This is a genomic window from Bacillus sp. FSL K6-1145 (assembly GCF_038003425.1).
Lineage (GTDB): Bacteria > Bacillota > Bacilli > Bacillales > Bacillaceae > Bacillus > Bacillus pumilus.
This window is the reverse complement of the sequence record NZ_JBBOPC010000001.1, coordinates 3,344,946-3,459,726: the sequence shown is the minus strand read 5'-3', so window position 1 is coordinate 3,459,726 and position 114,781 is coordinate 3,344,946. Positions and strand designations below refer to the sequence as shown.

Annotated in this window: 121 protein-coding genes, 3 pseudogenes and 1 riboswitch (2 of these 125 only partly in view); of the genes and pseudogenes, 88 read left to right on the top strand and 36 right to left on the bottom strand. The window is 42.1% G+C overall.

Going from position 1 to position 114,781, the window contains the following annotated elements; genetic code table 11:
- The 8 genes from MHH41_RS17620 to MHH41_RS17585 all read left to right on the top strand — a co-directional run.
- On the top strand, positions 1–880 hold the 3' portion of the coding sequence (locus MHH41_RS17620) for a copper amine oxidase (protein WP_253622031.1). The gene continues 503 nt to the left of window position 1, outside the view; the window shows 880 of its 1,383 coding nt (coding positions 504–1,383); its start codon lies beyond the left edge, outside the window; it ends in the stop codon at positions 878–880.
- A 73-nt stretch (positions 881–953) separates the two neighbouring features.
- Complete coding sequence (locus tag MHH41_RS17615) at positions 954–1,568, top strand: class F sortase (protein WP_106029462.1); 615 nt, start codon at positions 954–956, stop codon at positions 1,566–1,568.
- A 236-nt stretch (positions 1,569–1,804) separates the two neighbouring features.
- Positions 1,805–3,748 (top strand): BglG family transcription antiterminator, encoded by a 1,944-nt coding sequence (locus tag MHH41_RS17610; RefSeq protein ID WP_340866605.1) that lies wholly within the window; start codon positions 1,805–1,807, stop codon positions 3,746–3,748.
- Between the two features lie 122 nt (positions 3,749–3,870).
- Positions 3,871–4,176 carry a PTS sugar transporter subunit IIB gene (locus MHH41_RS17605; RefSeq protein WP_003214824.1) on the top strand — a complete coding sequence of 102 codons (306 nt, stop codon included), beginning with the start codon at positions 3,871–3,873 and terminating at the stop codon, positions 4,174–4,176.
- A 14-nt stretch (positions 4,177–4,190) separates the two neighbouring features.
- Positions 4,191–5,540 (top strand): PTS cellobiose transporter subunit IIC, encoded by a 1,350-nt coding sequence (gene celB, locus MHH41_RS17600; protein ID WP_212045701.1) that lies wholly within the window; start codon positions 4,191–4,193, stop codon positions 5,538–5,540.
- 26 nt (positions 5,541–5,566) lie between these two features.
- Positions 5,567–5,893, top strand: coding sequence for a PTS lactose/cellobiose transporter subunit IIA (locus MHH41_RS17595; protein WP_003215078.1), 327 nt, complete (start codon positions 5,567–5,569; stop codon positions 5,891–5,893).
- Entirely contained in the window at positions 5,890–7,218 is a 1,329-nt protein-coding gene (locus MHH41_RS17590; RefSeq protein WP_321999962.1) for a 6-phospho-beta-glucosidase, read from the top strand. Before MHH41_RS17595 ends, MHH41_RS17590 begins: the two co-directional genes overlap by 4 nt.
- A gap of 119 nt (positions 7,219–7,337) precedes the next feature.
- Positions 7,338–7,736 (top strand): hypothetical protein, encoded by a 399-nt coding sequence (locus tag MHH41_RS17585; RefSeq protein WP_321999961.1) that lies wholly within the window; start codon positions 7,338–7,340, stop codon positions 7,734–7,736.
- Positions 7,737–8,053: 317 nt separating this feature from the next.
- Here MHH41_RS17585 and MHH41_RS17580 read toward each other — a convergent pair whose 3' ends face one another.
- On the bottom strand, positions 8,054–9,145 hold the full coding sequence (locus MHH41_RS17580; RefSeq protein WP_003215056.1) for a branched-chain amino acid aminotransferase: 1,092 nt from the start codon (positions 9,143–9,145) through the stop codon (positions 8,054–8,056).
- A gap of 368 nt (positions 9,146–9,513) precedes the next feature.
- Here MHH41_RS17580 and MHH41_RS17575 point away from each other — a divergent pair, with 368 nt between their 5' ends.
- From MHH41_RS17575 to MHH41_RS17555, 5 genes are all read left to right on the top strand, one after another.
- Positions 9,514–10,941, top strand: a complete 1,428-nt coding sequence (locus tag MHH41_RS17575; RefSeq protein ID WP_340866604.1) for a right-handed parallel beta-helix repeat-containing protein — start codon at positions 9,514–9,516, stop codon at positions 10,939–10,941.
- 116 nt (positions 10,942–11,057) lie between these two features.
- Positions 11,058–11,167: riboswitch (SAM riboswitch) on the top strand.
- A 168-nt stretch (positions 11,168–11,335) separates the two neighbouring features.
- The gene (locus tag MHH41_RS17570) at positions 11,336–12,454 is read left to right on the top strand and encodes a sugar ABC transporter substrate-binding protein (protein ID WP_340866603.1); all 1,119 of its coding nucleotides are present in this window, start codon (positions 11,336–11,338) and stop codon (positions 12,452–12,454) included.
- 69 nt (positions 12,455–12,523) lie between these two features.
- Complete coding sequence (locus MHH41_RS17565) at positions 12,524–14,020, top strand: sugar ABC transporter ATP-binding protein (protein WP_106035732.1); 1,497 nt, start codon at positions 12,524–12,526, stop codon at positions 14,018–14,020.
- Positions 14,017–15,030 carry an ABC transporter permease gene (locus MHH41_RS17560; protein WP_310425279.1) on the top strand — a complete coding sequence of 338 codons (1,014 nt, stop codon included), beginning with the start codon at positions 14,017–14,019 and terminating at the stop codon, positions 15,028–15,030. Before MHH41_RS17565 ends, MHH41_RS17560 begins: the two co-directional genes overlap by 4 nt.
- A 94-nt stretch (positions 15,031–15,124) precedes the next feature.
- Positions 15,125–15,757: a GTP pyrophosphokinase gene (locus MHH41_RS17555; protein WP_003215004.1), complete on the top strand. Its 633-nt coding sequence runs from the start codon at positions 15,125–15,127 to the stop codon at positions 15,755–15,757.
- A 48-nt stretch (positions 15,758–15,805) separates the two neighbouring features.
- Here the strand turns inward: MHH41_RS17555 and MHH41_RS17550 are convergent, their stop codons facing one another.
- The gene (locus MHH41_RS17550; RefSeq protein ID WP_169901775.1) at positions 15,806–15,946 is read right to left on the bottom strand and encodes a hypothetical protein; all 141 of its coding nucleotides are present in this window, start codon (positions 15,944–15,946) and stop codon (positions 15,806–15,808) included.
- Between the two features lie 19 nt (positions 15,947–15,965).
- Positions 15,966–17,051 carry a Rap family tetratricopeptide repeat protein gene (locus MHH41_RS17545; RefSeq protein ID WP_340866602.1) on the bottom strand — a complete coding sequence of 362 codons (1,086 nt, stop codon included), beginning with the start codon at positions 17,049–17,051 and terminating at the stop codon, positions 15,966–15,968.
- A gap of 525 nt (positions 17,052–17,576) precedes the next feature.
- Between MHH41_RS17545 and MHH41_RS17540 the strand changes: the two genes are divergently transcribed.
- The 3 genes from MHH41_RS17540 (at position 17,577) to MHH41_RS17530 (ending at position 19,780) form a co-directional block, all read left to right on the top strand.
- The gene (locus MHH41_RS17540) at positions 17,577–18,341 is read left to right on the top strand and encodes a transporter substrate-binding domain-containing protein (RefSeq protein ID WP_034620276.1); all 765 of its coding nucleotides are present in this window, start codon (positions 17,577–17,579) and stop codon (positions 18,339–18,341) included.
- Positions 18,342–18,410: 69 nt separating this feature from the next.
- Positions 18,411–19,055, top strand: a complete 645-nt coding sequence (locus tag MHH41_RS17535; RefSeq protein WP_003215015.1) for an amino acid ABC transporter permease — start codon at positions 18,411–18,413, stop codon at positions 19,053–19,055.
- On the top strand, positions 19,052–19,780 hold the full coding sequence (locus MHH41_RS17530) for an amino acid ABC transporter ATP-binding protein (protein ID WP_003215369.1): 729 nt from the start codon (positions 19,052–19,054) through the stop codon (positions 19,778–19,780). Before MHH41_RS17535 ends, MHH41_RS17530 begins: the two co-directional genes overlap by 4 nt.
- Positions 19,781–19,863: 83 nt before the next feature.
- On the opposite strand, the gene MHH41_RS17525 is transcribed toward MHH41_RS17530, so the two are convergent.
- Positions 19,864–20,247, bottom strand: coding sequence for a VOC family protein (locus MHH41_RS17525; protein WP_003214664.1), 384 nt, complete (start codon positions 20,245–20,247; stop codon positions 19,864–19,866).
- A gap of 118 nt (positions 20,248–20,365) precedes the next feature.
- On the opposite strand from MHH41_RS17525, the gene MHH41_RS17520 reads away from it, so the two are divergent.
- A complete protein-coding gene (locus MHH41_RS17520) occupies positions 20,366–21,547 on the top strand; it encodes a class I SAM-dependent rRNA methyltransferase (RefSeq protein WP_340866601.1) in 1,182 nt (393 codons plus the stop codon).
- 37 nt (positions 21,548–21,584) lie between these two features.
- Here the strand turns inward: MHH41_RS17520 and MHH41_RS17515 are convergent, their stop codons facing one another.
- Both MHH41_RS17515 and MHH41_RS17510 read right to left on the bottom strand, forming a co-directional pair.
- Complete coding sequence (locus MHH41_RS17515; RefSeq protein ID WP_050944523.1) at positions 21,585–22,265, bottom strand: CidB/LrgB family autolysis modulator; 681 nt, start codon at positions 22,263–22,265, stop codon at positions 21,585–21,587.
- Positions 22,259–22,642: a CidA/LrgA family holin-like protein gene (locus MHH41_RS17510; protein ID WP_003215226.1), complete on the bottom strand. Its 384-nt coding sequence runs from the start codon at positions 22,640–22,642 to the stop codon at positions 22,259–22,261. The genes MHH41_RS17515 and MHH41_RS17510 overlap by 7 nt, the downstream gene beginning before the upstream one ends.
- A 165-nt stretch (positions 22,643–22,807) precedes the next feature.
- Here MHH41_RS17510 and cidR point away from each other — a divergent pair, with 165 nt between their 5' ends.
- The 4 genes from cidR to MHH41_RS17490 all read left to right on the top strand — a co-directional run bounded on the left by cidR (position 22,808) and on the right by MHH41_RS17490 (position 25,701).
- Positions 22,808–23,695, top strand: coding sequence for a cidABC operon transcriptional activator CidR (cidR, locus tag MHH41_RS17505; RefSeq protein ID WP_003214744.1), 888 nt, complete (start codon positions 22,808–22,810; stop codon positions 23,693–23,695).
- 17 nt (positions 23,696–23,712) lie between these two features.
- Entirely contained in the window at positions 23,713–24,537 is an 825-nt protein-coding gene (gene thiM / locus MHH41_RS17500) for a hydroxyethylthiazole kinase (protein ID WP_284907484.1), read from the top strand.
- Positions 24,524–25,192 (top strand): thiamine phosphate synthase, encoded by a 669-nt coding sequence (gene thiE, locus MHH41_RS17495; protein ID WP_106066009.1) that lies wholly within the window; start codon positions 24,524–24,526, stop codon positions 25,190–25,192. Before thiM ends, thiE begins: the two co-directional genes overlap by 14 nt.
- Positions 25,193–25,326: 134 nt before the next feature.
- The gene (locus MHH41_RS17490) at positions 25,327–25,701 is read left to right on the top strand and encodes a nuclear transport factor 2 family protein (protein WP_060597556.1); all 375 of its coding nucleotides are present in this window, start codon (positions 25,327–25,329) and stop codon (positions 25,699–25,701) included.
- A gap of 29 nt (positions 25,702–25,730) precedes the next feature.
- Here MHH41_RS17490 and MHH41_RS17485 read toward each other — a convergent pair whose 3' ends face one another.
- From MHH41_RS17485 to MHH41_RS17460, 6 genes are all read right to left on the bottom strand, one after another.
- Complete coding sequence (locus MHH41_RS17485) at positions 25,731–26,069, bottom strand: DUF4288 domain-containing protein (protein ID WP_251190642.1); 339 nt, start codon at positions 26,067–26,069, stop codon at positions 25,731–25,733.
- A gap of 346 nt (positions 26,070–26,415) precedes the next feature.
- Positions 26,416–27,957 carry a solute symporter family protein gene (locus MHH41_RS17480; RefSeq protein WP_003214799.1) on the bottom strand — a complete coding sequence of 514 codons (1,542 nt, stop codon included), beginning with the start codon at positions 27,955–27,957 and terminating at the stop codon, positions 26,416–26,418.
- Positions 27,954–28,268 (bottom strand): DUF485 domain-containing protein, encoded by a 315-nt coding sequence (locus MHH41_RS17475; RefSeq protein WP_003215154.1) that lies wholly within the window; start codon positions 28,266–28,268, stop codon positions 27,954–27,956. Before MHH41_RS17475 ends, MHH41_RS17480 begins: the two co-directional genes overlap by 4 nt.
- Before the next feature lie 107 nt (positions 28,269–28,375).
- Positions 28,376–29,044, bottom strand: a complete 669-nt coding sequence (locus tag MHH41_RS17470) for a glycosyltransferase family protein (protein WP_340866600.1) — start codon at positions 29,042–29,044, stop codon at positions 28,376–28,378.
- The gene (locus tag MHH41_RS17465) at positions 29,037–29,726 is read right to left on the bottom strand and encodes a class I SAM-dependent methyltransferase (RefSeq protein WP_050944517.1); all 690 of its coding nucleotides are present in this window, start codon (positions 29,724–29,726) and stop codon (positions 29,037–29,039) included. Before MHH41_RS17465 ends, MHH41_RS17470 begins: the two co-directional genes overlap by 8 nt.
- A gap of 298 nt (positions 29,727–30,024) precedes the next feature.
- Positions 30,025–30,165 (bottom strand): anti-repressor SinI family protein, encoded by a 141-nt coding sequence (locus tag MHH41_RS17460; protein ID WP_003215413.1) that lies wholly within the window; start codon positions 30,163–30,165, stop codon positions 30,025–30,027.
- A gap of 455 nt (positions 30,166–30,620) precedes the next feature.
- Here MHH41_RS17460 and MHH41_RS17455 point away from each other — a divergent pair, with 455 nt between their 5' ends.
- Both MHH41_RS17455 and MHH41_RS17450 read left to right on the top strand, forming a co-directional pair.
- On the top strand, positions 30,621–31,004 hold the full coding sequence (locus MHH41_RS17455) for a GtrA family protein (protein ID WP_034620336.1): 384 nt from the start codon (positions 30,621–30,623) through the stop codon (positions 31,002–31,004).
- A 27-nt stretch (positions 31,005–31,031) separates the two neighbouring features.
- Complete coding sequence (locus MHH41_RS17450) at positions 31,032–31,289, top strand: hypothetical protein (protein WP_003215318.1); 258 nt, start codon at positions 31,032–31,034, stop codon at positions 31,287–31,289.
- A 35-nt stretch (positions 31,290–31,324) separates the two neighbouring features.
- Here MHH41_RS17450 and MHH41_RS17445 read toward each other — a convergent pair whose 3' ends face one another.
- On the bottom strand, positions 31,325–32,170 hold the full coding sequence (locus MHH41_RS17445) for an AraC family transcriptional regulator (RefSeq protein WP_003214606.1): 846 nt from the start codon (positions 32,168–32,170) through the stop codon (positions 31,325–31,327).
- Between the two features lie 182 nt (positions 32,171–32,352).
- On the opposite strand from MHH41_RS17445, the gene MHH41_RS17440 reads away from it, so the two are divergent.
- The 8 genes from MHH41_RS17440 to qoxD all read left to right on the top strand — a co-directional run bounded on the left by MHH41_RS17440 (position 32,353) and on the right by qoxD (position 41,623).
- Positions 32,353–33,531, top strand: a complete 1,179-nt coding sequence (locus MHH41_RS17440) for a galactokinase (RefSeq protein WP_373466141.1) — start codon at positions 32,353–32,355, stop codon at positions 33,529–33,531.
- On the top strand, positions 33,531–34,523 hold the full coding sequence (galE, locus tag MHH41_RS17435; RefSeq protein ID WP_212045690.1) for a UDP-glucose 4-epimerase GalE: 993 nt from the start codon (positions 33,531–33,533) through the stop codon (positions 34,521–34,523). The genes MHH41_RS17440 and galE overlap by 1 nt, the downstream gene beginning before the upstream one ends.
- Before the next feature lie 34 nt (positions 34,524–34,557).
- Positions 34,558–36,078 carry a UDP-glucose--hexose-1-phosphate uridylyltransferase gene (gene galT, locus MHH41_RS17430; RefSeq protein WP_340866599.1) on the top strand — a complete coding sequence of 507 codons (1,521 nt, stop codon included), beginning with the start codon at positions 34,558–34,560 and terminating at the stop codon, positions 36,076–36,078.
- 4 nt (positions 36,079–36,082) lie between these two features.
- Complete coding sequence (locus MHH41_RS17425; RefSeq protein WP_340866598.1) at positions 36,083–37,165, top strand: M24 family metallopeptidase; 1,083 nt, start codon at positions 36,083–36,085, stop codon at positions 37,163–37,165.
- 516 nt (positions 37,166–37,681) lie between these two features.
- The gene (qoxA, locus tag MHH41_RS17420) at positions 37,682–38,638 is read left to right on the top strand and encodes a cytochrome aa3 quinol oxidase subunit II (protein WP_095117964.1); all 957 of its coding nucleotides are present in this window, start codon (positions 37,682–37,684) and stop codon (positions 38,636–38,638) included.
- A 27-nt stretch (positions 38,639–38,665) separates the two neighbouring features.
- Positions 38,666–40,624, top strand: a complete 1,959-nt coding sequence (gene qoxB, locus MHH41_RS17415; protein ID WP_003215069.1) for a cytochrome aa3 quinol oxidase subunit I — start codon at positions 38,666–38,668, stop codon at positions 40,622–40,624.
- Positions 40,624–41,241, top strand: coding sequence for a cytochrome aa3 quinol oxidase subunit III (gene qoxC / locus MHH41_RS17410; RefSeq protein WP_003214975.1), 618 nt, complete (start codon positions 40,624–40,626; stop codon positions 41,239–41,241). Before qoxB ends, qoxC begins: the two co-directional genes overlap by 1 nt.
- A 1-nt stretch (position 41,242) precedes the next feature.
- Positions 41,243–41,623 carry a cytochrome aa3 quinol oxidase subunit IV gene (gene qoxD, locus MHH41_RS17405; RefSeq protein WP_003215204.1) on the top strand — a complete coding sequence of 127 codons (381 nt, stop codon included), beginning with the start codon at positions 41,243–41,245 and terminating at the stop codon, positions 41,621–41,623.
- A 77-nt stretch (positions 41,624–41,700) separates the two neighbouring features.
- Here qoxD and MHH41_RS17400 read toward each other — a convergent pair whose 3' ends face one another.
- Positions 41,701–41,967, bottom strand: a complete 267-nt coding sequence (locus tag MHH41_RS17400; protein WP_003215279.1) for a spore morphogenesis/germination protein YwcE — start codon at positions 41,965–41,967, stop codon at positions 41,701–41,703.
- A gap of 476 nt (positions 41,968–42,443) precedes the next feature.
- Between MHH41_RS17400 and MHH41_RS17395 the strand changes: the two genes are divergently transcribed.
- The 3 genes from MHH41_RS17395 to MHH41_RS17385 all read left to right on the top strand — a co-directional run bounded on the left by MHH41_RS17395 (position 42,444) and on the right by MHH41_RS17385 (position 45,574).
- Positions 42,444–43,655 carry an FtsW/RodA/SpoVE family cell cycle protein gene (locus tag MHH41_RS17395; RefSeq protein WP_321999933.1) on the top strand — a complete coding sequence of 404 codons (1,212 nt, stop codon included), beginning with the start codon at positions 42,444–42,446 and terminating at the stop codon, positions 43,653–43,655.
- 110 nt (positions 43,656–43,765) lie between these two features.
- Positions 43,766–44,515 (top strand): oxygen-insensitive NADPH nitroreductase, encoded by a 750-nt coding sequence (gene nfsA, locus MHH41_RS17390; protein WP_226804398.1) that lies wholly within the window; start codon positions 43,766–43,768, stop codon positions 44,513–44,515.
- Positions 44,516–44,572: 57 nt separating this feature from the next.
- Positions 44,573–45,574 (top strand): LLM class flavin-dependent oxidoreductase, encoded by a 1,002-nt coding sequence (locus tag MHH41_RS17385; protein ID WP_340866597.1) that lies wholly within the window; start codon positions 44,573–44,575, stop codon positions 45,572–45,574.
- Positions 45,575–45,589: 15 nt separating this feature from the next.
- Here the strand turns inward: MHH41_RS17385 and MHH41_RS17380 are convergent, their stop codons facing one another.
- Entirely contained in the window at positions 45,590–45,817 is a 228-nt protein-coding gene (locus MHH41_RS17380) for a hypothetical protein (protein WP_340866690.1), read from the bottom strand.
- An 80-nt stretch (positions 45,818–45,897) separates the two neighbouring features.
- Complete coding sequence (locus MHH41_RS17375) at positions 45,898–48,324, bottom strand: S8 family peptidase (RefSeq protein WP_340866596.1); 2,427 nt, start codon at positions 48,322–48,324, stop codon at positions 45,898–45,900.
- A gap of 500 nt (positions 48,325–48,824) precedes the next feature.
- Between MHH41_RS17375 and MHH41_RS17370 the strand changes: the two genes are divergently transcribed.
- From MHH41_RS17370 to MHH41_RS17345, 7 genes and pseudogenes are all read left to right on the top strand, one after another.
- On the top strand, positions 48,825–49,103 hold the full coding sequence (locus tag MHH41_RS17370; RefSeq protein WP_050944509.1) for a hypothetical protein: 279 nt from the start codon (positions 48,825–48,827) through the stop codon (positions 49,101–49,103).
- 52 nt (positions 49,104–49,155) lie between these two features.
- Positions 49,156–49,989: a PRD domain-containing protein gene (locus MHH41_RS17365; RefSeq protein ID WP_050944508.1), complete on the top strand. Its 834-nt coding sequence runs from the start codon at positions 49,156–49,158 to the stop codon at positions 49,987–49,989.
- Between the two features lie 253 nt (positions 49,990–50,242).
- Positions 50,243–51,631, top strand: a complete 1,389-nt coding sequence (locus MHH41_RS17360; protein WP_212045684.1) for a sucrose-specific PTS transporter subunit IIBC — start codon at positions 50,243–50,245, stop codon at positions 51,629–51,631.
- A 19-nt stretch (positions 51,632–51,650) separates the two neighbouring features.
- A complete protein-coding gene (locus MHH41_RS17355; protein WP_226804394.1) occupies positions 51,651–53,108 on the top strand; it encodes a sucrose-6-phosphate hydrolase in 1,458 nt (485 codons plus the stop codon).
- Between the two features lie 516 nt (positions 53,109–53,624).
- Positions 53,625–53,693: pseudogene (locus MHH41_RS18930) on the top strand (hypothetical protein); the annotation flags it as partial.
- 30 nt (positions 53,694–53,723) lie between these two features.
- Positions 53,724–54,121: pseudogene (locus MHH41_RS17350) on the top strand (septation ring formation regulator EzrA); the annotation flags it as partial.
- A 66-nt stretch (positions 54,122–54,187) separates the two neighbouring features.
- A complete protein-coding gene (locus MHH41_RS17345; protein WP_050944505.1) occupies positions 54,188–55,303 on the top strand; it encodes a hypothetical protein in 1,116 nt (371 codons plus the stop codon).
- A 329-nt stretch (positions 55,304–55,632) separates the two neighbouring features.
- On the opposite strand, the gene MHH41_RS17335 is transcribed toward MHH41_RS17345, so the two are convergent.
- The 3 genes from MHH41_RS17335 to MHH41_RS17325 form a co-directional block, all read right to left on the bottom strand.
- Positions 55,633–55,905, bottom strand: a complete 273-nt coding sequence (locus MHH41_RS17335) for a YesK family protein (protein WP_137054222.1) — start codon at positions 55,903–55,905, stop codon at positions 55,633–55,635.
- A 144-nt stretch (positions 55,906–56,049) separates the two neighbouring features.
- Positions 56,050–56,196, bottom strand: coding sequence for a hypothetical protein (locus MHH41_RS17330; RefSeq protein WP_170965961.1), 147 nt, complete (start codon positions 56,194–56,196; stop codon positions 56,050–56,052).
- Positions 56,183–57,349 carry a Rap family tetratricopeptide repeat protein gene (locus MHH41_RS17325; RefSeq protein ID WP_340866595.1) on the bottom strand — a complete coding sequence of 389 codons (1,167 nt, stop codon included), beginning with the start codon at positions 57,347–57,349 and terminating at the stop codon, positions 56,183–56,185. Before MHH41_RS17325 ends, MHH41_RS17330 begins: the two co-directional genes overlap by 14 nt.
- An 871-nt stretch (positions 57,350–58,220) precedes the next feature.
- Between MHH41_RS17325 and MHH41_RS17320 the strand changes: the two genes are divergently transcribed.
- Positions 58,221–58,475 carry a hypothetical protein gene (locus MHH41_RS17320; protein ID WP_008359596.1) on the top strand — a complete coding sequence of 85 codons (255 nt, stop codon included), beginning with the start codon at positions 58,221–58,223 and terminating at the stop codon, positions 58,473–58,475.
- A 154-nt stretch (positions 58,476–58,629) separates the two neighbouring features.
- Positions 58,630–59,703 carry a chitobiase/beta-hexosaminidase C-terminal domain-containing protein gene (locus tag MHH41_RS17315; RefSeq protein ID WP_340866594.1) on the top strand — a complete coding sequence of 358 codons (1,074 nt, stop codon included), beginning with the start codon at positions 58,630–58,632 and terminating at the stop codon, positions 59,701–59,703.
- 48 nt (positions 59,704–59,751) lie between these two features.
- On the opposite strand, the gene MHH41_RS17310 is transcribed toward MHH41_RS17315, so the two are convergent.
- Entirely contained in the window at positions 59,752–60,561 is an 810-nt protein-coding gene (locus tag MHH41_RS17310; protein WP_339206286.1) for a bifunctional hydroxymethylpyrimidine kinase/phosphomethylpyrimidine kinase, read from the bottom strand.
- Positions 60,562–60,686: 125 nt separating this feature from the next.
- The gene (locus MHH41_RS17305) at positions 60,687–60,992 is read right to left on the bottom strand and encodes a general stress protein (RefSeq protein ID WP_137054226.1); all 306 of its coding nucleotides are present in this window, start codon (positions 60,990–60,992) and stop codon (positions 60,687–60,689) included.
- A 128-nt stretch (positions 60,993–61,120) separates the two neighbouring features.
- Here MHH41_RS17305 and MHH41_RS17300 point away from each other — a divergent pair, with 128 nt between their 5' ends.
- Both MHH41_RS17300 and MHH41_RS17295 read left to right on the top strand, forming a co-directional pair.
- Positions 61,121–61,948: a glycosyltransferase family 2 protein gene (locus tag MHH41_RS17300; protein ID WP_003214726.1), complete on the top strand. Its 828-nt coding sequence runs from the start codon at positions 61,121–61,123 to the stop codon at positions 61,946–61,948.
- Positions 61,945–62,625, top strand: a complete 681-nt coding sequence (locus tag MHH41_RS17295) for a uracil-DNA glycosylase (RefSeq protein ID WP_340866593.1) — start codon at positions 61,945–61,947, stop codon at positions 62,623–62,625. The genes MHH41_RS17300 and MHH41_RS17295 overlap by 4 nt, the downstream gene beginning before the upstream one ends.
- Before the next feature lie 33 nt (positions 62,626–62,658).
- Here MHH41_RS17295 and MHH41_RS17290 read toward each other — a convergent pair whose 3' ends face one another.
- Entirely contained in the window at positions 62,659–64,017 is a 1,359-nt protein-coding gene (locus MHH41_RS17290; protein WP_310425347.1) for an aldehyde dehydrogenase, read from the bottom strand.
- 170 nt (positions 64,018–64,187) lie between these two features.
- Between MHH41_RS17290 and MHH41_RS17285 the strand changes: the two genes are divergently transcribed.
- The 3 genes from MHH41_RS17285 (at position 64,188) to MHH41_RS17275 (ending at position 66,303) form a co-directional block, all read left to right on the top strand.
- Positions 64,188–64,520: a YwdI family protein gene (locus MHH41_RS17285; RefSeq protein ID WP_137054229.1), complete on the top strand. Its 333-nt coding sequence runs from the start codon at positions 64,188–64,190 to the stop codon at positions 64,518–64,520.
- Between the two features lie 33 nt (positions 64,521–64,553).
- Positions 64,554–65,861, top strand: coding sequence for a purine/pyrimidine permease (locus MHH41_RS17280; RefSeq protein WP_003214905.1), 1,308 nt, complete (start codon positions 64,554–64,556; stop codon positions 65,859–65,861).
- Positions 65,862–65,931: 70 nt separating this feature from the next.
- Positions 65,932–66,303, top strand: a complete 372-nt coding sequence (locus MHH41_RS17275; protein WP_003215282.1) for a DUF423 domain-containing protein — start codon at positions 65,932–65,934, stop codon at positions 66,301–66,303.
- A 41-nt stretch (positions 66,304–66,344) separates the two neighbouring features.
- On the opposite strand, the gene MHH41_RS17270 is transcribed toward MHH41_RS17275, so the two are convergent.
- The 3 genes from MHH41_RS17270 to MHH41_RS17260 all read right to left on the bottom strand — a co-directional run bounded on the left by MHH41_RS17270 (position 66,345) and on the right by MHH41_RS17260 (position 68,488).
- Positions 66,345–66,962: a cupin domain-containing protein gene (locus MHH41_RS17270; protein ID WP_050944496.1), complete on the bottom strand. Its 618-nt coding sequence runs from the start codon at positions 66,960–66,962 to the stop codon at positions 66,345–66,347.
- A 132-nt stretch (positions 66,963–67,094) separates the two neighbouring features.
- Positions 67,095–67,637, bottom strand: coding sequence for a spore coat protein GerQ (gene gerQ, locus MHH41_RS17265; protein ID WP_003215192.1), 543 nt, complete (start codon positions 67,635–67,637; stop codon positions 67,095–67,097).
- A gap of 185 nt (positions 67,638–67,822) precedes the next feature.
- Entirely contained in the window at positions 67,823–68,488 is a 666-nt protein-coding gene (locus tag MHH41_RS17260) for a YIP1 family protein (RefSeq protein ID WP_223251281.1), read from the bottom strand.
- A 184-nt stretch (positions 68,489–68,672) separates the two neighbouring features.
- On the opposite strand from MHH41_RS17260, the gene MHH41_RS17255 reads away from it, so the two are divergent.
- From MHH41_RS17255 to MHH41_RS17200, 12 genes are all read left to right on the top strand, one after another.
- Complete coding sequence (locus MHH41_RS17255; protein WP_170965962.1) at positions 68,673–69,443, top strand: glycosyltransferase family 2 protein; 771 nt, start codon at positions 68,673–68,675, stop codon at positions 69,441–69,443.
- Between the two features lie 6 nt (positions 69,444–69,449).
- Positions 69,450–70,862: a capsular polysaccharide export protein, LipB/KpsS family gene (locus MHH41_RS17250; protein WP_003214910.1), complete on the top strand. Its 1,413-nt coding sequence runs from the start codon at positions 69,450–69,452 to the stop codon at positions 70,860–70,862.
- A gap of 21 nt (positions 70,863–70,883) precedes the next feature.
- Positions 70,884–72,062: a DegT/DnrJ/EryC1/StrS family aminotransferase gene (locus tag MHH41_RS17245; protein ID WP_212045676.1), complete on the top strand. Its 1,179-nt coding sequence runs from the start codon at positions 70,884–70,886 to the stop codon at positions 72,060–72,062.
- Positions 72,059–72,934: a GNAT family N-acetyltransferase gene (locus MHH41_RS17240; protein ID WP_212045675.1), complete on the top strand. Its 876-nt coding sequence runs from the start codon at positions 72,059–72,061 to the stop codon at positions 72,932–72,934. Before MHH41_RS17245 ends, MHH41_RS17240 begins: the two co-directional genes overlap by 4 nt.
- Before the next feature lies 1 nt (position 72,935).
- Complete coding sequence (locus tag MHH41_RS17235) at positions 72,936–74,060, top strand: N-acetylneuraminate synthase family protein (RefSeq protein WP_212045674.1); 1,125 nt, start codon at positions 72,936–72,938, stop codon at positions 74,058–74,060.
- On the top strand, positions 74,050–74,790 hold the full coding sequence (locus MHH41_RS17230; RefSeq protein WP_212045673.1) for a cytidylyltransferase domain-containing protein: 741 nt from the start codon (positions 74,050–74,052) through the stop codon (positions 74,788–74,790). The genes MHH41_RS17235 and MHH41_RS17230 overlap by 11 nt, the downstream gene beginning before the upstream one ends.
- Positions 74,787–75,815, top strand: a complete 1,029-nt coding sequence (locus MHH41_RS17225) for a PseG/SpsG family protein (protein ID WP_106032078.1) — start codon at positions 74,787–74,789, stop codon at positions 75,813–75,815. Before MHH41_RS17230 ends, MHH41_RS17225 begins: the two co-directional genes overlap by 4 nt.
- 2 nt (positions 75,816–75,817) lie before the next feature.
- Positions 75,818–76,558, top strand: a complete 741-nt coding sequence (locus MHH41_RS17220) for a sugar phosphate nucleotidyltransferase (RefSeq protein WP_050944489.1) — start codon at positions 75,818–75,820, stop codon at positions 76,556–76,558.
- Positions 76,555–77,520, top strand: a complete 966-nt coding sequence (gene rfbB, locus MHH41_RS17215) for a dTDP-glucose 4,6-dehydratase (protein WP_251190664.1) — start codon at positions 76,555–76,557, stop codon at positions 77,518–77,520. The genes MHH41_RS17220 and rfbB overlap by 4 nt, the downstream gene beginning before the upstream one ends.
- Before the next feature lie 3 nt (positions 77,521–77,523).
- A complete protein-coding gene (gene rfbD / locus MHH41_RS17210; protein ID WP_321999902.1) occupies positions 77,524–78,378 on the top strand; it encodes a dTDP-4-dehydrorhamnose reductase in 855 nt (284 codons plus the stop codon).
- A complete protein-coding gene (locus MHH41_RS17205; protein WP_310425360.1) occupies positions 78,371–78,826 on the top strand; it encodes a dTDP-4-dehydrorhamnose 3,5-epimerase family protein in 456 nt (151 codons plus the stop codon). Before rfbD ends, MHH41_RS17205 begins: the two co-directional genes overlap by 8 nt.
- Positions 78,827–78,928: 102 nt before the next feature.
- Complete coding sequence (locus tag MHH41_RS17200; protein ID WP_269199666.1) at positions 78,929–79,720, top strand: SDR family oxidoreductase; 792 nt, start codon at positions 78,929–78,931, stop codon at positions 79,718–79,720.
- A 14-nt stretch (positions 79,721–79,734) separates the two neighbouring features.
- On the opposite strand, the gene MHH41_RS17195 is transcribed toward MHH41_RS17200, so the two are convergent.
- The 6 genes from MHH41_RS17195 to MHH41_RS17170 all read right to left on the bottom strand — a co-directional run bounded on the left by MHH41_RS17195 (position 79,735) and on the right by MHH41_RS17170 (position 85,835).
- Positions 79,735–80,928 carry an aminotransferase class I/II-fold pyridoxal phosphate-dependent enzyme gene (locus MHH41_RS17195; protein ID WP_340866592.1) on the bottom strand — a complete coding sequence of 398 codons (1,194 nt, stop codon included), beginning with the start codon at positions 80,926–80,928 and terminating at the stop codon, positions 79,735–79,737.
- Between the two features lie 18 nt (positions 80,929–80,946).
- The gene (locus MHH41_RS17190) at positions 80,947–82,368 is read right to left on the bottom strand and encodes an ATP-grasp domain-containing protein (protein ID WP_340866591.1); all 1,422 of its coding nucleotides are present in this window, start codon (positions 82,366–82,368) and stop codon (positions 80,947–80,949) included.
- Between the two features lie 15 nt (positions 82,369–82,383).
- Positions 82,384–83,145 (bottom strand): SDR family NAD(P)-dependent oxidoreductase, encoded by a 762-nt coding sequence (locus MHH41_RS17185; protein WP_106029500.1) that lies wholly within the window; start codon positions 83,143–83,145, stop codon positions 82,384–82,386.
- Complete coding sequence (locus tag MHH41_RS17180) at positions 83,142–83,849, bottom strand: cupin domain-containing protein (protein WP_226804358.1); 708 nt, start codon at positions 83,847–83,849, stop codon at positions 83,142–83,144. The genes MHH41_RS17185 and MHH41_RS17180 overlap by 4 nt, the downstream gene beginning before the upstream one ends.
- A gap of 1 nt (position 83,850) precedes the next feature.
- A complete protein-coding gene (locus tag MHH41_RS17175; protein WP_003215386.1) occupies positions 83,851–84,453 on the bottom strand; it encodes a hypothetical protein in 603 nt (200 codons plus the stop codon).
- A 149-nt stretch (positions 84,454–84,602) separates the two neighbouring features.
- Entirely contained in the window at positions 84,603–85,835 is a 1,233-nt protein-coding gene (locus MHH41_RS17170) for an MFS transporter (RefSeq protein ID WP_050944482.1), read from the bottom strand.
- Between the two features lie 145 nt (positions 85,836–85,980).
- On the opposite strand from MHH41_RS17170, the gene MHH41_RS17165 reads away from it, so the two are divergent.
- Both MHH41_RS17165 and MHH41_RS17160 read left to right on the top strand, forming a co-directional pair.
- Positions 85,981–86,460, top strand: a complete 480-nt coding sequence (locus tag MHH41_RS17165; RefSeq protein ID WP_268459154.1) for an Lrp/AsnC family transcriptional regulator — start codon at positions 85,981–85,983, stop codon at positions 86,458–86,460.
- A gap of 373 nt (positions 86,461–86,833) precedes the next feature.
- Positions 86,834–87,802 carry an alpha/beta hydrolase family protein gene (locus tag MHH41_RS17160; RefSeq protein ID WP_340866590.1) on the top strand — a complete coding sequence of 323 codons (969 nt, stop codon included), beginning with the start codon at positions 86,834–86,836 and terminating at the stop codon, positions 87,800–87,802.
- A 344-nt stretch (positions 87,803–88,146) separates the two neighbouring features.
- On the opposite strand, the gene hemQ is transcribed toward MHH41_RS17160, so the two are convergent.
- On the bottom strand, positions 88,147–88,917 hold the full coding sequence (gene hemQ, locus MHH41_RS17155; RefSeq protein ID WP_003215092.1) for a hydrogen peroxide-dependent heme synthase: 771 nt from the start codon (positions 88,915–88,917) through the stop codon (positions 88,147–88,149).
- Between the two features lie 240 nt (positions 88,918–89,157).
- Here hemQ and pta point away from each other — a divergent pair, with 240 nt between their 5' ends.
- The 12 genes from pta to MHH41_RS17095 all read left to right on the top strand — a co-directional run bounded on the left by pta (position 89,158) and on the right by MHH41_RS17095 (position 99,150).
- Positions 89,158–90,129 (top strand): phosphate acetyltransferase, encoded by a 972-nt coding sequence (gene pta / locus MHH41_RS17150; RefSeq protein WP_003215086.1) that lies wholly within the window; start codon positions 89,158–89,160, stop codon positions 90,127–90,129.
- Between the two features lie 133 nt (positions 90,130–90,262).
- Entirely contained in the window at positions 90,263–91,114 is an 852-nt protein-coding gene (locus MHH41_RS17145) for a MurR/RpiR family transcriptional regulator (RefSeq protein WP_340866589.1), read from the top strand.
- A gap of 143 nt (positions 91,115–91,257) precedes the next feature.
- Positions 91,258–91,929 (top strand): RraA family protein, encoded by a 672-nt coding sequence (locus MHH41_RS17140; RefSeq protein WP_137054240.1) that lies wholly within the window; start codon positions 91,258–91,260, stop codon positions 91,927–91,929.
- 11 nt (positions 91,930–91,940) lie between these two features.
- Positions 91,941–92,816, top strand: coding sequence for a prephenate dehydrogenase/arogenate dehydrogenase family protein (locus tag MHH41_RS17135; RefSeq protein WP_050944478.1), 876 nt, complete (start codon positions 91,941–91,943; stop codon positions 92,814–92,816).
- Positions 92,817–92,861: 45 nt separating this feature from the next.
- Positions 92,862–94,196, top strand: a complete 1,335-nt coding sequence (locus tag MHH41_RS17130) for a TRAP transporter large permease subunit (protein WP_003214816.1) — start codon at positions 92,862–92,864, stop codon at positions 94,194–94,196.
- A 13-nt stretch (positions 94,197–94,209) separates the two neighbouring features.
- Complete coding sequence (locus MHH41_RS17125) at positions 94,210–94,476, top strand: hypothetical protein (protein WP_003215032.1); 267 nt, start codon at positions 94,210–94,212, stop codon at positions 94,474–94,476.
- Positions 94,477–94,651: 175 nt separating this feature from the next.
- A complete protein-coding gene (locus MHH41_RS17120) occupies positions 94,652–95,062 on the top strand; it encodes a YwqH-like family protein (protein WP_309216061.1) in 411 nt (136 codons plus the stop codon).
- Positions 95,055–95,333, top strand: coding sequence for a YwqI/YxiC family protein (locus MHH41_RS17115; protein WP_050944476.1), 279 nt, complete (start codon positions 95,055–95,057; stop codon positions 95,331–95,333). The genes MHH41_RS17120 and MHH41_RS17115 overlap by 8 nt, the downstream gene beginning before the upstream one ends.
- Before the next feature lie 11 nt (positions 95,334–95,344).
- The gene (locus tag MHH41_RS17110; protein ID WP_340866588.1) at positions 95,345–97,135 is read left to right on the top strand and encodes a T7SS effector LXG polymorphic toxin; all 1,791 of its coding nucleotides are present in this window, start codon (positions 95,345–95,347) and stop codon (positions 97,133–97,135) included.
- Positions 97,135–97,578, top strand: coding sequence for an SMI1/KNR4 family protein (locus tag MHH41_RS17105; protein WP_050944474.1), 444 nt, complete (start codon positions 97,135–97,137; stop codon positions 97,576–97,578). Before MHH41_RS17110 ends, MHH41_RS17105 begins: the two co-directional genes overlap by 1 nt.
- 162 nt (positions 97,579–97,740) lie before the next feature.
- Positions 97,741–98,133, top strand: a complete 393-nt coding sequence (locus tag MHH41_RS17100; RefSeq protein WP_284907450.1) for an SMI1/KNR4 family protein — start codon at positions 97,741–97,743, stop codon at positions 98,131–98,133.
- Positions 98,134–98,304: 171 nt separating this feature from the next.
- Positions 98,305–99,150 carry a lipoate--protein ligase family protein gene (locus MHH41_RS17095; RefSeq protein ID WP_253622057.1) on the top strand — a complete coding sequence of 282 codons (846 nt, stop codon included), beginning with the start codon at positions 98,305–98,307 and terminating at the stop codon, positions 99,148–99,150.
- 72 nt (positions 99,151–99,222) lie between these two features.
- Here the strand turns inward: MHH41_RS17095 and MHH41_RS17090 are convergent, their stop codons facing one another.
- Positions 99,223–100,068: a hypothetical protein gene (locus MHH41_RS17090; RefSeq protein WP_253622058.1), complete on the bottom strand. Its 846-nt coding sequence runs from the start codon at positions 100,066–100,068 to the stop codon at positions 99,223–99,225.
- 512 nt (positions 100,069–100,580) lie between these two features.
- Here MHH41_RS17090 and MHH41_RS17085 point away from each other — a divergent pair.
- From MHH41_RS17085 to MHH41_RS17075, 3 genes and pseudogenes are all read left to right on the top strand, one after another.
- Positions 100,581–100,875 (top strand): annotated as a pseudogene (locus tag MHH41_RS17085) (tetratricopeptide repeat protein); the annotation flags it as partial.
- Between the two features lie 117 nt (positions 100,876–100,992).
- On the top strand, positions 100,993–103,269 hold the full coding sequence (locus MHH41_RS17080; protein WP_340866587.1) for a glycosyltransferase: 2,277 nt from the start codon (positions 100,993–100,995) through the stop codon (positions 103,267–103,269).
- The gene (locus MHH41_RS17075; RefSeq protein WP_284907448.1) at positions 103,266–103,499 is read left to right on the top strand and encodes a DUF5970 family protein; all 234 of its coding nucleotides are present in this window, start codon (positions 103,266–103,268) and stop codon (positions 103,497–103,499) included. The genes MHH41_RS17080 and MHH41_RS17075 overlap by 4 nt, the downstream gene beginning before the upstream one ends.
- Before the next feature lie 34 nt (positions 103,500–103,533).
- Here the strand turns inward: MHH41_RS17075 and MHH41_RS17070 are convergent, their stop codons facing one another.
- Complete coding sequence (locus MHH41_RS17070) at positions 103,534–104,334, bottom strand: RsfA family transcriptional regulator (protein ID WP_106032093.1); 801 nt, start codon at positions 104,332–104,334, stop codon at positions 103,534–103,536.
- Positions 104,335–104,572: 238 nt separating this feature from the next.
- On the opposite strand from MHH41_RS17070, the gene MHH41_RS17065 reads away from it, so the two are divergent.
- The 4 genes from MHH41_RS17065 (at position 104,573) to MHH41_RS17050 (ending at position 107,835) form a co-directional block, all read left to right on the top strand.
- Positions 104,573–104,794 (top strand): DUF1450 domain-containing protein, encoded by a 222-nt coding sequence (locus tag MHH41_RS17065; protein WP_003215259.1) that lies wholly within the window; start codon positions 104,573–104,575, stop codon positions 104,792–104,794.
- 170 nt (positions 104,795–104,964) lie between these two features.
- Positions 104,965–106,266: an HD domain-containing protein gene (locus MHH41_RS17060; protein ID WP_106032094.1), complete on the top strand. Its 1,302-nt coding sequence runs from the start codon at positions 104,965–104,967 to the stop codon at positions 106,264–106,266.
- A 30-nt stretch (positions 106,267–106,296) separates the two neighbouring features.
- Positions 106,297–106,797 (top strand): YwgA family protein, encoded by a 501-nt coding sequence (locus tag MHH41_RS17055; RefSeq protein WP_050944468.1) that lies wholly within the window; start codon positions 106,297–106,299, stop codon positions 106,795–106,797.
- Positions 106,798–107,022: 225 nt separating this feature from the next.
- A complete protein-coding gene (locus tag MHH41_RS17050) occupies positions 107,023–107,835 on the top strand; it encodes a zinc-dependent metalloprotease (RefSeq protein WP_050944464.1) in 813 nt (270 codons plus the stop codon).
- A gap of 52 nt (positions 107,836–107,887) precedes the next feature.
- Here the strand turns inward: MHH41_RS17050 and MHH41_RS17045 are convergent, their stop codons facing one another.
- Positions 107,888–108,073 (bottom strand): 2-hydroxymuconate tautomerase, encoded by a 186-nt coding sequence (locus MHH41_RS17045; RefSeq protein ID WP_003214939.1) that lies wholly within the window; start codon positions 108,071–108,073, stop codon positions 107,888–107,890.
- A 113-nt stretch (positions 108,074–108,186) separates the two neighbouring features.
- Here MHH41_RS17045 and MHH41_RS17040 point away from each other — a divergent pair, with 113 nt between their 5' ends.
- Both MHH41_RS17040 and MHH41_RS17035 read left to right on the top strand, forming a co-directional pair.
- Positions 108,187–108,843: a site-2 protease family protein gene (locus tag MHH41_RS17040; protein WP_223251196.1), complete on the top strand. Its 657-nt coding sequence runs from the start codon at positions 108,187–108,189 to the stop codon at positions 108,841–108,843.
- Between the two features lie 12 nt (positions 108,844–108,855).
- Entirely contained in the window at positions 108,856–109,374 is a 519-nt protein-coding gene (locus MHH41_RS17035; RefSeq protein WP_050944462.1) for a YwhD family protein, read from the top strand.
- Between the two features lie 125 nt (positions 109,375–109,499).
- On the opposite strand, the gene MHH41_RS17030 is transcribed toward MHH41_RS17035, so the two are convergent.
- The gene (locus MHH41_RS17030; protein ID WP_340866586.1) at positions 109,500–111,569 is read right to left on the bottom strand and encodes a transglycosylase domain-containing protein; all 2,070 of its coding nucleotides are present in this window, start codon (positions 111,567–111,569) and stop codon (positions 109,500–109,502) included.
- 224 nt (positions 111,570–111,793) lie between these two features.
- Between MHH41_RS17030 and speE the strand changes: the two genes are divergently transcribed.
- The 5 genes from speE to argS all read left to right on the top strand — a co-directional run.
- Positions 111,794–112,624: a spermidine synthase gene (gene speE / locus MHH41_RS17025; protein WP_003214614.1), complete on the top strand. Its 831-nt coding sequence runs from the start codon at positions 111,794–111,796 to the stop codon at positions 112,622–112,624.
- Positions 112,625–112,693: 69 nt separating this feature from the next.
- Positions 112,694–113,566, top strand: a complete 873-nt coding sequence (speB, locus tag MHH41_RS17020) for an agmatinase (protein WP_003214818.1) — start codon at positions 112,694–112,696, stop codon at positions 113,564–113,566.
- A gap of 78 nt (positions 113,567–113,644) precedes the next feature.
- Positions 113,645–113,992, top strand: coding sequence for a hypothetical protein (locus MHH41_RS17015; RefSeq protein WP_340866585.1), 348 nt, complete (start codon positions 113,645–113,647; stop codon positions 113,990–113,992).
- 124 nt (positions 113,993–114,116) lie between these two features.
- A complete protein-coding gene (locus MHH41_RS17010) occupies positions 114,117–114,539 on the top strand; it encodes a DUF1934 domain-containing protein (RefSeq protein WP_003215400.1) in 423 nt (140 codons plus the stop codon).
- Positions 114,536–114,781: the start of an arginine--tRNA ligase gene (gene argS / locus MHH41_RS17005; protein WP_050944459.1), read on the top strand. Its footprint extends 1,428 nt past the window's final position; 246 of the gene's 1,674 nt are visible here — the first part of the coding sequence; the start codon lies at positions 114,536–114,538; its stop codon lies off the right edge, out of view. The genes MHH41_RS17010 and argS overlap by 4 nt, the downstream gene beginning before the upstream one ends.

The window sequence follows — 114,781 nt, the reverse complement described above, 5'->3', positions numbered from 1 at the left end:
AGAAGGCTTGAAGATGCATGTGAACGAATTATTAAAAGCGTTTGACAGCTACACAGAAAAGGATTTTGATACGACCTATGAGACTGTTAGAAAATCCATTCATCATATGTTTGAAGTAGGCAAAGGCGTATCGTGGGCGATCACAGATCAATTTCCTGGGAAATTTGATCATAAATCTGTCGATACACCAGCTGCAGATCTTCGTGAAGATTTAAACTACTTGTTCTCAGAGCATTTGGCACTTGCGGTCGTTGCCATGCAAAAAGGAAATGATGGTAGCAAGGACTTTGATCAAGCAGCAGCAGCTTTGAACGAGAATACAAATGATTTATCTAATGCGATTGCATCTGTTTATGGTAAGGATGCAGGAAAACAATTCAAAGACATTTGGTCAAGCCATATTGGTTACTTAGTTGATTATGTCAAAGCGGATGCATCAGGAGACAAAGAAGCGAAAGAAAAAGCTGTGAAAAACTTGGATGCATACCGGATGAAGCAAGCGAAATTTCTAGAGCAAGCGACAGATGGCCGTTTAAAGGCGGCGGATTTAGAAGCTGGCTTAAAAATGCATATTGATGAGCTGATCAAAACATATACGGCTTACCATAATGGCGAATATGATCAGCTTTATCCAACAGTGAGAGAGGCGTACGGTCATATGTTCATGGTCGGTCAAGATGTCGCAGCAGCGATTGTTGATCAGCATCCTGAACTGTTCAAATCTAACATGCCTAACGAAATGCCGAAAACAGGTATGGGAGGCACAGCCGGTCCTTTAGGTATGTCATATGAAGCATTTGCGGGATTAATCGCAAGCTTGATCCTAGCTGGCGGTGCAATGGGTGCGTTCTTCCTAATTCGTCGTAAGACATCAAATTAAGCTCATATCAAAACAAAAAGGGGGGAGCGTGCACAATCGTGCCGTTCCTTTCTTTCAAAGGAGGCAGACTGACTTGAAAAGGTGGCTGTTTGGTCTTCTGATGCTTCTTGTCATCACGGGCTGTGCATCAAAATCGATGGATGATTCATCATCCGCTAAAACAACCTCATCTCCTGAAAAAATGACAACAAACCAAGCCGCAAAACAGTCTCATTCAAAAGCCATGTTAAAAGACGAACCGTCCGGTATTGTCCCGGCTGAAATTGCGATTCCGGCGATTGATGTCAAAGCAAAAATAGAGAAAACCACTTTATCAAAGGATGGCAGTATGGGGGTTCCAAAAAATACGGACAACACAGCTTGGTTTAAGGATGGTCCAAAGCCAGGAGATAAAGGAAATGCCGTTATGAATGGTCATGTTGATAATAAGTGGGGACCTTCTGTTTTTTATCGATTGAAGGAGCTGAAAAAGGGAAACAAGGTAATCGTGACATCCATATCAGGTAAAAAGCGAACCTTTGAAGTCGTCAAAGTGCAAAGCTATCCGCGTGAAGAAAAACCAAATGCGTTTTTCGGGTATGCTTTTACACGGAATCTCAATTTAATCACGTGTACAGGGACATTTGATCATGCAGCAGGGACTCATGAAAAAAGATTGGTTGTCTTTACGCAGCTGATTTCTTCATAAAAGGCGATGATACGGAGGTGTATCGCCTTTTTTTCATGGTTTCCCCAACGGTCCTGCCAAAAGATTCATAGGTCATTGGATAGGGTTTGTTGTATAAATAGGGGCGTTTGTCATATAAATGAGATGGCAATTTTTATTTCTTTTCAGTAGAATATGAGTAATGAAGAGAACTGCAAGCGTATACACCTTGTCCAGACAAGGCAGATTCTCCACCCTTACATAAGGAGGCCGATCTGATGCTGAGTAAAAGACTGGCGCACATCTTAAGTCAGCTCATGGCAGCGGAGACCCCGCTCACAAGCGCTGCGCTTTCTGTCAGTTTACAAGTAACAAGCCGCACCATTCGTACAGACATCAAGGAACTGAACGACTGTCTTGCTCCTTATCAAGCGGCTGTAACAGCTGTTCGAGGAGCTGGTTATGAGCTGTTGATCAACGATGAGAATGCCTTTCGCCGTTTTATGAAAGAGGAGGTCGAACAGGAAGAGCCGCTGGCGGTCCTTCCGGAGGAGCGAGTCCGGTTTATTTTAAAAAAGCTGCTTCTCGCAGAGTCTTATGTGAAATTGGAAGACTTACAGCAGCTGCTGTTTATTAGTAAATCGACGATGAGTAACGATATGAAATGGGTCAAACGCAAGCTTGAGCCCTTTGATCTGAAGCTGGAAGCGAAGCCGAATAAAGGCTGCCGGATCAAAGGATCGGAGATGAAAATTCGTTATTGTATGTCAGAATATTTATTCAGTGAACGCCGATCCTGCCAAACGATGCTGAACACGGCAGTCACCATTTTGCCAAAACATGAACTGGAATTGATTCAGAAAACAATCATTGATTATATCAATGAAGAACGAATGAATCTATCAGACATTTGCATGAATAATTTAATCGTTCATGTCGCGATTGCCTGCAAACGAATTAGACACGGAAACTATGTATCTGTTTTGCCAGAGGAAATCAATGAGATTCCACGGGCAAAGGAATACGAGGTTGCTAAAAAAATGGTGGAATGCCTTGAAGGACTGCTGGACGTCTCTTTTCCACAAGAAGAGATCGTCTATATCGCCATTCATTTATTAGGAACAGCCAAAATGGTGCAGTCCTTTTCATCGAGCGCTCAAAAACAAATTGTGGATGATGACACGAGCCGTCTTGTCCAGCTGATGCTCCAAGCCATTGATCAAAAGCTGCAGCTTGATTTAGCAGGTGATGCGGAATTAATGATTGGGCTGAGTCTGCACTTAAAGCCAGCCATGACCCGGTGTAAATATGGGATGAACTTAAGAAATCCAATGCTTGATGAAATAAAGGCGGGGTATCCACTTGCCTTTGAAGCAGGAATTATCGCCAGCAGGGTCCTTGAAGAAGAGGAGGGGCTGAGTATTCATGAGAATGAAATCGGATATATGGCGCTTCATTTTGGTGCGGCTTTAGAGCGGAGGAAAATGGAGATTCCGCCGAAGCGATGTCTCATCGTCTGTGCGTCTGGTGCAGGAAGTGCAAGACTGCTTCAAGATCGTCTGCGGTCACAATTTGGGTCGAAGCTGACCATTTTAGGAACAGCAGAGCTTTATTCGCTTCCGCATGTCTCTTTACATGCCATGGATTTGATTATTACAACGGTCCCGATTCAGATGGATTTACCGATTCCAGTCATACAAGTGAACACCATTTTGGGAGGCGGCGACTTTTTAAAAATTGAAGAAGCCCTGACGAGTGAAACAAGGGTGACATTGGCCTCTCAATATATGAAAAAGGAATTGGTCTTTACAAAACGCGCCTTTCAAACAAAGGAAGAGGTCATCACTTTTCTCACGAAACAAGTTATCGATATGGGATTAGCACCAGCAGAACTTACACCTTCTGTGATGGAAAGAGAAGAGGCTGCACCGACATCCTTCGGGCATTATACAGCCATTCCGCACCCTATGACGCCGCTGACAGAAGAGACATTTTGGGCGATCTGTTCATTAGAAAAACCGATCATATGGGGAGAGAAAAAAGTTCAATTTGTTTGCTTGCTTTGTGTCGAAAAAGAGAATGCCAAAGATTTAAAAGGGATGTATCGTCTGCTGGGCGAGCTTGTGCACAATGTGAAATTCATTCAGCATCTCATCGCCTGTGATACATTTGAAGACATGCTCGATATCATGTATAAAAAGGCCCCTTCGTCCAAGAGCTAACAATGTGATCTTAACTTTTTCCGCTTCCTAAAGGAAAAAGTATAGGTGTTTATGAAAGCGGTTTCATAATATGATGAATGTGTAAAGAAAAGCTACACACTTTCAAAAGGGGGCGTTTACACATGAACATCTTATTGGTTTGTGCAGCAGGTATGTCAACAAGCTTACTAGTCACAAAAATGGAGAAAAGCGCACAAGAACAAGGAAAAGACTATCGTATTTGGGCAGTATCTGGAGATTCAGCAAAAAATCATATTGATCAAGCCGATGTGCTTTTATTAGGACCACAGGTTCGATATTTATTACCACAAATGAAAAAGCTCGGAGAAGAAAAAGGGATTCCAGTCGACGTCATCAATACCGTGCATTACGGCGTATGTAATGGGGCTGAGGTTTTAAAATCTGCTGAACAGTTAGTGAACGGATAAAGGGGGCGGAAGGGATGAATGGATTCAACCGATTTCTAGAAGAGAAGGTCATGCCGTTTGCAGGGAAGATAGCCGCTCAAAGACATTTACAAGCATTGCGTGACGGAATTGTTTTAACCATGCCTCTCATTATTGTCGGTTCACTGTTTCTCATTTTAGCCAACCTTCCGATCCCAGGATACAGCGATTTTATGGCAAGTATCTTCGGAGCAGAATGGGCCACGAAACTATCCTATCCTGTTAATGCGACCTTTGACATTATGGCACTTGTTGCAACCTTCGGGATTGCCTACAGGCTTGCTGAAAAGTATGCAGTGGATGCCCTATCATCTGGTGCGATCGCTGTTGCAGCTTTCCTTTTGGCAACACCATATCAAGTTCCTTTCACACCTGAAGGCTCAACAGAAGCCATCTTAGTAGGTGGGGGAATTCCAGTTACATTGATGGGCAGTAAAGGGTTATTCGTTGCCATGATTATTGCCATGCTTTCAACTGAAATTTACCGATTCATTGTCCAGCGGAATATCGTCATTAGGATGCCTGATGGTGTACCGCCAGCAGTGAGTAAATCGTTTATCGCACTTATTCCAGGTTTTGTGGTCATCACGCTGATCTGGGTCGCTAGACTTTTGATTGAGATGACACCATTTGAGAGTATTCATAATATCATCACGGTCTTAATTGGCACACCGCTTTCCATTCTTGGTGGAAGCTTAGGCGGAAGTATTGTCGCCATTGGTGTGCAAATGCTCCTCTGGGCATGTGGTATTCACGGAGCAACCATTGTCGGCGGCGTCATGGGCCCAATTTGGCTCGGTGCGATGGATGAGAACCGTCTCGCATTCCAAGCAGGAGAAGTGCTGCCAAATATCTTCACAGCGCAGTTCTTTGAAATCTTCATCAATGTCGGCGGAAGCGGTGCAACGCTTGCCTTGGTGCTGACGATGATCTTACGTGCCAGAAGTAAACAAATGAAACAGCTTGGCCGACTTGCCATTGGGCCAGCCATCTTTAACATCAACGAACCGATCATCTTTGGAATGCCGATTGTCATGAACCCAATGCTTCTGATTCCGTTTATCCTTACGCCAATCATGATGATCATCACGACATATATCGGAATGAGCACAGGACTTGTCGCAAAACCGGCGGGGATTGCGGTCCCATGGACGATGCCGCCTATCATTTCAGGCTATCTCGCCACAGGAGGCAAAATCTCAGGTGCTGTCATGCAGCTGATTAACCTAGCGTTGTCATTCGCTTTATACTACCCATTCTTTAGAATGTGGGATAAGCAGAAATTAAAAGAAGAAAGTGAACTAGAAACAAAAGCAACAACTGATGAAAATGTCGTCAGCATGTAATAGAGGAAACAAGGGGGATGCGGCCGATGGAAATGGAACAAATTGTGTTTCAACTCATCTTACACGGCGGGAATGGCAGAAGCTCTGCGATGGAGGCCATTACATGTGCAAAGCAAGGGAATTTTGATGAGGCGAAGCAAAAATTGCAGGAAGCACAAGACGCGTTAAATGAGGCGCATCACGCACAGACAGAGCTGATCCAAGGAGAAATTAGAGGAGAAAAGACCGATATTAGCCTCTTAATGATCCATGCACAGGATCATCTCATGAACGCAATGACCGTCAAGGAGCTTGCGGCGGAAATCATCGAGCTCCATGAAAAAATGAAGCAACTCGGAGGTGTCAATTCATGAAAGATGGAATCAAAATTGTCACAATAGGCGGAGGATCAAGCTATACGCCTGAGCTTGTCGAAGGATTTATCAAACGATATCATGAATTGCCTATAAAGGAATTATGGCTCGTGGATATTGAAGCGGGTCAGGAAAAGTTAAACATCGTGGGTGCTCTCGCGAAACGCATGGTCGAAAAAGCCAGTCTGCCGATTGAGGTACACCTGACGCTTGACCGCCGGGAAGCCCTGAAGGACGCAGATTTCGTGACAACACAATTTCGTGTAGGACTGCTGGCAGCACGGGCTAAGGATGAGAGAATCCCACTTAAATACGGCGTCATCGGTCAGGAAACGAACGGACCAGGCGGCTTATTTAAAGGCCTTCGAACCATCCCAGTCATTCTAGATATCGTGAAGGATATGGAAGAGCTTTGTCCAGATGCATGGCTTGTGAACTTTACAAATCCGGCGGGCATGGTCACAGAAGCTGTGCTACGCTACACAAATCTAAAAAAAGTAGTCGGTCTATGTAATGTCCCAATTGGGATGAAAATGGGGATTGCCAAGGCGCTTGATGTGGATGTTGAACGGATCGAGGTACAGTTTGCCGGTCTCAATCACATGGTCTATGGATTAGACGTGTATTTAGACGGGGTCAGCATTATGGATCAAGTACTCGATGAATTAGGAAATCCGAATAGTCAGTGGTCTATGAAGAACATTGAAGCGAAAAACTGGGAACCTTCTTTTGTAAAAGGATTAGGAGTGATCCCATGTCCGTATCATCGCTATTACTATAAAACAAAAGATATGCTGGAAGAAGAGCAAAAAGCGGCCCAAGAAAAAGGAACAAGAGCAGAGGTAGTCCAGCAGGTCGAGCACGAATTATTTGAGCTCTATAAAGATCCTGATTTATCGATTAAACCACCACAGCTCGAAAAAAGAGGCGGGGCATATTACAGTGATGCGGCATGTAACTTAATCAGCTCCATCTATAATGATAAGCATGACATCCAACCAGTCAATACAGTGAACAGAGGGGCGATTGCCAGCATTCCGGCTGATTCAGCGGTTGAAGTGAACTGTATTATTACGAAGGACGGACCAAAACCAATCGCGACGGGTGATCTGCCTGTAGCTGTGAGAGGACTCGTTCAACAAATCAAATCATTCGAGCGTGTGGCAGCAGAAGCGGCAGTCACAGGAGATTACGAGACGGCTCTTGTGGCAATGACGATCAATCCGCTTGTCCCTTCTGACGAAATTGCAAAGCAAATTTTAGATGAAATGCTCGAAGCACATCGTGAATATTTACCGCAATTCTTCAAATCAGTCAAAGCGTAAAACAAAATGGCCCCTTTATGGGGTCGTTTTTTTATCATTGCCCCATATGGAAATTCAAGAAAGAAGTGTATGATAGTAAAAAACAACATGTATGGCTTCAAAGAAAGGACGGTTTGAGTATGGTTGCAATTGGTTTAATGCTTTACGGCTTTATCGTTCAACCTCTGTTGAGTTATGGCACAGTGGTCTTGTTTTTGTATGGAATCATCGCTTCATTTATTGGTCTTATTCGTCATAGACAGTATGTGTGGATTTATGTTCTTCGCCTGCTCGTTTGTTTTACCATTCCAGTAACCAACCTGTTGATGTATTTCGCAACGATTGGTGGAGATGAAAGAGACTTTGATTTCCAGCCGATGCCGTTTGTTTATTATCTTGTCTTTATCCTAGAAATCATCATCGTTTTTTTACCAGAGATCTTTTTACTAATCGAAAGAAAGTGGAGCATCAAAGGGAAACAGTGGATATACGCAGGGGCGATTGTGGGTGTATCGATCTTGTTTTGGTGCACGATTTGATGGAAGGCTGACTGGACATCTAAGTCTATTTCCCCTTCTTGTTGCGTAACCTTTTTCGTCTAACCTTTACAAAAGTAATAGAAAGAACAAGGATAGAAATTCCGAGAAACTTAAATAGAAACCGGGTGTGGAACGGTGAATCGTCGAAGCCTGTAGCGATGATGATCGATCCGATGCAAATACCAAAGAACGCTAGTAGATAAGTAAAAAACATACCATCACTCCTTATTATACGTGTGATTACCATTATAAGGTATATCAGAGGGGTGAATAAACAAAAAAAGAACCCTTCATGATTGAAAGGTTCTTTTACATGCTTAAGCTTGTTTGACGACCGAATCGACTTCTACTGTCCAGCCGAAGATATCTGGTTGTGTTCCTTTTTGAATACCCGTAATGGCTTCATACAATTTCTTCGATACTTCACCTGTTTGACCATCTTGAATCACATATGGCTGATCGTGATAAATTAATTCCCCGACAGGAGAGATGACGGCCGCTGTTCCAGTTCCAAAGATTTCTTCAAGCTCGCCTGATTGATGTGCTTCAATTAACTCATCAATCGAAATTTTACGCTCTGTCACTGGAATTCCCCAGTGTTTTAATAGCTCAAGTACAGAGTTACGTGTGATTCCTTCTAAAATGCTACCGTTCAATTCAGGCGTCACGATTTCTCCATTGATTTTAAAGAAAATATTCATACTCCCGACTTCTTCAATGTACTTTTTCTCGACCCCATCAAGCCAAAGAACTTGTGAAAAACCTTTCGTTTCAGCAACTTGCTGTGCCTTGAGGCTTGAGGCGTAGTTTCCAGCTGTTTTGGCATTTCCTGTTCCGCCTTTAACGGCACGGACAAATTCGTTTTCAACGGCAATTTTGACAGGATGGATGCCTTCTTTATAGTAAGACCCCACTGGAGATAGGATAATGAGCAGCTTATATGTGCTTGACGGCGCAACGCCTAAATACGGTTCAGTGGAAATGATGAATGGACGGATATACAAGGAAGTGCCCTCTGCATCAGGTACCCAATCCTTATCAATGCGAATGAGTTCATTTAAGCCCTCTAAAACCGTTTCTGTATCAATTTGTGGGATGCACAGGCGGTCATTGGATCTGTTTAAGCGTTCCATGTTCTTTTCCGGACGGAATAAGAGAATTTTCTGATCCTCAGAAACATAAGCCTTCAAGCCTTCAAAAACAGATTGCCCATAATGGTAGACCATCGAAGCTGGGTCCATTGGAATGGCCTGATAAGGGATAATTCTTGGATCATACCAGCCTTGATCAATGGAATAATCCATCACAAACATGTGATCTGTGAAGATTTTTCCGAATTCAAGTTGATCAGATTGAGGTTTTGGTTTTTTTGTTGAACTAAGTTCAACGCGGATGGGTTGTTTTGGCATCGTAAATCTCCTTGCTGTTTGATTATTTGAAAATTCTAATAATATGAAATAATTATGATTCTATTCTATACCTTCACAAAATATTAGCAATAGGTTTTCTGGAATTCAGACAAGAAAAATCTGTTAAAGCGCTTTCCTTCTCTCTGCCGTCAGTCTGCCTCATGTCACCCCTTTTTAATAAAGAAATAAAATCCAAATACATTATTAACTGATTAATCTGACAATTTAAAAGCGGATAAATTACCTGTAAGATATTCTTTCAACCATACACCTTTTGACTAGTACATTGCAAGGGGCATTGTCATATTTTAATCCTCTTTTTTTTAACCGATAAAGAAAGAAGAGAAGTGAAAGGAGCAAACAACAAGATGAAACGAGCGATACCAGGCATTTTACTCATTTTATTCATGACCGTGATCAGCTTCGGCTGTCAAGCGATGACAGAGGAGGCTGGCGCCAAGCAGGGAACTGCCTATTACGTGGCGACAAACGGGAATGACAAAAGCCCAGGAACGAAGCAAAAACCTTTTCGCACGCTGAAAAAAGCGGCAAGTATGGCGAGAGCTGGTGCAATCATTTACGTGAGAGGCGGCACATACAAAGAGAAATTGATTGTCCGCCATTCAGGTACAAAGAAAGCACCTGTTATCTTTCAAGCTTACGGAAAAGAAAAACCTGTCATTAGCGGGGCTTCACTCAAAGGAAATCAAGCAGATGGCGGTCTTGTCTCGATCGATGAAAAAAGTTACATTACCCTCAAAGGTCTGACGGTGGGACATCTCAAGACGAATAAGGAAGATCTGACCCCAGTCGGTATTTTCATCAAAGGAAGCGGGAAAGGCGTCAAACTTCTCAACAACCGAGTGTATGACATTCAGACGACACACACAAATGGGAATGCGCACGGTATTGCGGTCTATGGAACAAAAGCTCCTGCAGCCATTGAAGACATCGAAATCAAAGGAAACACTGTTGAAAAATTAAAACTGGGCTTCAGTGAAGCGCTTGTGCTCAATGGGAACGTCAAAAAGTTCCGTGTGACACATAACACCGTCCGCCACACTGATAATATAGGCATTGATTTAATTGGTTTTGAGAACGTAGCACCTTCTAAAAAGTACGATCAAGTCAGAAATGGTGTCGTATCTAGAAACAAAGTGTATGAGATTACGAGTGTAGGAAATCCAGCCTATGGCAAAGACATCTCCGCTGGCGGAATTTATGTGGATGGCGGGAAGGACATTGTGATTGATCATAACATCACACATCACAATGACCTAGGGATTGAAGTCACAAGTGAACATAAAGGAAAAATGGCAGATCGCATTCGCATCGAACACAATCAAGTGTATTTGAACCGTTATACAGGCATTTCAATTGGCGGCTATGATAAAAAGCGAGGCGGAACAACAAATACGACGATCTCACATAATATTTTATACAAAAATGACACAGCCGGCTTAGAAGGCGGTCAATTGTTGATGCAATATCAAGCTGTGAACAATCGAATCACGAGCAATATCATGACAGCGAGTGCCTCGCATTACTTAGTCGTGAATCTTTATGGAGTAAATCAAAAGAATATCTTCCAGAAGAACGTATATGACGACCGCAAAGGTGCAAAAGCATCACAGTGGGTATGGCGCGGGAAATGGATGGAAGGCTACAAAACGTATCTCTCTAAAAGCGGTCAAGATAAAGGATCAGCACATCTCAATCCACAATTTATGAATGAGAAAAAATATGATTTTCGCCTGAAGAAGTCATCACCTGCTAAGAAAATCATCGGAAATTAAGCAAGTCTGAATCGCAAACTCATTGTTTTAAATTTTCAAAAAAATCATTGACATTGATGTGACATCACATTAAAGTAAAGAAGACATTTCAACGAAAACAAAATTTCATAACGGATCTCTTATCAAGAGAGGCAGAGGGACTGGCCCTATGACGCCCGGCAACCGTTTCTACTATAGAAATTGGTGCTAATTCCTGCAAAGCTGTTACAGCTTTGACAGATAAGAGAGGAAGAATCCCGATACATGTTTCATGCAACGGTGATCAAGCCTCTCTTTCCAAGAGAGGCTTTTTTTCGTCTCTTTTTCAAATGAAAGAACAGTTTACTGGCGTTTTCCCACATTTTTACCTAGTTTTCCGATGTGAAAAATAAAAACAACTTGAGGAGGAACAGCAATGAAGCGTAACTATTTTACATCTTGTCTTATATTATTAACGGTATTGACCGTCCTATTAACAGGCTGCGGCACTGGATCAAGTGCAGGCTCAAAGACAAATGCGAACGAAAAGGTCTCCTTTGACAATGTACCGAAGCGATTTGCAAAGGGACAGGGAGCAAAAATTAAAGTCATTCGTAAAATTGGAGGAGATGATCATACAGCGCAGTTTTTAGCTGGGACGAAGGCAGAAGGTGAAGCGCTTGGCTTTACGGTAGATGTCTACACCGCAAATGGAGATACAGCGAAGTTCCATGACGCGATCTCTCAGGCGCTGGAAGAAAATTATGATGGCTTTATCATCTCTCATGGGGACGACGAGGCGACCGTCGCTGACGTGAAAAAGATCACAGCGAAGGGTATTCCAGTCGTAGCGTTCGATTCAAATCCTAAGCTGAAGGACATCAAAGGAGTCACAGTGACGTCTCAAGATGACGAACAATTAGCGAAAAAATCACTAGACGCACTCGTGTCTGACTTTAAAGGAACAGCAAATATTGCGTACCTCTGGGTAGATGGATTCCCGCCAATGGTGAGACGGAACAAGGTCTATCAAGAAACGCTCAAACAACATGCAGGGATCAAGGAACTTGACCGCTTTGGTATTGCCTCCTCTGATACGTCTGTTCAAACACAAAATGCAGTGGCAGCGATGCTGAATAAATATCCAAAGGGCAAACTTGACGCTATTTTTGCTACGTGGGATGCCTTTGCCATTGGCGCAGCAAGAGCGCTAAAGGAAGCAGGAAGAACAGAAGTGAAGATTTATGGGATTGATGTGTCAAATGCGGATCTTCAAGAAATGACAGCAAAAGACAGTCCATGGAAGTACACAGCAGCGGTTGATCCGAAGCTCATTGGCGCAGTTGACGTGAGAATTCTTGCGAAGAAAATAGCGGGTGAGAAAACCCCGTCTTCCTATGATCTTGAGGCCTCTCTCATCTCACAAAAACAGCTTCAACAATCAGGAAAGGCCATCAATATGGTCAATCTTGCAGACGAAGTGAAGGGGTTCGGCTCATCGACTGCCTTTGAAGAAGATTGGATGAAGACCTTGAAGAAGCATTATACAAAATAAACGCCGTGCACTCTCTTCTATAGAGGGTGTTTCGTTTTTCAGATGATGATCATGAGAAGGAGGACATCTATGACTTCGCCGCTAGTTTGTATGAAACATATTTCGATTGAATTCCCAGGAGTAAAAGCGTTAGATCAAGTGAATTTCACATTAAAAAAAGGGACAGTTCATGCACTGATTGGAGCGAATGGTGCTGGGAAGTCCACGTTAATGAAAGTTCTTTCTGGCGCTCATTCGCACTATGAAGGAAGCATCCAAATCAATGGTCAGGCGGCATCGATTCAAACCCCAAAGGATGCGGCCTCATATGGTGTGCAGACGGTTCATCAAGAAGTGGATACAGCTCTCGTTCCCTACTTAAGTGTTGGTGAGAATATGATGATGCATCAGATTGAGAAAAAAACATTTGTCGACTGGAAAGAGCTGCACCGTAAGGCAGCTCAACGATTAAAAGAACTGGACATCGACATCTCCACAAAACGCCTTGTAAGTGATCTGACCCTTGCGGAAAAACAGATGGTGCTCATCGCCAAAGCCGTTTCAATCAAATGTAGCATTTTAATTTTAGATGAACCAACAGCTCCGCTAAGTCATACAGAAACAAACAAATTATTTTCAATGATTGACCGGCTGAAACAGAATGGAACGGGCATTGTGTTTATCTCTCATCGCATGCCTGAAATTTTCACCATTTGTGATGAACTGACAGTGATGCGAAATGGAACCGATGTCGCAGCTCATCTTGTTCAAAATACAAATCCGCAGCAGATCATTGAAGAAATGCTAGGTGCGCCATTAGAGGAGCAATTCCCGCTCCGTACACCGTTGAAGGATGCACCTATTGCCCTTGAAGTGAAGCAGCTAAACGACCAGCATAAATTACGCAATATTCATCTTCATGTGAAAAAGGGTGAAATTCTCGGAATTGCGGGCCTTGTCGGTGCTGGAAAAACGGAATTGTGTAAAGCCCTTTTCGGCGCCTCAGAAAAAACGACAGGGACTGTGAAGCTTCATGGTCAAACCGTTCGCATCACATCGCCTCATCAAGCGGTGAGAGCTGGAATGGCCCTTGTGCCAGAAGAACGGAGAAAGGAAGGGATTCTGACAGAAGAGAGCGTGGGGTGGAACTTAACGGCCGCAAGTCTTCGTTCATTCTCAAGCGTGTTCAGCTTTTTACATCGTTCGAAGGAAAAGCGGAAGGCAGACGAAATCGTCAAACGACTAGGTGTCAAAACCCCATCTCTTGAAGCAAAGGTGAAGCATCTATCCGGTGGAAATCAACAGAAGATTGCCATCGGAAAATGGCTGCTGGCTGAAGCGGATGTCTATCTCTTTGATGAACCAACTAAAGGTGTTGACGTTGGAGCGAAAAAAGATATTTTCACGCTGATTGCAGAGCTTGCCGCCCGCGGGAAATCTGTGATTTATGCGTCAAGTGAGCTGTCGGAGATTGCAGGGATCGCTGACCGAGTCTATGTGCTGTATGATGGCAGCATTGCCCGGGAAATGACTGCCCCAACGACTGAGGAAGAGCTTTTATATCATTCAACAGGAGGACAATCATGAGTGAACAACAAATTCCAGCCCCTGTGCAGCAAACGAAAAAACAGCGGCCATCCTTTCATCTATTTGATTTCTTTTATCGATATGGCACGATCTTAACCATTGCTGTATTGATTGTGGTATTTGCGGCAGCGAATCCAGCGTTTTTGCAATCAGGGAATATTATCAATATTTTACGGTCTATCTCCATTGTGACCATTATTGCGGTGGGCCTTACCATCTCCTTGGCAGTCAACGGCTTTGATTTATCGGTCGGATCAGTCGCAACGTTATCGAATGCAATTGTGATTTCTATGTTTGTGTGGCTTTCGCAAAACCCGCTGATTGCGATCCTCTCTGCGCTAGCGGCTGCCCTTATTGTTGGTTTACTCAATGCCTTGATGATTGTCAAAATGAAAATTCCAGATATGCTCATGACATTAGCCATGATGTTTATTATTCAAGGGCTGGCTCAGACGTATACGAAAGGGGCTACCATTTCTGAAAACATGGTGCTGCCTGATGGTACATTCTCAACGGGTACAATCCCTGCCTTTTTCAGCAAAATCGGACAGGTGCCATATATCATTCTCTTAATGGCAGTGATTGTGCTATTTGCACATGTTTTCATGACCTACACAAAGCACGGACGATATATGTACATCATTGGAGGGAATAAGGAAGCGGCTCGATTGTCCGGTATTCATGTGAATAAATATAAAATCGCGGCATATCTGCTTTCGGCTTTATTTGCAGCAATCGGCGGTATTGTGCTGGCATCAAGGGTAATGACAGCGGAAATAAATGCGGGCACACCATATTTAATGGATGGCGTAGCGGCAGCTTTTATCGGTTTTTCCGTCATGGGAGCAGGAAAACCAAATGCATTTGGTACTTTTATTGGGGCTGTGCTCATCGGTATTTTGCAAAATGGACTTGTGATGATGTCTGTCCCTTATTACGCGATGGATATTGTGAAAGGCTCTGTACTCGCGCTTGCGCTGGCGTTGACGTATTACAAACAGCGAGGTTGACGACGTATTTTTTAAAACCTTTCGAGTCCCGTCTCCGTCTAGTAAACGGAAAGCGGTGCAGCCGCCGTTTCCCAAAAGGAGATGACAAAAAGAAATGAATATGTCAGCAACTCATGTAGAAGATTTGAAGAACGTCATGGAAGACTGGAAAAATGAATTATTAGTATATAAATTTGCATTAGATGAAATGGATACGAAGTTTTCAATCATAAGCCAAGAATATAATTTAATCCATGGCCACAATCCAATAGAGCATACAAAATCACGGATCAAATCCTTTGAAAGCATTGTAAATAAATTAGCAAGAAAAGGATGCGACATCACAACACAATGTGCCAAGGAGTATATTCATGATATCGCAGGTGTCCGTATCATCTGCTCCTTTATTCAAGATATCTATAATATTATGGATGTATTGAGGCAAAGAGAGGATCTAAAAATCCTTGAAGTGAAGGATTACATTCAACATCCAAAACCAAATGGCTACAGAAGTCTGCATTTAATTGTGGAAATCCCTGTGTACTTAACGAATCGTGTGGAGCATGTGAAGGTTGAGATTCAGGTGCGGACCATAGCGATGGATTTTTGGGCGAGCCTTGAACATAAAATCTATTATAAACTGCAAAACGATGTCCCTCATCAGCTAACCGATGAATTAAAGGAAGCGGCAGATATCGCCCATTACTTAGATGAAAAAATGCAAAATATTAAACGAGAAATCGATTAACGTATAAAAAAGAGCAGCTGCGATATTCACAGCTACTCTTTTTCTTGTTTAAGGATTGGTGCCGCGGTCTCTCTTTTGAATGATATCTTGAGATTGTGCAGATTGGCTCTCTTTTTGGATAGAAGCGCCAATAGAAACACCTGTTATCAAGAGTGTCAAAATCGCAGTTGTGATAAGCCATTTTTTCATCATACATCACTCCATATTCTTAACAAGTTTTTAAGGACAACGCCTTGTTCCAGAAATAAGTGGATTCTTCATGAAGTCCAATATCTGTTAAGTAAGCAGCTGCATCCTGACAGATGGCTTCAAGATCGACAAGAAAATTCATAGTTTCTAATTGATCACAATAAGACTTGATTTGCTCTATCATGTTGTCTTGCTGAAGCATAAGTGCTTCTAAAATAGATAATTTAAGAGAAATGTTTCGTTGTTTTAAATTTTCTGCTTTTTGAAGTGAAAGCTGCACATAATAGTGGAACAAACCAGGCTTTTTCAGCTTGAATAGTGCTTTTGTGTAGGCATACATGGCAAGTAAGTAGCCGCCTGGAGAAGACGTTTCAAATGTCTCGATCAATAAAGCCTTTTCTAGGAGCGGCACAGCTTCACTGTATTCGTTTCTAAGACTTTTAATAAAAGCTGCATTGCAATACGCGTGACCAAGTAAATCTGGGTCTTCCATTTGTTCTAGTGAATGAATCACTTCTTCAAATAATGACTCTGCCTCATCATATTTTGATTGATCAGCATAATTCAAAGCGAGCATCATTTGACAGCTGATTGATTTTTTCACATAACATGGATCTGCGTCATAAATAGATGAAGCCATTTTCAAGTGGTGTATGGAGAGGAGCGTGGATCTTATATTATAGTAAAGACACCCTGTTTTATAATGAAATTCTGCTTTTTCAATGTCATCGTGGACGAGATCTAATTTATCCTCTGCCAATTTTAAAAGGTGAAATGCCGTATCCTGATTGCCTCTGCGCATTTCATACATCCCTTTAAAGAAATAGAAATAGTAGCTGAGCATGTCATCTGTACGGATTGCATTTTCATCAACAAAAAGACTGTGATCCAGCGAAGCTGTATCTTCAATGAGATCCTTAAAACGGTACTCTAGCAATTGATAGTAAAGTAGGACATCTTGATTCTCTTCCATGCGATCAAACGCTTGAAGAATCTCTTCTTTTAGCTGGATCGCATCTTGTATTTCTCTTTTTTTCATCATGACATACCAGTCATTTAACATATTCGCTACATCAACGGACGACAAAACACCTGTTTCTGCCAATTTATATCCTCCTTTCTTCATCTATCCATCTCGTTCGATTCCCGCTCATCTGAATTCACTTTCCATATTCAGTATCTTCTTATATTTTAAGCGCTCTCTCGCAATTTGTAAAACATGTTTTTTGATGTAAATTCAACCAGTTGTGAAAGAAATAGGGATCATGCGCCTTTTGTATACGCTTACATATTTTTAGGTAAAAAGAGGGTTTTAGAGAAGATATATTACGATATCAATAGAGAGAAGAAGATCATTCAAGTGTCTGTTTTTGTATGTTAGAAAAAACGGCGGTTTTCAAGGTGGTATCTCGTTTTTTGTGAGATTATCTCACATTATGATTGTGAATCGCTCTTCTTTTAGAATAAAATGAGTTATTCGCAAAAAAGTAAAATTTAAAGAGACTATTGATCTAGAATTGTATGGATCTTTGGTATTGATAAAAAACATCACACACTATAGCTTTAGCGTGGTATAGTATTATTGGTATTGCGAATATTTAGATAAAACTGACAATAGGGGGCGTGTTTTATGAAAAAATCGATGTTACTGATCATGGGACTCATAGTTGTGCTCGTCATGGCAGCCTGTGGATCAAAATCGGACAGCGGTTCGGGAGAAGGCAAAGGCACATATAAAATTGGGATAGATGTAACATATCCGCCATTTGAATTTGAAAAGGGTGGTAAAACTGAAGGAATCGACGTTGATCTGATTAACGCCATCGCGAAAGACCAAGACTTCAAAGTGAAACTTGAAGCGATGGACTTCTCAGGCATTATCCCGGCAATGCAGGCAGGTCAGCTTGATGTAGGGATGGGCGGAATGAGCATTACAGATGAGCGTAAGAAGAAGGTAGATTTCTCAGATCCGTACTTCGATGCTGGATTGACAGTTGTTGTGAAAAAGGACAGTAGCATCAAATCAATTGATGATTTAAAGGGGAAAAAGCTAGCTGTTAAAAATGGGACGACGGGTGCAAAATTTGCATCAGATAACGCAGATAAATATGGGTATGAAGTGGTTCAATTTAATGACAGCCCATCGATGTTCCAAGAAGTTTCAAACGGAAATGCAGATGCCTTAATTGAGGATTATCCTGTCATTACGTATGCAATTGCACAGCAAGATTTAAAATTGAAAACAGTTGGAGACCGATTGAATGGAGACCAGTATGGTATCTCTGTGATGAAGGGGAAAAACCAAGACCTATTGAAAAAGATTAATAAAGGTCTAGAGAACCTAAAGAAAAATGGTGAATATGACAAAATTATTGATAAATATTTGAAGTCATAATACAAGCGAGGCGCGCTCCGAGCGCGCTTTCTTTATGATGCGTCGTATGTGAATTAGGGAGGGAGAAACATGGACACGATTATTAATGCATTTCCGTATTTAATGGATGGTTTGCAAACCACTTTATATATCTTTGTTGTTGCCATCATTTTAGGATTTATCATCGGTTTAATAGTGGCATTATTCCGTCTGTCACCTTTTAAAATCTTAAATTTCATCGCACTTGTCTTTGTCAATGCCATCCGAGGCACACCATTTATCGTACAGCTATTCTTCATTTACTTTGGTTTGAATACACTTGAATTCATATCGCTTGATCGAGTGCCGGCAGGGATTATTACAGTAGCGATTAATGCAGGGGCTTATTTCTCAGAAATTATTCGTGCTGGGATTCAGTCCATTGATAAAGGACAAACAGAAGCTGCGCGTTCCTTAGGTTTTACAGGGGGACAAAACATGCGCTTTATCGTCCTTCCACAGGCATTTCGCCGCATGCTTCCAGCAATTACAAACCAAGCCATCATCAGCTTGAAGGACACGTCTCTCTTATCAATTATCGGAATTGCCGATATTATGCAGCGGGGACAAGTACAGGCATCGGCAACATTTGATCCTTTGAATGTCTGGCTCATTGTCGGTATCATTTATTTCGTGATCATTTATTTACTTTCTCTACTGGCTAGCTACGCAGAAAGGAGATTTGATATCAAATGAGTATGATTACGGTGAAGAATTTAAAGAAATCCTTTGGCGATCACGAAGTGTTAAAGGATATTAATGCAGTCATCGAAGAAAAGGAAGTAGTGTGTGTGATTGGTCCTTCTGGATCAGGCAAAAGCACGTTTCTAAGATGTCTCAATAAATTAGAAGATATTACGGCTGGTGAAGTCGTTGTCCACGGACATACGATTACAGATCCAAAGGTGAATATCAATAAAGTACGACAAGAAGTGGGGATGGTGTTTCAGCACTTTAATTTATTTCCTCATAAAACCGTTTTAGAAAACATCACGATCGCACCGATGAAGGTAAAAGGTACCGACAAGAAGGCGGCAGTCGATAAAGCGATGGACCTGCTTGAAAAGGTCGGCTTAAAAGACAAAGCCAAAAGCTACCCTAACCAATTATCTGGTGGACAAAAACAGCGTGTCGCCATCGCAAGAGCCTTGGCAATGGACCCGAAAGTGTTATTATTCGATGAACCGACATCTGCTCTTGACCCTGAAGTCGTCGGGGATGTATTAGCAGTTATGAAACAATTAGCCGTCGAAGGCATGACAATGATTGTGGTCACACATGAAATGGGCTTTGCGAGAGAGGTAGGAGACCGCGTGATCTTTATGGATGGCGGATATATTGTCGAGGAAGACAAACCGGAGGCTCTCTTTGGAAATCCGCAGCATGAGCGTACAAAATCATTTCTTAGTAAGGTGTTATAAAAAAAGAGTAAGGGCATATGGATGCTCTTACTCTTTTTCTTTTATGGAGCCTAAAGGGAACTGGCCCCATTTCCTAGGAAATATTAGCGCTGGAAGAATTCGATCCATTCTTGGTCTGGCCCTCTGAAAAAGAAGTAGCAGTATCCATTTGGTAGCGTCGTAATTTCTTCATCAATTAATTCGATTTGCAGCTTTTGAATACGATTGAATTCAGCATGAATATTGTCAGTTGTAAAGGCAAGATGGTGAACCTTTCCTTCAGATGGCAGATCGCTGCTGTACCCTTGGATGAGCTCAATTTCCGTTTCTGCCTCATCTTTAAAGCCGAGAAATGCAAGCTCAATGATTCCGTTTGTATGAGTGATGCGATCCTTTAATTTCATGCCCACGACTTTTTCATAAAAATCAATGGACGTATCAATATTTGAAACCATAATACCTGTATGATCTAATCGTAATGTCGTCAAAAAAAGAGCCTCCTCTATGGTGTGTTGATATTTTTCTCCTCATCTTATCATAATAGAAGTAACGTATACATTCATATGATAGGATAGAGAGAGTCAATTTAGGATAAGGATGACACGAATGAAAAAAATCTCATTAAAACAAACATTTGCAGAACAAGTGAAAAAGGGATATCCGCTCATTTCTAAAGATGCTGTATCGCATGTAAACGGTATGAAAGAAGGCGAGCTGATTGAATGGGTGGATGAGCGAGGCACCTTTTTAGGAAAAGGATATTATGGTGTGCAAAATAAAGGGATCGGCTGGGCACTCACCTTTGATGCCAACGAAAAAATAGACCATGCCTTTTTTGTCTCCAAGCTTGAGCAGGCAGCGAAAAGCAGAACGCATTTATTTCATGATGCACAGACGACTGCTTTCCGTGTGTTCAACGGAGAGGGAGATGGCATTGGCGGGCTCACGATTGATCATTATGACGGCTTCTATCTCATCCAGTGGTATAGCGAAGGAGTTTATACATTCAAGGCGGAAGTATTGGCTGCACTTGAGCATGTATATCCAGACTATAAAGGCATTTATGAAAAGAAACGATTTGATACGTCGGGACAGTATATAGAAGATGATGATTTTGTAAAAGGGGAGAAAGGTCAATTTCCTCTCATCGTGAAAGAAAATGGCATGAACGTAGCGGTTTACTTAAATGATGGTGCGATGACAGGCATTTTTCTTGATCAACGTCATGTGAGAAAAGCAATTCGAGATCGTTATGCAAAAGGAAAGACCGTGCTCAATACATTTTCTTACACAGGTGCTTTCTCCGTGGCAGCAGCGCTTGGCGGAGCGAGCAGGACGACAAGTGTAGATGTCGCAAACCGCAGTTTGAAAAAAACATCTGAACAGTTTGAAGTCAACGATATAGTTGTGGACGGGCAGGATATTAAAGTCATGGACGTCTTTAAGTACTTTCCGTTTGCTGCGAAAAAAGGATGGACCTATGATCTTGTCATCTTAGATCCGCCATCCTTTGCACGCACGAAAAAGCACACATTCAGTGCGGCGAAGGATTATAAGAAGCTATTAAAAGAAGCTATCCAAATCACAGCTGAGAACGGCGTCATTGTGGCATCAACGAATAGCAGTGCATTTGGTATGAAGAAATTCAAAGGATTTATTGCGCAGGCCTTTAAAGAATCAGGACAAACCTATCGTATCCTTGAAGAATATACACTTCCTGAGGATTTCCGTACGACGAAGAATTATCCAGAAGGAAATTATTTAAAGGTTGTCTTCATACAAGCATAAGAAAAAAGCCATTTTCCGATAAAGGAAATGGCTTTTTTTATAAGGCAAACGACATGAGGAGAGGTGCTGCACATAATGTAATGATGGCTGAAAGAATCATCGACACACTTGAGATCGTCCCTGAGACGGAGCTCATTTCAAATGCCTTCGATGTTCCTGCCCCGTGTGCCCCAGTACCAAGCAGGACGCCCATGGCAATGTCATTATCAATACGGAAATAACGAATGATCATTGGACCGATGATTGACCCAAACAGTGCGGTTAAAATGACGAATACTGCCGTAACGGACGGCATCCCGCCAATCATTTCTGACACACTCATCGCCACTGGTGTTGTGACCGACCTTGGAACAAGACTTTCAATAAGGCCTGTATCCAAATGAAACAACTTCGCGATAAATGCCGTAGATAGAATCGCAATGACAGAACCGCAAGCCACATTCAAAATAATTTCCACTGCATGCTTCTTCAGAATGTGAAAATACTTATATAAAGGAATGGCAAAAGCAACAGTCGCAGGCTGAAGCATATTCGTGAGCCATTTCCCGCCTTGATTGTATGCATCGTAAGGAATGTTGACGATTAACAGAAAGACGACAAGGACAAGCGGTGTCACAAGTAATGGTGAGACATAGACCTTCGGATGCCGTTTATACACCGCTTTTGATCCGAGATATAAAAGAACCGTTAAGATCAGAAATAGTGCGCCAACTAACATAGCTTTTTCCGCTCCTTTCTTTTCGCAATCATTTGCGTCATGATACCAGTCGAGAGCATGACGACAAAGGTACTCAGTAAGACGACAAGGACAATACTTGTACCAGATTGAGAAATCAATGTTCCATAATCAATGACACCAACGGCTGATGGGATAAAGAATAGCAGCAGTTCTCCGAGCAGCCATACGGCACCAAGTTCAATCCATTTTAATTGAATGATTTTAAAATGAAGTAATAAGAAAATGACCAGAATGCCTAAAATCGTACCCGGTATTCTTAAATGCAAAAAGGCCGCGAGCACATTCATCAATTTCGCAAAAACAAACAAAGCCATAATCTGAAGGACAGCAATCAGCGGCGTTTTGAGCAATTTCACTTTCTGTTCACTCCTTTTTCTATATAAATTGTTCACTGTTTCACAAAAACATGACAACGTTCCAATTGATTAGCTTACTTTAAAGTGTACAGCACGTTCAGTTATAGGTAAAATACATATATCGAATAATTAGTATTCCTTTTGTCTATAGGAAGGGTGAGTCATGTGGACATTAGACATTTAACATATTTCTTAGAAGTGGCGAGGTTAAAAAGCTTCACAAAAGCATCACAATCTCTTTATGTGTCGCAGCCTACCATTTCCAAGATGGTCAAAAATCTCGAGGATGAGCTGGGGGTGCAGTTGTTTTATCGGAATGGCCGGCAGGTTGAAATGACAGATGCTGGACAAACGATGTATACCCAGGCGAGTGAAATCACACAATCATTTCAAAATTTAACGAGCGAGCTAAATGATCTAATGAATGTCAAAAAAGGGCATATTCGCATCGGGCTGCCGCCGATGATTGGATCGAGTTTTTTCCCGAATGTCATGGGGGAATTTCGTCAGCAGTATCCTGATGTCACATTTCAATTAGTGGAGCACGGCTCTATTAAAGTAGAGGAAGGGGTCGAAGATGGTTCGTTAGATATTGGTGTCATTGTTCTGCCTGCAAATGATAAAATCTTTCATACGTACACCATTATTAAAGAGGACATGAAGCTCGTGACGCATCCATCACATCCGATGGCAGGTCGAGATAAGGTTGATTTAGCTGATTTAAAGGAAGAGTCCTTTATTTTCTTTCGAGAAGACTTTGTTCTGCATAGCCGGATATTGAATGAATGTATGAATGCGGGCTTCCGGCCCAATGTCATTTATGAAACGTCTCAATGGGATTTCATTAGTGAGATGGTAGCCGAGAACTTGGGAATTGGCCTTCTGCCTGAGCGGATCTGCCGTGATCTTGATCCTGAAAAGGTGAAAGTCATTTCCTTAAATACGTCGATCCCATGGCATTTAGGAGTCATTTGGCGAAAGGATCGCTATTTGTCGTTTGCGGCAAGAGAATGGTTAAAGCATACGAAATCCTATGTATGGGGAGCAGAGTAAAAGGGAGGACGATACGGATGAAAACAAGCATCGCATCTCATTTATTGGAAAAGGTTCGAGCGGAAAATCCACTTGTTCATAATATCACCAATCAAGTCGTGACGAACTTTACAGCAAATGGTCTGCTTGCTTTAGGCGCTTCGCCGGTCATGGCAAATGCCAAAGAAGAAGTGGCTGAAATGGCGCAATTAGCCGATGCGCTTGTGCTGAACATTGGCACACTGACCAAGGAGACGGTGGAGGCCATGATTCTGGCTGGACAATCTGCCAATAAAAAGGGGATACCTGTTCTATTAGATCCTGTCGGCGTTGGTGCGACGGCGTTTCGAATGAAAGCGGCAAAACAGCTGTTAGAGCAAGTGAACATGACAGTTGTCAGAGGGAACGCTGCAGAAATTGCTCATTTACTTGAAGTGGATGGCTGGGAGTCAAAAGGCGTGGATGCGAAAGCAGCGAACGGAGATGTATCGGCACTAGTCAAACAAGCAGCGAGGACACTTCAGACAGTTGTGGTGATCACAGGGGAAGTCGATGTAGTTTCAAATGGAGAGGACGTGTTGTCTATTCATAATGGACATGAATGGCTCACCAAGGTGACGGGAACCGGCTGTTTACTGACGTCTGTCATCGGGGCATTTTGTGCAGTAGGTGAAAGGCCGCTTCACGCGTCGGCAGCTGCTCTATTATTTTATGGTGTCGCAGCTGAAAAGGCAGCTCAGTACACCCAGAATAAAGGGCCAGGTACGTTTCAAATGGAATTGCTCAATGCACTCTCACACACAACTGGCGATGATGTGTTGTCGATAGGGAAAATAGGGGGAATGTCACATGACAAAGGCTGATCAACAGCAAATCAAACAGCAATTATCGGTTTATTTTATTATGGGAACAGCGAATACAAGCCGGCAACCGCTTGATGTTTTGAAAGAGGCGATTCAAGGCGGGATCACCATGTTTCAATTTCGAGAAAAGGGCGAGGGGGCCTTGCAAGGAGAAGAGAAAAAACAATTGGCTCGCCAACTTCAAGTACTTTGCCAAGAAGCGAATGTTCCTTTTATTGTAAATGATGATGTGCAGCTAGCGATAGATCTTGATGCAGATGGCGTACATGTTGGCCAGGAAGATACAAATGCAGAAGACGTTAGACAAAAAATCGGGAATAAAATATTAGGCGTGTCTACGCATAACCTAGATGAAGTGAAACAAGCCATGAAGGACGGCGCAGATTATGTCGGCATGGGTCCAGTTTATCCAACAGAAACGAAAAAGGATACACGCAGTGTCCAGGGAGTATCATTGATCACTGAAGTGCGTCATCATGGTCTTCATATTCCGATTGTTGGCATCGGGGGTATCACATATGGCAATGCAGCACCAGTCATACAAGCAGGGGCAGATGGTATTAGCATCATCAGCGCCATTAGCCAGAGCGCTGATCCTAAAAAAGCAGCAGAAGAATTGAAAGCACTTGTTGCATCAGAAAAAGTATCACTTTAATCTGGAGGAGACATGGATTGACTCAATTCATGTCTTTTCTGATTTCGGGGAAAATAGACAGGTGAGAAACAATTGTGTACAATCAAATTGTTCGATTATTGTCGAAATGACAGGTAAATAAAGGAGAATGAACAATGGAAGTGCTCGATACGTATTTTCGCCGCTACGATGAAGCTGGAAAAGGGCAGGAGCAAATGGATGAATTGCTCGCATTGTTTTCTGACGATGTCATGATTGTCTTAAATGGTGCAGAGAAGCCTGGGATCCAAGCGTTTACACAGTTTTTAAACACATTTTTCCACGTGCATGAAGACATCAAGCATATGTGGGATGGATGGAAAAAAAGAGAAGACGGAAAGTATGAAACCAACTGGGCCGTTTGTGGAAAACTTTCGGATGGCCGTGTTTATACAGCAGAAGGAATTGATATTGCAGAACTGGACGACAAAGGAAAAATCGTTTATTTAGAAAACGTTCCGAAAAATCCAGAGTTATTTCAGCGCTATTAAATAAAAAGCCGGCTCATCAGCTGGCTTTTTTATTTGTCTAAAGAATATGCCTCAATGGCTTCTTTCGCCGATGTTTCTTTATCAAAAATAAGGTGGCGGCTGTACACCTCACTTAAATGCAGTGGTTCTTGATCTAAGTCATCTACAAGCTCAAAGACATCTAATATGGCTGCTAATTTTATGGTCGTTTGTCCGCCTTCAGCATTATCAAAGGTTTCTTCTGGAAAGCTTTTTTGGATGATATCCTTTACTTTACAATGGTTTTTTGCTCGCACCAAAATGATTCGTTCTTCAAATATTTTATCGGGCATACTGCTTGGTGATGAGATGGATTCGAATAATAACTTGGCAGCATATATTTGACGCATAAGTAATGTCACTTCTTTCTTGCAGTTTTTTTTGTTCAAATGAGAGTTTCTCAACATGTGAAATGATTTCCAGTATGTGTATAAAATGATAACATATGAATGATGTTGTGTAGGAGGATGTTTGAACACACATAAAAAGGAGGTGATAGGGATGAAAAGTGTGATTGATAATAGAGGGGAAGAGCATGAAATTTTGTTGATCCTCGTCACATGCTGCTCTTTGATCACACGTAGAAGGTTTGCCAGATTAGAGAAGTATAAAAATAAGTTAAAAGGTCAATTTATACCTTACTGAAACTTGTTTTTGAGAAGAACACAAAAAGCCGGCTCATCAGCCGGCTCTTCCTTATGAATCAGTATCCATATGCATCCCTGTATGTGCCTTTACTTGTATTTCCGTAAAGGTGTCTTCATCTGCTTTTTCAGAGGAGAAGATCGTGCCTAAGTAAGCGGCAAGGAATCCAAGCGGGATCGAGATAATTCCAGGGTTCGACAGCGGGATGAGCGGGTCTCCTGTAAAGATGGCTGCTCCCGATGGGTCCCAGACGCTTGGGCTGAGCGAGACGATAATCAGTGCGCTCAGCAGTCCTACTAAGCTCCCTGCAATGGCACCCGTAGAATTAAATCGTTTCCAAAAGACAGTGAAGATAATCAATGGTAAATTTGCACTTGCTGCCACTGCGAAGGCAAGTGACACAAGGAAAGCAACGTTTAACGATTGGGCAAATAATGCGAGAATGATAGAAAGAATGGCCACGCCGATGGAAGCAAAGCGTGCCGCTTTTACCTGTTCCCGTTCACTCGCTTTCCCTTTGCGGATGATCTGACTATAAAAGTCATGCGCAAAGGCAGACGCGGCGGATAGGACGAGACCAGTTACCACCGCCAAAATGGTCGCAAAGGCAATAGCGGAAACAAAGGCAAATAGCAAATCTCCTCCAAGGGCTTGGGCGAGCAGTGGAGCGGCCATATTTCCGGCTGCATCTGCTGCTGTGATCGCTTCTGTTCCAACAAAGGCAGCAGCACCGAAGCCAAGGAAAACTGTCATTAGATAAAAAATACCGATGATCCACGTAGCGGATAGAACAGATTTACGCGCAGAAATGGCATCCTTCACCGTATAAAACCGGATCAAAATGTGCGGCAAACCTGCTGTCCCAAGCACTAGAGCAAGGTTCAAAGACAGGGTCTCTAAAGGCACATCATATTTATTTCCCGGGTGAAGAAATGCCCCACCGAGCGGGGTCGCTGTTTTCATCTCCTCAAACATCTTCAGCAGGCTAAAATCAAACTTTGCAAATACAAGCAGTGAAATAATCAGTGTCCCAAGCATGAGAAGTACAGCCTTTGTAATCTGTACCCAGCTGGTTGCGATCATGCCACCAAACACGACATAAATGGTCATCAAGACACCGACGATCAGTACCGCAATCCAGTAATCAATGCCAAGAAGCAGCTTGATTAATGCACCTGCCCCAACAAGCTGTGCAATCATATAAAAAGTAGAGACTGTGATTGTGTTAAACGCAGCAACTCCTCGAATGGCAGGACGCTTAAATCGTGCAGCAATCATATCGGCCATCGTATATTTTCCTAGATTTCGAAGCGGTTCGGCCACAACGTAAAGAACGACAAGATACGCCACTAGAAAGCCAATGCTATAGAAAAAGCCGTCAAATCCATTTAAAGCGATCATTCCAGCGATCCCTAAAAATGAAGCGGCAGACATATAGTCCCCGGCGATGGCAAGGCCGTTCTGAAACCCAGTCAGACCTCCGCCTGCTGTGTAAAAATCGCTCGCATTGCTCGTTTTTTTCGCAGCAAAATACGTGATGACCAATGTGAGCCCTACGATCGCTATGAATAAAATAAAAGCGGTCATGCTCATTCGTCATCACCTCTTGATTCAATTTTTAAAGCGCTTACATATTTGTCGAACTGAGCTGCTTTCCTCGCATAAAGTCCACATAATACCCAGGTCATCACAAATTGTGTGAGGGCGAATAACCACGCCCATGAGATCGCGCCAATTGCCGGCGTGTTCAAAAAGGTGAAGTAGGATGTAGCAACCGGAAGTGAAAAGTAAAAGAGAAAAAAGAAAATCGTCATCGGTACGATAAATCTGCGTTTTTCCTCGAGAAGTTTTCGAAAATCCTCTGAAGCGGCAACCTTCTTATAATGAACTTTTTTGTCTGCCATTGTTTCCTCCTTTGTACGAATTAGGGACAAGGTACTCCAATGCATATGAGACGATCTGGCTGTTTATGACAGTATATCATAAAAAAGGCACCCAAAAAGGGTGCTTTCTATCGATAATTTGCAAGAAATGTTTGTCTCGCTTTTTCATATGCTTTCGCATCAAAATGATCTCCGCATTTGTGGATGCACCAAGGCTCTTCTTGTTTCGCAATGCCAACCTCATAGCCCTGTTGCATGAATTCAAAGGATTGCGAAACATCATAAAAATGAAAGCCATCAAAGAGGTCCTCACGCCACTTCACATCATATTGCGTCGCCATGAAAAGACCATCAATCGCCGAAGCGTTCATATAATCTTGCGTTTCTGCCTGTTGACGACCACTTTCAAACGAAAGCAGCTGATAGGTGTCGTGACGATATTCAATGACTTTCCCCCTGCAATCAGAACTTTCCCACCAGATCCCATTGTCAGGCACGCTTTCTGCACCTATGACCCCAATCATCCCAAGTGATGGATGCTGTAAAAAAAGCGGGATCAACTCAAGCAGCATATGCTGTTTGACAATCAAGGTGTCTTGATGAAGATAAATTTTAAACTGAGCTGGATGAGTGATGGCTTCATTATAAGCAGAGGTCATACTGGATGCATGTCTAATCGGCAAAACCTCCACATGATATCCATGGGGAGCAGGAAGTGAAGCGAGCTGCCGAAAGCAAGCCTGAAACATAGACTCATCATTTACACATAAAACAAACAGGATGGTGGGGTTACTCATGAAGCTGAACCGCCTCAACCACATACTGATAGGCGGTAGCGGCCTCATGAAAATCTGAACGAATGCCATGCTTCATGAGTAATTCATGTAAATCACTCATCACGCTCGCGTAGGTAGGATGCTGTACGCGAATGGTTTCGAGTTCGCGAATACGAAAGCCTGCTGAATGAAACAGTGCATGAATTTCATGAAGAGTGAAGAAACGTAAATGAGTTTGATCCATTAATCCTGCATCTGTATAAGTGAATCTGCCGGCTAATAATTCTAAAACGGTTGATATGTGACCGATATTTGGAATGGATGACAGGATGGCTCCTTCTTTTTTAAGGAAAGGTTTGACCTTCTTTAAAACGGCCCACGGGTCCAATAAATGTTCAAGGACATCTCCAAATATAATGCAGTCAAATTGTTCCTGTTCGTAAGGGAGCGTCATCTGTTCAATATTTCCGCATAGCACATGATCTAGCTCTTGCTCAGCCTCTTTTGCTGCATTCTCAAACGATTCAATTCCATAAATGGTCCGGCCCTTTTGTTTCAGGACTTTTCCAAGCTTGCCTGTGCCGCATCCGATATCCAATAAAGACGTCCATTCCTCACGAATACGGCTGACAATGACCGGGTTCACGCCATGATAATACTGATCCTTTTTTTGGTGATAATAGGAAAGGGAATCTGAACTCACGCTCTACCCACCTTTCTGCTTTCTCATTGTTTTCATGCTTAATATATGGGTGGGGAGCTTGGTTTTATAACGAGAGAAGAACAATTTTTATGAATGGCGGCTAAAAAGGGATCATATAAAGAACGGGAAACGGACTGTCCTCCTAATATAGAAAGACAGAACCCCATGAGTGGAAGGGATTGGTATGAAGGGGTGTTCTACTGTAGCGTATCGTCATGAAAGGATTTTTAAAAGGTCAATTGACAAGTCAGAACTTTTAGCCAAAGCAGTCTGAAAGACAAAGGATAACGGCGTTGATTTACGGTTTGTTTATCATCTTCTGATCACCGTTGGATGTTAAAAAAGCTTGTATTTCTTCGATGGCTAGTCCAATTTTTTTCGCTTCCTGAATCAAATAAACCCACTCTTCGTCAACTCTTCTTTTCACTTGCGTATCCATAATATCCTCCAGTTCAATAAGACATATTCATCTGCAACCAATGACTTGAACAAACCGTCTAGTAACTGTACGTGTGGATGAAAACAGCGCAAAATAGATTTTGTCGAAAAATGATGACATTTAACCTATTTTGTAAAATCTATCACCTACCACGTTCCTAAAAAAATGACTAAAAAACCCATAAATATTGATTTCTTACTTCTAATAATAAACAATTGTAAAGTCAGTTAAAAGATTATAAATTAAAATAATGAAAAAGACCTAAAACATTTGGCTTATATAAACCAATTAGGTGACATATGCCATCGAGTAGAACAAATTTCATCTGTGCAGGACGTACATATTGTTCGTTTGGGAAGTTCTTCTCAAGATGGTATTCTAAAAGAAACAGAAACCACCAAGAAGGAATGAAGAAAGACATGTATAGCCTTTTTCAAAAGTATCAAGAAGTTGTCATGTATCTTGTGATGGGTGTGTGTACAACCATCGTCAACATAGTCAGCTTCTACTTATTCGTTGAGATGTTTTCCATGGATTATAAAACAGCTACAGTTGTTTCATGGGTATTTGCTGTTCTCTTTGCTTATATCACCAATAAGAAGTATGTCTTCAAGCAAAAGGCCCGTGATACGAAAAGCCTTATGCGTGAGCTTTCTTCATTTTTTAGTGTTCGTCTCATGTCTCTAGGTGTAGATCTAGGGCTGATGATTTTATTTGTGACCCAAATGGCGCTCAATGAAACTGTCGCAAAAATTCTTGTCAACTTTGTGATTGTGGTCGTGAATTATGTCGCCAGTAAATGGTTCGTCTTCAAGAAAACAAAAGAAGATGCGATTTAACACATGAAAAAAGATAGGTGATATGAAATGAGCAGCAGGCCAGACGAATTATATGATGTCATATATCAGCAAACAGAAAAGCAGCATGAACAAGTGCTGAGGCTAGTCAAAGAAATGACCGCACATCCAGAAGCGTTTTCGGAACAAGAAAAGGAAAAGATCAACCGAATGGACATTGCGCTTCAAACAGCAACGGACATTTTGGAAAACTTAATGACACCTGACACGCAAATGACCATTGTTTTAAGACAAGGGAGAATTCATGTTGACCTGACGAAAGCGTAAAAGAAGCAGCCAATTGTGAAAGCGGCTGCTTTTTATTATGCATCGCTTGTTTCCCGCAGTTGCTTTGGAGACATGCCGATTTTCTTTCGAAAGACTTTATTCAAGTAATTCGCATTTCTGTAGCCGCACTGTATGGCGATTTCTTCAATCGAGTATTTTGTTGTTTTCAATAACGTTTCCGCCTTTTCTAACCGAATATTGGTTAGATAGTGAATAGGTGTGAAGCCAGTGGCCTTTTTGAATTCCCTCGTAAAATGACTTTTGGATAAACGTGCCGCAGCTGCCATATCGTCCGGGCCAATTTCCTCGTGAAAATGATGGCTGGCAAACAATGCCGCTTGAACGATAGGCTCGGGCCATTTCTCCATTTGTCCCTCAAGCTTTGGCAAATATGAATACAGTTCCATGACAAATTGATAAGCAAGGCTAGACCCCTCAAATGGATTGGTAATCCGTCTTTCACTGGCTTCATCATAAATGGTCTTGAGCAGGCGGATAGGTCTGGAATTCGGATGAAAACGCATGACCTGCTTTCCTTGGTCAATAAATTGGTCAAAGCAAAGATCGCAGGCTTCCCCGTAAAGCGTTAAATAAAGAAATTCCCAATGCTCACTGTCTTCTGGAAAATAATATTGGTAGGCACTTGGGCTTTTCACGAGAAAGGCCTGACCCGGCAATACTTTGAAACGTTTCTCTCCGATTTCAATCATGCCATGTCCAGACAGTGTGAGCTGAAAGATGCACTTGCCCTGATCCTTCCGCTCCACGCCATTCCAGCTATATAACGAAGAAGATTGAACTTCCCAGCCAACAGACCAGATTTGTGCTGGCAATGTCACATCAGAATGGTGAAAACGAAATGCAAATGCTTCTTTCTTCAAATTGGAAACCCTCCTTCACAGCAAAAAACAACCTTTTTCTATTTAGAATCATGTTACACCTCATATCACATCGTACCATTCACAGCAAAAAAAGGGTATTTTTTAACGATTTTTTTACCATTGAACTGATGCTGATGGGACAACTAAAATAAAAAGTATCAGAAGAGAAAAGGGGAATGGATATGATCGATACGTTACGCGCGGCATTTCACCAGCAATTTGGAGATAGAGAAGAACTTCGCTACTTTTTTGCCCCAGGAAGAGTGAACTTGATTGGTGAACATACAGATTACAATGGAGGACATGTGTTTCCATGCGCGCTTACTCTCGGGACGTATGCTGCTTGTGCGAAGCGGTCAGATGGCCGCGTGAGAATGTATTCCTTGAACTTTGATCGCGATGGTGTGAAAGAATTCAATCTTTTTGAAATCGCTTACGTAGAATCGGACGGCTGGGCAAATTATCCGAAGGGTGTGTTCAAACAGTTTATCGAAGCAGGAATGAAGATAGAAGAAGGCTTTGACATTGTGTACAGTGGCAATATTCCAAATGGTGCAGGCCTGTCTTCCTCTGCCTCCATTGAGCTTGTTACCGCTGTTCTCATCAATGAATGGCATTCATTCAGCGTTTCAAATGTCCAACTTGCCCTCCTTTCACAGCGTGCAGAGAATGAATTTATTGGTGTCAATTGCGGGATCATGGATCAGTTTTCGATTGCCCTTGGAAAAGAAGATCACGCCATTTTGCTCAATTGTGACACCCTTGCCTTTGAATATAGTCCGTTTCGGCAAGAGGGACTTGCGCTTGTCATCGCCAATACAAACAAAAAACGGACACTGGCTGATTCCAAATACAATGAGCGCCGGGCAGAGTGTCAATCCGCTTTAAATGATCTTCAGAAAGAAAACGACATTGCCCACTTATGTGAGCTCACTGCGGATGAATTTGCGAGGGTTGCCCACTTGATTGAAGATGACGTCTGCCGCAAACGAGCAAGACATGTCGTGACGGAAAACGAGCGGACGATGAAAGCAGTAAATTTTCTGAAAGATGATAAAATGGAAGAACTAGGTGGGCTCATGAAGGCTTCTCATCTTTCTTTAAAGAATGATTATGAAGTAACAGGACTTGAACTAGATGCACTGGCTGAAGCAGCTTGGCGGCACCCGGGGACGATTGGCTCCCGTATGACAGGTGCAGGCTTTGGCGGATGTACGATCAGCATCGTGAAAGAAGAGCTGCTAGATTCATTTATAGAAGAAACTGGTGCGATATATCAAGAGAAAACAGGGATTCAAGCCTCTTTTTACACAGCTGGAATTGGAGGCGGCGCAAGAGAACTCACAAAGGGGGAAGTGTGATGACAATTTTAGTTTGTGGAGGAGCAGGATACATAGGCAGTCATGCGGTGGCGGCTCTTTTAGCGAAAGGCGAACGAGTAGTGGTAGTGGATAATTTGCAGACAGGCCACAAAGAAGCTGTTTTGGAAGGAGCTGTCTTAGAGGAGGGTGATTTACGAGATCACGCCTTTTTAAGACAGGTGTTCAAAAGGCATCAAATAGAAGCGGTCATGCACTTTGCGGCAGATTCACTTGTTGGGGAGAGTGTAACAGACCCGCTTAAGTACTATAACAACAACGTCGGCGGAGCAACTACTTTACTACAAGTCATGAATGAATTTGATGTGAAACTCATCGTCTTTTCTTCCACTGCTGCTGCATACGGTGAACCGAAGCGGGTGCCGATCGTTGAAACGGATGAAACGAACCCAACGAATCCTTATGGAGAAACGAAACTAGCCATTGAAAAAATGCTGAAGTGGTCTGAGCAAGCGTATGGAATAGAATACGTAGTACTTCGCTACTTTAATGTAGCTGGTGCCCATACAGAAGGACTTGTCGGAGAGGATCATCAGCCTGAGACGCATCTCATTCCAATTATTCTGCAAGTTGCTTTAGGAAAACGGGATCAAATCATGATTTACGGTGATGATTATGAGACAGAGGATGGCACGTGTATTAGAGATTACATTCATGTGATGGATTTAGTAGAGGCACACATCTTAGCTGTTGACCGGCTGCGTGCTGGAAAAGGCAGTGCGACCTACAATTTAGGGAATGGAACAGGGTTCTCCGTGAAGCAGGTCGTAGAAGCCGTCAGAAAAGTCACCGGGCATGCCATCCCTGCACAAGTGGCAAAAAGGCGCGCGGGAGATCCAGCAAAGCTGATTGCTTCTTCTGAAAAAGCACTGCAAGAATTGGGATGGACACCTCAATATGCTGACCTTCACACGATCATTCAGAGTGCGTGGGATTGGTTTCAGAAGCATCCAGATGGCTACCAAAGTGAATAAAACGTAAAGGCAGGCAAGAGAGGGGACAGAGGGAATGGCGATTGATATTTTTGAAAAGCTGGAACAGCTGATTCAATACGGGATGAATAAAGAGCTGATAACATCACTAGATATCGAATATACGAGAAATCGACTGCTTGAGGTGCTCAGACTCGATGAAGCGGAAGCAAGAACAGTTTCAGGAGAAGAAGACCTTGAAGACATCTTAATGCCGATGCTCGATTGGGCAGTAGAAACAGAACTTATTCCTGAGGGGACGGATACGTATCGTGATTTACTAGATGCGAAAATCATGGGCTGCTTGGTGGCACCTCCAAGTGTCATCTATGCGAAGTTTGAGGAAAAACGTCAGCAGGGAGGACCGAAGGCAGCTACGAGCTGGTTCTATGAGATGCAGCAGCATGCACACTACATTCATACAGGCAGGATCGCCAAAAATGTACAGTGGTTTACACGAACAGAAGATGGTGTGCTAGAGATCACCATTAATCTATCGAAGCCGGAAAAGGACCCCAAAGCCATCGCTGAAGCCAAGAAGCTCAGCCAAAAGCAATATCCTCTTTGTCTCCTTTGTAAAGAAAACGTTGGGTTCGAGGGACGGATTAACCATCCAGCGAGACAGAATCATCGGATTATTCCTGTGTCACTCTCAGGTGAATCGTGGTTTCTGCAATTTTCACCTTATGTGTATTACAACGAGCACTGTATAGTGTTCAAAGGCAAACATGAGCCAATGAGCATCACCAAAAAGACCTTTGAACGACTGCTTTCCTTCATATCTATATACCCGCACTATTTCATCGGGTCGAACGCCGACCTTCCGATTGTCGGAGGCAGTATATTAAGTCATGACCATTTTCAGGGCGGTGCACATGAATTTCCGATGGCAAAAGCAGAGATGGAAGAGGTCTTTTCTCTCAATGCCTTTCCAGGTGTGCGAGCTGGTATTGTGAAATGGCCGATGTCTGTGATCCGCCTTCGAAGCAGTGAGCGGCAGTCGCTCGCAGATGCAGCAGACTTTATCTTACAGGAGTGGAAACTGTATTCAGATGAAGAGGTGGGGGTCATCGCTCATACAGGAGAGACACCTCACAACACCATTACACCTATTGCGAGGCGCCACGGGGATGACTATGAATTAGATTTAGTGCTTCGTAATAACCGTACAAACAAGCAGCACCCGGACGGCATTTTCCATCCGCACGAAGAAGTCCACCATATTAAAAAAGAGAATATCGGATTAATTGAAGTCATGGGCCTTGCTGTGCTTCCTGGTAGATTAGCAGAGGAAATAAGCCAATTAAAAGAGGCTTTGCTATCCGAAAATCCACTTGAAGAAATCAAAGCCCGTCCTGCTATCATGAAGCACGAGGCTTGGGCGAAGCGGCTGCTTGAAGAGAATTCCTTTACAGAGAAAAATACCGAAACCATTTTACAAAAAGAAATTGGCTTTATTTTTTCTCGAATTCTCTCGCAGGCAGGTGTGTTTAAAAGAACTGAGCAAGGGAAAATAGCTTTTAACCGTTTCATTCAAACACTTCAAATAGGCAGGTGATTAGATGATTGAACAAGTAAGAGAGCTCATGGAAGAAAAGCAGCTTGAGGGTGTTTTGATTCAAAAGCGAAATAACTTCTCCTGGCTGACAGGCGGAAGAAGGAATCATATTGTGTTAAATACGCCAGAGGGCGTGTGCCAGCTGCTCGTCTTAAAAGACGACCTCGTTCTCATTGTGAATCAAATGGAAGAAAAGCGGATCATTGAAGAGGAAATGGCGTACGTCGATCATCCGTTTCAAGTGGTCACAATGGATTGGTATGAGGATGAGACCCCATACATTCAAGAACTCACAAAAGGTAAACGAATTGGGACGGACATTCAAATGGATGGATTCGAATGGATCGAACCGGATTTGTCGAATATTCGCTCGATCCTAACTGCCTCACAGCTCAGACAATATGAAACGCTCTGTCATGAAACAGCGGTCATTGTAGAAAGTGTCTGTCAAGAAATCGTTCCAGGGCAGACCGAGCACGAGATTGCTTCGCTTGTTGCTCAAAGAGCCATTGCGCAAGGGATGACGATAGAAGTCCTGCTTGTGGCCACGGATGACCGGATCCATCAATACCGTCACCCGATTCCAACAGATAAAGCTCTTCAAAAGCATGCGCTTGTTGTTCTCTGCGCGGAGCGGCACGGGCTCGTTGCAAATGTTACAAGGTCTGTTTACTTTGGTCAGCTTCCGAAGGAGCTTGAAGAGAACAAAGAGCGGCTAGCACGAATTGACACGGTCATGAATGTCGCCACACGTCCTGGGGAAACATTAGGAGATGTTCTGAAAGCAGGTATTGCTCAGTACGAAAAAGAGGGCTTCCCTGATAGCTGGAAAAAGCTTCATCAAGGGGGGAAGACGGGATTTGTATCTAGGGAAATCATTGCTGTTCCCTCATCGAAGGAAGAAATTCAGCTTCATCAAGTGTTTACATGGAACCCTTCATTGCCTGGACTGAAATCAGAGGATACGATTGTTGTAGAAAAAGAGGGCAACCGCTTTTTAACGTATACAGGCAAGTGGACGTACATGGACATTGAACATGAAGGGAAGATCTATAGACGACCTGACATCTTAGTGAGAGATGAATAAATGCAGAGTGCCGGCGCTGAGCCGGTTTTTTGCTGGAAGTCTTTAGCGAGATTCCACTAATTCAGCATCATTACCAATTCTTACAGCGTATACACAGAGGATCGATACTTTCTTTTCTTGTGAACTTGCGTTAAAATGAGTAAGGTTTTTGTTAAATGTGGGGATACCTATTTTGAAATTGTTTACCTAGATAAAATTTCACTAAATTAAATTGAAATTTGACCAAACTTTTTTATTGTGGTAAACCTAAATTTGACAAAGTTCTTGATTGTTTGTCCTTTGCCTTCAACTCTCAACTTTTCAAAATCCTAGAAATTTATTGTGTGTGCAATAATATAAATTTATGTCGAATTTATGACATTTTAATAGAAATCTGTTGAAAAATAAATGAACTTTTGAAAAAAGGGAAGCTAACTCTAACAGATTTTGATAGCATTACAAAGGGAAGAAAAGTTTTCGAAGGCAGATGGCTTTTCACAATTATTCAGCAATATATACATTATCTAAGGAAGGATGGTGATCTTCTTGTTCAGAGCCATTAAACCTATGCTTTTATTAGCGATGCTCGTGAGTGTTTTTTTATTAGGAGGTTGCAGCAATATCGCTGTTTTAGATCCTAAAGGACCTGTCGCAGCACAACAAAAAGACTTAATCCTTTTATCCATCGGATTCATGCTCTTTATCGTTGGTGCGGTATTTGTACTGTTTACCATCATTTTGGTAAAATACCGTGAGCGTAAGGACGTTGGAAACGCCTCTTATAATCCAGAACTACACGGGAATACGCTTCTAGAAGTTATCTGGACAGTGATCCCAATATTAATCGTTGCTGCCCTTTCAGTTCCAACTGTAAAAACAATTTACTCTTTGGAAGAGGCACCTCAAGCAACAAGCCATAAAGATCCTCTTGTCGTTTATGCTACAGCTGTTGATTGGAAATGGATCTTTAGCTATCCAGAGGAAAATATTGAGACAGTGAACTACTTAAACATTCCAAAAGATCAGCCGGTTTTATTCAAAATCACTTCTGCTGATACAATGGCATCACTATGGATTCCTCAGCTAGGCGGGGAGAAGTATGCGATGGCTGGAATGGAGATGGAACAATATCTTCAAGCTGATCAAGTTGGCACATATGAAGGAAGAAACGCCAACTTCACAGGCGAGGGCTTTGCTCAGCAAAAATTCAAAGTCAATGCGATGAAGCAGTCTGACTATGATAAATGGGTAAGCAAAACGAAAAAAGAAGCACCAAAGTTAACGAAGAAAACGTATGACTACTTGATGCTTCCTGATGCTGCAGATGTGCAGACATTCTCATCAACACATTTATCCTTTGCGAAGCATGGAGAGGATTCTGAATACGCACTCCAAGCACGCAAACGTTTAGGTTACCAATCAGTTTCTCCGCATTCCAAAACAGATCCTTTCGAGAATGTGAAGAACTATAAAAGAAAACTAGATAATGAATAAACTGACTAAGGAAAGGAGGAGGCCGTTATGCATTTGAAATGGGATGAGTTTTTTGTAACTGGAGACCCATTAATTCTTGGTGCGCAAATTTCTATCGCTCTTACTTCCATTGCTATCGTGTTTGTTTTAACCTACTTTAAAAAGTGGAAATGGCTCTGGAAAGAATGGCTAACATCAGTTGATCATAAAAAGCTTGGGATCATGTATATCCTTGCTGCTGTGATTATGTTCTTCCGCGGTGGGGTAGACGGACTGATGATGCGCGCACAGCTGGCGCTTCCTAATAATACGTTTTTAGATTCCAACCACTATAATGAAATTTTCACAACGCATGGTACGATCATGATTCTATTCATGGCGATGCCATTTTTAATTGGTTTAATCAACGTCGTTGTACCTCTTCAAATTGGTGCACGTGACGTTGCATTCCCTTATTTGAACAACCTGAGCTTCTGGACATTTATGGTCGGAGCGATGCTGTTCAACATTTCCTTCGTCATTGGAGGATCACCAAGTGCAGGCTGGACGAGTTACATGCCGCTCGCCGGAAATGATTTCTCACCAGGACCTGGACAGAACTATTACTTGCTCGGGCTCCAAATTGCAGGTATTGGTACACTTATGACTGGTATTAACTTCATGGTGACCATCTTAAAAATGCGTACAAAAGGTATGACGCTTATGCGTATGCCAATGTTTACATGGACAACATTGATCACGTCTGTCATCATCGTATTCGCATTCCCTGTACTAACAGTTGCTTTAGCACTTATGACATTTGATCGTTTATTCGGTTCTGCATTCTTTACACTCGAAGCAGGCGGTATGCCAATGCTTTGGGCGAACCTTTTCTGGATTTGGGGACATCCTGAGGTATATATCGTGATCCTGCCGGCTTTCGGTATTTTCTCAGAAATCTTTGCGACGTTCTCAAGAAAACAGTTGTTTGGTTACAAAGCGATGGTTGTATCGATTGTGGCAATCTCTGTTCTTAGTTTCCTTGTGTGGGTTCACCACTTCTTTACAATGGGGAACAGTGCAGCGGTTAACTCATTCTTCTCGATTACAACAATGGCAATTTCTGTACCAACAGGTGTGAAAATCTTTAACTGGCTCTTTACGATGTATCGAGGCCGTATCAGCTTTACTTCACCAATGCTTTGGGCACTTGGTTTCATCCCGAACTTCGTTATCGGTGGTGTCACTGGGGTTATGCTTGCGATGGCAGCTGCGGATTACCAGTACCATAACACGTACTTCCTTGTATCCCACTTCCACTATGTATTAATCGCAGGTACTGTCTTTGCTTGTTTTGCTGGTCTTGTTTTCTGGTATCCAAAAATGTTTGGTTACAAGTTAAACGAAAGAATCGGCAAATGGTTCTTCTGGGTATTCATGATCGGATTTAACATCTGTTTCTTCCCGCAGTACTTCTTAGGACTGCAAGGAATGCCAAGACGTATTTATACGTATGGACCAGAAGATGGCTGGACTGCACTAAACTTTATCTCAACAATTGGTGCATTTATGATGGGTGTCGGATTCATCATCCTTTGCTACAACATTTACTACAGCTGGAGACACGCGAAGCGTGAAGTGTCTGGAGACAGCTGGGGAGAGGGACGTACTCTTGACTGGGCGACATCTTCTGCAATTCCGCCGCATTATAACTTTGCAGCACTTCCAGAAGTGACAACACCAGATGCATTCCATCACTGGAAGCAAAACAATGTAGACGTTCATCCTGAAAAAGAATTCAAGAAAATTCACATGCCGCACAATTCAGGCAGACCACTTATCATGTCTGCATTCTTCGGACTTGGTGCATTCGGTCTTGTATTTGAATGGTACTGGATTGGCGTTATTGGCTTAATCGGTGTATTCGCAACGATGATTTTACGTTCATTCGAATACGACGATGGCTACTATATTCCTGTTGAAGAAGTGATTGAAACAGAGAAAAAGAATAAGGAGGCGCAGAAGTAATGGGACATAATGATAGCAGCTATGCAAATGCACCGCTTGAATATCAGTCTGAAACGGGACGTTTAAACATCCTTGGTTTCTGGATATTCCTTGGCGCGGAAATCGTGTTATTCTCAACACTTTTTGCGACCTACTTTGTTCTTCATGGCAGAACAGCTGGCGGCGTTTTACCAGCTGAGCTGTTTGATATGAAGCTTGTATTGATCATGACATTCCTGCTATTGGTTAGTTCATTTACATGTGGGATTGCCGTTCATGAAATGCGCCGTGGAAGTACAAAAGGGGTTGTCATTTGGACGATTCTGACACTGCTTCTAGGTGCAGGCTTCGTTGGCTTTGAGATTTTCGAGTTCTTCCATTATGTACATGAGGGCGCGAGCATTCATACAAGTGCGTATTGGTCTGCATTCTTTGTACTCTTAGGAACTCACGGACTACACGTATCCATCGGTATCTTCTGGATTACCGGGGTCTTGTTCCAAATTAAAAAACGTGGATTAACTCCACAAACAGCATCGAAGATTTTTATCTCAAGTCTATACTGGCATTTCCTTGATGTAGTATGGATTTTCATCTTCACAGCTGTTTACTTGATCGGATTAGGGGGGCTTTTGTGATATGGCTGGAAAAACAAATTCCTCAGCAGAGCACGAACACTTCCCTTGGAAACACGTAGTTGGCTTCATTCTATCCATCGTGCTAACGATCTTAGCATTCTGGATTGCCATTGGAGCTGAAATTGGCAGTTCTGCAAAACTTTGGATTATCTTTGGTTTTGCCTTCATTCAAGCGTTCTTGCAGCTATTCATGTTTATGCACATGACAGAAAGCGAGAACGGAACTGTTCAAGTCGGAAATACATTGTTTGGTCTGTTTTGTGCGATTATCTTCGTTATCGGATCTGTTTGGATCTTTGCGGCTCACTACAGCCACGGAGAGAACAGCAAAGACGGTTATTCACCTTCTGCGCCAAAGCAATCGGAGCATTCAGAGAAATAATAAAAAACCACTCATCTCTCAAAGGTGAGTGGTTTTTATCATGATGTTGATAACGTCTCCAATAAGTGGTGCGTTATTTATCTGGTGCTACTGAATCTTTTGCGAATGAATGGAAGTCCATAAATGAGGAACGCTGCAATATGTGCCAAAATGACGTTAATGGCAAAGAATGCGATCATGAAGGTATGTCCTGCTGGAGATAAACTGCTTGTCATGTAAAGACCGAAGAAAATCCACATAATCATAATGGGTGGAATTGAAGCTAGCGCAATTTTTCTGTTTTCAAGCCATAAAAACAGGGGTGTAGCCGTTGCAATACATAGGTACGCAAAGAACATATCCATCGTATCCAACTCCTTTGTAAGTTGATGTTCAATTCAAATGAGAGGTCAGGATGCAATTGTGTCTGTTTTTAGGAGATATTGTGAACATTTTGTTACAAGTATTATACCACAATTGACTTTGAAGTAAACTCAATAATTGGAAAATGGGCCTTATTCCGTAGAAAGTAGCTTTTTCCTTTTCTCTCCATAAAACTTATGCTGACTTGATAATTACTTGTCATATCGCCACATAGGTCATTGAATTTTCCCCTTAATATCTGTAAAATAATCTTTTTAAAGGACTCGTGATCGGTTGAATGGAAAGAGTATAGAGGAATTTTTTCCTATTATTAGGATGAAAAGTATTTCATTTTTTGAAAAATGATTGGAACCTTTCGGATGTATCTTCCGTCATATTTAAGGTGAGTTGCTTTTGTGAAAATTTCAATCTAATATAAATAAGGGCTTTTATGTTTTGTAATAAGGGTGGTTAGTTCATGAACAAGCAGAATACATCTCCGTACTATCAAGGGGATTTAATTTTTATATTTTTAGCCTTCTTTGCCATCAGTGTCATTGCGATTTATGCTGCGGGTCAATTTGGGCAGTATGGATCTAATGCATGGACCAGACAGATCATTTACTACATGGTCGGGGTCATATTTATTGTAGCCATAAATTACTTTGACTTGGAGCAATTAGAGAAGCTCAGTCTCTATATTTTTATAGGCGGCATCCTGTTGTTACTCTTTCTGAAAGTCGCTCCTGCACAAATCGGAGGTCATGATTTTGCTCCAATTAAAAATGGTGCAAAAAGCTGGTTTGTGATACCGGGGGTTGGAACACTTCAGCCCTCAGAGTTCATGAAAATTGGTTTGATTATGATGCTCGCATCTGTTATTGGCAAGTCAAGCCCTAGAGGAAAACGGACATTAGAAGATGATATCTTCCTTCTATTAAAAATTGCCGGGGTGGCAGCTGTTCCAGTTGGACTGATTTTCTTACAGGATGCAGGTACGGCAGCTGTCTGTATGTTTATTGTCGTTGTGATGGTGTTTTTATCAGGGGTCAATTGGAAGCTGATTTCTCTCATCGGTTCCGTTGTTGTGCTTTTAGTTGCCGCTGTGTTAGCCGTGATCATACTTTTCCCTGATGTTGCGAAAACAATTGGTATTCAGCAGTATCAGATTAACCGGATTACCGCTTGGCTACCTGATAGTTCAACGTCAGCCAACCAAGCGCAGACTCAGGATGCCTCGGGGTCTGATAAATATCAAGTAGACCAGGCCATTATGGCTATTGGTGCTGGACAGATTTTTGGGAATGGGGTTAAAAACTTAAAGGTCTATGTCCCAGAAGCACAAACAGATATGATTTTCTCCATTATAGGAGAAGCCTTTGGCTTTATCGGCTGTGCGTTTGTTGTGATCATGTTCTTCTTCTTGATCTACCGGCTTGTCGTGCTGATTGACCGTATCCATCCTTATAGCCGATTCGCGTCATTCTTCTGTGTGGGATATACAGCACTTATTGTGATCCATACGTTCCAGAACATTGGGATGAACATAGGCGTGATGCCTGTAACAGGAATTCCGCTCCTATTTATCAGCTTCGGAGGAAGCTCTGTTTTATCTGTTCTCATTGGATTCGGGATTGCTTATAATGCAAGTGTTCAATTAACGAAATACCAAAGTTATTTATTTAAATAAAACGGGTAAGGGCAGTCTAAGCATAGACTGTCTTTTTTCATTCGAGTTTTAATTTTTGAAAAGCCATATGGCTTTGCCTTATGATAGTAGAAGTGAAGGAGGTCTTCGAATTGAACAAAACGATAGAAACGATATTAAATCATCGGTCCATCCGTTCGTTTACAGACGAGCGTTTGTCCGAAGAAGAGGTGCTGACACTTATTAAAAGTGCACAGGCTGCTTCGACATCAAGCTATGTACAGGCGTATAGTATTATTGGGGTGACAGATCAGGAGAAGAAGGCCAAGCTTGCTGAACTGGCTGGGAATCAGCCATACGTTGAGAAGAATGGGCATTTCTTTGTCTTCTGTGCAGACTTGAAACGCCATGATGATATTGCAAAAAAGGCAGGGAAGAATCATCAGGAGGCGCTTGAGAATACAGAAGCCTTTCTCATTAGCGTCATTGATACGGCGCTCGCTGCGCAAAATATGAGTATAGCCGCAGAATCAATGGGACTTGGGATCTGCTATATAGGCGGTCTGCGTAATCAACTGAGAGAAGTCTCTGATTTGCTTGAAACGCCATCATATGTGCTGCCGTTATTTGGTCTGGTTGTCGGACATCCAGCGAATCAATCGTCACAAAAGGAACGACTGCCAGTTGAACTCATTTATCATGAAAATTCATATCAGCAAGATGAAGCGCATGTGGATCGTTATTTAAAAGAATACGATGATCGTATTTCATCATATTATGAAGAACGGACAAACGGAGAGAGAACAGATACTTGGTCTAAGCAGATGCTTCGCGGCTTTAGTCAGCCAAAGCGTGCCTTCCTTGGAGAATTTGTGAAAGAGAAGGGCTTTAATCGAAAATAAATAAGACATCCCCCCTTTCGATTGAGAGAGGGGGATTTCTGTAAGAGGTGCAGTAAGATGAAATTAAGTATACTGGATCAATCTCCTTTGATTGGAGATGCAACACCTGCTGAAGCCTTAAAGCAAACGGTTGAATTGGCAAAGCAGGCAGAGAAGTGGGGCTATCACCGTTTTTGGGTATCAGAGCATCATTTTTCAAACCGGCTTGCAGGATCAAGTCCAGAGGTGCTTCTCGGTCATCTATCAGCCGTTACGTCACATATACGTATTGGCTCAGGCGGTGTGATGCTGCCCCACTACAGTGCCTATAAAGTAGCAGAGAACTTCAGGGTTCTTGAAGCACTCGCTCCTGGCAGAATTGATCTTGGGATTGGACGTGCTCCAGGTGGTATGCCCATTTCCTCCATAGCTCTTCATCATGGTGAACGAAAACGTCTAGGTGATCAATATCCTGAGCAGGTAGAAGAGCTGAAGGTCTATTTACACGACCTAGCAGATGAATTTTATCCACTGCCTCATTTAATCGCTTCTCCGAAGACAGAGACTGCACCAGAAGTATGGATGCTTGGTTCCTCTGGAGGAAGTGCAAGACTTGCGGCGAAAGCAGGTGCAGGCTATACGTTTGCTCTATTTATCAACGGCGAAGGCGGAGAAGATTCTGTGGAGCAATATATCAACCGGTTCGAACCTTCAGCATTCGGTGATGAGCCGCGCGTTAGTCTGGCGGTCTTCGTTTTATGTGCTGAAACAGAGGAACAGGCAGAAAAACTGGCAGTCAGCTTAGATTTATCCTTACTTGCCAATGAACAGGGGCAAAGCCTCGGGGGCTTTCCTTCATATGAAGAGGCACAGGCTTATTCCTATAGTCCGTATGAACAAAAACGAGTGGCTGCCAATCGTCAAAGGATGGTGGTTGGAACGCCATCTTCTGTGAAAAAACAGCTGACGGCACTAACGAAGGCTTATCGTACAGATGAAGTGATCGCCGTGACCATCACTCACCGCATGCAAGACCGGCTCACATCTTATCGTTTATTAAAGGAAGCCTTTGATGCATAACGTATGTATGTCTGTTTACCGTCCACGCAGCCGGTAGATAGGGAAGAGGAGCATCATGATGAAAATAAACGCGGCTGTCACCAGCAAACTAAGCGGGTAAATGAAGGACACATAGACCGTCAGCTCGCATGCTTGATGAAAAGGACGAGGATGTTTCGCATATAAAAGGGTGAAAAAATACACCAAGGTGATCGTTAGAAAAAAAGCAATATAAAAAGAAACGATCCATAGCAATATCAACATCAATCTCTCTTTCCTCCATATATGATCGAAAAGCCTTGATGAGCGGATCCGCTCATCAAGGCTTTTCTTGTGATTCACATTTATTCAGGATAAATATCGAAAGGTTCCTTCGTTTGAACCGTGTCGGATTTCCCTTTCAAACTTGCATACGCAAGCATTGTATACTCACCAGATTCGAGCTTTTGACCTTGATTAATTGTGCCATTCCATTTTACGCGGTGTTCTCCTTTATCAACATGTTGATAAACACCTGCTTCACCTAAATACTCTCCATCTGTCGAGTAGACGAGGAATGCAAGGTTTTCAGCTCCGCCAGGCAGATAGCTGCTAATGACATAGCTTCCAGCACGGTTATCCGGCTCTACAGAAACCGAAGTGACGCGAGGATAATCAGGCTCTTTTACAATCAATAAAGTCGGAATCTCTGTGACCTTTCTGCCATTTTCGCGAAGGGTAATGCTGCCTTGGTACGTTCCTTTTTTCGTTTTACCATATTTCACTTGTACCGCGGAAGTAAAGGACCCAGTGGAATTCCCTTTGACAGTGATTTTTTTCGTTCCATTTGTGCTGATGCCGCTGCCATCGAATTTGTAATCAATGGTATACGTTTTCGGTGCTTTTGAAAGGTTTTCTACCTTGAATTTCTTTGTTTTGATTTGAACGCCTTTTTCTTTCAAGAAAGTGCCGTAAGAATAACTCGCATCAGAAACGATAGATGACGCTTGGAGTGATTCAATGATTCGAACACTGCCTGTCCCTTGTGTGTTGTGAGGGAATGGGCTGCCGTTTGCGTCAAATAGTTTTTCTGCTGTATTCATGAGTAATGCTTTGATTTGTTCCGTTGAGTAAGATGGTTTTGCTTGCTTCATGATCGCTGCAACCCCTGCCACATGCGGTGAAGCCATGCTTGTCCCTTGCTTTGAGCCATATCCGTAAGGCTGAGAAGGATCATGCGTTGGGATTGTACTCACAATGCTGACGCCTGGCGCTGATAAATCAGGTTTAATCATCCACGTATCCACAACTGGTCCACGAGAGGAGAAGTCAGCGACTTGCTCACTAAGTTCTTTGACAAATTGAATGGAGAAAGTCGTTGTATTGTTTCCAGCCTCAATGGCTTTGACAAGCGCAGCTCCTTCAGCTTTTGATAGCTTAATCGTTGGAAGAGCAAGACCTGGTACATCGACTGGAATTTCTCCATCGGTGTTGTTATACATCACAACGCCGATTGCACCAGCAGCTTTTGCATTGTCGACTTTATCAACAAAGGCAATGGCTCCTCGTTCGATCACGGCAACCTTTCCTTTCACATCGATGTCTTCAAATGCTTTTTCGTCACCGATACCTGCATGGACGAGTGTGACTTGTTTTTGGTCAAGTGCTTTTAAATCACTCTCTTGGTAGTAGCCCATCACTTTTGCAGTAGAATAGTTCGGGAATTTCACATTGTAAAGGCTGTAAGGAAGCTGAGTTGCTCCGACAGATATTGCATCTCTTGACGTGCCGGGAGATCCGACTGTCCAGCTGTTCGGACCGCTGTTTCCATTTGATGTGACAGCGACAACGCCTTCAGACATGGCCCAATCGAGTGCGATGCTTGTAGCATAATCAGGATTATTCACACTATTTCCGAGAGAGAGGTTCATGACATCTGCTCCATCAGTAACAGCACGGTCGATGCCTGCAAGGACGTTTTCAGTCGTCCCAGAACCGCCTGGTCCAAGTACACGGTACGCAAGAAGTGAGGCATCCTTTGCGACACCTTTAATTTGTCCATTGGCAGCAATTGTTCCTGCGACGTGTGTGCCATGGTCTGTCGATTCACCTCTAGGGTCTCCTTTAGGTGTCTCTTGCGGAGAATAATCATTATCAACAAAATCATAGCCTTTGTATAAACCGAAGTTTCCTTTTAAATCAGGGTGGGTATAGTCTACTCCAGTATCAATGACAGCGACTTTTACCCCTTTTCCAGAGTAGCCGGCATCCCAAGCTTTTGGGGCACCGATAAATGGAGCGCTTTTATCCATAAGGGGGGAGACATCTTCGTTTGGAAGCTGCATGCTTTCTTTTTTCACTTCATCTGTTTGATATGTAACATCTGGATAAACGGCTTTTACTCCGTCAACTGCGAGCAGCTTCGGAATTTCGTTTGCAGGAAGTTTCATCGAGAAACCAGAGAAGACTTTTTCGTATTCTTGACGAACACTCGCTTTATCAATTTCTTTGAGTGCTTCATTTTTTACTTTTGTTCGAGATTTTTTGAGGGAGGCCTTTGTTTGAGCTTTGCCTTCTTGCTTTGCTTCAACTAAGGATTTTTCCTTTAATTCAACAATGACAGTGGTATGTTTTCTAGATTTGACATTGATTTCACCGAAGATTTCTGCTTTTTCCAGTTCCACCTGTTTGTTCGATGGAGTGGCAGCAGCCTGTTGACCTGTAAAGAATGTGGATAAAATAAAAATAGTGGAGAACAATAGAACAGAAGAACGAGAGATGACCTTTTTCATTAATTTTCCCCTTTCTAGCTGTGTTTTTAGGGAGATAGCCTTTCTTTTTGTGGATAAATAGGAAAGATTCACTGCCCGTTATTAAGTATTCAATACGATGAAAACAATTCCTTTACTAAAATGGTCTTATTTTACATAGTCATAAAGTACTATTTTGTTTATAAAGTCTCACTTATACACAAACTTCTGTTGATAACTCAATTATTTAGATATATATATGGAAAATAAAAAAATCCCATACACAAAATCTAGTATGGGGGTGTTGATATGTGGATAAACCCTGTTGATAAGGTGTGCTTATCTTTTGGATATAGTGTGTATAAAATTTTTATTCAAACACCCTCGTACATGATGATTTTCTGCACTTTTCAACAAAACTTCTGAAAACTAGTTTGTTTTTTCACCCAGATTGTGACAAACCTCTCTTTTTTCTCGGGATATGATAGGAGCAGTTGTTTTGCTAGAACTGCTAGATTCTAAGAAAAGCGGAGGGATGTTCAGTGAGGAAATTCAGAAACTGGTTGAGTGTATGGTTTGGTTTCATGATGAATGTGCTTGTGAATCCTGGTGTGATGATGAAGCAGCAACGTTTTCAGGCGGCTGCGGTGGATGATCGTTTCTTTCAAGTTGTGAACGAGAGAGAGCTAGAGAAGCTGGCAGAAGAAAAGAACAAGAAGCGCAGGTCAGAGAAACCGTTTAAGCAAAGTCTGATGATGCTTGATGAGAAGACGACGAGAGAGGCGCGTGCTGGTCCGCTCTTACCTTTACATGGGAGATGAAACAGGGTAAAATCCCACATAAGAAACGTTATCTAGTGGGAGAGGATACCCCTTGAAGATATATAAGATATTGAATAACAATGCGGTGATTGTAAAGGAGGGTGATCAGGAGAAAATTGTGATGGGGCCCGGAATTGCTTTTCAGAAGGGGAAAAATGACGTCATTCCCGTTCAAAAAATAGAGAAAATCTTTGTTGTGCGTGAAGAAAATGAGAAATTCAAACAAATTCTTGCGACATTGCCCGAAGCGCATATTGAGGTGGCAGAGCATATCATCAGTTATGCAGAGGGTGAACTGATGATGCCGCTTAGTGATCATATCCACATATCACTGACTGACCATTTATCCTTTGCCATTGAGCGCATTCAAAAGGGCATTGTGCTATATAATAAATTGCTTGGTGAGATCAAAGTCTTATATAAGCAGGAATATGAAATTGGAAAGTATGCCATTCGTTATGTAAAGGATCGGCTTGGGGTTGAACTGCCGGACGATGAGGCAGGGTATGTGGCACTCCATATTCATACGGCCAAAATGAATACGGAGTCTATGAAAAAAACCGTGAAATATACAACGATGATCAAAGAAATGATCGAGCATATAGAAAGCTATTTTCAGCATTCAATTGATGAGGATAGTATTTCCTATCAGCGACTTGTGACACATTTGAGGTATGCATTAGGCAGGTTGGAATCAAATGAGGCATTTCAAATCATGGACGATGACATGCTGAGTTTTATCCAAACAAAGTATGATTTGGCTTACCAGTGTGCACGTGGACTCGCTGAATTGTTAAAAAATGAATATGAACTTCATCTCCCTGAATCGGAGATCGGCTACATCACGCTGCATGTCCAGCGTCTGCAGGATGCCGAATTGGTTTAGTGGTTGTGCCTGCATGCAGGCTTTTTTTTATGCACACTACTTTAAATAGTGTATATGGGTCAATAGATTCGAAAAAAGAGGTTGACGCACGTGACGCTCTTATACTATGATGAAAGCGTAATCAAAACTTGATATCGCGGGATTGTGACTGTCAGGCAGGCAAGACCTAAAATTTGCGTAACGAGGGGACGTGTATGTCCTTTTATCGTTAGTGAATTTTAGGTCTTTTTTGTTTTAAAAAGGAGGAGACAACATGGATTATCAAAAAACAGCCAAAGAATTAACAGAACTATTAGGCGGCAAGAAAAATGTCATCAGTGCCACGCATTGTGCAACAAGACTCAGATTGGTGATGAAAGATGAGGAACTGATTGACAAAGATGCCATTGAGGAACTTGAAGGGGTAAAGGGGGCTTTCTCAAGCTCGGGGCAATTCCAAATCATTTTTGGAACGGGAGCGGTCAACAAAGTATATGAACCATTTGCTCGTGAGACCGGCCTTGAGACAGACGACGAGAAAGAAAAACCTGTCAGCCATGATGAAGCAGTGAAACAAAAAATGAATCCACTTGCACGTTTTGCAAAGACGTTGTCAAATATTTTTGTACCGATCATTCCAGCCATTGTTGCAAGCGGTTTATTAATGGGGCTTTTAGGCATGATGAAAGCCTTCAAATGGGCTGACCCAAGCTCCGCGATCTTCCAAATGCTTGATATGTTCTCAAGTGCAGCCTTTATCATTTTACCGATTTTAATTGGTGTCAGTGCAGCGAAAGAGTTTGGTGGAAATCCGTATTTAGGAGCCGTTATTGGGGGGATTATGATTCACCCGAACCTGCTCAATCCGTGGGGACTGACGGATGCGAAACCAGAGTATATGCATTTATTCAATTTTGATATTGCTCTTCTTGGTTACCAAGGAACAGTCATTCCAGTGTTATTGACTGTGTACATCATGTGCCTTGTTGAAAAGTATTTAAGAAAAGTGGTTCCGAACAGTATTGATTTACTTGTGACCCCATTTGTGACGGTGATTGTGACTGGATTTGTGACGTTTATTGCTGTTGGACCGCTTGGAAGAATGCTCGGTACAGGAATTTCGAATGCACTGACATTTATTTATGATCACGCAGGGTTCTTAGCAGGACTTATTTTCGGAGGAGCCTACTCTCTCATTGTGCTCACAGGGGTTCATCATAGCTTCCATGCGATTGAAGCAGGACTGCTGAATGATATTGGGCGGAACTATTTGCTGCCAATTTGGGCGATGTCCAACGTAGCGCAAGGCGGGGCAGGCTTGGCAGTCTTTTTCTTAGCGAAACGCGCGAAAACAAAAGAAATTGCACTTCCTGCAGCCTTCTCAGCTTTCCTAGGGATTACCGAGCCTGTTATATTCGGTGTCAACCTCCGCTATCGTAAACCGTTTATTGCCGCGATGATCGGAGGCGCATTAGGCGGGGCATTTGTTGTCTTCACAAAGGTAGCCGCCAACGCCTATGGTTTAACGGGGATTCCGATGATTGCAATTGCAGCGCCATTCGGTGTGCAAAATGTGGTGAATTATGTGATTGGTATGTTAATCGCTGTTGCTGTTTCATTTACTCTCACCATCATCTTTAAAGTAAAAGAAGTCGAAAAATAATCAAGGAGTGGTCACAGTCATGACAACAACTGACGCAGTACTTCGTCAAAAGGTAGCAGAACGTATTCGAAACTACGAGCATTTGGTAAAAAAAGATGTGTACCGCCAGCATTTTCATTTAATGCCGCCAGTAGGTCTTTTAAATGACCCGAATGGGTTGATTCAGTGGAAAGGCGTTTACCACGTTTTTTATCAGTGGCAGCCATTCGAAACGGGTCACGGCGCAAAATTTTGGGGCCATTACACATCCACAGATCTAGTAAATTGGCAGCACGAGGAAGCCGCCCTTGCGCCAAGTGATTGGTTTGATCAAAACGGCTGTTATTCTGGCAGTGCAGTCATTGACGATGGACATATGTATGTGATGTACACTGGCAACGTTCGCGATGAACAAGGGAACCGCGAGACGTATCAATGTTTAGCTGTTTCAGAGGATGGCATTCATTTTCAGAAAAAAGGAGTCGTGGCGACGCTGCCAGATGGATTCACCGCCCATTTTCGTGATCCGAAAGTATGGAAGCGAAATGGCCAGTGGTACATGGTTCTAGGTGCACAAAGCCTGAATCTGAAAGGGAATCTCGTCTTGTTTACCTCTGATACTTTAGATAATTGGACGTTTCAAGGCATCATTGCAGGCAGTGGGAAAAATGGATTAGAGGATTTCGGCTATATGTGGGAATGTCCAGATCTATTTGAATTAGATGGCCGGGATGTATTGATTGTGTCGCCGCAGGGGCTCAAGCCGGATGGCTTAAAATATCATAATACACATCAATCAGGCTATTTTGTTGGGAGATTGGATGACCATACTTATCAATATACGCACGGAGCATTTGAGGAGCTGGACCGAGGCTTTGACTTCTATGCGCAGCAAACCTTTCTAGACGAATCAGGCAGACGCCTTCTAATCGGATGGATGGGAGTGCCTGATCAAGGAGAAGAGCATCACCCAACGATTTCGTATCAATGGATACACTGCCTCACCATTCCGAGAGAGCTGCGTTTAGATGATGACGGACATCTGATTCAAAAGCCAGTCACTGAGCTTCAGGCGATGAGAACCAACGAACAAGAGCATATTTTCCATATCAAACGCTCCGTTCAATCGATTCCTGTAGATGATATTACGAGCGCAGAGTTATTCATTGATCAAATTGATACACAAAAAGGGTTTGAATGCTGTATTCGAGCGGCAGCCCGTATCATTTATGATAAAGATGAGGGCAAACTGACACTAGAGCGAGATCGATTTGAAGATCGATCAAAAGAAGTTCGAGAAGTAGCAATAGAGGAATTACAAGATCTTCACATCTTTATCGATGCATCGTCGATTGAGATTTTTGTAAACGGAGGCCGGGAAGTATTGACTGCTCGTTACTTTCCTTCCCCGGGAAATAAATCAATCTCGATCAGTGGTAGAAATGAAACAATGCTGAAACTGAAAACATGGCATTTACAAAGAGAAGCAGGTCGTTGAACTGCTCAACAAGTAGGGAAACGTCTACGTCTTCTACAAGTGATGATCAGTATGATGTGAAATTGAATTTTCCGGTTGATAAGTACCAAGAAACAGCGCAATGCTATAAATAAGGGAGCTCTTCAGCCGCCTTCACGATTGATAGAAAAGGTGCCGATCAAAGATAAGGAATGTCAAACAAGAAAAAAGAGATGAATCATGAGTTTGTATAGGTAGAAATCTACCTGTATGAAATATCACTACTAAAGCTAAAGAAGAGCGAAAAAGAAGCAGGAAGGGATAGCCTGCTTCTTTTTGTTTTGTGCAGTGAGTAAATCTCTATTTTCCTTAAAAGCGCAGAGGAAGTGTTTGTACATGACCAATGAAAGAAATACAATTACAGCGTTCCATTGTTGGAAAAGGAACGGGGAATTGAAGGTTAAACCCAAACCTTTCAAGTAACATATTCTAAAAAGACTAATAGGATAGATGCAACAGGGTGACATTGTCTTGGTTTTCTAAGACAAAAAGAAGCCAGTCCTAGTAATTGTTGTTTCAAGAGAAGAAGTAGAGAAAACAGGTTGCTATTACAAGCGAGTCATCAAGATGTTGGATCGAGTAGACAAAAATAAAGTAATTGGCTTGGGACATGCCGCAATTGTCTCTAATGAAAAAAACAGACAGTAGAATCTTGGCATAAGCTTTGGAGTCCAATTAAACAGCATGGAGTCAGAAAGTACAATAATACATGGGGTGCTAGAAAGAAGGTATATGGGCTATGGGTGAATAAGTCTAATAATACCAAATATGTAAATGTAGCTAAGTATGCCGAGAAACAAGCTAAAGATAAGAAGCCATACAATTTGAACTTCTTTGACAAGAAAACTACAAAAAAATTCTATTGCTCTCAATTAGCTTGGAGGGCTTGGAAAAATCAAGGTCATGATATTGACAATAATAAAAAAGATTCAGTTGTGTCACCGATGGAATTAGTTAGCTCTAACAACACGAAGGTCTTTTATCATAAAAAGTAAGTTAATAAGCAGTCGGGGATTTCCCCCGATTGCTTTGCTTGTTTAAAATTGAAAGGAGATGATTGAATGAAATACTTTAAGTTACTTTTATCAGCTTGCGCAATAGCATTAATATGTACAGCATGTTCAAAGAAAGAGGAGGCTGTGGGGGATTCTCCTAAGGGAGAATTGAGCAATATGAAAGATAGTAAATTTGCTATCATTTATTCGCAGGTAATGGATAGAGGATGCGAGGTGGTCAACTATAACAACGAAGGAAAAAAATTGTCGAGTATTAGAATGAAAAACTGTGTGGGATTTACCTCATCTACTCAGAGCGATAATAATATGTACTTTTCATCTAATAGGTCTAATTATCATGTATCTCTAAATAAGAAGACTGGGAAGGTAGAGCCTTTGAATACAAAATCACTTTCAAAGTCTACAGATGACGAGGGTGCATTCTTTATTAACTACTCTAACGGGTATGTTATACACGACATTAACGTTGGCTTTACAGAGGATGGCTTAGTAGGAGAATTAGTATATTGGAATGAAGATGACAACGATAAAAATCAAGTTGAATTAGACGGAGAATTAACAACAGCTATATTTGAAGACAAAAAAATCTATGCCATTCTCAGTAATGATGAAAGTGTCACAGTGTCTTCAATAGACCCTAAAACTCATAAAGAAAAACGAAAAAAGTTAGACGTCGACTCAGTCTTCTTTCCTGACAATAATGAATCTTTGAAGTCATTAAACAATGAAGAATTAATTCTTGCCGTAAACGATGGCGTTGACAGTAAGAAAGAATCGATGTTGGTTGTACTCGACAAAAAAACTCTCGATAAGAAGAGAGAAATAGTAATGGATAAAGGATTCATTATCTACAAGATCAATGTAGACAAGGATAGAGTCACGATAGTTTCCTATGAAGGAGAAGTCAAGACATTCAACAGAGACTTCAAAGAGATATCATCTGAAAAAATTCCACTTAATTTTAAATCAGATGACGAACGTTTAGAAGAGGTCAAGATTTTAGACGGTAAGATTTATGCATTGGTAAGAATGTTTGATAGAGATAAGGATGGAGTTATTGGCAGAATTATTGAATATAATATTGAAAGCAAAGACTCTAAAGAGATATCTCTAAAATCTGATAGAGATTGGGAAATGACAAGCTTGGAAGTTGTAAAATAACTGACGAGGAGCGTGGAGTAAATTAACTTACATTATCTTGAACCCATGTGGCTTGTGTTATTCACATTGCCATTGTTGTATTTGGCTTAGGGGATTATTGGCTATTTAATCTTTAAGAAGGTTCATGTGGTGCTAATTATCACATTTATAACTTCAACCATCTTCATATTTGCCTATACTGGGTTCGACCTGTCGATTATATATTGGGTAGTGGCTATGACCTTTCTATGCATGTGTACCACTGTCATCACAAAAATCATTCGATATATGTATTATCGCTATAAAAGAGCATAATAACCAGCCAAAGCTTGTGTTCCCGAACATGAGCTTTATTTTTGTTTCTTACCACTAAAATAACTCAAACCCAAAATGCTTGTAATAATTAAAGCGATAACTGACGCAATCAGCAAAGAAACGCTGATCGCTCCTAACCCTAAACCTTCCCATCCTCCCACAAAAAAGCTTATGAGCAATAAGATGATACTTACCAGCATTAAAACTGATGGAAATCCATACTGGAAAGATGACTTCTTTTTTTTAAAGATTAAAGAGATACCTAGTATAATAACTGTAAGGATGGTTGTCAGTATCCAGAAAGACATTTGTCTTGCCCCCTTGAAAGAAGAACCCTAATGAATAATTATATGTTTTTCAGTATCGTACCACTGATTTAAGTTGTTTACAAAAGCAGTTAGTTAAAAAAACGGTTCTATGACAATGGATGTCACAGAACCGTTTCTTTGATCTTATATTGTATTTCCAGCTTCTTTCCCTACACTCGATGTAATCACTTTGTCAGCCACTTCATGTGAGACAGCAGCAGAATGAAAAATTGGTAACGCTAATGCTACAGTTACAAGCATGATGGGAACAAAAATTCTACTCTTCAACATTTAACAATTCCCCTCCTTGAATTAACGACTTTGCTTCAAGTGCTCTTTCATAAAAAACGACAGCAATTTCCAACTGCCTACTTTTATTATAGTATTGCGCAGCTTCAAAAGCTAGTTGGTACACATCTTCGTAAAGATTTTTGCTTTGTATATTGTCAAGACAACGTTTTAACTCTGTGATCGCATTTGGTGTCTTAGATTGAAAATAAAGGCAATATAAAAATTTCATTTCTTCTTCATAAATTTTGTCATTCAGTTGTTGGGCTGCCGAGACTCCTTTCTCATATGTTTCGGCTGCTGGAACAACCTGTCCTAATTTCAAGAGGGTGTATAGCTTGTTAAAATAGGCTTTTGGAACATGTGATGTTTCATTCTTTTCAAAAAGTTCACAAGAAGTATCAAAGTGGGACAGGGCATCTGTATATTTTTCTAAGTGGAAATAACACTTGCCTAAGTTAAAGATCGTAGAGGATATAAGGTATTCGTTTTTCGTCTGCTGTGCAAAAGAATGGGATTTTTCAAAGTAAGTAAGTGCATCAGCGTATTGTAGTTTAGACAGATAATTTCCAGCGATGACTGAATAACACCAGGCTATTTTTTCTTGCATTAATGGTTGCTCTGTAAATAGACTCAATGCTTTATGTGCATACATGACAGAAATTTGATACTGATCTATGTGGTAGTACACTTCTGATAATTTGTAGTAAAATTCAGCCTTTTCAGTAGGGTCTTCAATATCCAGGAGAACTTTTTCAGCAGATTTATAAGAACTGATCGCCTCGTCAAATTGCTTTTTCCTAAATTCGTGCATTCCTTTAAAAAACCAAAAATAAAAATCTAACATCTTTTCAATTTGATCTTTGTCTTCGTGAAGTGATTGATCAATCTTATGTTTCTGCTCATTTATCTGAACCATATATTCATCTAACTCTTGGCTAGATAACTTAGGCTTGAGGTAGCTTAGCATTAAGTCATGTCGAAATTCTAGAAGACTAAAATATAATAAAACAGTTTGATTTTCCTCCATACTGTCAAAGAGTCGTTTAACATCCGCTTTTAGAAATTCAGCATCAGTTATTTGATCTTTTTTGATGGCTGAATACCATTCATTCAGTTTGATCGCAACCTCGTCATAAGTGATAGAACCACCCATATATACTCCCCCTTCATATTCCTATAAAACCAATTATATACAATACTTTAACATGTCTAACTATTCTAAAATCGAACAGATGCGCTATTTATGTAAATTTTCGGTATACCGCAAAATCAAGCCGACTCTAAGAGGGAAAATGAGTAATTCATATAACATATGACAAGCTACATATTACTTATTTTTACACAAATGTTGGAAAATAAATCGTCATCTGCGATAATAAGTCTAAATTGTGGTGAATAGAAAGGGGCAGGTAATTAATGAATCACTTTAAAGTTATGATATTGAGCCTTACCTTATTAATGGGGATCACAACTACTGTACATATAAATTCCTCAAATGATTTTCAAACCGCAGAAAACGGATACTTTGGATAAGCATTAGGAGAAGTAGACTCTCCACAAGTTTACTTTTTCTATTGGGCTTTCTAGTGTTAGCAAAAAGGCGTACTGGAATAAAAAGCAACTCCATTAATGATTGATTGAAAAAAGAACAAAGAAAAAGCCCTGTCCACAGGGCTTTTTTGTTCGTCTTTATTCAGTTCGATGTTTCATTTTATGAATTGTTCTATAAGCCGATTCAACGCCAATGAAAACGACAAAGAATATAACTATCCAACTGAACAGGTCAGCCCAAACATTGGACATGTTTAGCTGGGGTTAGCCCATTCCATTATACTGCTCTGGTTTTAATAGTTAAATCAACCTGTATCTTATAGCCTATAACGTGTATATACAAGGTTGGCTGGAAGCGGTTTGATGACGTTTTACATATAGGATATCAAGTGGCATTATGGTATCATTTTAAAATATATACAGCTGAGGCTGACGTTTATCCAAATGCGGTAGGACAAAAAGGGGTTGTTTATTTGAATTCAAAACAGCAGCCGACGACTAGAAAACGCTTGGAGACAATGGCAGATCATGTTGAAGATAAACGTGAAGAATATAAAGAATTGCTCATTCAAGTCCAATCTATTCTCGGTGAACCTTCTCTAGAGCAGGAAGAATTAAAAGAGAAGCTGTCAGATACGTATAAACAAATGAAAGAATATGCCTTATTTGTTGAATCCATTGAAGCCTTTATTCGAAAAATGGCGAAAGAATCTGATCAGCAAAAGTAGGTATTCATTTATGGATAAAAGAGTGTACTTGCGTGCGAATGCACTCTTTTATTTCGGTCAGATGATTCAGTAATTAAAATGAAAGCGTTGACATTTCTATTGTCATGATAAATAATAAATAAAAATTCATCTGAGCATGTACAGGAGGAACGATATGAACCATACAACCAAGAAATGCCTGATCACCTTTATCATTGTCCTATTTTCTATGAGTTTTCTTTTTCCTTCCGTTTCTTCTGCCCGAAATCATACGTCGTATTTTGCATCAACTGCTTCAGTCCCATCTGGTCAATATTATCGTTCACAAGAGGTAGCTCTGCATTCTCACGTTCAAAAAGCTTCTCTTTATTACACAACAGATGGCAGCCAGCCGACAACTCAAAGTCAGTTATACAAAAAGCCCATTCATATAGAAACTGATACGACTTTAAAAGTAAGCGCTTACAATAAAAGCCACCGCCTTTCCACGTCTACGTACAATTATCGCTTTGTCACACGAGAGGACATTGCATCATCTTTTTTATCTTTCGAATACCAAGGAATGCCTTATCGGCTGTATATTCCAAAAAACCGTAAGAGGGGTAAAGCCTATCCTCTAGTCCTGTTCTTACATGGAGGCGGGGAGAGGGGAACAGACAATCAAAAGCAGTTACTTGCGAATGATGGTGCAGTTTTATGGGCTTCCCCTGAAGTCCAAAAGAAACATCCTTCGTACGTACTAGCACCTCAGGCGCGAAATGCTGTCGATGGAGGATTTGCATTAACAAGAAATTTGCAAAATGAAATCGATCTGACAAACGTGTTTCAATTTTCACCAGATTTACACAAAGCTTATGATGTCCTTCAGCATGTGTTAACTTCTTATCAGATTGATCAGAGAAGAATTTATGCGACGGGTTTATCACAAGGTGGATTTGGGACGTACCAGTTGAACATCACATATCCTCGTTTGTTTGCAGCGATGATTCCTATTGCGGGGGGTGCAGATCCAAGCAAGGTAGGAATTTTAGCGCACAAGCCGATATGGGCATTTCATGCAGAAGATGATTCCATTATCCCTATCAGCTATGCGAGAAATACAATTCAAGCTATTCAAAAAGCTGGCGGCCAGCCGCTTTATACGGAGTACGCAAGCAAGTATGGATATGACCATGCATCATGGACGCCTGCTTATGAGACACCAGGCTTAACAGATTGGCTGTTTGCACAGAGACGCAGCTATCGATAAACAAAACCCGATTCACCTTCTAACAAGGCGAATCGGGTTTTTTCTGTTTTATTTGTCAAAACGATGAGCAGAATGCTTTGTTGGTCCGATGTATTCATTTAGCTGGAAAGAGCCTTTGATGGCAGCTGTGATGAATTCTTTTGCTGCATAAATGGCTTCTTTCACGTCTGAGCCGTTTGCCAGTTCAGCTGTGACTGCTGCTGAGAATGTGCAGCCTGCGCCGTGTGTGTATTCTGTGTCGATCTTCTCTGTTTCAAGTCGTTCGAAGGTTTGTCCATCATAAAGCAAATCGATCGCTTTATCTGGGCTTAGCTTACCGCCTCCAGTGATGACCACATACTTGGCACCAAGTTCGTGAATGCGTTTTGCTGCTGCTTCCATTTGTTCGATCGTTTTGATCTCACCGATTCCGCTTAATTGACCTGCTTCGAAAAGGTTAGGCGTGATGACGGTTGCCAGTGGCGTAAGCTTTTCGCGCAGTGCTTCCGCGTGCTCTGGATAAAGGACTTCGTTCGCACCCTTACAAACCATAACAGGATCAATGACGACATTTTTTAGGTCGTATGTTTTGATGGTGTCAGCCGCAAGTTCGATCACGTCGACTGTTGGGAGCATACCCGTTTTTAGCGCATCTACCCCAATACCTTCTACAATGGTAGAGAGCTGCGCACGAATCGTCGCCGTATCAATTGGAAACACCTGATGATCCCAATGGTTATGAGGGTCCATTGCAACGACAACGGTTAAAGCTGTCATCCCGTAGACGTTTTTTTCTTGAAACGTTTTTAAATCTGCTTGGATACCTGCACCGCCGCTTGAATCCGAGCCTGCGATGGTGAGTGCTTTATTCATAGACATAGTTGCTGAACCTCCAATGTGATGTGTAACAGTTACTGTTCTATCCTTATTATAATCAGCTTTTCCATTTATCACAATGAAACGGCATAAAAAAGCGTTCTACCCTAGGAAAAACGCCTTACCCCTTACCTTTTAAAAATCACTAATTTCCCCTTTTTCAGTTCGTCTAAAAGAGTTAAAGCTAATTCCTGATCGGCGCCAACTGACATCATTTTGGCCATGAGCTCGTCATCCCGGGTGCGGATGACATTGGCAATTTGATCTAAAATCCCTTGATCGACCGCTGTCATGCTTTTGGCATTCGTATGCTCTGTGACGGTATCAGAGCGTTCTGGATCGTATGCAAAAACAAAAATATCATCCTTTGCTGAGCGTATTTGTTCAATGGTCTGCTTCGCTTCTTTGCTATTTTCTACTGTGAAATATTCCATCGTGATCACTCCTTTCCATCGAAAATTCCCATTTTCCCGTCACATCAAACCGCCTTTTATATCATGAGAAGAACGTCATTTTATGTTTTAATGGAAAAAGACGAATCTATTAAAGGAGTTAGCTGAATATGAAGATTTCCTTATTAATTGTGACACATAACCGGCTCAGCGCATTGTGTGAGCTACTTGAATCTATTACGAGACAAACCGTACAGCCTTTTGAAATTGTGGTTGTGAATGATGCAGGAGAGCGCGTCGAGATCATTCAGGAACTCTACCCCGAACTTCCGATCCGCTTGATCCATTTAGATGAGAACGTCCAGCATGTGAATGCTAGAAACGTGGGGGTGCGGGAGCTGACTGGCGATGTCATCATGCTGAGTGACGACGATGATTACTTTACACCTTGTCATATTGAACGTATGAGTAAGGCGCTGGAGGACGCCGATTTTGTCTTTTCTGATGCAGAAATTGTGTCATTTGAAGAAAAAGGCGCGACCCGCTTCCCGGTGTCAAGACGTCTGTTTGCGTATACAGCTGCTATTGAGGATATGCGTGTCTTTTCTACATATGTTCCTTCCGGCAGTATGTATAAACGCTGTATACACGATGAGATTGGCTATTTTGATCCAGCGATGCATCATTATTGGGACTGGGACTTCTTTTTGCGTGTATCACAGCATGCCCGGATCAAACGAGTGCCAGCTGCCAGCGTGATCTATGCGTTTTTTGACGGCGGAGGGAATCAGTCTAGTGATCTTGGTGAGACAAGGAAGAACTACTTAGATGATCTAAGTGAAAAGCATGGGCTGGGTGACCTTCCGACAGCGAACTTTGCTGTCTTATTAGAAGAACCAGCGATGAAAAAACGAGAATCAGAGAGTGAGATTGTATGGGACGGAAAACCGATGATCTCAAGACTAACGCAGCAGACACAAGGAGGAGAACCCCAATGAAGCCATTTTTAAATGATAGCTGGTGGGCTGTGATGAAAAGTGAATTTGAACAGCCATATTATCACGAATTACGTGAATGGATGAAGGAAGAATATCGCACGCAGACCGTTTTTCCGAAACCAGATGACGTTTATCGTGCGCTTCATTTGACGTCATATGAAGAGGTCAAAGTGGTGATTTTGGGACAAGACCCTTATCATGGCCCAGGTCAGGCACATGGATTAAGCTTTTCTGTTCAGCCTGGTGTGAAGCATCCGCCATCATTGAGAAATATTTTTCAGGAGCTAAAGGATGATCTTGGCTGTCCTGTTCCAAATCACGGCTCACTTGTGAGCTGGGCAGAGCAAGGTGTGCTGCTCTTAAACACTGTGCTAACCGTGAGAAAGGGCGAGGCGAACTCGCATAAAGGCAAAGGCTGGGAACGTGTGACAGACCGCGTGATTGATGTGCTGAATGAACGTGATCAGCCCGTCGTTTTTGTGCTGTGGGGAAGACATGCTCAAAATAAGAAAGAACGCATTGATCAAAACAAGCATTTCATCATTGAGTCACCTCATCCAAGTCCTTTTTCTGCAAGAAATGGCTTTTTTGGCAGTCGTCCGTTTTCAAAGGTAAACGCGTATTTAAAGCAAATGGGGATTGAAGAAATCAACTGGTGTATCCAAGATATTGAGTAAAAAGAGGACGAGGGGAGAGACCCTTCGTCCTGTTTATTTTAAAAATTTACGAACCAAGTCGAGTCCGTTTTTCGCATTTGGATAACGGAAGGAAAAATCGAAGCGATTGGTTTGGCGCAGGACGCTTTTTTCATGCGTAAACGTAAAGAAGCTTTCTTTCCCGTGATATCGTCCCATGCCGCTTTCACCCACGCCTCCGAATGGCAGGTAAGGAGTAGCGACATGCATGAGCGTGTCATTGATACATCCTCCGCCAAATGAGAGATGGTCTAGAATATAGGCTTCTGTTTCTTTACTTGTTGTGAATAAGTAAAGCGCAAGCGGCTTCGGTCTAGCTTTGATCATATGTGCTGCCTCGTGCAGAGAATCGAAGGTCATGACAGGCAGAATCGGTCCGAAAATTTCCTCCTGCATGACAGGATCTTCCCATGTGATGTGGTCTAATATGGTTGGTGCAATTTTGAGCTCGTCTTCGTTGCGCTGTCCACCTGTAACGATCGTTCCATTTGAGAGAAATTGTGAGAGCCTGTCAAAGTGACGCTGGCTGACATTTTTCCCAAAGTGCGGATGTGTTTCCGGTTGTTCGCCATAAAAGTCACGGATACAGGCTGTCATTTCCCGCAAAAGATCGTCTTTAATGGATTCATGAACAAGCAAATAGTCTGGTGCAATACACGTTTGGCCAGCATTGGTAAATTTGCCGAACGTGATTCGCTTTGCCGCTAATTTGATATCTGCATCAGGCGTGACGATGCAAGGGCTTTTTCCGCCAAGCTCAAGTGTAACAGGGGTCAAATGCTTTGCGGCGGCTTCCATGACGACTTTGCCAACTGCCACACTTCCTGTAAAGAAGATATAATCAAAGGGCAGTTTCAACAGCTCTGTACTCACATCTACACCGCCTTCTACGACAGCTACATGGTCTTCTTGAAATACAGGTTCGACCATTGCACTGATTACTTCTGAAACTTGCGGCGTCAGCTCAGACGGTTTTAAAATAACGGCATTACCCGCAGCAATGGCACCAACTAATGGAGAAAGGGCCAATTGGAAAGGATAGTTCCAAGGGGCAATGATGAGCACACTGCCATAAGGTTCCTTCATAATCATACTTTTCGACCCGATATGAGTGAGGGGCGTTTTCACGCGTGTTGGTTTTGCCCATTTGTGGAGGTGCTTGATGGTATGATTGATTTCCTCATACACCATCCCGATCTCTGTTGTGTAGGCCTCCTGTTCGGATTTATGTAAATCATGGGCCAAGGCTTGTAAAATATCCTTCTCATGCTGTTTGATGGCTGCTTTTAAGTCTTTAAGAAGACGGATGCGTTCTTCCACCGGCGGCTTTTGAAAGACTTTTTGTTTCTGAAAAAGAGTAGTGAGTTTGTCCATTATTCAATCCTTTCATAAACGATGTTGTTTCCTTTATTATGTGTGAAGGGCTATGTCGGGTCAAATAAGAGAGGCGGGAGCAGACTGCTTTGAAAAAATGAACCCATTTCGTTTGTTCATTTGGTAAAATAATGTTGAAAAGAGACTTTTTTAGATTGGAGGGTCTACCCTTGAATATTCATATATCAAGCCTGCTTCAAAAAATGGAGGAAGCGGTTCAAAAGGCGAAACAAAGTGAAAATGATGAAGAGGTGAAACGCCAAGTGGCGGCGATTTCTTCACTATGTGATGTCATTCTCGATGCACCATCACAGGTGCAAATGCCGCAAACGCCGGTTATCTCGCCACCTTCTTCGATACAGACACCGCCCGCGCCGCCCGTATCCTCAGATCAAGCCATGCTTGAGAAACTGATGGGTGCGAGTGGTGCGAAGAAATTTCAGCATCAAGAAGAGGGGCAAAAAGAGAAGGATGGGAACGGCGACTCTATCTTTGATTTTTAATGGTCTTGTCACGACAAAGGGAAGGTGATCGGTTTGAAACTATTTTTGGGCGCCATTCAGTGGATGGCATTTTTTATCGCAGCTTCTATTGCTGTACCAATTGCGATTGCACAAGCATTTGAATTGAACCAAGTGCAGTCAGCGGAGCTGATTCAAAGTACTTTCTTTTCACTTGGTCTTGTGGCGATGGTGCAATGTTTATGCGGCCATATGCTGCCGATCAATGAAAGTCCAGCGGGGCTTTGGTGGGGTGTGTATACCCTTTATGCAGGTATGACAGGAACCATCTTTGCGACGTATCCTGAAACTCTGCAAGCACTACAAGGGGCTTTAATTTTTAGTGCCGCTTTCTTTTTTATTTTTAGTTTATTTAAAATCATTAATTGGCTCGCGTCTTTATTTACGCCAGTCGTCACAGGCATTTACTTGCTATTATTAGTTGTCCAGTTAAGTCAGCCGATCATGAAAGGGCTGATGGGCATCGGCTATCGGGGAAATCAGGTGGATGGGCTTGTCTTTTGCTTATCAATCTTCATTATTATCCTGACCTTCATGATCAGCCGCTCAAAATGGCATTACTTAAGACAGTTTTCTGTGTTGTTTGCCCTTGCAGGAGGCTGGTTGTTATTCGCTCTACTCGGGTTGGCAAAGCCGGTTCGAATTCCAGAAAAAATCATCGAGTTTCCGAAGCTTTTCCCATTCGGCATGCCAGTCTTTGACAGTGGATTGCTTGTCACGTCCTTTTTCATTACGATATTACTCATTGTGAACATGCTGGCAAGTATTCGAATTGTGGAAAGTTCAGTGAAGGCATTTGGTGAACTGCGTGAGCGGAAGAGAGCTCGTCCGGCTGGTTTTGTCGCAGCATTTGGTCACTTACTGAGCGGATTGATCGGAGCGATTGCGCCTGTACCTATTTCCGGGGCAGCAGGATTTATCCAGACAACGAAAATTCCATCGAGAAAGCCATTTTTCATAGGAAGTCTGCTCATTGTACTCATTAGTTTATTCCCGCTGCTCATGAGCTTTTTCTCCGCATTGCCATCACCTGTGGGGCTTGCTGTAAACTTTGTGGTGTTCTCCTCGATGATTGGGATTGCGATGTCTGAGTTTGATCAGTATGAGAAAGAAGAAATTCCGCGGATTCGCTTTGTCCTAGGGATTGCCGTTTTAGCAGGTGTAGGGGCGATGTTTGTACCGCAGGAAGCCTTGAAAGGCATGCATCCTGTGCTCATTTCATTATTAAGCAATGGACTTGTTCTAGGTACACTCATTGCGATCGCGGTCGATCAAGTTCTGTTACGAAAGAAAAAGAAATCCGACAATCTCGTGTCAACGTAAAGGGAAAGTTGAATATCGTCTGTCACCCGCGCTATGATAAATATAATTGACGAGATAAGGAGAATGACGAATGAAACTATTTTTCATTTTAGGTGCGATTAATGCGATGCTAGCTGTTGGACTCGGAGCCTTCGGTGCGCACGGTCTTGAAGGGAAAATCCCTGAAAAGTATATAGAGATTTGGAACAAAGGGGTTCAATATCAGATGTTCCATGCGATTGGACTATTTATTGTTGCCTTTCTTGCAGATAAGCTGTCAGGTGTTTCTCTAGTCCCAACCGCTGGCTGGGTGATGCTTGCAGGTATCCTTTTCTTCTCAGGAAGCCTTTATGTCCTGGCATTGACTCAGGTGAAGATTCTAGGTGCCATTACCCCAATTGGCGGAGTGGCATTTATTGCTTCTTGGATCATGCTTGTCATTGCAGCAGCAAAAAATTTATAAGCTAAAAAACCGATGCTCTGAGAGGGGCATCGGTTTTTTTCTTAATTCCAGTAAGGGGCGTAGTTTGGCGGTGCTTGATAATAAGGGATGTAGTGAGACGGAGGGACAGGGTTCGTTTGTGCTTCCTCTTCTCTGTGGCAAAATGGTCCGATAAACACACTTGGCTTCACCGGCTGTGTCGCCTGTTTCCACTGTGTTTCGTTCATGCAATACGTATGTGCCATGATGTGAGCAGGGGTGAGGGTGAGAAGGTCTGAGCCTAGGATCACTTCTGGCGTAGATGCGTTGAAAATGGCTAACAAATGAGTTCTGTCTTGAAGGGCAACTTCATAGTGCCACCAGCCTTGAGGTACGTTTGCTACCTGTCCTGGGGTGATGGTATAGGTGTGCAGTTTTTTTGTAAATGGATTCAGCATCGAGACGGCAGCAGAACCGGCTATACAATAAACAAGCTCTGCGGCATTTTGATGATAATGAGGCTCTACGACTTTGCTTTTACTCAAATATATATCCAGCAGAGATACTTGATCCAACGAATTTAATTGTTTTTTTCCTAAAACGTTAATCAGGTTATGCTGATCGTATTTCACAAGGGGGCTTTGATTCAGATCGTATGAATATTTAACATTTGGTGATGTATAATCCAGCTCAACAGTCATGAATGTCACCTCTAGGCGTTTGATAAAAACTACTAGGCATCTTATGACGAGCGCCCTAGAGGTGTGACAAAAACCTAATCAAAAGAAAAAAGCAAGGACGCCTGCTCCTTGCTTTTGCGATATGTGCGTTATCTACCTCGGAGAATACGTGGACATGGAGTATGGATAGTCGTATTGAATTTCCCCATCAAACGTAATGTAATCAAGATAGATCGTTAATAGTAAGTATCGTGTTCCTGTCTTGTTGTCACTAATGATAATGTGGTCACGTCCTGCAGCTTCAATGACGCCTCTGAAAATCTTCGAGTTCCATTCCTTACTTGCCTCAAACGTCATATAAATCGTGGCTACCTTGCCGCGGTTCAATCGTAAAATATTTTCAATATAGGACTGCTCGATTGGCAGCTGACCAGTGACATTCTGCTGATAAATCGGTCCAGAAGGAATTTGATAAGGCTGCCCGCCGCTCTGCGTGCCCTGCCCCCCTGGTGAAGAACCAGTAGACGGCATTGGTGAAAATCCCTGCTGCATTTGTCCTTGCATTTGACCCTGCGTTTGGGGAGGGACTGAATAACCCATCTGCTGCGCAGGATACGGATTTGCTCCATATTGTTGCTGGCGAAAATCTTGACCTTCGAAACCCGAACCTTGCCCAAATTGATTTTTCAATTTCATAACGTTCCTCCTCTTTCCTCATGGTGTTCTAAACAGAAGGCGCTTGAGCACCTGTTGTTTCCATAGCATTCTTTCTCTCTTTCACACTATGAGACAGGAGGGGAGAATATGTACATTGAACGAAAAAAAGGAACTGTGGTGCAGTTCCTTAGGCGCGGGCAAACCCTCGCATTCTTTGTCAGGCCTTACATCATCCAATTTACAGCGCGCTGGACACCAAATAAAAGAGTAATGATAAGAAAACATGCCGCAAGCGGTGTGATCACGATGAGGAAGGCTTGCCATAATTTCAGCTTCATCACAGCGACAATGCCTAAAACAGTCATTCCAAATATCCACGTCTTTGCATAAGCATCAATCAGTGTCAAAAGATCGAGATAATACCATACCTCAAAATGCTGATCTAAATAGGGTGAGATTTTGACAAACGTATACGGACCAAGCATTCCAATCGTGCAAATCCAACTGAGTGCAAATAAAGCGGAAGGGAAAAAGGTCGTCAGCGTGAAGGCTTTGAGTACATCTCGATATGCCGTTTGACTGCCGAAAAAAAGACGCCCTAACCACTTTAGGATGAGTACACCGAAAAATAGACCGAGATTGCCTGCGAGAATACCATATCCCGCACCTTGTAACAAAATAAAAGGAAATGGAATATGATTGCCCATATACTCGCTAAAATACCCTTCGTAGACCCAGCCTGTACCAGCGATACTTGCAAGGAGCATCATCAGCCAAATGGGAATATAGGAATGTTGATATGAGCGAATAATCGTTTTTGTTGCGACAAAAATTTTGAAAAATCGAAAAAAACCTTTTACTTCCTCTTGTTGGGAGTGATCATTCTTCATAGCTTCCAATGTTCTTTACTCCTTTAATACACATAAATGATTACTTATATTACCAAAAAGTTCGCGTTTTTCAAAGATAGATCATTAAAAAAATACAATTTTATAAAAAATAGGTCACTCTACAGTCTCTTTAAGAGGAGACACATATGATAAACATAGTTTGAAAGAGACCGAGGTGAAAACTTTGACAAAAGTAACTGTCATTATGACGAGCTACAACAAGGCGGCTTACGTCGGCAGATCGATTGAAGCGGTTTTGCAGCAGACGCTGTCAGACTTTGAACTATTTATCATGGACGATGGTTCAAATGAAAAAACCCTTGCCGCGATTGAGCCCTTTCGCAAAGATCCCCGTGTTCATTTTATCCAAAGCGGTGTCAAATCGCTGGAGGAGAGAACAGCGAAAACCCGATACGCCGTCCTCATTAATCAAGCTTTAGAACTAGCAAAGGGCGAGTATATTTCCTATGCCACAGATGACAATGTCTATGCCCCGGACCGTTTAGAGAAGCTCACACATTATCTAGATGCTCGACCAGGTGAAGATATTGTCTATTCTGCATCGAAAGTAATCTATTTAAATAGCAATAAAGAGCCGGTAAAGGAAACGATTCGACCTGCGCAAACGGTGCAATGGAATGCACCTTGTGCCATAGATCATTGCTCGGTCGTTCATCGTGCTTCTATTTTAACAAAAATTCATGCTGAATTTGGGTCTTACTGGGACGAGAGTCCGCATTTTTATCGAATAGGGGATGCCCGGTTCTTTTTTCGATTAAATCATTTTTATCCGTTCTATCCCTATGATGAAGTGTTAGATACAAATTACATCACAGAACAGTCGATTCACTATCAATTGGCGGAAGAAGAGAAAAGTGCCTTTATTCAAGCACTTCCTGAGCAGTCTACCTGCTGGGAGCTCCGCCATATATTAAAACAAAGACATGGGAGGTGACCTAAAGTGTCGCACTATATTCATCATTATTGGCAGGTGTATTTTGAGTATGTAAATCTCATGAAGGATTTGTCCTATCAACAAATTCCTCTTGGGTTGATCAGCAATTTCTATCAATATATCAGTCCTGAAGTGAGGGAACGTATGGAGGATGAAGCATTCGGTCATGAATTGACAACCGATTGTCCATTGCCGGAAGAGATTCAGCCATTTTTTGATCAACATAAGCAGCAGATCAAGCGTATTGCTTATCGTCCGGCGAATGGAAAGGTCTTGCTTCACTTTGAACATCTGCGTTTTACTGAACAAAATTACACGCGGTTCCATCCGAGTCAAACGGTGGTGCTTGCTCGCTGGAAGAAGGCAGACTATTTCGGTTTACCGGTCATCAGCAAGCCGGAATTAGCGGGAGAGGTTAATAAAGAAGCCCATGCTGAATATATTGAGAAAGCAAATGCTCTCCTTAAACCTTACGCAAAGCACCCCGTCTTTGGCAATGTCTTTTTTAGAGAAAAGCTTCGGAAGGACATTGTGCAATTTATTGATGTGATTGACCAGACAGAAGTGCTATTTCAGATGGAGCCAATTGCAGCCATTATTGTGGGGACAACGGAGGATGCTTACAGCCGCGTACTTGCACTGCAAACTGTGAAACGCCAGCTCACGAGTATCTGTCTTCAGCACGGCGCACTGATGGGAGACGAAGCCTTTTTGCCGATTTTCACGACGTGCCACGGGGTGTTTGGAAAGTATGAAAAAGACTGGTATGTACACAAAGGCTGTCAGCCGGAACAGGTGGAGATCACAGGTCATCCGAGGTTTGATTTGGTGAAGGATCGAACGCCGCTTCAACAGGAAATGGTCTTTCGAAAATTGAACTTCAATCCTGCCAAAAAGACCGTGCTTGTGGCAACGCAGCCGTTTTCAGAAGCCTTCTATGGTGATGTGCTTAAAACGATTGCAAAACGGAAAGACATTCAGTTGATCATGAAGCCGCATCCGTGGGAAATTGCCCGAAACCGATTAAATGAGTATGTGTCCATTGAACGAGCAGGAAATCATGTGAGATTGATTAAAAAAGAAATCGACTTGTATGACCTATTGCCTTATATGGACATGGTCATTACGCTCACATCAACCGTCGGCCTTGAAGCGATGCTCTTTGAAAAGAGTGTGCTGATCGGGAAAATGACAGAAGGCAGAAGATACCCTTATTACGAGTCGCTTGGCAGCTATCATATGGAAAACCCTGTTGAACTGGCTGAGAAAGCCATTCGTATTTTGTCGGATGATCAAGAAATGAAGCTGGCAAAGAGGCAAGGAGCTGAGTTCATTAAACAACATTATCCGCATGCGCGATCGACCGATGTTCTGCTTTCTCTGCTTCAAACAAAAACAGGTGTGGATTTTCAGAGATGAGGATAGGGGTGTGCAAGCGATATGGAAAAAAAGAGAGAACAATTTCTTCCTTATGCCCTGCCGTTGATTGAGCAGGAAGAAATTGACGAAGTCATTGGAACATTAAAATCCGGCTGGCTGTCAACCGGACCAAAAGTCAGACAGTTTGAAGAAGAGTTTCGGCAGCTGACCGGTGCAAAACATGCGATCGCTGTCAATTCATGTACAGCTGCTTTATTTTTAGCCTTAAAAGCAAGAGGGATTGGGAATGGGGATGAGGTGATTACAACGCCTCTGACATTCTGCGCAACAGCCAATACGATCATTCATACAGGGGCAGCACCTGTATTTGTCGATATTGACCCAGCGACACTCAACCTCGATGCAGAGAAACTAGAAGCGGCGATTACACCACACACAAAAGCGATTGTCCCTGTTCATTTTGCTGGTCAATCGTGCGATATGGAACGAATTTTAGCCATTGCCAAAAAGTACGATCTATTTGTGCTTGAGGATGCCGCTCATGCTCTTTACACAACGTACCACGGTCAGCCCGTTGGTTCGATTGGTGATGCGACTGCCTTTAGTTTTTATGCGACGAAAAATATAGCGACCGGAGAAGGCGGCATGCTGACGACGAATGATGATGCGCTTGCCGCTCGGATCAGAAGACTAGCACTCCATGGGATGAGCAAAGGAGCATGGAATCGTTATGGAGAAAAAGGAACGTGGTACTACGAGGTCGAGGAACCTGGCTATAAAATGAACATGTTTGATGTGCAGGCATCGTTAGGGCTTGTTCAGCTAAGCCGTTTAGATGATATGCAGGCACGGAGAGAACAAATTGCGAAAGCATACAATCAAGCATTTCAAAAGGAAGCAGGGCTGATCCTGCCGCCAGTCCATCATGAGGGAAGACATGCATGGCATTTATATGTACTGCAAGTGGACCCGAAAGAAGCATTCATCACACGCAATGAGCTGATTGATCAGCTGCAAAAGGACTATAAAATCGGCACGAGTGTTCACTTTATCCCTGTTCATTTGCATCCATACTATCAACAAACCTATCACTATTCACCAGAGGATTTCCCTGAGTCACTCGCTTACTACAAGCGGACTCTCTCACTGCCTCTTTATCCAAGTATGACAGATGAAGATGTGCAGTATGTCATCACTGCGGTGCTGTCTATTTTAAAAGAACAGAAGGCATCTTCATGAAGGCCGTTCATGCAATAGACGATCAGGTGCTGTCCGCTTGGATTGAGAAATACGGTCAACAAATTGAACAAATGAAAGGCTTCAAACAGTTTGGTCTTGTCAGTGGCGCCCAGCTGAAAGCAGTGCTGTTATACGATTGGTCAAAATGGGAAAGCGGCATATTTGATCAGCATATTTTTCATGTGAAGTTTGCGGAAGCTGAGTCAGCATCTGCTTTTCAGGAATTGATGGAGCGCTTCATCAATTGGATGAGAACAGAAAAATGCGATTTTTTCTTTTTACGTCTTGAAGCGGCGGATGTTGAAAAAAACCGCATCGTCCAAAGGCTGTCACATGTGTACTATGTGGGCGGTCTCACTCGTCTTGAAGCGCCACCTGTTCACATGGAAATGCCATCAACAGGTGAAGATGTGGTCATCAGTCTGCCGGATGAAAAGGAATACGATGAGGCGGTGTCACTCGCTTATCAGGCTTTTGTCAAAAGCCGGTATGCCCTCGATCCATTTTTAGACCAGAATGTCGTCCAGCATTTCTATCAAGAGTGGATGAGAAATAATGTGCTCGGACGTGCAGATATCAATATCGTAGCAAAGGTGAACGATGAAGTCGTGGGCTTGATTCAAGGGATGACCAAGGGCGAGGAGCTGGCGCTTGAGCTGTTTGCGATTAGACCGGATGTACAAGGAAAAGGGATCGGGAAAAAGCTGTTTATTGAGATGATGAAGGTCTCTTATGAGAGAGGGCATCGTTTTATTTCTGCCGGAACACAGCTGCATAACACAACCGCCATTCAGCTGTATGAAAAGATGGGATTTAGAACAACAAATGCCTTCTTGTATTACCATGTATGGCCGAAAAAAGGAGAGAGGTAAGATGGCGCATTTCTACATTGGAGGTCGCAAAGTGGGGGATGGTGCGCCTGTCTTTATCATTGCAGAGGCAGGCATTAACCATGATGGAAAGCTGGATCAGGCGCTTGCTTTAATTGATGTGGCAAAAGAAGCAGGTGCCGATGCAGTGAAGTTTCAAATGTTCCAAGCTGATCGGATGTATCAAAAGGAACCAGGTTTATACGAAACAGCCAAGGGAGAAGAGGTGTCCATTTTTTCCTTAGTCGAACAAATGGAGCTGCCGCCAGAATGGCTGCCGGTGTTATTAACCCGCTGTAAGGAAAAAGGGCTAATATTTTTAAGCACAGTGTGTGACGAAGAATCTGCGGATTTATTAAATCAAACCGATCCACCAGCTTTCAAACTGGCATCCTATGAAATCAATCATTTGCCTCTTTTGCGTCACACAGCTTCTTTTCAAAAGCCCATCATTTTCTCAACTGCCGGAGCCACTATTGCAGATGTTCATGAAGCATATGAGGCGGTTACAAGCGTGCAAAACGATCAGGTCGCCATCATGCATTGCGTCGCAAAGTATCCAGCACCTAGAGCTTATACGAATCTTCGTGTGCTCCAAACCTTAGCCGCCGCTTTTCCTGAGGCAGTCATCGGCTTTTCCGATCATAGTGAGCATCCTACTGAAGCCCCTGTTGCTGCTGTGAAGCTTGGGGCAGCCATGATTGAAAAGCATTTTACGATAGATAAGACGCTGCCTGGCGCCGATCATTCCTTTGCACTCGATCCCGAAGAATTAAAGGAAATGGTTCAGCATATTCGAGCAGCAGAAAAGGACCGAAATCAATCAGAAACAGACGCTCATTCTGTGTCAGAGGAGCTCCTTGGCAGTTCTTTTAAAACGACAACAGCCATTGAAGGGCAGATTCGTGAATTTGCGTATCGAGGGATTTTTACGACAAAAGGGATTGCAAAGGGCGAGACATTGACCGAAGAAAATCTAGCCGTATTACGTCCAGGACAAAAAAGCCAAGGTCTGCATCCGCGGTACATGGAGATTTTACTTAGCGTCAAGGCTGTCAGAGACATTCCAGCCCATACAGGGGTTTCGTGGAAAGATGTGCTCATGCAGGAGTCTACAAATGATCAATGATGTGCTCTTTGTCATACAGGCTAGAATGGGCTCAACAAGACTGCCAAAAAAGGTGATGAAGCCGATCGGAGGTATGGCATTGATCGATTTCATCGTTGAACGGGTAAAGCAATCAGATCATTACAATCACAAAACGCAGAACCTCATGATCGCCACAACAGTCGAAGCAGAAGATGATCTATTGGCTCATTATTGTTTATCAAAGGGCTATAAGGTATTTCGTGGCAGTGAGATGGATGTATTGCAGCGATTCGCAAAGATAGCTCAACATTTTGAACCACAAACCATTGTACGTTTAACGGGAGATAATCCATTTATAGATCCGGCGCTTTTGTCGAAAATGCTTGAAGAACATAGACGGAAGAAGGCTGATTATACGTATACGACTGGAACGCCACTCGGTATTTCCGGGGAAATGATCGACGCATCCATTTTACGTGAAATCGACAATTTTCCCCTTACGCAGCCGGAGCGTGAGCATGTCACGCTGTATATCCGAAAGCATCCTGATCGATTTCAACTGCAATTATTCACACCGCCCAAAGAACTCGCATATCCTGCTTATCGATTCACGATTGATACAGAAGAAGATTATGTATTTGCTACCCGTTTACTTGAGAAAGCCGGTGGATCTATTACTGTGCCTACGGCTGAGCTTATCGCCATTTGTGAACAAGACCCTAATATTGTTCGGTTGAATCAATTTGTGAGACAGAAGGATGCTGAATGAATAAAAAAATCATGATTGTTGTGTACGGTGGTTTTTTAAGAGGGATGGGGCATGTCGTTAGAATGAAACGGCTGGCAAAGGAACTGATTCAAGAAGGAAACGACTTATATTTTTATACAAATGAACAGATTTGTGTAGAAATGCTCTCGCATCCAGCATGGCACGTTCATTTGGTGCAGGAATCAAACGTATTCCTTCAAATGGAGCAGGACATAAAAGAGCTAAATCCTAATCTTCTGCTAATCGATGTCCTTGATTGTGACCTTCAGTTCCTTCGATCGATCAAAGCGTCCTCCAGAAATGCAAAACTGGTCTTATTTGAAGAAGAAAGAACAGAAGCTTGCCAGCTTGCTGATGCTGTCGTAAACGGCATTTATGGTGGACTGGATGAAAAGCACCTGCAAGTAAATGGAACGGACTACTTTTATGGAACACCTTATTTATTGTTAGATCACGAGATCAGCAAATTAAAAGACACATATGAGGTTCGCAAAGAATGTAAGAAGGTGGTGATCAGCCTTGGAGGCAGTGATCCAAGCGGATTATTAACAAAGGCTGTATCAGCACTTCTCGAAGCTTGCCATTTACACATTCTAGCGGTTACAGGAAAAGCCTCTCGCATCGAAGAAGAAATCGAGGCTGCACATATTCAATTCATTCGTCATACGGATCAATTACCTGCCCGTCTTGCAGAAGCCGATCTAGCGATTGTTGCTGGCGGGATGACGTTATATGAGGCCGTTTGTATCGGAGTGCCCAGCATTGTCCTTTCGCAAGTAGACCACCAAGCAGTAACAGCCACTCGTTTTGCACAAAAGGGAGCCTGTCACCATCTTGGATTAGGTCGCCTTGTGGATGAAAAGGATATATGGCGTGCTACTCGCAGACTATCCGGCAGCTACTTTCTCCGCAGGAGCATCCATCTCAATGGACGGTCACTCATTGATGGAAAAGGAACCGAACGAGTGAAATACATTCTTATACACCTCATGAATCATCACCAAAAAGAACATAAGGATGTGTAGATGTGAAGGGAGTTATTTTAGCAGGAGGAAAGGGATCACGACTGGCACCTTTAACAAAGATTTTCAATAAGCATTTATTGCCGGTTGGCCCATATCCGATGATTTATTGGTCATTGTTCAAATTGAAAGAAGCGGGAATATTGGATGTAATGGTCATATCACAAGCAGAACAAATCCCGCTGTTTCAAAAGCTACTTGAAGGCGATCAGGAACTAGGGATGAACATTGTGTATCAGGTTCAGCCTGAAGCTTCTGGAATTTCGGACGGCTTATCCTACGCAAAGCCCTTTGTAGAAGGGGAAAAGTTTGTGCTAATGCTTGGTGATAATGTATTTGAGGATTCGCTAACCCCTTTTGTTGAAGCCTTTCAGCAGCAAGAAAGCGGAGCGAAGGTTCTGTTGAAAGAAGTGGCAGATCCAAAGCGGTTTGGTATTGCAGAAATTGATGCCACCCACCACCGAATTTTATCAATTGAGGAAAAACCGGAGCATCCGCGTTCATCCTACTGCGTCACGGGTATCTATTTTTATGATCAAGAAGTCTTTCAATATATTGAGAAAATCTCGCCGTCAGATCGAGGCGAATTAGAGATTACAGATGTAAACAATCTCTATATCTCAAATAGCCAGCTGACCTATGATATGTTAAAAGGGTGGTGGATTGATGCAGGAACACATGAATCTCTCCACCAAGCATCGACGAAAATGTTTGAAACGATGAAGAAAAAAGAGGGATACGAATGACGAAATCTTATTTAATTACAGGCGGAGCGGGATTTATTGGACTGAATTTTGTGAAGCTGTTGCTTCAGGAAACAGATGTCCGGCTCACTGTTTTTGACAAGTTAACATATGCCAGTCATCCAGAGGAGATGGAGGAATTATTAAAGCTGTCTCATTTTCGTTTTATTCAAGGGGATATCACCCTTCAACATGAGCTAGATCAAGCGTTTGATGAAGTCTATGATGCCATCATTCATTTTGCAGCGGAATCCCATGTTGATCGCAGTATTGAATCGGCAGAGCCTTTTATTCAAACAAATGTCCTCGGTACCTATCGTATGCTTGAAGCGGTCTTAAAAGGAAAGGCGAAAAAACTTATTCATATTTCAACAGACGAAGTATATGGAGATTTAGAGCCAGATGATCCTGCTTTCACAGAACAAACACCACTTTCACCGAATAATCCTTATTCAGCAAGCAAGGCAAGCTCAGACCTGCTTGTAAAATCTTATATCCACACTCACCAATTACCTGCAATGATTACAAGATGTAGCAACAACTATGGACCGCATCAGCATGAAGAGAAATTAATACCGACGATTATTAGAAAAGCAATCAATGGAGAAAAGATCCCGATTTATGGGGACGGCCAGCAGATTCGCGATTGGCTGTATGTAGAGGATCATGCGAGAGCTGTAAAGCAGGTCCTTGAAAACGGAACAGCTGGGCAAGTGTACAATATTGGCGGCGGCAACGAGAAAACGAATCTCGATTTGACCAAAACCATTCTGACGCAGCTCGGGATCAGTCATGACCGTATTGCGTTTGTTGAAGACCGTAAAGGACATGACCGGCGGTATGCGATTGACGCCAGTAAGCTAAAACGGGAGCTTGGCTGGACGCAGGAGACATCATTTGAAGCAGGTATTGAAAAAACGATCAATTGGTATCATGCCAAATATGATCAGAGCGAAGAAGGGTGACGGATGAAAGTTTTAATCACCGGTGCAGGCGGGCAACTAGGGAAAGAATTGAGCAGACAGCTCAAGGAGAAAGACATCACCGTCATTGCCTTAACGAGGAGCATGCTCAATATCGCAGACCAGCAAGCAGTCAGACACGCGATGAGACACTTTCACCCTAATATTGTTGTCAGTGCAGCAGCATATACCTCTGTAGATCAGTGTGAAACAGAAACGGAAAAGGCGTATCTTGTTAATGGCATTGGCGCCTACTATACAGCGCTGGAGGCTAAGAACATAGGGGCTGATGTGCTACATGTCAGTACAGATTATGTGTTTGACGGGCAAGCAGACACGCCTTACCAAGTCGATGCACAGCCAGATCCTCACACCATTTATGGAAAAAGTAAAAAGCTTGGTGAGGAATTGCTTCATCTTGTATCAGACGAAGTGAAAATTATCCGTACATCGTGGCTATACGGACATGAGGGACATAATTTTGTGAATACCATCCTTCGGCTCGCAGAAACAAAGGATCATTTGCGCATCGTGAATGACCAAATAGGCTCACCTACTTATACAAAAGATGTCGCAGAGGCCATCATTCATTTATTTGATCAACAGGCAGGAATTTATCATGTCAGTAACCGAGAAAGCTGTTCCTGGTTTGACTTTGCGTCAGAAATTGTGACAAAAAGCGGCCTGTCTACGACCATTGAGCCAATTTCCACAGAAGAGTACGGCTTCCAAACACCTCGTCCAGCCTATTCTGTGTTAGACCTTCAAGCGATTGAAGCCACAGGCTGGAAGCCGAGACATTGGAAGGATGCGCTTCACGAATTTTTGCAGAAAGAAGGGAGATGGCATCAGCATGATTGATGGTGTACAAACGAAAAAACTCATGAAACATTGTGATGATCGCGGCTTTTTTGCAGAGCTCATTCGAGATGATGAGCCGATGCTGCAACGTTTTGGGCAGGCATCGTGGTCGAAAAGCTTTCCAGGTGTGATCAAAGCCTTTCATTATCATGAAAAGCAAGATGACGTTTGGTTTTTCCCAGCAGGTCATGCTCAGGTCGTTTTATACGATTTGCGTGAGGACTCTCCTACAAAGGGTCAAACCGATGTGTATTATATGGGGGAAGACAATACAATGCTCCTCCTCATCCCAAAGGGTGTCGCACATGGCTACCGGGTACTAGGCGAGACGCCGCTGCAAATTGTCTATTTCACGACAGAATCCTATGACCCGAAAAACCCAGATGAAAAGAGAATCGCTTGGAATGACGAGACAATCGGATTTGATTGGGAAACGACATTTAAATAAAGAACAAAGGCCTTTCGCAGGAGAAAGGTCTTTTTTTGTTGAAATACATTCTGTAAGTGTCATTTTATGTATTTTTCTAAGTTAAGCAGAAAAGGGATGTGGATGAGTTTGTCTAAAAGAATTGCATTTGTAACAGGGGCAAGTACAGGGATTGGGAAGGCAATCGCCATAAAGCTTGCCGCCCAGGACCATGTAAAGGTCATCATCAATTCTAGAAATCAATCCTTACTAGAAGATGCGCGGCAGCATATTGAGCGTATGGCAGAAACAAAGGAGCCGGTGTCTCTTTTCTGTGGTGATATGTCGCATGAAGGAGTGCGAGCTGAGGCCTTTGCGGCAATAGATCAAGAGTTTGGCAGACTGGATGTGTTGATTAATAACATTCCAGGAGGGAAGCCAGATACTTTTAATTCATGTGAAAGTGAGCAGATGCTGGCAGCATTTTCTCAGAAAGCCCTAGCGTACATTGATATGATGAAACGTGCGGCAGCGATGATGAAAAGACATGAATATGGCCGGATCATTCAAATTGTCGGGAACCTTTGGAAGGAACCTGGTGATCAAATGTTTACGAACAGTATGATGAATGCAGCGATTATCAATGCTAGTAAAAATGCAGCCACACAGCTTGCGCCTTCAGGGATCACAGTGAATTGTTTAAACCCAGGATTTATTGCTACAGATCGATATGAACAGTTTATCGAAAACATGATGCGTGAGCAGTCATTATCACGGGAAGAAGCTGTACAGGCTGTTGCGTCAGGGATCCCGATGCAAAGAGTAGGTTCAGCGAGTGAAATGGCTTCATTGGCGGCATTTATCGCATCAGAGGAAGCCTCCTATGTCACCGGACAGCAAATATCTGTCGATGGTGGTTCGATGAAAAGTATATAAATATGAAAAACCCGCTATATGCGGGTTTTTTGATGAAAACGAATCGGCAGTATATGCAGCCGATCGATAAAAAGGGCAAGCTGTTCAATTGGCGCCACCATTGAGATGCGAACATGATGTCTTCCATGTGTTCCAAACACACCCCCAGGCGTCACGACGACATCTGCATGCTCGAGTAAATAGTCGGCAAATGCATGAGAATCCTCGAAATCATCAGGAATCGGTGCCCACAAATAAAAGGCGCCGGCTGGACGTTCAATGGTCCAGCCAAGCTGCTTCTCCGCTTGACGGATGAAGAAAGCCATTCGTTCAATGTAGACTTCTTTCAATGATTGAATATGACAGTCATCACTTTGTAAAGCGACGGTGGCGGCATGTTGAAATCCACCATACATACTGACAAACACATGATCCTGGAAGGCGTTAATGGCATGAATGATGTCCTCATTGCCTACAGCAAAAGCGACTCTCCATCCTGCCATATTGAATGTTTTGGATAAAGAATATAATTCCACTCCTACGTTTTTCCCAAGAGAAGCCTTTAGAAAGCTCACTGGTTTTTGCTCATAATGAAAGGAACCATAAGCAAAATCATGAATCACATGCAGATCGTGAGCGGACGCAAATTCTGCAGCCTCTTCAAAAAAAGCTTCATTCGCCACAGCACCAGTTGGGTTATTCGGATAATTTAAGAAAAGCACCTTTGCCTTTTTTAACACGTCTGGATCAATTGAAGAGAAATTCGGCAAATAGCCATTTTTCTTTTCAAGCTGGATGCAATGTGGCTTTGCGTCCGCCATCAAGATACCTGAATGATATTCTGGGTATCCCGGATCGGGGACGAGGGCAATATTCCCTGGATCAAGCAGGCACTGACTCATCACATAAAGCCCTGTTTTTCCTCCATTGAAAAGGGCAATTTCCTTCTTCGGGTCAACCTCAATGCCGAATTCCTTTCTGTAGAAATCTGCAATGGCTTGCTTGAAAAAGTCAAAGCCTCTAAAAGGTGCATATTGCTGAAATTGCAAAGAGCCTGCTGCCTCTTGAAGGGCATTCACAATGTGCGCCGGAGTAGGAAGATCAGGATTTCCCTGACCAAGGTTCACAATGTTCGCTCCGTGTTGTGTTTTATGCGCAATTTTCTCAAATACGGTTCCAAATTTTTGTTCTGGCAGCCGTTCAATCATGTTAGATGGTAAGATCTTCACCACGACATCCTCTCTTTCTTATCCCTTCACTAATTCATCCATTAACTGAATGGCTGCCTGCTTTTGAATGTTACGGATGGAGGCGGCAACATCCTGAGAAGACGACCCTTTTAATTCAAGAGACACGATGCCATTAAATGCTTCAAATAAAGATAGATCTACAAAGGTTCCTTTAGGTGGGACAGATTCGCTGATGATGACAGTATCTCCAACTAAAGTGTCCTGCGGAATATGCACATGATCAATGGTGATGTGTGTGGCCTCAGGCGGAATGTGTCCGCTCTCTTTGAAATGCTGAGGGTATAAATGACAGTCTGCTACATAATGCGTATGTCCAGAAAGTAGTTCTTTTGGCAAATTAGCTTTTTTTCCATCGACTAATACATCAATCAGCAACTTAGCCATATCCACCCCAAAGACCTTTTTGATATTCGGAATCATATTCCAGCCAGCAAATCTAGCTGCTGATTCGATCAGTCCGGTTTCTCGATGTTTCATAAGCTTGATTTCTGTATGAGTGGCACAGTTTTCAAGACCTAATCCTTCATTTGCTTTCTTCGCTGCCTCAATGATGATTTGCTGGGATTCATTGTCTAGGATCGACGGAGTGATATGAGCCGTTTCTGTAAAGCCGATTTGAGGGGTCTTATCATGAATGACAAAAGGGATATATTCACCCTCAACAACTAATCCTTCTACACTGACATAATCAGAATAGCCGTCGTCTTGATACCAATCCTCGTAAGCGCCCTCTAAGTACGTTTCAGCGACAAACGGTGCTTCATACGTCACAGCGTTTGGAACGGGAATGGTTTGCAAATAGGATTGTACGTTTAAAAAGAGATCATCACTGCCGGATCGGTCATGAAAAAGGGTCACGCCAATGGAGCTTGCTAAATATGTAGGCTTTAAAATAAGCGGTGTACCAATATGTTCAATGGCTTGCTGAAAATCAGCTAAAGTCGTGACAGGATGAGTTTTTACTGCTTTGACCCCAGCTGCGTTGAATGCAGCCCTCATTTGGCTTTTATCACGCGCTAATTCAGCTGCCTTTACCCCAGCGCCGCGCAGCCCAAGTCGCTCAGCGGCTTTTGCCATTGGTGCAATGAATAATTCATTATTGGTGGTGATCGCATCCGCTTTGAAAAAGGAAGCGACGCGAACTAGGTCGTCCACCACCTCTTCCTCGGATTTTAGATAATCATCATGTGCCCAGTAAATCGAATCTGGGTGTTCAAAAGAAGGGTTTTTGTCAAAATAATCTCGATCTTTGATGACCGCAATAGAGTATTTTTCGATTAGCTCAGCGTGTCCCTTTGTAATAGCAAAAGGTCTCGGGATATAAGAAACGATATGATACGATGCAGCCACGCTTTCGTAAAACATATGGGGCGGGCATCCTCCTAGATCAGCAATGACAAGTACGGTTTTTTTACTCAATGAAAGCACTCCTTTTTATCTAGCGGTGTAACCGCCATCTGCTGTGACAACACTTCCAGTCATATAGCTGGATAGATCAGAGGCGAGAAACAGCATGACGCTCGCAATTTCTTCGGGTTTTCCGAGACGAAGTAATGGGTTCACCTTTGCTTTTTCCTTTTTAACAACCTCAAGGCTTTCTGAATGATTGTCTGAAAAGGATTTTTCATTTAATGGTGTATCAATAATGCCTGGGGCGATACAGTTCACTCTGATTTGATGGGCGGCATAGTCGACCGCCATCGATTTGGTGAGCTGGATGACACCGCCCTTTGTTGCGTTATAGGCAGGGATGTCAGGCCAGCCGACAAGACCCCCGACAGATCCGGTATTGATAATACTTCCGCTTTTCTTTTCAAGCATATGCGGCAAAGCATGCTTACTCATGAGAAATACACCCGTCAGGTTGACCTGTACAATGTGGTTCCAATCCTCTAGTGTCATCTCGTGAACGGGAGAGACAATTTCAATGCCTGCATTGTTAATCAGCACATCGATTGTCCTAAACTGGGTCAGCACAGACTGAACGGTTTTTTGACAGTCAGACTCATTTGTAATATCTGTTTTGAAAAACGCAACATGCTCGTGCGCCAATGATTCGACGAGCTGTTTGCCGCTTTTTTCATTGATGTCAGCCACTGCAACTTTTGCTCCGTGCTCAAGGAAAAGCTTGACTGCGGCAAGCCCAATTCCCGATGCACCTCCTGTAATCAGGACGACTTTTCCGTCGAGGTTCATTTCTTCACCTTAGACGCTTTTGGCTTCAACCGATTATAGCGGGGAGGGAAGAAGAGGTTAATAGACTTTGAGGCTTCCGGCTTTGGATTTATCGCCCCGTGGTCTTCCCTAGGGTCACAAAAGTAGGTAGTACCAAATTCCATTCTCTCTGTAAAGCCTTCAATCGTCATATCATAACCTCCGCTAATGCAAATGCCGATTTGTTCATTGCGGTGTTTATGAAAAGGCATTTCTCCGCCATTTCCAGGAATGTTGGCTATCATGAGCTCCATCCAATCCTCAACAAAAAAGGTCACTTCCATGCCAGGAAGTAAATCTCGTGTTTTGAAAATGTCTAAGAAATAAGTAGGAGGCGCCGTGTATTCCTCGCCATCTTTTAATCTCTTAATATCAATAGCAATCACTTCTTCATCTGTCAGGTTAGAAGCGCCGTGAGGGACAAAAGGTGGTGCGATATACGCTGATTCTAAAGGGGTAAGCAATTGGGTCGATGGACCGACTGTCATTTGAAGCTCGCCTTTTAATACGATGCCGATTTGTGCTTCGGGATGCTCGTGAGGTTTAATGATCGTGTGAGGAGGGATGTATGAGATGAGCACTTCCGTATCACCTCTGACCGTGGAATATTGTGTGACACCATTCTCCCATTCTATTTTTTTGGCTTGTGGAAAATATCGTTCTTGCGTTTTTTGTTCAGTTTGCATATTATATCTCTCCTTTTCCGAATATGGACCAGCTCATAGGAATACTTTTAAACGTTCGAACGAAGGTGAGGCCATATGTGGCTCTGGCTACCTCATTGGTTAAAGCGAAATCAAATTCGCCGTCTCTTACTTTTTGTGCGGCAGTACTTGTCGAATTGACTAGCTCAAATTCAGCATTTTGGTGAATGAAATATTGAATCAAATTGACAGGTGCAGGGTGAGAGACAATTTTTAAATGGTGGAGCATTTGTTCTTGAAATGGAAAATCTGGTCTGACAGCCAAGCCATACATGGGTGTGTCACATCTGAAAATTTGTAAGAGCTGCAGGTCAGGTCTCATGTAGAAGTGTTTGATTCCTTCGTATGCGTGTGGAACGAGAGTGTATTGGAGTGCGTGAGAGAGAGTATGTTCAATGCAAGTTTCGAATGTGTCATAAAGGGATAGTTTCGTATGAGTGCCGAGAGTAGTGGTGGAATGAGAGATGAAGTGTTTTGCTGCGTATTCACTGCTTGTCCCCTTAGGGCCTAGTGTATTGACTGTAAACATCTTAGGTGAAACGATGGGCTCTTCTTTGAAATGAAAAACATCATTCTTTAAGATCATGTTTACCATCCAATCTTTTTCAAATTTTTACTAGATTATAAAAAATAAAATTGGCAATTGTCAACAAAATTTATAAAAAATGTATTTTATGATGATATTAAAAATTGATCTAAAAAACTGCACATACCTAGATGTGCAGTGAATTGAACTTACGTTTCAAATGTGTTTTTATGTTTCTGCTGTAAGGTTCGTTCACGTTTATAGCTGACGAAGCTAATAAGAAAACCAACAAGCGTAACGAGAGCACATACAAGCCCTACCGTATGATAGCCGAAATGGACATAGACAGGTCCCATAAGAGCGGAACCAAGCATAACGGCAAGATTGGACGCAAGGCTGTAAAAAGCCATCACTTTGCCTCGGTGGGTTTGGGAGCAGTCACTTAGAACAGTGCTCAAAAGCGTGACAGATAAACTTTGCATGGCACCCCAAATAAATAGGGCAAAAATCAGCAATGTCCATGAGAAAGGAGCATAAGGAAGTAAGGCGAGAACGAGCGTAATGCCGCCCAACACAAAGAAAAGAGAACGAGTTTTGCCAAACCAGTCTGCTAATTTCCCTGTAAATACACTCATAGAAAAACCGACACCGTAAGCCATGATCAGAAGTCCTGCCGTCGATTGCCCTCCAGAAAACAAACTTTGCAGATACGCTCCTAAAAACGAGTACATGCCATAAAATCCAAGCATATTACAAAATGTCACGGTCAAATAGGCGGGGACACGATCAATTTTCAAAGCTCCCCATAAAGAGCCAGCTTTCTCCCTAGCTTGAGGTGTTCCTGTATTCGCTGTGGCGGTTTGTTTACGAGATTCAAGGATGACGAGCAGCAGGACAATGAGACTCATGATGGCGAAAATCCAAAAGGTCCATCGCCAGTTTAAACTCTGCCCGATGAAGGCGCCAATTGGTACACCAAGGACAAGAGAAAGAGACCAACTCGACACAATGAGCCCCATCACTTTGCCTCGATATTCATAAGGAACCCGGTCACCCACGAGCGCATAGGCTGTTGGCACAAATACACCGGTCGCCAGCCCAGAAATAGCACGGCCTGCAAAAAATACGGCCAGATTCGGGGCAGCCGCACACATTACGGTGCCAATCAAAAAGAAAGAAAGCCCGATAATCAGGCATAGCTCCCTTGAATACCGGTCCCCTAAAGGAACAAGCAGCGGGGCTCCAACCAGCACAGCTAACCCATAAATGCTGATGGAAAGGGCGAGAATATCAAGAGAGTGCTGAAAAGAGTTTGATAAATCAGGCAGCAGTGGTGAAATCACCAGTTCTTCCGATCCCGCCGCAAAGACGCCAAGTGTGAGCGCAATGGCAAGTGTGATGGGAAATGTTTTAGAAGCTTGGCTGTCTAAAGATTCTTTCATCAGGTGATCCCTCCAAACTTGCTTTTTCATTCAATTCCGTTAAAATAAATTCTACCATTATTTAGTTTTATTTTACATTTCGCATCATAAGTATTATCATAAAATACTTTTCAAATGGAACGATTTTTGGATAGGAGAGGTACGAATGAAAATCACCGATGTTGATGTGCATATTTTAAATGAATTGAAAGAAGATGCCCGCTTATCTATGAGGGAGTTGTCCAAGCGGGTCAATTTATCCGCACCTGCGGTAGCAGAAAGAGTGCGTAAATTAGAAGATGCAGGGATTATCGAAGGGTATTCGGTTCAGGTTAACTATAAAAAATTAGGGCTTATGATTGACTGCCTGCTGGAAGTCACAGTGCTAAACGGGGAGTATCAACGTTTTGTGGCTTTTATGAATCAGCATCCACGCGCTTTTTTTGCTTATCGAGTGGCAGGGCAGTCATGCTTTTTCATTAAGCTGTCAGTCGCTTCCCTTGAAGAAATTGAAGCCTTTATTCAGGCAGTGTCTGGGTTTACAAAAACAGTATCTCATATCGTCTTATCAGGGCACTCTTTTTCTCATCCCATTCAGGAACGTGTGAAACAAATAGAAGAGCCAGAAATGACCGTGATGAAATAAAAAAGGACCTGACTCAGGTCCTTTTTGTCTGTCTGACTGATAGCTGATGATCGTAATGATGAGTCCAATGAAAGTTACAGCTGCAGCAAATAACGGTACAAGCTGTAAATGTGTAAGCTGGATGGCAAGACCGCCAAGCGCAGCACCGCCGGCATTCCCGATAATGGCTGAGGGCATATATAGAAAATAAAATTCTGTATTCCAAGATATCTTAAACAGACTAAATATATTTATAAAAATGTGAATTGTTAATAAGGTATTATGGCTGATGTGAGTTTGTTGATTGTGGATTTATATTAATCTTTAAACTCATGTTTCTAAAAAAATAACCTTTTTTTATAGTAATAATTTGAGATTAGAGGAGTTAATTCTTTTGAAGCTTTTAAAAGTAATAGATTACGCAGCATTAATGGATATGCACAGAACAAGGAGCAAAGAAAGTCACTATAATAATTTGCCTATTGACGTTGGTAATAGGGATCATTTTTTTAGTGCTCAGCCAATTGATTTAGAATTTCAAATCAATAACCATACAGCAAACTTAAAAAGTGGGATATTTGCTTTTCATTCAAGCATCAGATCTGGTGTAGATAGGAATGACAAGGTTACTGGGGAAGTGTTTTTACGAAAAGAGTCTAAGCACAAGCCCAATATAATCTTCGTACATGGATGGCGCATGGATTCATACGACAGGATTAAGAAGATTTATCACGATAAAATCGTTAAAAATTATGATTGGAATATGTATTACTACACGCTGCCTTATCATTTCGATAGGGAACCACAAAATTCAACATATTCAGGTGAACACATGATTAGCGCCAATATAAGTCGAACAGTGCAATCCTCCCAGCAAGCTATTGTTGAACTTAGAGGGCTGATTAAATGGATTAAGGAAAATGAAGGTGGGGAAATAATCGTAGTTGGTATTAGTTTAGGAGGGTGGCTAACAAACTTATTAGCAACAGTCGAGAAAGACGTGAATATTGTTGTATCAGCTTTTTATGCGAATAATATTGCGCATTCCATCTGGAACACTCTTCCTGGGAAGTATATACGAAGAGATCTGGAGGAACATGGAACAACGTATGAAGAACTCGACAAAGCTTGGGACATTATGAACCCTAGTAAAGCAAAACTTCTCATAGACAAAGAAAATGTACTCTTAATATCAGGAAAATATGACATGTATATCGACATAAACGATGCTGATACTCTGTGGAATAGCTGGAATCAACCTAAAAGGCACGTATACAGTTGTGGGCATGCTGGAATTGTTCTATCTAGAAAGAGAATAGCAGCTGACACACTTCAATTTATTGAAAGTAGGCTAAAGAAATAAAATGATGTTCATCCTAACTGCATTGCTGAGGGCCGTATACGGAATTTTCTCAATGGCAAACACATCATGTAGTTCTTTCTTTATGGGTCTTACACTATGTCTTTATTTCAATAGGTTTGATGGTTTATGCAGTATATACAGAAAAGAGTATAACAAGCAAAAGACAAAAGGTTTATACATGTCTAGTTATTGTTCCAACACTTGATGACAAATTCAGTCATACCAATCGAAAACGCACCGAGCGTTAATGCAAAAATAGCGATGGGGAAGTTTTTCATGATGTGATCACCCTTCTAAAAAATACATAAAAAGGCTTCGGAAAGATCCGAAGCCTTAAGAGTTTATCATACATGAAAATAAGATGCCAGCTGCTCGTTTGCTAATCGGTTTCCGACAAAGAAGGAACCAAATTCGCCGTAGCGTGCACTGACTTCATCAAAGCGCATTTCATAAACCAATTTTTTGAATTGAAGCACATCGTCAGAGAAAAGAGTGACGCCCCACTCATAATCATCAAAACCGACGGAGCCTGTAATGATCTGCTTTACTTTTCCGGCATAACTGCGGCCAATTAAGCCGTGGCTTCTCATAAGAGATTTACGCTCATCCATAGAGAGCATGTACCAGTTGTCGTTGCCGGAACGTCTTTTATCCATTGGATAGAAGCACACGTATTGAGAAGAAGGGAGCTCTGGGTATAGACGTGCACGTACATGCGGGTTTTCGTAAGGATCTCCGCCATCTCCGCCTCCTGCTAAGTAGTTGCTAAGTTCAACAACTGAAACGTACGAATAAGCTGGGATCGTAAACTCTGCTAGTCGTGTTTTGTTGAATTCAAGTTCAATTTCACCCAGTTCTTCCATGGTTGGACGCAAAATCATGAGCATAATATCTGCTTTTTGGCCGACAATACTATAGATTGTTTGGCTTCCAGCCTTATCGTGCTCAGCTGTTTTCCATTTTTCTAATAGACCTGTGAACTCATGAAGAATCGCTTGGCGCTCATCACTTGTCAGCAGCTTCCAAGCTGTCCAGTCAAAGGTTCTAAAATCATGCAGTGCATACCAGCCGTCTAGTGTCTGAGCTGCTTCATTGGTTGTATGTTGTTCGCTCATTTATTTCACTCCTATTTACAGTTTTCCATCTGTTCCAACTATAACATAGTTTGTCCAAATGGAGATGTGATCAAAACTTGAACGACGAAGTCAGCTTTTATGGAAATTGATTAAATTAGTTTGAAAAATAAGAATTTAATTTGTAAGCGCTATAATGTAAGTTGGTAGTTTGAATTTATGTAGAAGAAGAGTATGCTTGAAAGAGAACGCTTTTTTTGTAAAATCAAGGAGGGTATATAAGTGGCAGATATTTTTTCAACAGTTCAGGAAAAGGTTGCAGGTAAAGGAGTAAAGATCGTTTTTCCTGAGGGAATGGACGAACGCATTCTAACAGCCGTTCAAAAACTAGCAGATGGCAAAGTCTTGCAGCCAATTGTTGTAGGTAAAACACAAGAAGTTGAAGCAAAAGCAAAAGAATTAGGTCTTACACTTGATGGTGTTGACGTGTATGATCCTCATACATATGAAGGTTTTGAAGAGCTTGTACAAGCTTTCGTAGAAAGACGTAAAGGCAAAGCAACAGAAGAGCAAGCAAGAAAAGCATTACTAGATGAAAACTACTTCGGTACGATGCTTGTGTACAAAGGTCTTGCAGACGGACTTGTGAGCGGTGCAGCACACTCAACTGCTGACACAGTACGCCCAGCACTTCAAATCATTAAAACAAAAGAAGGCGTAAAGAAAACATCTGGCGTCTTCATCATGGCTCGTGGCGAAGAGCAATATGTGTTTGCTGATTGTGCAATCAACATTGCACCAGATAGCCAAGATCTAGCTGAAATTGCGATCGAAAGTGCAAACACAGCCAAAATGTTCGACATCGAACCACGTGTGGCAATGCTTAGCTTCTCTACTAAAGGCTCAGCAAAATCAGATGAAACAGAAAAAGTTTCTGAAGCAGTTCGTATTGCAAAAGAAAAGGCACCTGAGCTTGTACTTGATGGAGAATTCCAATTCGATGCAGCTTTCGTTCCTTCAGTAGCAGCGAAAAAAGCACCAGATTCCGTCATTAAAGGCGATGCTAGCGTATTTGTTTTCCCTAGCCTAGAAGCTGGAAACATCGGCTACAAAATTGCACAGCGCTTAGGTAACTTTGAAGCTGTAGGTCCAATCTTGCAAGGCTTAAACCAACCAGTAAATGACCTTTCAAGAGGCTGTAATGCTGAAGACGTTTACAACCTTGCGCTTATCACAGCAGCTCAAGCACTATAAAATAGCATCTCGGCTAAAGCAGTCAGCGCGATAGATTCGTGCTGGCTGTTTTTTTATTTTGGACAAATGTGTACAATATAGAAAGAAAACAATCTGATCGTAGATAAAGCCGATAGGATGGGCAGGTGCTAAAATGGAGGATTTAATACATAAGCTTCAGCATAAGGTCGCTTTTTTAACCGATGCACAGAGGAGAATTGCAGATTATATCGTACAACATCCAATGGAGGTCGCTTTTTTAACTGTCGATAAATTGGCGTCAAAAGTCGGGACGAGTACAGCAACCATCATGCGCTTCTCTGCTGCTGTGGGGTATTCTGGTTTTTCTGAGTTTCAAAAAGAGCTTCAATCAGCGATGAAGCATAAAGCCGACCCTCAAACAAGACTTGAGGCGAATCTCAAGCATTCAAATAAGAGTAAGCTCCTGCATAACCATGTAGAATTGCAATTTCAAAATATCCAGTACGCATTGGACAATATCACGGAAGAAACCTTTCAGCAAATTGTTAGGAAAATAGCCAATGCGCGCCACGTTTTGTGTACAAGTGTCCGAAGTGGAAGACCTGTTGGCGAATACATGTCGTTAGGAATCAATCGGCTATTGGGGAATTGCCAGTATATTGATGCAGATCAAAGTGACTGGGTGGATGATTTGGTTCATTTCAACTCGAGTGATTTCATTATAGCGGTCAGCTATCCGCGTTATGCAAAGCGTATGAAGGATTTGATGGAAGCAGCAAAGTCTTATGGGGTGGAAGTCCTTTTAATTACAGACAGCTACAGCTCTCCACTAACTAAATATGCACAATATGTATTACCGTGTTCCTCAGCAAGTGTAGGCTCTCATAACTCTGTCGTATCTGCTATCTTTATCGTCGATTTCATCTTAAGTGCATTAGCGATGAATGATCCAGAAAGAACAAAACCACGTTTAGATCAAATCAATCATATGTTAACGAAAATGAGTTATCACACAACACAATAGTCGTGTGGGGACTCATTTTTTATTTTTTTGAAAGCGCTTTACTAATTAAAAATGAGATGGTATGATCATATCACGAAAGTAATATATATTACTTTAAATGAATTAAATGTAATGAATATAACTCGAAGGGGATGATGAAAACAATGAGTACTGTTCATTTCGTGTCAAATGATCTTATAGCTAGGGCAAGAAAGCTTAACTCAACCTTGTTGTCAGACGTGATGGGATGCACCGGCGCGATGGATCATCAAATCAAACCAGTTGCGAGAGGCATGAATGTAGTCGGCACAGCTTTTACCGTGAGCTTACGGCCAGGAGATAATCTGTTTCTTCACCAAGCGATTTATTCTGCACAAGTAGGCGATGTACTCATCGTTGATGGGAAAGATCATAGGGGTCACGCATATTTAGGAGAATTGATGGCCGGTTCAGCAAAAGCTGTTGGAATAGAAGGAATCGTGATCGACGGTCTTGTCCGCGATAAAGTCGCTTTAGAGGAATTAGCTTTTCCAATCTATAGTAAGGGATTCACGCCGAATGGACCTTTTAAGGATGGGCCTGGTGAATTGAATGGAATCATCTCGTGTGGAGGGGTCAAAGTATCACCAGGTGACTTGGTCGTTGCAGATGATGATGGAGTGGTGATTGTTCCGAAGGAGAAAGCAGAAGAGATGCTGTCGTTGGCTGAAGAGAAACAAGCATATGAACATCAAAGATTAAAAACCATTCAACATTATATGAGCGAAGGAAAGCAGGATATCAGTCTCTTAGCCCCTGCATGGCTAGAGGGCAGAATGAAAAAATTCCAGAGATAGGGGAATCTGTGATGAAGATAGGCTTTATCGGTTATGGAGAAGCTGCATATGAGCTGTCAACGGGATTGAAAACAGAAGGATTAGATCATTTTTATGCGTATGATGTACTATTACAGAATGAGAAACTTGCTGGACCAATGAAAGAAAAAGCAGCCCGCACAGGCGTCGAATTAACAAGTAATGTGAGTGAAGTCATTGCAAAATCTGACATTGTCATTGCGGCTGTGCCAGCGAATAAAACCCTAGAAGTGGCTCAATCCGTATTAGGAAGTTTGAAAAAAAATCAAGTATATGTGGATGTGTCGGCATCAACTCCAGATATTAAAAAACAAGTGGCAGACGAAATTAAAAAGCAAGAAGCTCTATTTGTAGATGCCGCCATGCTAGGATCTCTTCCGGTTAACAAACACAAGGTTCCAATCACTGCTAGCGGAAGTGGAACAGATCGATTCATTGAATTAACGAAAGAATACGGTATGAATATTACAAAAATCAGTGATCAGCCTGGAGATGCTTCAGCCTTAAAGCTAATAAGAAGCATTTATATGAAAGGGATCGTCGGTTTACTTGTTGAATTTTTGGAAATTTCTAAAAAATATAATGTCGAAGATCAAGTGATTTCTTCACTAAGCGAAACGCTGGACAGCAAAAGTTTTGAAGAGACGATGAATCGTCTTGTGACAGGGAGTGCATTACATGCAAAAAGACGAGCGGTCGAATTACTTGGCTCTATTGAAATGCTGGATTCAGCTCATATTGATGCGAGCATGTCCCGGGCAGCACAACAGAAGCTAGAGAGATTAGCAGACTTTCAATTCGTTGAACGGTTTAATGGGAAAAAGCCGGTCAGCTGGAAAGAAGTCATTGACGTGATGCAGCAAGGGTGATTTTTGTAAGCGTTTTATTTAAGAAAGGGGAGGCGAAGAAACGACATGGGTTTTATTGCATTAATTGTATTCATAGCCGTCATCATTATATGGAATGTCGTCGTGAAACGAAATATGGGAGAAGCCATGCTGTTAGGCTTTATTGCAACCACTTTGTTTGGCGGAATGGATGCGCTTAGACTGTTCTGGGATGGTTTAAAATTTGCATCCACATATGAGGTGCTTTATGCAGCCGTTGCGTTTGTGTTCATGGCCTATTTAATCGAAAAGCTGGAATTAATTCACGCACTCTTGCGCATCCTGAATTCGGTTGTCGGCAAGCTTCCTGGGGGAGCGGCTTATATGAGTACGTTAGGTTCAGCAGTCTTAGGTGCTCTTTCAGGTTCAAATTCTGCAAACACAGCTGCCACTGGCTCTATTACGGCTTCTTGGATGATTAAATCAGGATGGAGCCGAACCCATACGGCCACGATTCTAGCCGGGAATGGCGGACTTGGAGCCGCGCTGCCACCAAACTCTTCCATGTTTATCATGCTGGGCTTTGCACCAGTTGCAGCCCTTGTCTCTGAAGGTGATTTATATATTGCTCTTTTAATAGGAGGACTGTATCAAGTCGTATACCGGTTTATTTTGGTGTATATTCTGGTGAAAAAGAATAAAATCCAAGCGATGCCGCCAGATGATATTGTTCCCTTTAGAGAAGCTGTGAAACAGGGATGGAAATCGATTTTTATTTTTTTCGGTGCCTTGATCCCTATCATCATCACAATTGGTCCGCTGGCAAACTACTTAAAAAGTAATCCAAACATTGGACCAGAGGCAATGGATCAAATTTCTTTAATTACGTGGATTCCGATTCTCATGATGCTGATTAGCTTAACAATTGGAAGAAAAAAAGCGTCTGCTTTAGATTGGTCTCAGTTTTTCAAGTCGGCCATCCCTAAGTTTACAACGATCGGTGCCTTGATGCTGTTTGCTGTTGCTGCTAGTCAGGTGCTTGCTGAATTAGGACTCGCAGAAGATTTGACGCAAATCACGTCAGTACTTGCCATTCCGAAGTGGCTCATGGTGCTCATTGTTGGTGTTCTTGTCACGCTGGTGGCTGGACCATTATCTTCAACTGCCACATTAACAGCTGTTGGGCTTGTCTCATTTTCAGCTTTAATCTCAGTCGGAGTAGACCCTGTTGTCGCTGTTGTCGCCATTCTTGCTTTTTCATCAACAGAAGGCGCTTCCCCGCCGGCATCTGGGTCAATTTTCATCGCTTCTGGTCTTGCAGGAGCCCGGCCGGAGAAAACATTTATACCGCTCATTCTTTACTATATGCTGCCGATTGTAGGAATTGGCTGGCTCATCGGAATGGGCATACTTCCAGTATAGAAAGGAGAAACACATGAGAGCATTGATGGAATTTTTATTTAAAGTGCTGCTTGTCCTTTTCTTAACGTCAGGTACCCTGTTGGTATTCGGTCAAATACTAGGGATTCTCTTGCAGAATGGAGATTTGATCATAGCAAGTACGAACCTATTTAAAAATCCTACACTGGTATTAAGCGCTTTTTTTAGTCTTGTTGGTTTCTCTCTTCATTATATTTCTGAAAAGAAAGACACGTCATTTAGTGATCAACCATCAGCATCAGCTGGTGATTCGATCAAATAAGCGTCAAAAGCTGGATTCAGTTGGTGAATTCAGCTTTTTTTGCGCGTGTGAAATAGGTATAAAAACCCAATACGTACGATTCATTTTTCGTTGAATTCGTTTTCAATCATATGCCTCTTGTGCTAGGAAATGGTAACATAACGGAGGACTATTTAAGGAATAGAGGTGTTTGACGATGTCTGGAGCTATCATCGGTTATACAACAGCCTTGTATTCGTTAAAGGCAGACATATCCATAAAAAAAGAACAAATCATAGAACTGAGCATGTGTCGAAAAGAAATAAAAGAAGCAAAATTGTCTCTGGCAGATGCTGGTAAAAAAATCACTCATCCAGATCTGACATCACATACATGGTTTGGCCTTCTTGCAGATACGTTTGATGACATTCGAGACGAGATGGCATCCGCCAGTCAAGAGATAAAAGGTGTACAACTCACCAATCTAGTGAATCGAATTGATGAGAAAATCAGTGACCTAAAATCGGAAATCCATTCGTTAGAACATGAGATCCATTCCGTTGAAAGAAAAATAGAGAGAGAAAAGCAGAAACAATTGGAAGAAAAAAGAGGGAAGTCACATGAGTAGAGAAATCAAAATAGATGCCAGTGAAATCAAACGAGTTTTACAACATACCAAACAATCAGGCGCTCAAATGAATACAAAACTTCCAACAACCATCAAAGGGAGAAACCAGCTCCTAGCAGCAGATACATTAGAAAGAATCAATCAACAGTTGAACGAATTAAGTACATCCTACATAGGCATTCTTCAGAAACAGCTTGTACAAACAGAACAAGCGGTGAACACCATGATCGAAACGGACAAGGCGCTTGCCTCCAGCAATAAAAGAAAATAAAGGAGAACGCAATGAAAACCCTTGACGCCTTTGCGCTAATAAACGGAATTGACCAAACGCTGAATACATTAAAGCAGCAATCACAACAAATCAGCTCCATAGAAAAACAAATCCATCACATCATTTCACTTGATGGCGCACTAAAGGGAGAGGCGGGACAAGCCATCCGCTCCTTTTATACAGAATGTCATATTCCCTTCCTGCAATTCTTTCAGGTCGTCATTGAGGAATACAGCACTGCGCTGAAAAGCACAAAACAGGCGCTTCATGCACTTGAATCAAATCAGCACGGCTTGATCTCACAATCATTTATTGAACACGAACTAGATCAAGGACTAAAAAAAGCGGAGCGCACGATATCTGAGATCGTAACGGATGTAAACCATGCCATCGGCAGAATTGGTCATATTGTTCATTTGCCAAATGTAGACGAATCAGCTTTTCAGCAAAACTATCAAAAAGCATGGCTTGAGACCTCAAGAACCGTTGGTCTGCTTCATGCATTTGACAGAGAGCAAACAAGCGCTTTACATGAAACCACAAGCTCCCTTCAAACAATGAAGCAATACATAAATACCTTAAGTACCATGTTCACCGGCCCAAAAATCGACATCATGAGCTATCAAAAGGGATCTATTTTCAAAGATGGAAAAGAAGAAAAAGTGAACAGCACCATCAGTGGATTGAATGGCAAAATAGACAACAACCAAGAAGAAAATCCAATGATGATCATGCTGAAGAAGCTGAGAGAGAAAGAACGGACGAATGTGGAGACGGTTGTTCTGGATGACACACATAAACACATCAACAAACAAGTCACAGTCAACGACCCATCCCTTACGACATTGCAAAGGGAAGCCGTGAACGGGAAAAACAAGATTCATAGAGACATCAGGGTCATAAATGGTAAACTATACAACGTCAAAGGCATTAAAAAATTAAAAGAATTCGATATCGCAGATGAAGTCGTCACCGATTCATCCGATATTGATTTTATTGGCGGCCGATACACCGTTTACGCCAATAAACAAATCATCCGAACGTATATCGCGAACGGTGAAGTAAGAATAGAAGAAGTAGACAAAATCCCAGAAAGCCGCAGCCGAGGAAACGCGAAACGCATATTAGACGGTGAAGTCGTCTCAACAGCCGAAAACATCATCCTAGAATACAGCGGCATCTACGACGGATATCGAGCCGTTACTGGCAAAGACCCAGAAACCAGCCAAAACATCAGCAGAACAGACCAAGTTCTGTCCGTAGCTTCAATTATCCCAATCGCTAAAATAGTGAAGGTAGGGAAATATGTTTTTAAGATGGATCAAGGGAAGAATGCGGTGAAAAGGGTTACTATTAGTACAGGGAGCAAGATAGATTCTAACACAATAAGAAAATATGTTAGGGATATAGAAGGACGAACAGGAAGAGAGCTACCTAAAAACCAAATAGATAATTTGAAAGCAGCATTAAGAAATAAAGAGTATAACAAAATGTCACCCATAGAAACGGCTAAGCATCGGGCGAAATTTGATAGTTTGAAAAATAAAGTAATCAAAGATTGGGAAAGAAATACTGGACAAAAGTGGCCAGTGTATAATGAAAATATTATTTCGGAAAAAACCGGTAAAGTAATTAGAAAAAAAGGAGATAAGTATGATGCTCACCATATAATTGAAAATACTTTTGGAGGGGAGCATGAATGGTGGAATATGCATCCTGCAAAATTTCCAAATGAGCATCAAGCTGGTATACATGGTGCAGGTTCACCAGCAAATACATTATTTAAAGGAGTTAAAAAATAATGAGATATGAGTTTATTAAGAAAAACGAAGAAAATAGTTTTTTTTTAGTAACTGAAAAAGAAATAATAGATGTTGAAAAGGAACTTGATTTAAAGTTTCCCAAGGAGTTAATTAATTTTTATATAGAGGTAGGTTACGGTTTTATTAATGGGTCTGAGTTTAACATTAATCGTATTATGGACCCTTATTCTGTAAGAGACTTTCGATTAAGGGCTAATGATTTTGAATTCTATCCAGACATTGAAATCTATGATGAATTTGAGAATAACAAATTAATATTTTTTGAAGCAAATGAGACAGCTTTAATGTCAATTGAATTGAATGAAAAGGATAGAAGCGCAATATACTATTATGATATCCAAATCGCTAATTCTTTAGAGGAGTTTTTAACCAATATCCAAGAGGATGATAAATATTATCTAGATTTACTAGTAGACTATTAAAAGCCTTTCAAGATTTACTTTGCCATTGATCAATTAATATATGAGAATTGGACAAGGGGAAATTCATAAATTGGAATATAATTGTGGATTGAGTGACCTGTTAAGTAAATCTAAAGATAAAGCAAAACTTCATAAACATAGCACTTATCTAGGAGGATCCAAATGGTCGATTTATCCCAAATCCCAGGCCTAATCATCAACAATCCAGAAACTGATATAAACATCAAAAAGGCAGAATCCCAACTAAACATGGTGCTACCCGATGCTTATAAAAACTTGCTGAAACAGACAAATGGATGTTCCATTGGTGGCGATGTCCTACTATACGGCACTGAGGACATTACGGAACGAAATGCAACATGGGAGGTTCAGCAATATGCAAGCGGCTATGTGGCGATTGGCGACGATGGCGGCGGGCGAGTATTTCTCATGCGTCAGGCCGAAGAGGAGAAAAAGGTGTGGATTGTGGATGCTGGTGTAATGGACCCTCAGCATGCAGAGTTGATGACTGAAAACTTGCTGAAATGGGTGAGTGAGGGATGTATCGTTGAATGATTATATTGCCTAGAATGCATGAATCACTGAAAAGTAAAAACAAATCATCCAACTGAAACGCTCTGTGACGCAAATGTCATGGAGCTTTTTTGATAATATCACTCCGGATTCTCCCTCCATTCATCCCATGTTATAATAAACACAGTTTATGAACGAGAGGATATGCAGGACATGAAAAATGAACCTATTGAGTTACTGACACAGCCGAAATGGCGAATCATAGATCAATCGAGCCTAGGTCTCTATGTGGACCCGAAGCAATCCTTTGCGATGGATGATACGCTTTGTGCGTCGGTCGGGAAGGGGCTCTCACCAGCGACAGCGCGTTCTTGGGTGCATCACAATACGATTGTTCTTGGGATTCAAGATACAAGACTGCCATTTCTGCAAGATGGCGTGAAACTGCTTGAGGAAGAGGGGTATCGCGTTATTGTACGCAATTCAGGCGGCCTTGCTGTGGTGCTGGATGAAGGTGTCTTGAATGTATCGTTAATTTTTGCGGAACAAAAGAAGGGCATTGATATTGACCGCGGGTATGATGCGATGGTGGAATTGGTCTGCCGGATGCTGTCTAAGTATGAGGTGGACATTGAAGCTTATGAGATTGTCGGCTCTTATTGTCCGGGCAGCTATGATCTAAGCATCAATGGAAAGAAATTTGCAGGCATTTCTCAGCGTAGATTACGCGGTGGAGTTGCTGTGCAAATTTATTTGTGTGCAGATGGAAGCGGGCGGGAACGTGCCGACTTAATCCGCCGTTTTTATGATGCCGCTTTAAAGGACAAACGAGAAGAAGTGAAGGCTGTGTTTCCTGATATACAGCCAAATACGATGGCTTCTTTATCAGAATTAACTGGAGAACCAATTGATTGTGCACTTCTTATGCGTCTTTTACTAGAAGAGCTTCAAACGCTCAGTGATCAGCTGACAGCGTCAGGACTGAACGCAGAAGAACAGCTGGAGTTTGAAAAAAACATGACGCGGATGATTGAGCGGAATGAAAAGGTGTTTTCGTGAAGGGGAAGTAAATTTTTAAAATTATATTTTAGATCGACAAAACAATCAAGTCATTTTGTCGATCTATCTCTATTATTTTAATTCAGCTTTATAGCCAATATAAATGTTAGGATCAAAAGTGTATATTCCAGGTTGATTAAATGTTAATGCAGAGATTTGGAAAGCATACTTCTGTTTAACAGGATTCCATGATCCATTTGGATAATAAGCTGGGTAAACTTTGAAATTAGGGTACGTTGTGTTAATCCAGGTCATACTAGAATTTGGACGTATACTTCGTTTCAATGTATATAGGCTTAATGAATTTCGACCGCTGTCGGGACCATCAGTTCTAACTTCTGTTATGTAGCTATTATTCGGAATTGAACTGTCATTTGATAGGTCAAAGTATTGTAGCGAGCTAGTTTTATTAAATGACGTAATCGAAGTTTGATTAAGCGTAATCCTTTTTTCCATAACCGAGGAGATCGGAATAGGGTATAAAACAGGCACACCTACAGCAACATTTAATTCATAGGGAAATTGATTTTTTTTATCATCAGAAGGTTCAATGTAAATTAAATAATCTCCTACTGTATCCGTTGGGAATTCAACTTGAGCTGTTCCTTCTTCATTAATCGTGCTTCTTCCTATTCCTTTACTTTGTGAAATGATTTCACTATTAGGATTAGTAATTTTGACATCAAATGTTTTAGAAGAGCGAAGGGTTAGTTTTTCTGTCTTATTCATGCCAAGGGAGACTTTATACAGTCGTCGATCATCTGCATGTGTAATAGTTGTCTTAGCTTCATCTGGTGGATAAAAAGCATTATTTCTTTTTAATTCAATTGAATTACTTGGCTCATCTGCTGCTTGTGCGTTAAAGGAGATAGTGCTTAATAAAATAATGGTCACTAACCCAAATAATATTTTCCTCAATATTTAACAACTCCCTTTTATTTATTAATATATATCGGTATTTTTTCTAATAAATTAACATTATATCAAATAAATTCCTTTTTAGTTTAATAATTATAGATAATTAAAAAGGAGAAGTTGTGATGAAATCCAAAACGGCAGTTACCTCTATTTACTATGACTCCCTGTCATCAAGGGAGCCGGCTAGGGCAAGTGCCATTTCTTCATCCTGACCTGACACTTGGCATCACGGTCTTTATATTTTTATGTCGTGTTTTTGGTCAATGTCCTTTTTAGTGTGATGCTATTTATGGACACATTCACCTGCAAATTTAAAGCTGTTTTCGAAAAAATTATCCGATATAATAGAAACACGTCTTAAAAAAAGAGGGACGAAACGATGGATAATCCTAAAATTTGAAATTATCTAAGGAAAAGGTATTTAAAGATCCAGTGCGCCGTTATGTTCATTTGCGAGACACATAAATATTGAGTTTAATAGGGTTTTAGCTTCTTCGACAAATTAAACAGAAGGAACCACTTCAGAAGAACTGGAAAAACGCTTTACTAGGATTAGGAAGTACATACAGAACCTTATGAGAATATGAAAAGTCCAAGCAGATATTCCTAAAAGGGATAGAAGCTTACCCGGATAACAAAGCCATTCAAACGTTCTATGCCATGACTTTGTATAATTTGAAGGAACATAAGAAAGCGATGGAAATATGACTGAATTGTTTAACTGAAACGACAACAGATCCTACTATTTTGAATTATCGAAAGTCTATTGATTTTTATTCAAATCAGTTAGATAAATTGTGGAAATAAACCATTTACGATAGTCAAATAGAAATGGAAGGGGCACTGTAATGAAAGAATCCCCTCCTTCGTTATGTAGTTTTATATGCGATAGTCATTTATGACATAAGAAAGAAGGAAATTGTATTGTCATTATTCACCACGTATTACCCGCTGTTTATGCTTTGTGTTTTATCTGTGCTGTATGTAATGTATCGTATTCAGCCGGTGGCCACTACTGTTAAAAAAATCATCATTGTGCTCTGTGTGTTAACAAATGCCGCCTATATTTGCTGGCGTCTTTTCTTTACACTGCCGCATGAAGGTATTTTTAATATTGTGATGGGTATTTTGCTTGTTGCCTGTGAATGCATTGGGTTTTTACAGCTGCTTGTGTTTTATACACTTGTTTGGAAGCCTTCCAATCGGAAGCAAGTCATGATCAGTGATCTTGACAGGCTGCCAACAGTTGATATTTTCATAGCTACATATAATGAACCAATTGAAGTGCTGAAACGCACTGTTGCAGGTTGTGTGAATCTCTCTTATCCAAAGGACAAAGTCCACATTTATTTATGTGATGATGGCAAGCGGGAGTCTGTAGAGCAGCTTGCTTCTGAGTTTGGTGTTCATTATCTGACAAGAACAGATAACAAGTATGCGAAGGCGGGTAACTTAAACCATGCGATGTCTCAAACGAATGGGGAGCTGATTCTCACACTTGATGCGGATATGGTCCCCCTTCCTTCGTTTTTAGAAAAAACAGTGCCTTACTTTCATGATGGAGCGACGGCGTTTGTTCAAGTTCCACAGGCGTTTTATAACGAAGATCCTTTCCAATATAATATGTTCTCGAAGGATCGAATTCCAAATGAGCAGGACTTCTTCATGCAAACCCTCCAAGCTGGGAAGGATCGGTTTAATGCTGTGATGTATGTCGGTAGTAATACTGTCTTTAGAAGAATCGCCTTAGATGAAATTGGCGGATTTGCTACTGGGGTGATTACAGAAGACATGGCGACAGGAATGCTACTCCAAGGAAAGTTCAAATCTGTGTCTGTCGGAGAAGTATTAGCCGTCGGTCTGGCACCTGAAAGCTGGCTGGATCTGTTAAAGCAGAGAGATCGGTGGTCGAGAGGGAACATTCAGTGTGCCCGTAAGTTTAATCCTTTGAAGGTTCGTGGCTTAACGCTGATGCAGCGAGTTCTTTATTTAGATGGTATTGTGTATTGGTTTAACGGTTTGTTTAAAATGATTTACATTCTCACACCGATTTTGTTTTTATTGTTTGGTATTCAAAGTTTCTGGGCAGATTTCCAGTCCATTTTCATGTTCTGGTTACCGGCGTTCTTTAGTTCCTATTTAGCATTTAAACTAGTGTCGAATCAAAAAAGAAGCATGTTTTGGAGTCATATTTATGAAAGCTCTATGGCATTCCACCTGGCTGGTGTGGCTTTAAGTGAGCTGTTTTTCAAAAAGAGAGTGGAATTTCTTGTCACACCAAAGGGAATTCAAACGAACAAAAGACACTTTCATTTGAAAACGATGATTCCCCATTTGATCTTTTTGCTGCTCTCATTGCTTGTCCTAGTGAAAATAGGATACGATGTGAAGGTAAATGGGACGATGAATGCTGATCTCATGTTGATTAATATATTTTGGGTGATGTATAACGGTGCAGGTCTATTCATGGCACTGCTTGTGGCGTTTGACCGTCCGCGTTATCGAAAATCAGAGCGGTTTGTCATTGAAAAAGAGGGACAGCTTCATTCTGATCATCAAGATGAGTCGATTGCTTGTTTTCTACTAGATATGAGTGATTCAGGTGCGCGTCTATCCATTCCATTGGATCAAGCTTCTTCTCTTTATCAAGGACAAACGCAATTGTTCTTTTCAGAGGATGAAAGTGTGGCGTGTGATGTGGTTTGGAGCCATCCAGAGGGAGACAAGCTGATGGTTGGTGTTGCTTTTACTGACACACAAAAATCAGAGTATCTATCACTGATCCGCTTCCTATTCACACGAGAGCATGTATCGATAACGGATCGTGAGAAAAAATCCTATGCTGTTCGGACATTTCTCCGCTTTGTAAGAGAAACGAAGAAGGTACCAAAGGCCTTGCAGCGCAAATGGATGAGAAGGCCTTTGCAAGGTGTGGCAGGCACGCTGTCCTATGAGGGCCGGTTAGAAGAGAAGGTGCCGGTGAACATACATGATATTAGTTTATCTGGATGCAAAATCGAGTCTGAAGCTTCAATTGAATTAAATGAGAAAGTGCTGATCACCATTGACGCAGAATCTCTGACAGATCAGCCGGCAATTGCCGTTTGGACTTCAAAAAGGCGCGGCCGCACAATTGTCGGACTCAAGTTTATTCAACCTGAAATCAAGCAGATAGAAGAAAGAGAGGGAGTGGTTTCTTGAAATCCAAAAACGGCGGTTACCTCTATTTACTATGGCTTCCTGTCCTCATGGGAGCCGGCTACGGCATTTCGCTTTTAGTGCCGTTTCTTCAGCCTGTACTGACACTTGGCATCGCAGGTCTTTATCTTTTTATGTTTGGTGATTTTCAGGTGAGACAAGTCAGGTATATTTTTATGTTCGTGTTTTTGATTAATGTTCTTTTTAGTGTGATGCTATTTTTAGGCATTTAAAAAAGTGCTTCCCGCAGATGGGGAGCACTTTTTGTTATTCTGCCATTTTTTCGAGGTTGCCGTTTCGGTCCATTTTAAAGGTTGGAGCGGCAGTGTCGTCCTCTTCAAACAAAACTAGTTTTCTTGCACGGTTCATGATTTTGACGAGTGTTTCATAATCTTCTTGAATCGTGAGCTGATCCTTTTCAAGCTTTTTCACTTCTGCTTCTAGCTGTGTGACTTTATGTGAAAGTTCGTTATTTTCTCGTTTTAACCGGCTGTTTTCCATGCGTAAGGCAGAGGATTGCTGTCCATCGCCTTCATAGCGGCGCAAGAAATCAATGACATCTTCGATGGTTAACTCCTGTTGCTGCCTAAAAGGATTGGCTTCTGGCTTTTTCTCTGCGACATGAGAAGCCTGTGACAATAAATGTGATAAACTAGCTAACTCTTCATTGTAGCTTTGGTCTACAAACTGGAGCTGCTCGGCTGTTTCAGATGCTGGTGCAAACGTTTCTTCCTGCGCTGGTTCCAGCTCCTGTGAGAATTCCTCTTGCATGACCGTTTCTTCTACTTGTGGCTGATAGAGTAATCGTTTCTTTGCAGGCTGACCATTGCCGAGTGCGCGCATCCGTTGTTTCCGCTGCTTTTTGGCAAGGGCTAAAGCTTTTTCATATTGATGCCTCACAACAGCATTCCATCTAAAACCGCATGCCGCTGAGGTGCGATTTAGCTTGTCTCCTACTTCTTCAAACGCATTCAGCTGTGTGCTGCCCTCTCTGACGTGACGTAAGACGGTTTCTGCCAAAAGGAGATCGTCTTCCTCTGACCAAGCATCTTGTCTTTGTTTTGACATGTTTAAACCCCCATATGATTTGATGGTATTAGATTAGCCAAGTTCAAGAAGGTTTATACAAGTTTGCTAAAAGGATAGTGGAAAATACTAGCTTTTTAATGAGCGCGTCTCAGCGTTTACAATGCGTCTTGCAAGTCCAGCCGCTTCGATGTACAATGTTGGGTGGTATATTATGACTCTTGGTTGTCCAACTGTTTCATATAAAATGAAGTTCATCATTGAAAGGAAGCGTAAGACCATGGCTAATGAGTTTCGCGTATGTGACGATTGCGATGCGACGAACCTAAAGACGTTGCTGCCTCGACTCAAATCGGTTGACCCTGATGCAAAAATTGAAATTGGCTGTCAATCCTATTGTGGTCCAGGACGAAAAAAGGCTTTTGCGTTTGTGAACAATCGCCCATTATCCGCACCAACAGAAGATGAGTTACTCGAAAAGGTTCAAAAAAAAGTTAAATAAATGTCACTGAATGTGTTCAGTCGACCTAAAAAGAGGTCCGTCCCTGTCAGGTCGGGCTTTTTACGTCCATGCAATCGTTGAGAACACATTCACGAGCAAATTCAAGGATGTTTTCGGGAAAAGTTACCCGATATAATAGAAACACGTCTTAAAAAAAGAGGGACGAAACGATGGCGTATCCAAAAGGGAAATTATCTGAGGAAAAGGTATTTAAAGATCCTGTGCACCGTTATGTTCATGTACGGGACGCATTAATATGGGACTTAATAGGAACAAGAGAATTTCAGCGCCTGCGCCGAATTAAACAGCTAGGAACCACTTATTTGACGTTTCATGGTGCAGAACACAGCCGTTTCAATCATTCACTCGGTGTATATGAGATTGTGAGACGGATTGTGGATGATGTATTCAAAGGACGGCCGGAATGGGATGAGGGAGAACGCGAGCTTGTCCTGAGTGCGGCCTTGCTTCATGACCTCGGACATGGACCATTTTCTCATTCCTTTGAAAAGGTCTTCCACTTAGATCATGAATCGTTTACAAGAGATATTATTTTAGGGCAAACCGAAGTCAATGAAGTGCTTCGCCGGGTGAGTGATGATTTCCCGAAGCATGTGGCTGAAGTCATTGCCAAAACGTATCAAAACAAACAGGTGGTCAGTTTGATCTCAAGTCAAATTGATGCCGACCGTATGGACTATTTGCAGCGTGATGCCTACTATACAGGCGTCAGCTATGGCCATTTTGATATGGAGCGTATTTTGCGCGTGATGCGTCCGAGAGAAGATCAGATTGTGATGAAGCAGAGCGGGATGCATGCGGTCGAGGATTATATTATGAGCCGCTATCAAATGTACTGGCAAGTCTATTTTCACCCAGTGACACGCAGTGCGGAAGTCATCTTAACGAAAATTCTCCATCGTGCAAAAGAGCTGCATAAAACGGGCTATATTTTCACACATGCCCCTGTTCATTTTTATTCGATTTTTGAAGGGAATGTCACCACAGAGGACTATATTAAACTGGATGAATCCATTGTCTTATTTTATTTTCAGGCGTGGGAAGATGAAGAAGATCACGTGCTGGCTGATCTGTGCCGCCGTTTTATGAACCGCCGATTGTTCCAATATACAGAGTTTAATCCGAATGAAGAAATGACGAAATATTTCAAGCTGACCGCCTTGTTCAAGGAGGCAGGCATTGATCCTGACTATTATTTAGTCGTCGACTCTTCCTCTGACTTGCCATACGACTTCTACAGACCAGGGGAGGAAGAAGAGAGACTGCCGATCCACCTTTTGACGCAAAGCGGTCATATTAAAGAGCTGTCGAGACAGTCAGATATTGTTGATGCCATTTCCGGTAAACGAAGAACCGATCATAAACTTTATTTCCCGATGGACTTAATTGTAGATATGTCGGAAAAAGCTGAAGAAAAGAAGGCGATCATGAAGCTGCTTGGATTGGGATAAGGAAGTACTGAAAAAGGAGATGTCGGGAATTTGTTGAAAGAGCATGCAAAGTTGATGAAGGTATTCTCTGAATCCGGGGAAATCGTTGGACGGAAGAAGCTGCAAAAGATGATTTACATAGCAAAAAAGCTAGATTTGCCTTTTTACGAGAAATACGATTTTCACTTTTATGGCCCCTATTCAGAGGAGTTGACGCTCAGAATTGAAGAGCTGTGCAACCTTGGATTCTTGGATGAAATGAAGGAAAAAAAAGGCGGATACTATCAATATCGCTATTCGCTGACAGACAATGGGAAAGAGTTTCTCGATCAGTGTGAAGTGGACATGCCTGACCTCAAAGTGCTGACGCAGCAGATGAACGAGCAGTCGTCTCGTTTCCTAGAGCTCGTCTCTACGATTTTATACTTTGATGATCTGCCACAAGATGAGGTAAAGGAAAAGGTCTTCACCATTAAAAGCAAGCAGCGCTATACGGACGAAGAATTTGAGGATGCTCTTGCTTATATTGATCAGTTGAAGGAATTGAACTAGTTTCGCAAAAGCCCAGCATTTAGGGCTTTTTTTTGTTTTGTAAGACCCAGATCAAAAGCGCTATTTTTCGATGAAGTGTGTGCTGAAGGATCCGAAAAATTAGTGAATATGACGTATTTCGACTTTCTTCCTGTGTATCTAATTCCCTGTTTTTGACTGAATAGAAGGAAAGTGGTGAATTTTCAGTGAATATATAACTTTGTGAAAATCAAAGGAGGGATAGGAATGAAAAAGCGTTCAGTCTTTTTGTCATTTTTATTGGTAGGTAGTTTGTTACCGGGAGTAAGTTCAGCTTCAGCACCAGTCGCGAGTGCTGGTCATGGGCATGATCATGGTCATGCGCCGTTCGAAACACATATTAGTGAGGGGTTGCCAAAGGCAAACGATTTTAAAGATTTGACGAAAGCACCTCCAATTGAACGAGATGTGACAACAAAGGTATTAGATGAGTCTGGTAAGCAGGTGGGCTCTAGAACCTTTAAGGCGAATACAGGAGATTCTATTTCAACAAAGGCAAGTACAGGCAGTCAAAAAGTAACGGTCTATGCTGTAGCAGATGCGCAGTATCGTGCGAAATATAGTGACTGGCAAACACGCATTGTCAGCATCATCGAGCAAGCAGATGTCACGTTTAACCGTGATCATGATGTGGACTTTGTCGTACAAGCAGTAGGATCTTGGACGTCTTCGGGATCAAATGCAGAGCAAATTTTGTCTAACCTTGCGCGCAGCTTTGATGGCAGAGGATACGATTTTGTCACTGGATTTACAGCAAATCCAAACTTTGATGCTGGCGGAATCGCTTATGTCTACAATAGTGCACCAAGCGGAAGTGCATTCGCCGTTAACCTTGACCAAGGAACAGCGAATACAGCAAAAGCGGCTACGCATGAATACGGCCATAACTTTGGCTTACCGCACGACCCTCAAGGAAGCGGCATTGTCTGCTTAATGAATTATGATTATTCCTACACAGTCGATTTCTTCGATGCGGCTCATAAAAATCAGGTGAACCGTAACAAAGCGTGGTACAGATAAGAATGAAGACAAAAGGACAAACACCGGAAAAGTGTTTGTCCTTTTTATATGCTTACAGGTCGCTCATTCGCTTTCCTGCTACGGCATAGTGTTCTTTTTTCATTTCTTCAATAATGACAGAGACTTTTTCTGCCCCTGCGCCTGTTGTTTCAACAACGGCATCAGTGACTTTCTCCACAAGCGCTCTTTTCTGCTCGTCTGTTCTTCCTTCAAGCATTTGTACGGTTACAATCGGCAATGTGAAAACCTCCTTTTTCCTTTCATGCTACGCTTCCCTTTAGTTTAAGGGACTTCTTATAGTATACTGAATGAAGTAAATCATTGTATAGAAAGAAAGAGGGATTCATGCCTTTGAACCAATTTCTTGTGTATCCATTAGAACTCATTCCATATGTCGCCATTACGCTTGTTGTTGCATTTACGATGCACGAGCTGGCGCATGCATATGTTGCGTATCGTTTCGGCGACCCGACAGCTAAGAACCAAGGGAGACTCACATTAAATCCACTGAAGCATCTCGATGTATTTGGGACGATTTTGATCTTTGTCGCCGGGTTTGGCTGGGCGAGACCTGTACCGGTCAATCGTTACCATTTTAAAAACCCGCGCTTAGCAGGAATCTGCGTCTCGATTGCTGGCCCTTTAAGTAACTTAGTGTTGGCGTTTCTAGGCTTTTTCGTGTACGTGCTTCTTCAGAAGTTTGGCGGGGAGTCGCTCATGCGCTTTGAGCCGGGAGTTGATCATTTCTTCCGGATATTTATTAACTTGAACGTCATTTTGTTCCTATTTAACTTATTGCCACTTCCGCCGCTGGATGGGTATCGTATTATTGAGGACGTCGTCAGCCCCCGTATCCGTGCGAAAATGACGCAATTCGAACAATATGGGATCATTATTTTTCTCATATTCGTGATCACGCCGCTAGGACAGTTTGTTTTTGGTCCATTGATCGGAATGCGGGATCAAATCATTCAATGGTTTAATCTTATTTTGAAGCCGCTGCTTTAGGAGGTTTAATGAATGGAAGGTAAAAAGAAGAAACCAATTGGTTTTAACATCATTAAAAAAACAGATGCAACCGACGGACACGGAGGCTTTGGAGCTGGTGCGCTCAGCCTAGATAACATTTCGCCGGTGATCATTGACGTAGAGGAAAAGGAAGCTGTCATTGATATTGGTGCGATGCATGCAAGAAGTGCCGTGGAAAAAGGAATTAAATTCTTGAAAAGCAAAGAAGAGGTACCGAACGGAAAGCCGTATTGGCTCGTATGGGTGACCATTGACCGCAGAGAAGAAGGTCCTTATTATGCGGGTGTGACGGCTTGCGAAATGACCGTCGACCGTTCAATCCGCCGCGGGTATAAGTCGCTTCCAGAGCATGTGAATTTCATGGATAAATCAATGAAGCGAAATATCGTCGTCAGTCATATGGATGATGTATCGAAAAAGGTGCTGGCTGATTTCTTGAAGAGTCATAATGAAGCACTATGGGAAGCATCCACAGATGAATTAAAAGAAGGATTGTCTGTCTCAGTATAATTGTGAATTTTTTGTGAAGAATGGCGGATCATTACCAATTTCAGCTGGTTTTTGAGTAAACTGGTGTTAAAGCTAGGACATGGAGAATCCCGAGATGTAAATCTCGGGGTTTTTCATGTCTTTTTTTAACGTTTCAGCCACTTTTCCCACCATTTCTTTGGCTTTTGATCTTGAACTGGATCTTGCTTAGATGATTTATCCTCAGCACCGTAGCACACACCTGTCGGCTCCGTTCCTTCTATAAAATAGGTGAATACCTTTGATTCACATCCTGGGCCTGCGAGATCGCCGGTTTTTGGATTGATATACACACCTTTTACGCCGTCTGGCGGCATGAAGGAGGAGGCTGGCTGTTTGGAGAGGGCTGATTCCATAAAAGATGCCCATATCTTTTTTGCATAGGCTGTTTCTTCGACCGAGTCAATGGTACGCCCTTTATCATAGCCTGTCCACACACCTGTGACGAGCTGGGGAGAGAAGCCGATCATCCAGCTGTCGGCTCCTGTCGTTCCCGATTTTCCTCCGTATGTTCGCGTGAGATCCTTCATAATGGTGCGGCCTGTGACACTCGTATAGCCGTTTAACTGATCATTGAACATTCCTGACATCATGTCGGTGGTGACAAAGGCTGCCTTTTCATCTAGGACTTGCTCTCGTTTTTGTTTTTCTTCAAAAAGCACGTTGCCTTTAGCATCCGTTACTTTTGTAATAAAGGTGGGTTTGACTCGTTTTCCGCCATTGACAAGCATTGCGTAAGCATTGGTCATTTCAATTGGTTTGACAGGAGACGTGCCTAGGGCAAGTGATGGCACCTGATCTAGTTTTTCGTTGATGCCAAATGTTTTGCCCGCACGTACAAGCTGTTCCATTCCTAAAAATAGATGGGTTTTCACGGCATAAATATTATCAGACAGCGCCAAGGCTTGAAGCATCGTAATGCCATCATTTGCGTAATAGCCATGGTAATTGCTTGGTGAATAAGCAGCACCGCTTCCTTGATCATCGAGCTCAAAAACCGTTTCTTCACTGCGCATGACGGTTGCTGGTGTAAACCCATTTTGCAAGGCAATGTAATAGAGAAGAGGTTTCATTGTTGAACCGGGCTGTCTTTTCGCTTGTGTCACTCGGTTGAATGGACTTTTCTCATAATCTCTTCCCCCGATGAGGGCGAGTACATGACCTGTTTGGGGATGGATAGCAGTAAAGCCGATTTGGATATCTGATTTCGAATAGATTGTGCTTTTCAACGTCTTCTCAGCCATTTTCTGTAATTCTGGATTTAAAGTCGTTTGGATATGAAGGCCATAAGTTTCGATCTGTTCCTCAGTTAACCCCAAGCTTTGTTTCAACTCACGAATCACATCATCATAAAAATAAGGAGCTTGCTTTGCTTGCAGCTGCTTCTTTTGCAAAGGGCGATAGGACAGTTTTTCTTTCGCGGCTTCAGCGGCTGCCTTTTTCGTAAGCATGCCGTCCTCTTGCATGTGCCTCAGAATCATATTCTTTCTTGCGCCGGCTTTCTCTTCATTCACATAAGGGGAGTAGAGAGAAGGGCCCTTTGGGATACCGGCAAGTAAGGCAGATTCAGCGAGAGTTAAATTCTTCGCTTTTTTCCCGAAATACAGACGGGACGCCGCTTCCACGCCATAAGCTCCATGGCCATAATAAATGGTGTTCAAGTATCCTTCTAAAATCTCATCTTTTGTATAGTTTTGCTCTAAGCGAATCGTGTAAAAGGCTTCATTCCATTTTCGCTTCCACGTTTTATCATGATCTAAATACAGATTTCGTGCATATTGCTGGGTGATCGTGCTTGCGCCTTGTACCTTAGCCATGGCACGAATATCAGCCACTGCAGCACCCGCCATCCGTTTCACATCAAAGCCATGATGCTCATAAAAGGTTTTATCCTCAACAGCTACAGCTGCCTGCCTGATATGAGGGGACATGTCCTTTAAGGGCACCCAATATCTCTTTTCTCCAAAGCTGGATTCTCCAAGCTTTGAACCATTGGCTGCATAAATCGTCGTAGATTGGGGAACTTGAACAGAAGGGGCGCCTTGCCATTTGGCTATTAAAAGAATCGTCAAAAAGACAGTGCCTGCAAATAGAAAAGCGAGCAAGCCAATAAAAAAACAGGCTCGAATCGTTTTCACGGTCATGCGGATTTTTTTATTACTCATGATTGTGTCCATGCAAAGCCCCCATTTTGACGGTTTTTTATCAGTATGGAACAAAGAAAACCGTTTTAAACAAATGATTGCAAGAGCGTGCATTAAAATTGAAGAGAACTCATGCGGTTCTTTACAATTTGATATGAATCCACTATACTTTTTTCTTGGACAATCGATATAGTCATAGCCGTTAAAGGCGCTAACAATAGATGTTTGTTTATTATTGGATGAGAGGAAGATGGACAATGAGCGAACTTTGGTATACAGAGAAGCAAACGAAGAATTTTGGTATTACTTTGAAGGTGAACAAAACCCTTCACACAGAACAAACAGATTTTCAGCATTTAGAAATGGTGGAAACAGAAGAGTTTGGCAATATGCTGTTTTTAGACGGTATGGTGATGACGTCTGAGAAAGATGAGTTTGTATACCACGAAATGGTGGCACATGTTCCTCTTTTCACTCATCCAAACCCAGAAAATGTTCTTGTCGTAGGTGGAGGAGACGGCGGTGTCATTCGTGAAATCCTGAAGCATCCAAGTGTGAAAAAAGCGACACTTGTTGATATTGATGGCAAAGTCATCGAATACTCGAAAAAATTCCTTCCTTCGATTGCTGGGAAACTAGACGATCCTCGTGTAGATGTCAAAGTTGGGGACGGCTTTATGCATATTGCTGAAGCTGACAATGAGTACGATGTTATCATGGTGGACTCAACTGAACCAGTTGGACCAGCTGTGAACCTGTTCTCTAAAGGATTTTACGCAGGAATTTCAAAAGCACTCAAAGAAGACGGTATTTTCGTGGCACAAACGGACAACCCTTGGTTCACACCTGAGCTGATTACAAATGTACAGCGTGATGTGAAAGAGATTTTCCCAATCACGAAGCTTTACACAGCAAATATTCCAACGTATCCAAGTGGTCTTTGGACATTTACCATCGGTTCAAAAAAATATGATCCACTTGCTGTAGAAGACAGCCGTTTCTTTGATATTGACACTAAATATTACACAAAAGAATTGCACAAAGCAGCATTCGTTCTGCCGAAATTTGTGAGCGACTTAATCAAATAAATGAAGCGAAGAGGAAATGCGCAAATAACAGTTTGCGCATTTTTTGAAGCGTAAAAGGAGGAATCTTGCATGAGATTCGACGAGGCTTATTCAGGAAAAGTGTTTATTGGAAGTCATCCGACATGGGAAGATGCAAAAGTCATTTTATACGGTATGCCGATGGATTGGACCGTCAGTTATAGACCAGGCTCACGTTTTGGTCCAAACCGTATTCGTGAAGTTTCGATTGGATTAGAAGAATACAGTCCTTATTTAGATCGTGAGCTGCACGAAGTACCATTCTTTGATGCCGGTGACATTCCGCTTCCTTTTGGAAATGCTCAGAAAAGCTTGGACTTAATTGAAGAGTATGTCGACAGCATTTTAGAAAAAGGGAAGTTTCCATTAGGAATGGGCGGCGAGCATCTTGTGTCTTGGCCGGTTTTCCGCGCGATGCATAAGAAATATCCTGATTTGGCGATTATCCATATGGACGCACATACGGATCTTCGTGAGGAATACGAGGGTGAGCCTCTGTCTCATTCTACCCCGATTCGTAAAGTAGCAGGACTCATTGGACCTGAGAATGTGTTCTCTTTTGGGATTCGTTCTGGGATGAAGGAAGAATTTGAATGGGCAAAAGAAGCGGGCATGCACATTTCTAAATTTGAAGTGCTGGAGCCGTTGAAGCAAGTATTGCCAAAGCTGAAGGGGCGTCCAGTTTATGTGACGATCGACATTGATGTACTCGACCCAGCTCATGCACCTGGTACAGGCACGGTGGATGCTGGCGGTATTACATCAAAAGAGTTGCTTGCATCCATTCATGCCATTGCAGGATCTGAGGTTCAAGTAGTCGGTGCAGACCTTGTAGAGGTAGCACCTGTATACGATCATTCCGACCAAACAGCGAATACAGCGAGCAAGCTTTTACGCGAAATGCTGCTTGGATTTGTGAAATAACACCTTGATAGAGGAGCTTGTCATCTCATGTGGACAAGCTCTTTTTTTACATGGATCAAAAAATAAAGGAGGCAGTTCATGTTTTCTTCTATATTGATGGTGCTTCTCGCCTTTTGTGTGTTAGCGGCGGGTTTTCTCACGCTGAAACGAGAGCTCGCAGCTGCGCCGCCCGTTTTTTCTTCGAAAAAGGAAGCAAAGGAAGAGATGTTGGGGCTGTTTCAAGATCGAGGCTTTTTCTATCTGACGGCCATTGCGTTATTCATGCAGGTGGTATTTAAGCGAGCACAGATCGTGCCATTTGATTTTTTTCAGGCATTTTTGGCAAGTTCAGGCGTACAAGCTCTTTTTTATTTAATCAAAAGAAAAGACATGGGCGTAAAGGCTGGATTGGTGGTATTAGTGAGTTTCCTGTTTCTTTTTTTCTAAAGTGATGGTGTAAGATCAAAAACGAAGTTTAATCGCAGTGAAGAAAAGAAATGATGGTATGATAGGCGATCATGAATATGGTATACTATTTTAGTTAAACGGGTCTTAGCAAAGGAAGTGCAAAATGACACAAAACCAAATTTCAATTCATGTAAAGTCAGTGATGAAACCAGAGACGGAGCCGGCTGAAACGATCGAATTCCGCACGACTGGAACGTATCAAGAAAAGAATGACAAAACGTATCTCACTTACCATGAAGAACATGAAATGGGTCAAGTAAAAACCGTTGTGAAAATGAGTGAAAAAGAAATTTTTGTCATGAGATCAGGGGCCATTCAAATGAAGCAGCGCTTTCTCATTGGAGAAACGACCGTCACACATTACACGATGCCATTCGGTACACTACAGCTTGATGTACACACACATGGCATTGATCTCGATGTGGACAAGGGACTGCTGCACATTACGTACGATATGCTGACAGGGGAAGATCAAAAGCATTTACATACATTATCCATTTCGTATAAGGAGGATTTACGTTCATGAATATCGCAGAACAGGTCAAAGATGCGTTAAAGGAAGAAATTATTGCGGCAGTCGTCAAAGCAGGACTTGCTGATGAAAGCCAGGTACCAGATGTCCTTTTAGAAGTGCCGAAAGATAAAACTCACGGTGATTACTCCACCAACATGGCGATGCAGCTTGCCCGCATTGCAAAAAAAGCACCTCGTCAAATCGCAGAGGACATTGTCAAAGCGTTTGATAAAGGGAAAGCTTCTATTGAAAAA

What these genes read in the sequence shown, in the direction of transcription:
- MHH41_RS17610 (WP_340866605.1), top strand. Translation starts at nt 1,805, where the DNA reads ATGCTGAGTAAAAGACTGGCGCACATCTTAAGTCAGCTCATGGCAGCG.
- MHH41_RS17605 (WP_003214824.1), top strand. Translation starts at nt 3,871, where the DNA reads ATGAACATCTTATTGGTTTGTGCAGCAGGTATGTCAACAAGCTTACTA.
- celB (WP_212045701.1), top strand. Translation starts at nt 4,191, where the DNA reads ATGAATGGATTCAACCGATTTCTAGAAGAGAAGGTCATGCCGTTTGCA.
- MHH41_RS17595 (WP_003215078.1), top strand. Translation starts at nt 5,567, where the DNA reads ATGGAAATGGAACAAATTGTGTTTCAACTCATCTTACACGGCGGGAAT.
- MHH41_RS17590 (WP_321999962.1), top strand. Translation starts at nt 5,890, where the DNA reads ATGAAAGATGGAATCAAAATTGTCACAATAGGCGGAGGATCAAGCTAT.
- MHH41_RS17585 (WP_321999961.1), top strand. Translation starts at nt 7,338, where the DNA reads ATGGTTGCAATTGGTTTAATGCTTTACGGCTTTATCGTTCAACCTCTG.
- MHH41_RS17580 (WP_003215056.1), bottom strand. Translation starts at nt 9,145, where the DNA reads ATGCCAAAACAACCCATCCGCGTTGAACTTAGTTCAACAAAAAAACCA.
- MHH41_RS17575 (WP_340866604.1), top strand. Translation starts at nt 9,514, where the DNA reads ATGAAACGAGCGATACCAGGCATTTTACTCATTTTATTCATGACCGTG.
- MHH41_RS17570 (WP_340866603.1), top strand. Translation starts at nt 11,336, where the DNA reads ATGAAGCGTAACTATTTTACATCTTGTCTTATATTATTAACGGTATTG.
- MHH41_RS17565 (WP_106035732.1), top strand. Translation starts at nt 12,524, where the DNA reads ATGACTTCGCCGCTAGTTTGTATGAAACATATTTCGATTGAATTCCCA.
- MHH41_RS17560 (WP_310425279.1), top strand. Translation starts at nt 14,017, where the DNA reads ATGAGTGAACAACAAATTCCAGCCCCTGTGCAGCAAACGAAAAAACAG.
- MHH41_RS17555 (WP_003215004.1), top strand. Translation starts at nt 15,125, where the DNA reads ATGAATATGTCAGCAACTCATGTAGAAGATTTGAAGAACGTCATGGAA.
- MHH41_RS17550 (WP_169901775.1), bottom strand. Translation starts at nt 15,946, where the DNA reads ATGAAAAAATGGCTTATCACAACTGCGATTTTGACACTCTTGATAACA.
- MHH41_RS17540 (WP_034620276.1), top strand. Translation starts at nt 17,577, where the DNA reads ATGAAAAAATCGATGTTACTGATCATGGGACTCATAGTTGTGCTCGTC.
- MHH41_RS17535 (WP_003215015.1), top strand. Translation starts at nt 18,411, where the DNA reads ATGGACACGATTATTAATGCATTTCCGTATTTAATGGATGGTTTGCAA.
- MHH41_RS17530 (WP_003215369.1), top strand. Translation starts at nt 19,052, where the DNA reads ATGAGTATGATTACGGTGAAGAATTTAAAGAAATCCTTTGGCGATCAC.
- MHH41_RS17520 (WP_340866601.1), top strand. Translation starts at nt 20,366, where the DNA reads ATGAAAAAAATCTCATTAAAACAAACATTTGCAGAACAAGTGAAAAAG.
- MHH41_RS17515 (WP_050944523.1), bottom strand. Translation starts at nt 22,265, where the DNA reads ATGTTAGTTGGCGCACTATTTCTGATCTTAACGGTTCTTTTATATCTC.
- thiM (WP_284907484.1), top strand. Translation starts at nt 23,713, where the DNA reads ATGAAAACAAGCATCGCATCTCATTTATTGGAAAAGGTTCGAGCGGAA.
- thiE (WP_106066009.1), top strand. Translation starts at nt 24,524, where the DNA reads ATGACAAAGGCTGATCAACAGCAAATCAAACAGCAATTATCGGTTTAT.
- MHH41_RS17490 (WP_060597556.1), top strand. Translation starts at nt 25,327, where the DNA reads ATGGAAGTGCTCGATACGTATTTTCGCCGCTACGATGAAGCTGGAAAA.
- MHH41_RS17485 (WP_251190642.1), bottom strand. Translation starts at nt 26,069, where the DNA reads ATGCGTCAAATATATGCTGCCAAGTTATTATTCGAATCCATCTCATCA.
- MHH41_RS17480 (WP_003214799.1), bottom strand. Translation starts at nt 27,957, where the DNA reads ATGAGCATGACCGCTTTTATTTTATTCATAGCGATCGTAGGGCTCACA.
- MHH41_RS17475 (WP_003215154.1), bottom strand. Translation starts at nt 28,268, where the DNA reads ATGGCAGACAAAAAAGTTCATTATAAGAAGGTTGCCGCTTCAGAGGAT.
- MHH41_RS17470 (WP_340866600.1), bottom strand. Translation starts at nt 29,044, where the DNA reads ATGAGTAACCCCACCATCCTGTTTGTTTTATGTGTAAATGATGAGTCT.
- MHH41_RS17460 (WP_003215413.1), bottom strand. Translation starts at nt 30,165, where the DNA reads ATGGATACGCAAGTGAAAAGAAGAGTTGACGAAGAGTGGGTTTATTTG.
- MHH41_RS17455 (WP_034620336.1), top strand. Translation starts at nt 30,621, where the DNA reads ATGTATCTTGTGATGGGTGTGTGTACAACCATCGTCAACATAGTCAGC.
- MHH41_RS17450 (WP_003215318.1), top strand. Translation starts at nt 31,032, where the DNA reads ATGAGCAGCAGGCCAGACGAATTATATGATGTCATATATCAGCAAACA.
- MHH41_RS17440 (WP_373466141.1), top strand. Translation starts at nt 32,353, where the DNA reads ATGATCGATACGTTACGCGCGGCATTTCACCAGCAATTTGGAGATAGA.
- galE (WP_212045690.1), top strand. Translation starts at nt 33,531, where the DNA reads ATGACAATTTTAGTTTGTGGAGGAGCAGGATACATAGGCAGTCATGCG.
- galT (WP_340866599.1), top strand. Translation starts at nt 34,558, where the DNA reads ATGGCGATTGATATTTTTGAAAAGCTGGAACAGCTGATTCAATACGGG.
- MHH41_RS17425 (WP_340866598.1), top strand. Translation starts at nt 36,083, where the DNA reads ATGATTGAACAAGTAAGAGAGCTCATGGAAGAAAAGCAGCTTGAGGGT.
- qoxB (WP_003215069.1), top strand. Translation starts at nt 38,666, where the DNA reads ATGCATTTGAAATGGGATGAGTTTTTTGTAACTGGAGACCCATTAATT.
- qoxC (WP_003214975.1), top strand. Translation starts at nt 40,624, where the DNA reads ATGGGACATAATGATAGCAGCTATGCAAATGCACCGCTTGAATATCAG.
- qoxD (WP_003215204.1), top strand. Translation starts at nt 41,243, where the DNA reads ATGGCTGGAAAAACAAATTCCTCAGCAGAGCACGAACACTTCCCTTGG.
- MHH41_RS17400 (WP_003215279.1), bottom strand. Translation starts at nt 41,967, where the DNA reads ATGGATATGTTCTTTGCGTACCTATGTATTGCAACGGCTACACCCCTG.
- MHH41_RS17395 (WP_321999933.1), top strand. Translation starts at nt 42,444, where the DNA reads ATGAACAAGCAGAATACATCTCCGTACTATCAAGGGGATTTAATTTTT.
- MHH41_RS17385 (WP_340866597.1), top strand. Translation starts at nt 44,573, where the DNA reads ATGAAATTAAGTATACTGGATCAATCTCCTTTGATTGGAGATGCAACA.
- MHH41_RS17380 (WP_340866690.1), bottom strand. Translation starts at nt 45,817, where the DNA reads ATGTTGATATTGCTATGGATCGTTTCTTTTTATATTGCTTTTTTTCTA.
- MHH41_RS17375 (WP_340866596.1), bottom strand. Translation starts at nt 48,324, where the DNA reads ATGAAAAAGGTCATCTCTCGTTCTTCTGTTCTATTGTTCTCCACTATT.
- MHH41_RS17360 (WP_212045684.1), top strand. Translation starts at nt 50,243, where the DNA reads ATGGATTATCAAAAAACAGCCAAAGAATTAACAGAACTATTAGGCGGC.
- MHH41_RS17355 (WP_226804394.1), top strand. Translation starts at nt 51,651, where the DNA reads ATGACAACAACTGACGCAGTACTTCGTCAAAAGGTAGCAGAACGTATT.
- MHH41_RS17345 (WP_050944505.1), top strand. Translation starts at nt 54,188, where the DNA reads ATGAAATACTTTAAGTTACTTTTATCAGCTTGCGCAATAGCATTAATA.
- MHH41_RS17335 (WP_137054222.1), bottom strand. Translation starts at nt 55,905, where the DNA reads ATGTCTTTCTGGATACTGACAACCATCCTTACAGTTATTATACTAGGT.
- MHH41_RS17330 (WP_170965961.1), bottom strand. Translation starts at nt 56,196, where the DNA reads ATGTTGAAGAGTAGAATTTTTGTTCCCATCATGCTTGTAACTGTAGCA.
- MHH41_RS17325 (WP_340866595.1), bottom strand. Translation starts at nt 57,349, where the DNA reads ATGGGTGGTTCTATCACTTATGACGAGGTTGCGATCAAACTGAATGAA.
- MHH41_RS17315 (WP_340866594.1), top strand. Translation starts at nt 58,630, where the DNA reads ATGAACCATACAACCAAGAAATGCCTGATCACCTTTATCATTGTCCTA.
- MHH41_RS17310 (WP_339206286.1), bottom strand. Translation starts at nt 60,561, where the DNA reads ATGTCTATGAATAAAGCACTCACCATCGCAGGCTCGGATTCAAGCGGC.
- MHH41_RS17305 (WP_137054226.1), bottom strand. Translation starts at nt 60,992, where the DNA reads ATGGAATATTTCACAGTAGAAAATAGCAAAGAAGCGAAGCAGACCATT.
- MHH41_RS17300 (WP_003214726.1), top strand. Translation starts at nt 61,121, where the DNA reads ATGAAGATTTCCTTATTAATTGTGACACATAACCGGCTCAGCGCATTG.
- MHH41_RS17295 (WP_340866593.1), top strand. Translation starts at nt 61,945, where the DNA reads ATGAAGCCATTTTTAAATGATAGCTGGTGGGCTGTGATGAAAAGTGAA.
- MHH41_RS17290 (WP_310425347.1), bottom strand. Translation starts at nt 64,017, where the DNA reads ATGGACAAACTCACTACTCTTTTTCAGAAACAAAAAGTCTTTCAAAAG.
- MHH41_RS17275 (WP_003215282.1), top strand. Translation starts at nt 65,932, where the DNA reads ATGAAACTATTTTTCATTTTAGGTGCGATTAATGCGATGCTAGCTGTT.
- MHH41_RS17270 (WP_050944496.1), bottom strand. Translation starts at nt 66,962, where the DNA reads ATGACTGTTGAGCTGGATTATACATCACCAAATGTTAAATATTCATAC.
- gerQ (WP_003215192.1), bottom strand. Translation starts at nt 67,637, where the DNA reads ATGAAATTGAAAAATCAATTTGGGCAAGGTTCGGGTTTCGAAGGTCAA.
- MHH41_RS17260 (WP_223251281.1), bottom strand. Translation starts at nt 68,488, where the DNA reads ATGAAGAATGATCACTCCCAACAAGAGGAAGTAAAAGGTTTTTTTCGA.
- MHH41_RS17245 (WP_212045676.1), top strand. Translation starts at nt 70,884, where the DNA reads ATGGAAAAAAAGAGAGAACAATTTCTTCCTTATGCCCTGCCGTTGATT.
- MHH41_RS17240 (WP_212045675.1), top strand. Translation starts at nt 72,059, where the DNA reads ATGAAGGCCGTTCATGCAATAGACGATCAGGTGCTGTCCGCTTGGATT.
- MHH41_RS17235 (WP_212045674.1), top strand. Translation starts at nt 72,936, where the DNA reads ATGGCGCATTTCTACATTGGAGGTCGCAAAGTGGGGGATGGTGCGCCT.
- MHH41_RS17230 (WP_212045673.1), top strand. Translation starts at nt 74,050, where the DNA reads ATGATCAATGATGTGCTCTTTGTCATACAGGCTAGAATGGGCTCAACA.
- MHH41_RS17225 (WP_106032078.1), top strand. Translation starts at nt 74,787, where the DNA reads ATGAATAAAAAAATCATGATTGTTGTGTACGGTGGTTTTTTAAGAGGG.
- rfbB (WP_251190664.1), top strand. Translation starts at nt 76,555, where the DNA reads ATGACGAAATCTTATTTAATTACAGGCGGAGCGGGATTTATTGGACTG.
- rfbD (WP_321999902.1), top strand. Translation starts at nt 77,524, where the DNA reads ATGAAAGTTTTAATCACCGGTGCAGGCGGGCAACTAGGGAAAGAATTG.
- MHH41_RS17205 (WP_310425360.1), top strand. Translation starts at nt 78,371, where the DNA reads ATGATTGATGGTGTACAAACGAAAAAACTCATGAAACATTGTGATGAT.
- MHH41_RS17200 (WP_269199666.1), top strand. Translation starts at nt 78,929, where the DNA reads ATGAGTTTGTCTAAAAGAATTGCATTTGTAACAGGGGCAAGTACAGGG.
- MHH41_RS17185 (WP_106029500.1), bottom strand. Translation starts at nt 83,145, where the DNA reads ATGAACCTCGACGGAAAAGTCGTCCTGATTACAGGAGGTGCATCGGGA.
- MHH41_RS17180 (WP_226804358.1), bottom strand. Translation starts at nt 83,849, where the DNA reads ATGCAAACTGAACAAAAAACGCAAGAACGATATTTTCCACAAGCCAAA.
- MHH41_RS17175 (WP_003215386.1), bottom strand. Translation starts at nt 84,453, where the DNA reads ATGATCTTAAAGAATGATGTTTTTCATTTCAAAGAAGAGCCCATCGTT.
- MHH41_RS17170 (WP_050944482.1), bottom strand. Translation starts at nt 85,835, where the DNA reads ATGAAAGAATCTTTAGACAGCCAAGCTTCTAAAACATTTCCCATCACA.
- MHH41_RS17165 (WP_268459154.1), top strand. Translation starts at nt 85,981, where the DNA reads ATGAAAATCACCGATGTTGATGTGCATATTTTAAATGAATTGAAAGAA.
- hemQ (WP_003215092.1), bottom strand. Translation starts at nt 88,917, where the DNA reads ATGAGCGAACAACATACAACCAATGAAGCAGCTCAGACACTAGACGGC.
- MHH41_RS17145 (WP_340866589.1), top strand. Translation starts at nt 90,263, where the DNA reads ATGGAGGATTTAATACATAAGCTTCAGCATAAGGTCGCTTTTTTAACC.
- MHH41_RS17140 (WP_137054240.1), top strand. Translation starts at nt 91,258, where the DNA reads ATGAGTACTGTTCATTTCGTGTCAAATGATCTTATAGCTAGGGCAAGA.
- MHH41_RS17135 (WP_050944478.1), top strand. Translation starts at nt 91,941, where the DNA reads ATGAAGATAGGCTTTATCGGTTATGGAGAAGCTGCATATGAGCTGTCA.
- MHH41_RS17130 (WP_003214816.1), top strand. Translation starts at nt 92,862, where the DNA reads ATGGGTTTTATTGCATTAATTGTATTCATAGCCGTCATCATTATATGG.
- MHH41_RS17125 (WP_003215032.1), top strand. Translation starts at nt 94,210, where the DNA reads ATGAGAGCATTGATGGAATTTTTATTTAAAGTGCTGCTTGTCCTTTTC.
- MHH41_RS17120 (WP_309216061.1), top strand. Translation starts at nt 94,652, where the DNA reads ATGTCTGGAGCTATCATCGGTTATACAACAGCCTTGTATTCGTTAAAG.
- MHH41_RS17115 (WP_050944476.1), top strand. Translation starts at nt 95,055, where the DNA reads ATGAGTAGAGAAATCAAAATAGATGCCAGTGAAATCAAACGAGTTTTA.
- MHH41_RS17110 (WP_340866588.1), top strand. Translation starts at nt 95,345, where the DNA reads ATGAAAACCCTTGACGCCTTTGCGCTAATAAACGGAATTGACCAAACG.
- MHH41_RS17105 (WP_050944474.1), top strand. Translation starts at nt 97,135, where the DNA reads ATGAGATATGAGTTTATTAAGAAAAACGAAGAAAATAGTTTTTTTTTA.
- MHH41_RS17100 (WP_284907450.1), top strand. Translation starts at nt 97,741, where the DNA reads ATGGTCGATTTATCCCAAATCCCAGGCCTAATCATCAACAATCCAGAA.
- MHH41_RS17095 (WP_253622057.1), top strand. Translation starts at nt 98,305, where the DNA reads ATGAAAAATGAACCTATTGAGTTACTGACACAGCCGAAATGGCGAATC.
- MHH41_RS17070 (WP_106032093.1), bottom strand. Translation starts at nt 104,334, where the DNA reads ATGTCAAAACAAAGACAAGATGCTTGGTCAGAGGAAGACGATCTCCTT.
- MHH41_RS17065 (WP_003215259.1), top strand. Translation starts at nt 104,573, where the DNA reads ATGGCTAATGAGTTTCGCGTATGTGACGATTGCGATGCGACGAACCTA.
- MHH41_RS17060 (WP_106032094.1), top strand. Translation starts at nt 104,965, where the DNA reads ATGGCGTATCCAAAAGGGAAATTATCTGAGGAAAAGGTATTTAAAGAT.
- MHH41_RS17050 (WP_050944464.1), top strand. Translation starts at nt 107,023, where the DNA reads ATGAAAAAGCGTTCAGTCTTTTTGTCATTTTTATTGGTAGGTAGTTTG.
- MHH41_RS17035 (WP_050944462.1), top strand. Translation starts at nt 108,856, where the DNA reads ATGGAAGGTAAAAAGAAGAAACCAATTGGTTTTAACATCATTAAAAAA.
- MHH41_RS17030 (WP_340866586.1), bottom strand. Translation starts at nt 111,569, where the DNA reads ATGGACACAATCATGAGTAATAAAAAAATCCGCATGACCGTGAAAACG.
- speE (WP_003214614.1), top strand. Translation starts at nt 111,794, where the DNA reads ATGAGCGAACTTTGGTATACAGAGAAGCAAACGAAGAATTTTGGTATT.
- speB (WP_003214818.1), top strand. Translation starts at nt 112,694, where the DNA reads ATGAGATTCGACGAGGCTTATTCAGGAAAAGTGTTTATTGGAAGTCAT.
- MHH41_RS17015 (WP_340866585.1), top strand. Translation starts at nt 113,645, where the DNA reads ATGTTTTCTTCTATATTGATGGTGCTTCTCGCCTTTTGTGTGTTAGCG.
- MHH41_RS17010 (WP_003215400.1), top strand. Translation starts at nt 114,117, where the DNA reads ATGACACAAAACCAAATTTCAATTCATGTAAAGTCAGTGATGAAACCA.